Raw genomic sequence first — 81060 nt, forward strand, 5'->3', positions numbered from 1 at the left:
CCTTCTCCCCTTGTGGGAGAAGGTGGCCTCGCCCACGGGTCTTGCCTCCGGCAAGCCCGAGGACAGGCTCCGCGAGGTCGGATGAGGGGTGCTCCAGATTGGCACCGACAGCACTCCGTCCAACACCCCTCTTCCGTCTCGGCGCTGCGCGCCGATCCACCTTCTCCCACAAGGGGAGAAGGAAAAAGGGGCGCTACTTCAGCACCTTGCCGTCAGTCCCGAACCGATAAGTCTTCGCCGGATCCGGCGTCGCGTAGAGCGTGGCGCCAGGCTCGGCGTTGTAGACGCCAAAAATGCGCACGGTGATCAGCCCGGCCTTTTCGCAGTCGAGATAGAGGTTGGTGTCGGCGCCGAGGTGTTCCGCATGGACGACCGTGCCTTTCCAGGCGCCGGATTTCGCATCGACGGTCAGGTGCTCGGGACGGACGCCGATGGTCTTGGCCGTCTCGCCAAGCCTGGCGCCGTCGACGAAATTCATCTTCGGCGAGCCGATGAAGCCGGCGACAAACTCATTCGCCGGCGCATTGTAGAGTTCCATCGGTCCGCCGATCTGCTCGATCTTGCCCGCATTGAGCACGACGATCTTGTCGGCCAGCGTCATCGCCTCGACCTGGTCGTGGGTGACGTAGATCATCGTCGCCTTCAGCCGGCGATGCAGTTGCGCGATCTCCAGCCTGGTGTTGACGCGCAGTGCGGCATCGAGGTTGGACAAAGGCTCGTCGAACAGGAAAAGCTTGGGCTCGCGCACCACGGCGCGGCCGATGGCGACGCGCTGGCGCTGGCCGCCGGACAGCTCGGCCGGGCGCCTGGCCAGGTAGGGCTCCAGCGACAGCATCGATGATGCGATGCCGATGCGGCGGTCGATCTCGGCCGCCGGCGTGCCTGCCTGCTTGAGGCCGAGGCCCATATTGTTCTTCACCGTCAGATGCGGGTAGAGCGCATAGGTCTGGAACACCATGGCGATGCCGCGCTTGGCCGGCGGGGTGGCGGAGACGTCCGCACCGTCGATGACCACACGCCCCGAGGTCGAATCCTCCAGCCCGGCGATGACCCTGAGAAGCGTCGATTTTCCGCAGCCGGAGGGGCCGACGAAGACGACGAATTCGCCATCGGTCACTTCGAGGTTGATGCCCTTCAGCACCTCGACCGGCCCAAACGCCTTCTTCACATTCTCGATATTCAGCGAGCCCACGGCGTTCCTCCGGATTGGAATGTGGGGGTGCCGCAGAGCGCAACCCCTAGCAAAAATTCCCCTCTCACAATCGCACCGCCTTCCCGCTGCGGACGCTTTCGTCGGCGGCAAGGCAGACGGCGAGCGACTTCACTGCGTCGTCCATGTGGCGGGTCAGATCAATATCCTCGCGGATCGCCTTGAGCAGAAAAGCCTGCTCGCGATCGCAGAGATCCTGATGGCCGGGTTCGCCTTTCATCGACAACATCTCATCCGCCTTGGCGAATTTTCCGTCCGCGCCGGTCGCCGCGCTGTGCAGGCGGATGGTCGAGGTCCTGGTGTGGGTGTCGATGTCGTCGGATCTGACGCCCTCCTTCATGACGATCGACACGCAGCCGTTCGGCGAGATCACGTCCTTCACAAAAAAGGCGGTTTCCGAGATCATCGGCCCCCAGCCGGCCTCGTACCAGCCGACCGAACCATCGTCGAACAGCACCTGCAGATGACCGTAATTGTACATCGTGGGCGCAATCTCGTCGCTCAGCCGCAGCCCCATGCCGCGCACCTCGACCGGCCTGGCGTCGGTGATCTGCAGCATCACGTCGAGATAGTGCACGCCGCAATCGACGATCGGCGACGTCGTCTGCATCAACTGCTTGTGCGTCTGCCAGCTATGGCCGGAGGATTGCTGGTTGAGGTTCATGCGGAACACGTAAGGACCGCCGAGCTTGCGCGCCTCGGCGATCAGCCTGATCCAGGACGGGTGATGGCGCAGGATGTAGCCGATCACCAGTTTTCTGCCATTGGCCTTGGCTGCGGCAACGACACGTTTGGCATCCGCCACCGTCGTCGCCAGCGGCTTTTCGACGAAGACATGGCAGCCGGCATCGAACGCCTTGACCGCATAGTCGGCGTGGCTGTCGGAATAGGTGGCGATGCAGGCGATATCGGGCCTTTCGTCGCGCAGCGCCTCGTCGAAGGAGCGCCTGATGCCATAGCCGGAAAGCCCGGCCGGCAGCGGCACGTCCGAACGGTTGACCAGCGCCGCAATCTGGAACCCCGGGTTGGTGTGATAGGCCAGCGCATGGCTGCGGCCCATATTGCCGAGGCCGGCAACGACGACGCGAAGAGGTTTTTCCTTGCTCACTTGACCGCTCCGGAAGTTATGCCGCGGATCAGCTGCCGCGAGAAGATGACGTAGAGGATCAGCACCGGCATGATCGCCAGCGACAGCGCGGCCAGGATGGCGTTCCAGTTGGTGACGAACTGGCCGAGGAACAGCTGCGCGCCGAGCGTCACCGTCTTGGTTTCTTCGGACGGCGCCAGGATCAGCGGAAACCAAAGGTCGTTCCAGATCGGGATCATGGTGAAGACGGCGACCGTCGCCATCGACGGCCTGACCAGCGGCAGCACCAGCCGGAAGAAGATGGTGTATTCGGACAGGCCGTCGATGCGTCCGGCATTCTTCAGATCGTCGGACACCTGCTTCATGAATTCCGACAGGATGAAAACGGCGAGCGGCAGGCCTTGCGCCGTATAAACCAGGATCAGCGCCGTCAGCGTGTTGACCAGCCCGCTCGCCACCATCAATTGCAGGATGGCGACGGTGCCGAGGCGGATCGGGATCATGATGCCGAGGGCGAGATAAAGCCCCATCAGCGAATTGCCGCGAAAACGGTATTCCGACAGCGCAAAGGCGGCCATCGCGCCGAACAGCAGCACGAAGAACAGCGAGGCGACGGTGACGACAAGGCTGTTCTGGAAATAGTGGATGAAATCGCCCTGGCCGATGACGGTGGTGTAGCCGATCAGGTCGAAGGTTTTCGGGGTCGGCGGCGTCAGCGGCGCGCCGAAGATGCCCGCGCGGGATTTAAACGAGTTCATGATGACGATGATCACCGGAAACAGCGCGATCACCGTGTAGGTCAACAGCACCGCATGGGCGCCGATGGTGCGGGGCAGGGAGTGGGTTGCCGTGCTCATGTCTGGCCCCCTAAAACTGATAGCGACGCAGGCGCGTCTGGACGAGGAACAGGTAGACGCAGACGCCGCCAAGGATGATCAGGAACATCATCGTGGCGATCGCCGCGCCCATGTTGGGATCGCCGACCTGCAGCTGGAAACCGAAGAATGCGCGGTAGAGGAAGGTGCCGAGAATATCGGTCGAATAGTTCGGCCCGGCCAGCGCGCCTTGCGCGGTATAGATCAGGTCGAAGGCGTTGAAATTGCCGACGAAGGTGAGGATCGAGATGATGCCGATCGACGGCAGGATCAGCGGCAGCTTGATCTTCCAGAACTGCGACATGCCGGTGATGCCGTCGCATTCGGCCGCTTCGATCACCTCCTCGGGGATCGACAGCAGCGCGGCATAGATCAGCATCATCGGGATGCCGACGAACTGCCACACCGAGATCAGGCTGAGCGTGGTCAGCGCATATTGTTCTTTGCCGAGCCACGGCGTGAACAGGCTTTTGAGGCCGACAAGATCCATCAGGTTCGGCGCCACGCCCCACAGCGGCGACAGGATCAGCTTCCAGGCGAAGCCGACGATGACGAAGGACAGGATCGTCGGGACGAAGATCGCCGTGCGGTAGAAGGCGGAGAATCTCAGCCGCGGGCTGGACAGCAGTGCGGCCAAAAGCACGCCGATCGGATTCTGCACGATCATGTGGATGATGAAGAACCCGACGTTGTTGCGCAGTGCGTTCCAGAAATTGACCGACCAGTTGGGATCGCCGAACAGCCTGCGGAAGTTTTCCAATCCGACGAAGACCTGGGCCTGGTCGATGTTGCGAAACAGCGAGAGCTGCAGCGTGCCGGCCAGCGGCAGGATCATGATCGCCGTATAGACCAGCACCGCCGGCGCCAGGAAGACGACGATATGCCAGCGGAACGGTCGTTTCGGTGCTGCGGCCATGCGTTCGGTCCCCGCCGATCAGGTTCTTACAATTGCCGCCGAAGGGTGCGGCGCCTCCCTCCCCCTCGAGGGGAGGGTGCCTCGCGAAGCGAGGCGGATGGGGTCGGCCAAGGCAGTGCGCCATCGTGGTTTCGACCGCGCCTTCCGGCAACGATCAGGTCGCAGCCTGCCTTTACCGACCCCCTCTGTCGCCTTCGGCGACATCTCCCCCTCGAGGGGGGAGATTGCGCTCGCTCTTACTTCGCCGGCTTGTACCAGCTGTCGAGGCCGTCCTGCAGCTTCTTGGCGGCAGCTTCCGGCGTGACGGTGCCGTTGATGACGTTGGCCGATTCAACCCACGTCTCGTTCTCGAGATTCGGCGTGCCGCGCGACAGGATCTGGTAGGTCGAGCGGATGGTCGACTTGCACTTGTCGCGCCAGGAGACGAATTCCTGGGCCAGCGGGTCTTCCATCTTCACCGGGGTGTTGTTCAGGCTGAAGAAGCCCGGCAGCGCGTTGGCGTAGATGGTGGCGAAATCCGGCGAGGCGACCCAGGTCAGGAAGGTCTTGGCCGCATCCGCATTCTTCGACGCCGCATTGAGGCCCATGCCGATGTCGGTGTGGTCGGAGATGTAGCAGGTGTCTCCGGCCTTCTGCACCGGCGGTGGGAACGCGCCCATCTTGGACTGCGCCTGGGTGTTGAACAGGCCGATTTCCCACGAGCCGGCCGGGTAGATGGCGGCGCGGCCGAGGGTGAACAGGTTCTGGCTGTCCGGATAGGTCTGCGCCTCGAAGCCGTCGCCGAGATAGGGCTTCCACTTGGCGAGTTCGGCAAACGGCTCGACCCACTGCGGATCGGTCAGCTTCTGCTCGCCCTTGATCAGCGCCAGACGGCCTTCTTCGCCCTTCCAGTAGTTCGGGCCGATGTTCTGGTAGCCCATGGTCGCGGCTTCCCAGAGATCCTTGGTGCCCATCGCCATCGGGATGTAGGTGCCGTCGGCCTTGATCTTGTCGAGAGCGGCATAAAACTCCTCATTGGTCGTCGGCACCTTGATGCCGAGCTGGTCGAAGGCGTCCTTGTTGAAGATGAAGCCGTGGATGACGGAAGCCATCGGCACGCAGAAGCTCGACTTGCCGTCGTCGGTCTGCCAGGCGGCCTTGGCGACGTCGGAAAAATTCTCCATGCCGGGCAGCGTCGAGATATCGGCGAGATTGCCCTTCTTGAACAGTTCCAGCGACTTGTCGAACGGGCGGCAGGTGATCAGGTCGCCGGCCGAGCCAGCGGCGAGCTTGGCGCCGAGTGCTGCGTCATATTCGGTCGGCGCCGACGGCGCGAACACCACCTTGATGCCCGGGTTCTTGGCCTCAAAAGCCGGGATCAGTTTGTCCTTCCAGATGGCAAGGTCGTCGCCGCGCCAGCTCTCGATGTTGAGCGTTACGTCCTGGGCACAGGCCATTCCGGCCGAGCCGAGAATGCTGGTGCCGAGAAGCAGTGCCGTCAGTAGTTTGGTTGTCATGCTCAGTCTCCCTGTTGACCTTTTTCAGGTTCGGTTTTGAGAACAGAGGCTTTCCGCCCCATGCTCCCCTCGATCGCGGAAAGCGCCGGGCGCAGCTTCTGGCCGGTACGTTCCAGTATCTTCTGCGCCGCATCGGCGCTGGCGGCGCCGGCGGCGAGCAGAATGGCGGTCTTGACGGCGCCGCCGCTGTTCTCGAGCAGCTTTGCCGCATCGTCCCTGTCGCGTCCGCTGATGGCGGCGACGATGCGGGCGGCGCGGTCGCGCAGCTTGATGTTGTCGGCCATGAGATTGACCATATAGCCGTCATGGACATGGCCAAGATGGATGGCGGCTAGGGTCGACAGCATGTTGAGCGCAATCTTCTGGGCGGTGCCGGCGCCCATGCGCGTCGAGCCGGCGATCAGCTCCGGCGGCGTTTCGAGCAGGATGGCAATATCGGCCAGCCGAAGCAGCGGCGCATCCTTGTTGTTGGCGATGGCGATGGTTGCCGCACCGCGGCGCCCGGCGTCCTCGATCGCCCTGACCGCATAGGTCGTCGAGCCGCTGGCCGAGACCGCGATCAGGCAGTCGCCCTCGCCGATGCCGGCAGCGGCAACCGCCGCCGAGGCTTCTTCGGTGTCGTCCTCCGGCCCGCCGGCCAGTGCCTTGAAGGCATCGTCGCCGCCGGCGATCAGGATGGCGATGCGGTCGCGCTGAATGCCGAAGGTGCCCGGCAGCTCCAGCGCATCGGCCAGCGCCATCAGGCCCGAGCTGCCGGCCGCTGCGTAAGCGAGCTTGCCGCCGCTGTTCAGCCGGCTGGCGATGATCTCGGCTGCTTTGGCAATGGCGGGAATGGCGCCGCGCACCGCCTTGGCGGCCTCGATCTGCGCGTTGGCCAAAGAGGAAAGGATGGCGTCCGGAGCCTGGATGTCCAGCCCCTCGGCATTCTGGTGAAGCGCTTCGGTGCGCGTTTCGGCCATCCGCTTTCCCTCCAATCCCCAAAACAATACCAAAAAAATACCACTTGTCCACACGCATTAACGACTTCCCTGCCCTGAAATCGCCGTTCAGGCAAAATGCGGTGGTTTTTCAATAAAATACCCCTTAATCTTTTTGAAACGAAAATTAATCCTTGGCTATTGGTATTTTATTGGTATTATCCGCTTGGAGGAGAAATCGTGTGAAATTCGTGCTTGGCATCGATGGCGGCGGCACCAGCTGCAGGGCGGCCCTTGCAACAGTGGACGGCACTGTCGTCGGCCGCGCCAAGAGCGGTGCGGCCAACATCCGCACCGATCTCACCGGCGCCAGGGCCAACATCGTCGAGGCGGCAAGGCAGGCCTTTGTCGCCGCCGGGCAGGACCCCGAACTGATCCCGCAGACCCCGGCCGTCCTCGGCCTCGCCGGCGCCAATGTCGGCACCTACAGGCAGCAGCTCGAAGCGATCCTGCCGTTCAGCATCAGTTGCGTCGAGACCGACGCCGAGATCGCCCTGGAAGGCGCGGTCGGCTCCGGTGACGGCGCGATGGCCATCCTCGGCACCGGCACCGCCTACATGGCGCGCAAAAACGGCAAGTCGCGCGCCATCGGCGGTTGGGGTTTTCAGGTCGGCGACCAGGGCAGCGGCGCCCGCATCGGCCGCGACCTGCTCGAACAGACGCTGCTCGCCTATGACGGCATCCGCCAGGGATCGTCGCTGACGCAGGCCATGCTCGCCATCTTCCGCGACAATCCCGAGGATTTGGTCGAGTTCACCACCAACGCAAAACCCGGCGATTTCGGCGGCTTCGCGCCCAAGGTCTTCGAGCATGCCGAAAAGGGCGACATCGTCGCCAACTGGATCCTCGACAAGGCAATCGCCGACGTCGAGGCAGCACTTGGCGTGCTCGATCTCGGCGACGACGATCCGCTCTGCCTGCTTGGCGGGCTGGCGCCGCTCTATTCACCACGCCTGTCGGCGCGCTACCGGGCGCTGCTGAAGCCGCCGCTCGACGACGCGCTGGGCGGCGCCGTGCAGATGGCGGCGCGCGTTTTCTCGAGTGCGACGGAGGCGGCGCGATGAGCGAGGCCGCCGACCAGATCTTCGCCACGCTGAAACAGTCGGCGCAAAGCGGCGCGCCGCTCTATCTGCAGCTCAGGAAGAGCATCGAGGACGCGGTCAATCGCGGCCTGATCGGGCCGGGTGACGCGCTGCCGTCCGAGCGCGACATCGCCAGCAAGGCCGACATTTCGCGCGTCACCGTGCGCAAGGCGGTGCAGGATCTGGTCAAGGGCGGCATCCTCGTCCAGCGCCACGGCTCCGGCACCTTCGTCGCGCCGCGGATGGAGCGCGTCGAGCAGTCGCTGTCGCGGCTGACGTCTTTCACCGAGGATATGGCGCGGCGCGGCATGGCGGTGCGTTCGGCCTGGCTCGACCGCGGCCTCTATGCGCCCTCGCCGGACGAGATGATGGTGCTCGGCCTGTCGTCGAACGAACTGGTGGCGCGGGTGGCGCGCCTGCGTATTGCCAACGAAACGCCGCTGGCGATCGAGCGCGCGGCACTGTCTGCCAGCGTGCTGCCCGACCCGGCGGCGATCGGGTCGTCGCTCTACGCGGCGCTTGAAACAACCGGCCATCGGCCGGTGCGGGCGGTGCAGCGCATTTCCGCCGCCAATCTCGGCGACGACGACGCGCGGCTGCTCGAAGTGCCGCCAGGCATTGCCGGCCTGCACATCGAGCGTATTTCCTATCTGGCGAGCGGCAAGGTGATCGAATTCACCCGCTCGATCTACAGGGGCGACGCCTATGATTTCGTCGCCGAGCTCCGGCTGAGCGGGCCGGGCGAAGAGGGCCGGCCATGAGCGCAGTAAACAAGCAAATGGGGATTACCCATATGCGGCGCGAGATCGAGGAGATCCCGGAGGCTACCGCGCGCCTGCTCGACGGCTCGGCGGCGGTACTGACCGAGGCCGGGCGCGGCATTCGCGAGCGCGACCCAAACTTCGTCGTCACCGTGGCGCGCGGCTCCTCCGACCATGCCGCCACGTTCATGAAGTATGCGGTGGAACTGACCGCCGGCCTTGCCGTCGCGTCGGTCGGCCCGTCGATCGCTTCGATCTATGGCGCCAGGCTCAAGCTGGCCGGCTCGGCCTGCCTGGCGATCTCGCAGTCGGGCAAGAGCCCGGATATCGTCGCCATGGCGCAAGCCGCGAGAGCCGGCGGTTCGCTGACCGTTGCCATCACCAACACCGCCGATTCGCCGCTGGCGCGGGCCTGCGATTATGCCATCGACATCCTGGCCGGCCCGGAGCGCAGCGTCGCGGCGACGAAGACCTTCGTCAATTCAGCCGTCGCCGGCCTCGCCTTGATGGCGCATAGCACCGGCGACGACAAGTTGCTGGCGGCACTCGCCGGTTTGCCAGAACATTTCCGCAAGGCGATCGCCTGCGACTGGATGGCGCTGGCCAGCGCCCTTGAGACGCAGAAGTCTCTGTTCATCCTCGGTCGTGGTCCGTCCGCGGCGATCGCCAATGAGGCGGCGCTGAAATTCAAGGAAACCTGCGCCATGCACGCCGAGGCCTATAGTGCAGCCGAAGTCATGCATGGCCCGCTGGCGCTGGTCGGCCCTGATTTTCCGGTGCTGGCGCTCGCCGCCCGCGATGCTTCCGAGCCGTCGGTCGCAGAGGCCGCCGACAGCCTGGCGGGCAAGGGCGCGGCGGTCTTCGTGACTTCGGACAAGGCGACAAACGCTCAGCACCTGCCGCATGTCGCCACCGGCCATCCATTGACCGACCCGATGGCGCTGATCGTGTCGTTCTATGGCTTCGTCGAGGCCTTTGCCCGCCATCGCGGTCTCGATCCGGACACGCCGCCCAATCTTCGCAAGGTGACGGAAACCATATGAGCGACCGTTTTGCCCTGACTGGCGCCCGGATTTTTGACGGCGACGACTGGCACGACAACGCTGCTCTTGTCGTGCGAGACGGCCTCGTCGAGGCCATCGTTGCCGCCGGAGCCGTTCCGTCCGGCGTCGAGCGTATCGAAACCGGCGGCGGCATGCTTGCACCGGGCTTCGTCGACCTGCAGGTCAATGGCGGCGGCGGCGTCATGCTCAACGACCACCCCGATGTCGCCTCGATCGAGACCATCTGCCGGGCACATGCGCCGTTCGGCACGACCGCGCTGCTGCCGACGCTGATCACCGACACGCCCGCCATCACCGCAGCGGCGGTTGCCGCCGGGGTCGAGGGCGCGCAGCAGAAAGTGCCGGGCTTTTTGGGCCTGCATCTCGAAGGCCCGCATCTGTCGATCGCCCGCAAGGGCGCGCATGACCCGGCGCTGATCCGGCCGATGCTGGATGCCGACCAAGCGGTGCTGGTTGCGGCGCGGAAAACCCTGCCGGTGCTGCTGACGACTGTAGCGCCGGAATCCGTCGACCCGGAACGTGTTTCGGCGCTGGTCGAGGCCGGCCTCGTCGTCAGCCTCGGCCATTCCGCCACCTTCTATGCCAAGGCGCGCGCGTTCGCCGATGCCGGCGCAACAGTCGTAACCCATCTGTTCAACGCCATGAGCCAGATCGGCAACCGCGAGCCGGGGTTGGCGGGTGCTGCCATCGATACAGGCACATTGTTTGCCGGGATCATCGCCGACGGCATCCATGTCGATCCCGCCACCATGGCCATCGCTTTGCGCGCCAAGCAGGGCCCGGCAAGGATTTTCCTGGTCACCGACGCCATGGCGACGATCGGCACCGACATGACCTCATTCACGCTGAACGGCCGCAGCGTCTACCGCAAGGAGGGCAGCCTGCGGCTTGCCGACGGGACGCTGGCGGGCGCCGACCTCGACATGATCTCCGCCGTGCGCTTCGTCCACCGTGTCGTCGGACTGGACCTGTCGGAGGCGCTGCGTATGGCTTCGCTCTATCCGGCGCAGGCGATCGGCCAATCACACCGGCTCGGGCGGTTCGCCAACGGCACCGCCGCCGATATCGTTGCGCTGTCGGACGAATTGGACGTCAAGGGCGTCTGGATAGAAGGCAAGAGGGTTTTCGAGGTTGGTGTCGCAAAGGGCGCCTAAGGTATCAGCCGTTCGGCCCGCAGCCTGAAGCGGGTGGTTGCTCAAGTGTCCCTCTTGTCCCCAATCACCTGGGCTGGCGCCGGAAGCCGCGGCGCGGCCGGTCTCGCCGGTTTCGGCAGCAGGCGGCGCACGGCCGGCGCGGCCGCCACATCGTTCCTGGCGGCGAACAGCTCGTGGTTCTTCTCGATGTCGTCGAGCTTGTAGCGATAATTGACCATCAGGCCATGCGCCTGACGCAAGGCGCGGGGCGACAGATCGCCGAAAAGGTCGATGCGCTCCAGCCGCGCGCCATTGCCGAGATGGAACCGGGCGACCGGGTCGATCACCTTGCCGGAGGCGGTGCGGGATTCGAGGAAATACTGTGCCGCAAGAGGAAGCAGCGCCGGGCCGACGCGGTCGCGAGCGGCAGCGTCCGCATGCCAACCCTCGTCGGCGACGAGGTCCAGCACTTCGGCGGCTGAGGGGATGGTTTCGGCCTGCTCGGCCAGCCAGCGGGCAAAGCCCGGCACCGGCGACAACGTGACGAAATCGGTCAGGCCGGGAAGGTCGCGGCGCAGATCCTCGACCACCTGCTTGATCAGAAAATTGCCGAAGGAGATGCCGCGCAAGCCCTCCTGGCAGTTGGAGATGGAATAGAACACCGCCGTCGTAGCCTGCCGTGGCGGCACCGGCGGCCGCTCGTCGGCGAGCAGCTCGGCGATCGTCGTCGGCATCGCCCGGGTCAGTGCGACCTCGACGAAGATCAGCGGTTCGTCGCCGAGCTGCGGATGAAAGAACGCATAGCAGAGCCGGTCGTCGGGTTCGATCCGGCGGCGCAGATCGTCCCAGGTGTGGATGGCGTGCACCGCCTCGTAGCGGATGATTTTTTCCAGGATGTTGGCCGGCGTCGACCAGTCGATCCGCCGCAGCACCAGGAAGCCGCGGTTGAACCAAGACGACAGCAGGTGCGTGAAGTCGGCATCGACGATGGCGAGATCGGGCGATGTAGGCAGCCGGGCAAGCAGATCCTGGCGCATGCGCACCAGCGTCTCGATGCCGCCGGGCGCCAGGTTCAAACGGCGCAAGAGCTCCTGCCTGGCCGGCTCGGCGGCGTCGTGCAGGGCAAGTGCCGAGCGATCGTCCGGCGTGGCGCAATAAGCATCCACCGCAGCGGCAAGCCTGGCGTGATCGGTGCCGAAACGATCGCGCAGCACATGCAGGAAAGCCAGCCTGCCGTCGGCGCCGAGGGTGCGCCAGCGATCGAGTATTTCTCTTGCATAGGCGACGCCCGATGCCTCGCCCTGGCTGGAAAGCAGACGGACGCACAGACGTGCCAGGCTGTCGGCCGAAACCGGCTCGTCACCGCGCACGAGGTTCAGCATCATCCGGCCGCGGTCGGCGATGGTGTTCAGCAGGTCAGCGAAGAAAGGGCTGCGGTTCATCGATCCGACCGTCGAAGAGGAGCCTGCGGGAGGGTCCGGAGAGACATGAGGGTGAGACAGAGAATATGGATGGTAGTTTTGGATATGCCAATAAAATCGCCAAAAATGGACAAGGCCATTTTGGCTGGGGATCGCATGTCACGAGCACAAGCGCACGGCGTCGGCCAACGAATTCTGGGGAGAATAGCGCGTGCCGATGACGACGCGCCGGCAGCGTCAGCCGGCCACCTGGTCGGCCGCTGTCCTGATCGCCTCGATGTTCGCCCGATAGGCTTCGACGCTGCCGCCCTTGAAGATGGCTGCACCGGCGACCAGCACGCTGGCGCCGGCGGCGGTGACCAAAGGTGCTGTTTGCGGCGAGATACCGCCGTCGATCTCGATCCGGATCGGCCGATTGCCGATCAGCGCCTTCACCCGCTTCACCTTGTCGACGACTTCTGGAATGAAGGCCTGGCCGCCAAAACCCGGATTGACGGTCATGATCAGGATCAGATCGAGCCGGTCGAGCACGTATTCGATCGCCGTTTCCGGCGTCGCCGGGTTGAGCGACACGCCGGCCTGCTTGCCGAGGTCCCTGATCGTCTGCAGCGAACGGTCGAGATGCGGCCCGGCCTCGGCATGCACCGTCATGCCGTCGCAGCCGGCTTCGGCAAACGCCTGCAGGTAGGGATCGGCCGGCGCTATCATCAGATGGCAGTCGAAGAAGGTTTTGGTGCGGTTGCGGATCGCCTTGATCACCGGCGGGCCGAAGGTGATGTTGGGCACGAAATGCCCGTCCATGACGTCGAGATGGATCCAGTCGGCGTCGGCCGCCACCACCGCCTCGACCTCGTCGCCGAGCTTCGAAAAATCCGACGCCAGCACCGATGGCGCGATCAGGATCTTGTGAGCCATGTTCGCTTCCCGTTCTTGAGCCCGCCTTCGCCGTAATCGCCTCAGCGCTGCTTGTCGACAGGAATCCGGTGCCTGCGCAAAAGGAGAGAGGCAGCGTCGGCCACCTCTCTCCCTGTTCAAGCGTCGCGATTTCAGTTCACCGGATGCGGCGGCCTGGCCAATCGTGGCAGCAAGACCTTGCCACTGCCTTGCTTCACTTTTTGCAGATTGGGCTTTTTCACAGGTTGCTTGGGCACGCAGTGTCCGCGCACCAGTTTTTCGGTTGTCCGGCAGGCGGTGATGATCAGCGGGTTCTTGACGCATGCCTTGCCGACCAGATGATAGCCGCGCTTGCAGTCGATAATGATGGAGGGCTTGCGCACGCATCTCCCGTCGATGTGCTGTTCGTTGCGCTTGCACCTGTCGGCGATCACTGCATTGCGCACGCATTTCAGGCCGACCTGATGGTAACCGGGCAGGCAGTGGATGCTGACCCCAACGCACTTGCCGTTGACACGCTTTTCGGTGCTGCGGCAGGCAGCCACGAGCGGCCTGTCGACGCATTTGCCGCGGATCGGCCTTTGGCTCGGCAGGCATGTGCGGCCGGCATCGATGACGACCGGCGGAAGCTGCGGTTTGCCGGGATTGGGTCGCGTATCGACCGCCAGACCATCGGCATTCGGATCAAGATTGCGCTTGATACAGGTAAAATCCTCCGTGCTGTTGTCGACGGTGGCGATCGAACCGTTCTGCTTGATCTCCTGCAGGGTGCACTGGATCGAGCGGGTTCTGACAATGCTGAACTCGTGTGCGGCGCTCGCCTTGAACACACCGCCATCATTGAAGGCGGCCGTCGTGCCGGTGAAGAATGCGCCGTTCGAGCAGCTGATGCGGTAGTGAAACGCACCCGGCGCCTCGCGCTCGACGTCGAACGACACCTGGCCCTTGCGCGGGCAGAGTTTTTTGAAGCCAGCGCTGTCCGAGACAGTGACCTCGCCCTGCCAGTCCGAATGCGCCGGCGGGTTGTCGGGGTTGTCCTGAGGTGCGTCGGTGAAGCCGCCCCCACCCGCGCCGCTGCAATGGACGGTGATGTCCTTCCAGCCGTCGAATGGCTCGAACGGATCGTCGCCGATGATCTCGGTCTTGTACTGGAAATAGGCGGTGGCGCCGACATCCTCCCACTTCTCATAGGTGGCGAAATAGCCATTCTTGGTCGCGTCGTATGACGCCCACGCCTGCTGCACCTCGGAGGTGATCGGCCCGTCGTTCTTCTGGCGCCAGATGCGCATCGACACCGGCCCGACCTGGTTGGCCTGCGCCCGGCTCGTGACCTTCAACGACGGGCAGACCTTACCGGGCGTCGAGCCGGTCTGGTTCGACTGGTAGGTAGTCAGGAACAGCTTGACGTTGTCCACGTCGAATTCGCCGAAATCATTGGCGACGTCCTGAACCGGCGGCTTGATGACCGGGTCGCAGACAATTTGGACGTCGAACGATCCATGCTCGGCATAGTGCGAGTCGTACAGCGGATGGGGCCAGCTGCCGCCCTGGGCCTCGCTGACCGCATTGTCCATGTCGAGCGCCGTGTCGGTCAATGCCGAGAAGCTCGCATGGAAGCTGTGCGTGAACGAGTAAGACTTTGTCGGCCCATCGGGCTGGAGGTGCTGGTTGCACCGGGCAATGATCTGGTCGCCGTAAGGCACGACGGCGATACCGGTGTCCGACGACAGCGGTATTATGGAGGGATCGAAGGAGAAATTTTTCTGATGGTCGTAGTCGCGGCTGACAGGTGACGCGCTCCAGATCGGCGGAAACGCGCCGCACTGGCCCGGTCCACAAACGCCGAGCGCCACGCCGACATCCTGCACATAACCTGGCCACCGTGTGTTGAGCTTCATGTGGCCCCAGAACTGGACGTTGCCGCTCTTAAGCGTGTCCCACTTTTGCTTGTCGCTCGAGCCGACATGGATCGTCGTGTTGGCGCTTTCGGTGTTGAACGACATTGACTTGATGTTCGCCTGCTTGGCGAAGGCCGGCGCGGTGGCGAGCGCGGCTGCGATCAGGGCAGCGGTCGCCGCCGTGTTGCGGAAAGCATGCTTGGCTGAAGACATTTTCTCTCTCCCTGAAATGTTCCTTCAGGGAGTTTGTCGCCGACTGCCGCGATAAGGTTCACGCAGCGGCTGAGACACGTCCGACCAACGAAAAACCCCGCCGGATTGCTCCCGCGAGGTCTTGGCGTTGCGGTCCAAGGTGACGGACTGTTGCGCGCCGGGTCCCCTACTGGAGAGCCCGCGGCCTGCGCCTCGGCTGCTGCTGCAGGATGTTCGGGTTCAGCAGCAGGTTCGGAGTGATCTGCAGCGTCGGCGCCCTGCGGATCGGAGTGCAGTCTGGATACTGTCCGACTGTCCCGACCGGGCAGCGCCGCTTGATGATCGGCTGGCACCGGCCGTTGATCAGCCGTGAACCAGGCGCGCACTCCAGCTGCGCCCGGCGGCATGCGCCTCTGATCACCTCGGTCCCGCGCGGGCAGACACAGGCGCCGCGTTTGTTGTGAACCTGGCCCCGGATGGCGCACAGTTCAACCGTCGGTTGCTTGACGATCGGCAAGCAGGCCCTGCCCCTCAGTTCCGTCCGTCTCGGACAGACGCAATCGCCGCTCTTGGTGCGGATCTGGCCAGGCAGCAGCTTGCACAGGCGTGCCGGCGGCTCGTCGGTCGACACGCACCTGCGGTTATCCAGCTCGGTTCCGCGCGGGCAGACACAACGCCCGTCGGAGGTACGGATATGGCCCTTGAGCAGCACGCAGCGCTCCTTCGGTTTCGGTATGATGACCGTGCCGCCACCCGACGAGCACTGGCCGTTGCGGAAAGTGGTGCCTTGCGGGCAGACGCAGCGGCCGGCGTCGTTCATTACGAGATCTGCCGAGCACGCCTTCTTCCCCTCATTCTTGATGGTGAAGGGATGGCAGGCATAGGCCTTGCCGCGATCGCCCTGCACATTGGCCGGGTCGCGGGAGAGTACTTTGCCCGCACCTCGCACCGGCGTGTCGGGCGACAGCACGCCGACGCAGTTCTGGCCGCTGACGGTATCCTGCAGATTGGCCAAGCGGCCGACGTCGGGAAAGACCACGGTCACTTGGTGAACGTGGCTTTCCCCGACGCCGAGCGTCAGGTTGGCGATGCAGGACGCCGGCAGGGTCGCCGGTTCCGGCGCACAGCCGAAGGGCGGGTCGATCGAGGTGATCGCCACGCCTTCCAGCCGGCCGCGGCCTTCGACACCGATCGCATCACCAATGCGAACCGGACCGGAGAAGGCGTTTTTCCCATCATTCGCGATGGTGATCTCGAACGAGCAGGGCTGGCCGATCCGGCACTCGGCATCGCCGGTCTTCTCGACACGGATGGTCGAGGCGCCACCGCCCTTGGCGCAGGCCCTGCCGATCGGATGGACGACGTCGTCTCCTGGCGCCGGACCGTAGGAACCGCGTGCGCAGTTCTCGAACACGCCATTCGCCGCAAGCGCCACGTCGAAGTGGCGGCTGGTTCCGGGCGTCATGACGGCGCCGGGAATCTGGCACGACAACGCATTGGCCGGAACCGGTCCGCACGTCCATTCCGCGCCGTCGGGCGTGACGGTCCGGATCTGGACGGGCGCGCCGCCGGCCACCAGCGTGGCGGCATCGTTGACCCAAACCGGACCGGTGGGGGCACTGGTGCCGGTGCTGATGACGGTGATGCGGCAGGTGACGGCCGCAGCACCCGCCAGCGCTCCGCTGCACAGTTTGGTGAGGCGCATGGCCGGCTTGCCGCTGTCGGAATGACGGATGCGTTGCCTGGCGCATGCCCTGTTGTTGGTGAGGTCGTTCTCGCCGGGGATGGCTTTCACCTCGGCGCAGTTCTCGACCGTGTTTGGCCGGTAGCCGGCCGGCATCACCGCCTTGACGAAGATTGGCGTGGAAGCGCCCGGCGAGAGCACGATGCCGGCATTGTCGCAACGGAACTGGCCGGGGCCGTTCGGTCCGCATGTCCATGGCGGGATCGGGCCGAAGCTCGACGATGCCGGCACGCCACCCGGATAGGTGTCGGTAACCGTCAGCGGCCCGTCGTAGCGGACGTTGCCGTTGTTGATGATATCGATCACGAAGGTGCAGACACCATCTGCCCTGCAGACCGGGGTGCGGGCACGCTTCTTCAGGATCAGATCGACCTTCTTTTCCACCGGCGGCCGGCAGTCGCGGTCCCGGTCGCCACGCCGGCAGATCGGGATCGAGGCGCAGTCGCGGTCGTTGTCGAGGCAAGGAGGCACGCCACCGGGGGGCGGGAAGTCGGGTGGATAGAAAGGTGGCAGGTAGCCACCTCCCGGTATCTGCTCATAGTAGCCGGCACGGCCTTCGCAGGGATGCCAGACTTCGACGTCGCCTACATGCCCTTCTAGCTCGGGGGCCTCTACCTCGGGGTCTTCGAAATAGCCGTCAAAGTCGATGAACCACGCGCCGAAAGGCGGTACGTTGGCCGGCTTGACCAGCGCCGTCGGCGTGATCTGCACACCGTGTACGGCGAGCGGCCCGCCGCCGGCAAGCTGTTCGGCAAGTGCGGGGTTGTCGCGCAACTTGTCGGCGGTCTTGACCAGCGTCTCGGTGCAGACGCTCGCGTCGAGATTGCCGTCGGCGTCATAGCCATATTGCAGGTCGAGGCCGCCAGCCGACTGCCGGTTGCCTTGCGCGAAGCCGACCGCATAGTCCTGCGGCATTTCCACCCAGATTGATTCCGTCGCCGGATCGTCCGGGTTTTCACGCCAGTAGCGGAAGACCTCGCCCGTGCCGGTACCGGCGAACCGGCTGTAGTCGTAGCGGTTTTCCACCGGGCCGCGCTGGGCCAGGTACATGAAGCCGCTGATGTCGAAAGCGATGTCGGTGACGGCGTGGTCGTTGTCAGCCTTGACCGTCAGTTCCCAGCGCGGGTCGCCAGCAAAGCTGCCGTCGCGGGCAACGCCCACCGACCAGAGCTCGGCCTTTTCACCGACGGAATAATAGAGGCGGCCGCCGTGATAGGCGACGGACCAGACACGACGCTCATCCTGTGTATAACCCCAGCTGTCGGGGTCCTCGCTGTCGAAGGCAGCGCCCTCGATGTCCATTGCCAAGCCATCGTCGGCAAGCGGGGCCAGCCCGTGCGCCGGGCGCCCGGTAACGCCGTGGTCGAACCTGTCGACCAGCGTGCCATTGGCGTCAATGCGATGGATGAGACCGGTGTCGAGGTCGCTGGCGAAGAACTGCCGGCGGATAGTGTCGAAGGTGACGTCGCCGATGCCAGGGCCGCTGTTGGTGTCGAGGTCGGCGAATTTGCTGACCTGGCCGGTGATGCCGTCGATCTTCCAGATCGTGCCCGGTCCGCCACCGTTCTCGGTGCCGAACTGGCCGTCCATGAAGGTGGCGCCGGCAGCACCGCGACGCTGCCGCTCGGGACGACCGTCCGCATCTTCGTCTGATGTGACGATGCGGACGCCATGCAGCGAGGTGGCGCCGGCATAGAGGTTCGCAATGCCCGAGGGTGCACCGTCGCGCACGCCGTCGTCATAGGTGATGCCGAACACCTGGCCGATCTGCCCGGCCGTCACTTCGAAGGGCGGCGGCGTGAAGACGAGTTGGCCAGAGGCCCGCCCGCCCAGCCTTGAAACGTCAAAGACGCGCAAGGTTGCGCGCGTCGTGTCGATAAAGGTTTCGTCGACCGGGTCGACGCTGGGCGGCAGGCCCTCCTCAGGATCACGAATGACGGTACCGGAAAATCCGGTCACCGCCATCGAGCCTGGATAGATGATCTGCGTTTCCTGCGCCTGGACGGCACCGCCAAGCCACAGGATGGTGGCGAGCGCCAACGCCGGAAAGCCGCTGGCTGTTTGCATCGCACGGCGCAAACGGCCAGCACGAGAGCGCACGAACGCGCCGTGGTCGCAAGACATGGAATTCCCCCCGCGGGCGACGGGAGAAACATCCGACGTTTCCGCGCAAACCAGGGCAAGGCGCGACGTTCCGGCACGTTTTCCCTGATCGAATTTGTCTGCTTTCCTCGTGATCACGATATGCCGGCTCTTACTCATGGTCAACGCAACCAGCGGAACGCCTGGCATATCGACCCCACCCCGAAAGCGGTGGTCGCGCTGAGCCTGGATTTCCAGTCATGGTCTTTCCTTTCCAGGGCCGCACCACGTGGCGCATCTGGGTGTCAGTCACGAACCGACGCGGAAAGGTTCATGTGCCGGAGAACCCTGGCCGGGCCGAGAAAAGGATGTGTTGGATGCCTGCGCAGAATGCTTGCGCGCCGCGCAGCCTGTTCTTATATACGCGCCAAGCCGTTCGGCGCCGGAATGCCGGTTGCCGAAGCGGAATTTCTTGTGAACAGGGGCTTTCGTCGGAACGCCTGTACGGGTCCTGAGAGCCTGCTTAGCGGAGAGATTAGAAAAATGGCAAAAGTAATCGGTATCGATCTGGGGACCACCAACTCCTGCGTCGCCATCATGGACGGCAAGGAATCGAAGGTCATCGAGAATGCGGAAGGCGCGCGCACGACCCCATCCATCGTCGCCATCAACAGCGACGGCGAGCGCCTCGTCGGCCAGCCGGCCAAGCGCCAGGCGGTCACCAATCCTGAAAACACCATCTTCGCGGTCAAGCGCCTGATCGGCCGCCGCTATGACGATCCGGTTACGGAAAAGGACAAGAAGCTTGTCCCCTACAAGATCGTCAAGGGCGACAATGGCGACGCCTGGGTCGAGGCCGGCGGCAAGAAGCAGTCGCCCAGCCAGATCTCGGCAATGATCCTGCAGAAGATGAAGGAAACGGCGGAAGCCTATCTCGGCGAGAAGGTCGAGAAGGCGGTGATCACCGTTCCGGCCTATTTCAACGACGCCCAGCGCCAGGCCACCAAGGATGCCGGCAAGATCGCCGGCCTGGAAGTGCTGCGCATCATCAACGAGCCGACCGCGGCCGCACTTGCCTACGGCCTCGACAAGAAGGAAGGCAAGACCATTGCCGTCTATGACCTTGGCGGCGGCACGTTCGACATTTCGGTGCTCGAAATCGGCGACGGCGTGTTCGAGGTGAAGTCGACCAATGGCGACACCTTCCTCGGCGGCGAGGATTTCGACATGCGTCTGGTCGAATATCTGGCGGCCGAGTTCAAGAAGGAACAGGGCATCGACCTGCGCAGCGACAAGCTCGCGCTTCAGCGCCTCAAGGAAGCGGCCGAAAAGGCCAAGATCGAGCTGTCGTCGACGACGCAGACCGAGATCAACCTGCCCTTCATCACCGCCGATGCCACCGGCCCCAAGCACCTGACACTGAAGCTGACGCGGGCGAAGTTCGAGAGCCTCGTCGAGGATCTCGTCCAGCGCACGATCGAACCCTGCAAGGCGGCGCTCAAGGATGCCGGCCTGAAGGCCGGCGAAATCGACGAGGTCGTCCTGGTCGGCGGCATGACCCGCATGCCCAAGATCCAGGAGATCGTGAAGCAGTTCTTCGGCAAGGAGCCGCACAAGGGCGTCAATCCGGATGAGGTCGTCGCATTGGGCGCCGCCATCCAGGCCGGCGTGCTGCAGGGCGACGTCAAGGACGTGCTGTTGCTTGACGTGACGCCGCTGTCGCTCGGCATCGAGACGCTGGGTGGTGTGTTCACGCGGCTGATCGAGCGCAACACGACGATCCCGACCAAGAAGAGCCAGGTTTTCTCGACTGCCGAGGATTCACAATCGGCCGTGACCATCCGCGTCTTCCAGGGCGAGCGTGAAATGGCCGCCGACAACAAGGCGCTCGGCCAGTTCGACCTGGTCGGCATTCCGCCGGCGCCGCGTGGCGTGCCGCAGATCGAGGTCACTTTCGACATCGACGCCAACGGTATCGTCAACGTCTCGGCCAAGGACAAGGGCACCGGCAAGGAGCACCAGATCCGCATCCAGGCGTCTGGCGGCCTTTCGGACGCCGACATCGAGAAGATGGTGAAGGACGCCGAAGCCAATGCCGAGGCCGACAAGAAGCGGCGCGCGTTGGTCGAGGCCCGCAACCAGGCCGAGGCGCTGGTGCATTCCTCGGAAAAGTCGCTGAAGGAATATGGCGAGAAGGTTTCCGAGGCCGACCGCACGGCGATCGCCGATGCGATCGCGGCGCTGAAGACAGCTGCCGAAGGCGACGACGCGGCCGAGATCGAAGCCAAGACCCAGGCGCTCGCCGAAACCTCGATGAAGCTCGGCCAGGCCATGTACGAGGCTTCGCAGAAGGAAGCCGCGGAAGCTGACGCCAAGGCGGACGCGGCCAAGGACAGCGACGTGGTCGATGCCGACTTCGAGGAAATCAACGAGGACGACGACAAGAAGAAGTCGGCCTAAGCGGCCTGCCGGCAGGTTTAGGCGCATGACCCCGAAATCGGAATCGATTTCCGGAAAGGATCATGCGCAAAAATCAAAGTGCTATAGCGTCCTTTGCGTGTCCAACGCGCGGCGCTGTAGTAAAGCCCGGCGTAAAGCCGGGCTTTTTTGCAACTCTGGCCGAAAAAGTGCGCGCCCGATCGAAAAAATGCGGGCAAGCCCGTGTCAACACTGGCATCCCGGCTCCATCGCACCTAAATCGGAACAGCGTGCCGGCGAACGACGCAAAGTGCCTCAAGACGTTGAATATCCGGACTGCGGGAAAAGATGAAAGCTGATTTCTACGAAACGCTGGGCGTGCAAAAGGGGGCCGACGAGAAGGAGCTCAAGAGCGCTTTTCGCAAGCTGGCCATGCAGTTCCACCCCGATCGCAATCCCGGCGATCATGCCTGCGAGCACAAGTTCAAGGAAATCAACGAAGCCTACGAGACGTTGAAGGATCCGCAGAAGCGGGCGGCCTACGACCGTTTCGGCCACGCCGCCTTCGAACAGGGCGGCATGAACGGCGGCGCACACGGCTTCGGCGCCGGCGGTTTCGCCGACATCTTCGAGGATATTTTCGGCGACATGATGGGCGGGCGCCAGCGCCGCTCGTCAGGCGGACGCGAGCGCGGTGCAGACCTGCGCTACAATATGGAAATCACGTTGGAGGAGGCGTTTGCCGGCAAGACGGCGCAGATCCACGTGCCGGCCTCGATCTCCTGCATGGAATGCTCCGGCAGCGGCGCCAAGCCCGGCACCCAGCCCGTCACCTGCTCGATGTGCAACGGCCACGGCAAGGTGCGCGCCACGCAAGGCTTCTTCTCGATCGAGCGCACCTGCCCGCAATGCCAGGGACGTGGCCAGACCATCAAGGAGCCATGCGCGAAATGCGCCGGCCAGGGCCGCGTCACCGAGGAGCGCTCGCTGTCGGTCAACATCCCGGCCGGCATTGAGGACGGCACCCGCATCCGCCTCGCCAATGAGGGCGAGGCCGGCCTGCGCGGCGGCCCGTCGGGCGATCTTTATATTTTCCTGGCGGTCAAGCCGCACGAATTCTTCCAGCGCGACGGCGCCGATCTCTACTGCAAGGTGCCGATCTCAATGACGACGGCTGCCCTTGGCGGTTCCTTCGAGGTGACGACGCTGGACGGCACCCAGACGAAGGTCAAGGTGCCGGAAGGCACCCAGAACGGCCGCCAGTTCCGCCTCAAGGGCAAGGGCATGCCGGTGCTGCGCCAGCACAATGTCGGCGATCTCTACATCCAGACCGCGGTCGAGACGCCGCAGAACCTGTCCCGCCGCCAGCGCGAGCTGCTGGAGGAGTTCGAGCAGCTTTCCTCGAAGGATAATTCGCCGCAGTCGAGCGGCTTTTTCGCCCGCATGAAGGACTTTTTCGAGACCTTCAGCGAGCGCTGATGGCGACTCTCGCCAATCGGATGTAGAATACAACCGAGCGGAAGCTCCCCTAGCGTCATCAACACCTTATACCGGCGTCCGCCTTGCCTTGAAGCCCGTAGCTGCTAAGTAGCCACTCGGGGGACCGTTCAGGAGAACTTGCATGGCACATGGTCCCGGACTGCGAAAGACGCTGGCAGAGAAGTTCGACGACGAACTGAAGTTCTTCAAGGGCTGGATCGACAAGCCGAAGGCGGTCGGTTCGATCGTGCCGACCAGTTCCATCACGGCTCGCAAGATGGCCTCCGTCGTCAACCCGATGTCGGGCCTGCCGGTGCTCGAAGTCGGGCCCGGCACCGGTGTCATCACCCGAGCCATCCTCGCCCACGGCGTAAAGCCTGAAAATCTCTACGCAGTCGAATACTCCCCCGATTTCGTGCGCCATCTGCGCCAGCTCTATCCCGGCGTCAACGTCATCGAGGGCGATGCCTTCAATCTCGATGCGACGCTCGGCGACAAGAGCGGCCTGACCTTCGATTCGGTCATCTCCGGCGTGCCATTGCTCAATTTCCCGGTCGAACAGCGCGTCGCCTACGTCGAAAGCCTTCTCGACCGCATCCCGACGGGCCGCCCGGTCGTGCAGCTGACCTACGGTCCGCTGTCGCCGATCCCGCCCGGCCGCGGCGACTACACGGTCGAGCATTTCCATTTCGTCATCCGCAACATCCCACCTACGCAGCTTTGGATCTACCGGCGCGGGGCGCATTAGGGTGTGCCGATATTCAGGTGAGACCGGCCTGCAAATGGCAGCTTCCTGCGCTTCCGGTGCTCACGTACTTCAAGTACGCTCCGCACCGGTTCTCGGAACCAACCATTTTCGGCTCGGCCTGACCTGAATCTCAACACACCCTTCACTCATGTGCCCCCAAGATCCCTTTTCGATTTTTGCGCCGGTGCGTTGATTTGACAGATCCCTGGCTGTACCTGTCCGGGAACAAGGGGGCCGATGGCAGTGATCGCGAAAATTCTCGTCTTCGCCGGTTCGATTCGCTCTGGCGCCTACAGCGGCAGGACCGCCGATGTGGCGCAGAAGGAACTCGCCCTGCATGGCGCCGAGGTGACCCGCATCTCACTTGCCGACTATCCGCTGCCGATCCTCGACGAGGACCTGGAAAAGGAGAAAGGCATTCCCGAGAACGCCATCAAGCTTGCCCGGCAAATCGCGGCCCATGACGGGCTGCTGATCGCGACGCCCGAATATAACGGCTCGATCCCGCCGCTGCTCAAGAATACCATCGATTGGGTGAGCCGGGTGCGCACGGATGACGGGCGGTCGTTCAGGCCGTTCACCGGCAAGCCCGCCGGCCTTTGTTCGCTTTCCAAAGGACATTTCGCCGGGGTACGCTGCATCAACCATCTGCGCGCCGTGCTGGTGCGCTGCCAGATGGAGGTGGTGACGCCGGAGTGCTCTGTCCCGGAGGGCGGCAACGCCTTCGACGAGGACGGGAATTTCAGGGACGAGCGACTGCACAGATCGATGGAGCACCTATGCCGCACGCTGATCGAAACCTCGCGCCTGCTGTCGACGCGGATCGAGGCGTGATCCAGGAGCGCGCCAGCACCATGCAAGACAGGCTGATCGTCGGCCTCGACGTGCCGACGCTGAAGGACGCCGAGACGGTGGTGCGCGAGCTCGACGGAGTCGTCTCCTTCTACAAGATTGGCTATCAGCTCGCCTTCGCTGGCGGCCTCGACTTCGCCCGCGAGCTCGCCACCGGCGGCACCAGGATCTTCCTCGACATGAAGCTGCTCGACATCGACAACACGGTAGCCAAGGGCGTCGAGGCCATTGCCAGGATGGGCATGACCATGCTGACGCTGCACGCCTATCCGAAGACGATGAAGGCAGCGGTCGCGGCCGCCAGGGGCAGCGATCTCTGCCTGCTTGCCGTCACCGTGCTGACCTCGATGGACGAGCAGGACGTGATCGACGCCGGCTATGAGCATGACCCGCATACGCTGGTGCTGAGGCGCTCCGAGCAGGCGCTGCATGCCGGCATGGATGGCATCGTCTGCTCGGCCGAGGAAGCGGAAGCGGTGCGCCGGATCGTCGGCCCCAACATGGCCGTCGTCACGCCGGGTATACGGCCCAAGGGCAGCGACCATGGCGACCAGAAACGCGTCGTCACGCCGGCGCAGGCGATCCGCAACGGCTCCAGCCATCTCGTCGTCGGCCGGCCGATCGTCAGCGCCGCCGACAGGCGAGCGGTCGCGGAAGCAATTCTTGACGAAATGCGCTCGGCCTAACAATTCGGAGAACAAGCATGCCGAAGGGATACTGGATCGCCCGCGTCGATGTGCGCGATGCGGAAGGCTACAAGGACTATGTCACTGCCGCCAAACCGGCTTTCGATCGTTTCGGCGCGGTTTTCCTGGCACGAGGCGGTGCGCATGAAAAAGCAGAAGGGCCGGGCCGCGACCGCAACGTGATCATCGAGTTTCCGTCATTGGCTGCGGCGCACGATTGCTATCACTCGCCCGAATACCAGCACGCCGTCGCGATCCGGCAGAAGGTGGCCGACGGCGAGATCGTGCTGATCGAAGGGGTTTAGTTCAGCGGCCACCGCCGTGGCGTGCATAGTCATTTGGAACCGTCGCAAACTGCCCGCGGCGTTCAGACCGAATGCAGGATGTAAAGCTTGCGCGTTTTCTCATGGATGATCCATTCGCCCTCCCAGCCAAGCGGCAGGACGAGCAATTCGCCGGGTCCGACATCTTTGGCCGCGCCACCAGGACCGTGCAGCGTCACGCGGCCGGACACGATGTGGCAAATCTCGGAATTCGTGTCACGGCGCGCGGTGAACCGGCCTTGCGAACATTCCCAGACACCGACTTCGATCTTGCCATCCTCCGAAGTCCAAAGCGTGTTGGCTGCTTCCAGCTGATCGCCTTCCAGCGAGGTGGGCTTCGGCTGGGGCTCACCGAGGTCGATATGCGCCAGGTGGGCGAAGGTCTTGAAGTCGATCATTGCCAAATCCTTGAAGTGATGCGGTTCAGTGCCCGGTGATGCGATCGGCCAGGGCAGCCAGCCGCGACGTGCGCGGCAGCCCCTTTGCTTCCCGCTCGTCGGCAATTCGATAGAGCTGATACATCGAATGGACGCCAAGCCAGCGCAGCGGCTCTGGCTCCCACTTGCGCACGGTTCGATTGATCCAGGGAAGCCGCGTCAACTCGGTGTCGTTGCCCAGCAGCAGATCGCGCAGAGTGCGCCCCGAGAGGTTCGAGGTGGAAACGCCTAGGCCGACATAACCGCCGGCCCAGCCTATTCCGGTCTGCCTGTCAAAGCCCACCGTCGTGCACCAGTCGCGCGGCACGCCCAGCGTTCCACACCACGCGTGGTCGAGCTTGAGCCCCTTGGTCTGCGGCAGAAGCGTCGTCAGGATTTTATGCAGCTTGTCGATCGTCGCCTGCTGGGTGACGCCTCGAACGTCGGTCTTCGAGCCGAACCGATAGGGCACCCCGCGCCCGCCCATGGCAATGCGTCCTTCCCGGGTGCGCTGGGCGTAGCAGTAAGTGTGCGCGGCGTCGCCGAGCACCTCGTAGCCATCCCAGCCGATTTCGCTCCACAGCTTGTCGGAAAGCGGCTCGGTGACCACGATGGCGCTGTTGAGCGCCAACCACAGTCTTTCGTGGCCGGCGATTCCCGCGGTAAAACCCTCGGTCGCCCGCACGATCTTTTCGGCCCGCACCACGCCCCGGTTGGTTGCGACCTTGCCGCTCTCGATCGACAGCACGGTCGTCTGTTCGTAGATCGGGATGCCGAGCCGCTCCACTGCCCCGGCGAGCCCCTGCACCAGCTTTGCGGGCTGAATCCGCGCAACCTTCTTGATGACGAAGGCGCCGCGGGCGTTGTGTACCGCTATGCGCCGACGCATCTCGGCTGCATCGATATACCCGACGCGCTCGTCGGTCAGCGCCCAGGATCTGGCATGGGCATACATCGCCTTGGCGCGCTGCTCCTGCGCCTCGTTGGTTGCGACCAGCAGTTCGTCGGTGCGACGAATGTCGGCGTCGATGCCTTCAGCTTCCGCAACCGATATGACCTCGTTCACCGTGCCCGTCATTGCCGCCTGCATGGCGATGACTCCAGCGCGCGAGGTTGCCTCCTCATATTTTTCGCGCGACCATGAGAAGCCGCCGGACAGCCAGCCGCCATTGCGCCCCGAAGCACCGAAGCCGGCGAACTCCTTCTCGATGACGACAATATTGAGATGCGGGGCTGCCTGCTTCAGATAATAGGCGGTCCAAAGGCCGGTGTAGCCGGCCCCGACGATACAGACGTCGGCCGCGATATCGCCCTGCAGCGGCGGCCGATAGCCGGGCACGCCGCCGATGTCGGCATACCAGAATGAAACGTCGCCGTTCTTCTTCACGTCCATTGTCGCGATTTTTCCCAGACAGGATTTTAGGTCAGCGTGAAATCGGCATTCTCGTCGTCGGCCAGCAGCTTCACGTCGTTGCCCGCGAATACGAGGTCGACCTCGTCGCCGATGGCGAAGGTTTCGGCCTCCAGCGTCGAGCGCACGATCGCCTTCGAGGTGTCGGCCAGCACGACCTCGTATTTGGAGCCAGATCCGAGATAGATGGCCTCGCCGATGCGCCCGGGCAGGGTGTTTCGATCTTGTCCGCCCTTTCCCCGCCTGGCGAGGCTCAGCTTCTCCGGCCGCAGCAGCATCACCGGCTTGGCGCCGTCGGCAAGGCGTTTGGCGGCGGCCACTTTCCGTCCGGCTACGTCGATGGCGGTCTCGTTGCCGGAGGTGGAGGCTGCGCCACGCAGTATCGTCGAGTCGCCGACGAACTTTCCGACGAACAACGTCTCGGGCTCGTCGTAGAGTTGGCGACCGGTGCCGATCTGCTCGATGCGTCCCTGGTTGAACACGGCGATGCGGTCCGAGAGGACCAGGGCCTCCTCCTGATCGTGCGTGACGTAGACGAAGGTGGTGCCCAGTTCGCGGTGGATCCGTTTGATCTCGAGCTGCAGCCATTCACGCAGCTTCTTGTCGAGTGCGCCGAGCGGCTCGTCCATCAAGAGCAGCGGCGGGTCGAATACGATGGCACGCGCCAGCGCGACGCGCTGCTGCTGTCCGCCGGAGAGTTCGCTGGGGAAGCGGTGGCCGAAATCGGTCATCCTCACCATGTCCAGCGCCTTGCGCACCCGGGCCGCGCGATCGGGATTGGCGATGCCGCGCAGGGTCAGCGGATATGCGACGTTCCTGCTCACCGTCATATGCGGGAACAGCGCGTAGTGCTGGAAGACGACGCCGATATTGCGTTTGTGCGCCGGCACGCCGATGACGCTTTTGCCGCCGACATCAAGCGAACCCGAGCTGACTTCGGTGAAGCCGGCGATGACGTTGAGTGTGGTCGTCTTGCCCGAACCGCTGGGTCCGAGCAGCGTCATGAACTCCCCCGGCTCGATGCGCAGCGAGACCTTGTCGAGGGCGATGAAGCTGCCATAGTGTTTGCTGACGGATTTGAGATCTATGGCTGCGCCGCGGGTCGATGGTGAGGCCATGTCAACGTTTTCCCTGTCTCGAACCGATCAGCAGCCCCGCCCCGATCACTAGCGACGTCACTATGAAGAGCAGCGTGCCCACTGCCGCAACGGTGGGGTCGGCGTCCCGGGTGATGCTCGAGAATATCTGGACCGGCAGTGTCTTCAGATACGGGCTGGTGATGAACAGCGCGACGATGATCTCGTCGAATGAGGTCACAAACGCAAACAGCAGCCCTGACAGGATGCCCGGCGCGATCAGCGGCAAGGTCACCGTCCTGAACGCCGTCAGCCGGGTCGCGCCGAGGCTGGCAGCAGCAGTCTCCAGCCGTTTGTCGAAGACTTCCAAGCTGGCGGAGACGGCGATGATGACGAAAGGAACGGCGAGCATCGTGTGGGCCAGCACGAAGCCGGTCATGGTGCCGACCAACCGCGTATCGAGATAGACCGCATAGATTCCGACGGCGAGCACCACCCCCGGCACGACCATTGGCGTGATCAGCAGCGCGCGCAGCACGCCGCTGACGCGACTTTTCATGCGATCGAGGCCGAATGCCGCCAGCGTGCCGATGACGGTGGCGAACAGCGCCGTGACGACGGCAACCTTGAGCGAGCCGACCAGGCTCGCCGACCATTCGGGGTTGGTGAAAAAGTTCTGGTACCACTGCCAGGAAAAGCCGGATGGCGGAAAGGCCAGCGACTTCTTGTCGTTGAACGACATCGGCACGACCACGATTGTCGGTGCGACCAGCCAGACCGCGACCAGCAGGCAGTACAGACCGAGCAGGATTCGACCGGGCTGTTTCATCAGCGCCTCGAGCCCATCTTGTGCGGTTGACGCGACAGCGGCGCTGCGAGCGCGAGCAGGACGAAGGTGGCGATCAACAGCACCACACCCATCGCACCGCCGCGGCCCCAGTTGAGCAGGCTGAGCACCTGGTTCTGGATCAGGGTCGAGAGCATGGTCGACCGCGGACCACCGAGCAGCGCCGGGGTGATGTAGAAGCCGAGTGCAAGAATGAAGACGATGATGGCGCCCGCGTAGACGCCCGGAAGCGAGAGCGGCAGATAGACCTGGGCAAAGGCGCGTGCCGGGCTCGCGCCGAGGCTCCGTGCCGCCTGCATAAGCCGCAGGTCGATCGTCTTCATCACCGAATAGAGCGGCAGGATCATGAACGGCAACAGCACCTGCGCCATGCCGATCACCACGCCTGTCTGCGTGCGGATCAGCTTGACCGGGCTAAGGCCGACAGCCCTGATGACGGAGTTGATCACGCCGGAATCCTGCAGCAGGATGACCCATGCCAGAGTGCGCACGACGCCGCTCACCCAGAACGGCACCAGCACGCACATAATGAGGACGAGCCGCATCCTGGGTCCGACCGCGGTCATCACATAGGCATAGGGATAGCCGGCGATGAGACATACCAGCGTCACCCAGGCGGAGATCGCGAAGGTCCGCTGAAGCACGGTCAGATTGACCGGTGTGCCGAAGAACCAGGCATAGTTCTGCCATCCCCATTGCGGCTCGGAAAAGCTGCGCAAGGTGACGATGGCGAGCGGCAGGCCCAGGCAGATGACGAGCAGCAGCAGCGCCGGCGCGACGAGCCAGAAAGCCTGTCCACGAAACCAGCGCCGCCGGCCGTCTGCCGTGACAGCCGGAACAGTGTCCCGGCTGTCGATTGCTCTCGTTGCCACGGCGGCGGACCTAATTGCCGGCCATCAACCCGTTCCACTTTTCGTTCGCCACCTCGAAGTTCTCCACCCAGAACTTGATGTTCTGCTGATAGCCAAGCTTCAGCTTGTCCGGCGTGTTGGTCATGAACGCCGCGGTGATCTCGTCCACTTCGGGCTTCGCGTCCTTGTGGATCGGGGTATACGAGGTGGTTTTTGCAAGCGTCTCCTGCGCGCTCTTGCCGAGATAGGCGTTGATCAGCGCATGCGCCGCGTCGGGGTCCTTGACGCCCATCGGAATGGTCATCTGATCCATCACCACCAGCCAGTCCTGCCACGCCGGCGTGTACTTCGCGCCGTTCTTCACCGCGGTCATGGCACGTCCGGTCCACATCGCGATCATGTCGGCTTCGCCGGATTCGGCGAGCTGCTGGGAATCGGCGCCGGTCTTCCAGAAGATCGTGTCCGGGCCGAGCGATTTCACCTTCTCGATAGCCTTGTCGATATCGGCAACGGTCATGTTTTCGACCGACCCGCCGGCGGCGAGCAGTGCCTGCTCGATCATGCCGCCGGACAGTCGCCGCTGCCCTCCAGGGCGCGCGAGCCCGGGAATTTCTCGATGTCGAAGAAATCCTTCCAGCTCTTGGGCGGGTTATCCTTGTACTTTTCGGTGTTGTACATCAGCACCACGCCATAGTTCATGGCCGGCACGCTGCATTCGCTGATCTGGCCCTCCGGAATGTTGGACGTATCGATCTTTGAGAAGTCCAGCTTCTGGAACAGCTTGCCGCAATAGACGTAGGGCGGGAAATCGCCGGTATCGACAACGTCCCAGGTGACATTGCCGGACTCGACCTGCGCCTGCAATTTCGAGATCTCGGTTGGCCCGTCGCTGAGCAGCGTCACGCCTGACTTGTCGACGAACTCTTTCAGCGCGGCGATCTGACCATCCTGATAAATGCCTCCATACGAGACGAAGGTGAGCGTCTTGCCCTTCAGCGAGCCCTCGGCCACCTCGCCCGCCACCGGCTTGCTCTGCGCAAGCGCTGCTGTGGTGATCATCAGCAGCCCGAGCGCGGCCGCCTGTCCGATCTTGGTCTTCATGTTTTATCTCCCATTTATGTGCGCCCGCATTAGTTCGGTCCGTCCGGCTGCGAGCCTTGTCCGGGCGTGTATCGATTGAGTTCCGCCGCGCCACTGGTCGGGGGCGCGATGATCCAGAGCACCTGCGCCGGCGTCTTGCCGACATTCTCTGTACGATGCGGCGTCGAGGTTGCGTATTCGATGCTGTCGCCTTCGTTCATGACGAAGCGCTCGTCTGCCAGCGTCAGCTCGACTGTGCCCTTCAGGACGACGAACATCTCGTGCTTGCCGCCATGCGTGTAAACGTCGTCGCCGGTCGAGCCGCCGACGTCGAACTCCCCCGAATAAACCTCGAATTCATGGATCGGCCGCCGCGACAGCAGCGTCTTTCGGCAACCGTGGCTGATCGGCAGCAAGGGGCGGTCGGCTCTGGTAAGCACCTTGTGGAACCCACCTTCGGTCTGCTCGAACAGGTCGTTGATGCCGAGATCCAAGGCTGCCGCGATCCGCATCAGGGTGCTGGCGCTGGCGCCGCTCAGATTGCGCTCGAGCTGGCTGATGAAGCTCGCCGTCGTGCCGACCATGTCGGCCAGCTGGCGAAGCGAAATGCGTCGGGCCATGCGAATGGCCTTGATCCGGCCGCCGACATGCTTGGCCTTGCCGGCCTCCGTCGCCGCCAGCGCGGCTACCTCCGGGAATGTCGCACGGTCGACTTTCACCGAGTGCCTCCTTCACTTAACACCCTATTAAGTGAAATGTCGCAACGCAAGCCATTTGTCGAGGTACGGTCCTGGCCCGTCGGCGCGCCTGCGTACGCGGGCGCTGCTCATTTCGTGGGCGAGGCCAAAAAACGGCTCGCGGCGGTCGCGGCCATCGCATCGGCGAGGCCCATCCCCCATTGCGTCCGGCAATAGGCGCGGAAATCGAAGCAGGGCAGGCCGGGGCAGACCTCGAACTCGATGAGACGGATGCTATCGTCGGCTTCGACCCGGAAATCGACGGAAAACACATCCCGCAGGCCAAGCCCGATCATCAGGCTTTGCGCGATCCGTCGGATCCTTGCATCGGCTCGCGGCTGGCTGGCGGCAACCGGCAGCAGCATCGGCTCGGCATATGTTCCCGCCGCCCTGGCAGCCTCGCCGGTGTCGCCGTAGAGCGCCAGGCTGTCTCCCATTGTCTGGAAATCACTTCCGGAATCGACAAAGACGATGCCGAGCGCTTCGACGCCGGTGTCCGGCTTCAGACCGAGAAAACTGGCGCGCGCATTGCGCCCGGTGACGTAGGGCTGCACGACGACATCGTCGCGATAGGCAGCGAAGACGCGCCGGCTAAGCTCAAGCGCGTGGCCGAGATCTCTGCTGCGCGAATCAGGCCAGATGCCGACCTTGGCGCCGAGCCGGTTCGGCTTGACGAACCAGCCGGCTGGCGAAGCCGGTGGCTCGATAAGCCAGCGGCCGTCGCGTGCTAAACCGGATTGCGGCACCGGCAGGCCGAGTGCGCCGAGCACGGCGCCGGAGCGGAACTTGTCCTGGCAGAGCGCAAACAGCGCATCATCGGCGCCGAGCAGCTTCAGGCCGTTCAGCCTTGCCAGCGCCGGCGCCGCACCGCCACGGAAATAGGCGATGCCGTCGGTCAGCGTCCACACCAGCGTCGTCTTCGGATCCTCACCGGCAAGCAGATTTGCGGCATCGTCGAGCGCCACCGGCGCGAAGGACAGGCCGCGCGTCTGGCAGGCTGCGGCCAGCGCGTCGAACTCAGGGGCGATGTCGGTCGATTGCGCCAGATAGGAGGCGATTTCGGCGGCGCGCCCCGGCACGTGGCCATCGGCAACCAGCCGCTCGAAGCAGGCGTTTTCCGGCTCGTAGACTAGGATCAGCTTCGGCCTGCGGCTTGACATGGCATCAACGATTCCTGGCGATGAACTGATCCTGGCAGGGCGATGGCCTACCATCGTATGGCGAATATATCAGGCTTTCGCGGAATCGACGTCAGCCAGGCGCATGCGCGACAGTGCTGGCGCGATCTTCCTGTCTGACCATGATCTTTCCGAACCGAAGGTTCGGGATCATGGTCTAGGCAATCAGCACGCGCGGCTCGAAGCGGCCGTTGACCGGAATGTCGAGCAGAAACGTCATGCCGGCTTGCGGGTCCAGCAGGCGCTGTTTCTCATCCTTGCCCGACCAGGCTGAGGTGACCGCCAGCCGGTCGGCATTCCTGCCGACAAAGGCCGGGCAGGACGGCTGCGTCACCGGCATCGCGACCGAACGGATGTGCTTGCCGTCAGGTCCGTAGCCTTCAACGACGCTGCCGCCCCAGCACGCGTTCCACAGGACACCGTCGCGATCGAGCACCGAACCGTCGATATAGCCCTTGGCCTTGCGGTGATCGACGAATATCTTCGGCTCGCCAGCCGGCAGGCCGGTCGCCGGATCGCAGCCGACGCGCATCAACAGGCCGGTGCTGGTATCGGTGTAATGGGCAACGGTTCCATCTTCGGAAAAACAGATCGAGTTCGACACCGTGATGTCTGAATAGAGCCGGCGCAATTCACCCCTGAAGAACCAGTAGATCGAGCCAGCGGCCTTTGCCTCGCCCTTGCCCATCGTGCCGACCCAAAAGGCGCCGGATGGATGGACGCGCGAATCGTTCGAGCGCGTCGTCACATTGTCGGCCTCGATGGCCGTATGCAGCGTCATTTTGCCGGTCGCCACGTCGCGGACATGCAGGCCGGTTTCGGTGGCGATCAACTGTCTTTTGTCGTCGACGACGGCGATCGCGCTGGCCATTTGGCCAAGCTCGTGGATTTTGACGGCACCGCCGGACAGGGGCTTTTCCAGAAGTTGGCCGTTGACGATGTCGAACCAGTAGAGCGTTTCGGTGGCGGGGTCATAGCTCGGGCCTTCGCCGAGTTGACAGACATGGTCGGAAAAAACCGAAACGATGGCTTCGCTCATGGCGCTGCTCCAAACGCTGCGTCCCAGGCCGCGACTGCGGCCTGCGCCCGCGTTGCCACCTCGTCGACGCTCATACTAGGCTTGAACAGGCTGGAGCCGAGGCCGAAGACGCTGACACCGGCCGCCTTGTAGCCGGCAAAGTCCTTCTCCGACACGCCGCCGACCGCGCCGACCAGCGTCTCAGCCGGCAAAACGGCGCGCATCGCCGCGATCCCGGCCGCGCCGAGCACGCTGGCCGGGAAGAATTTCAGCGCCGAGGCGCCGAGCCGGATGGCCTGGAAGGCTTCGGTCGGCGTGAATACGCCCGGCATCGTCACCATGCCGTAATTCATGGCGCGACCCATGACCTCGGCATCGATGTTGGGGCTGACCAGCAGCCGCCCGCCGGCCTTCTCCAATCCGTCGACATCGGCTGCGGTCAACACGGTGCCGGCGCCGACCAGTGCCGTCGCCGGCAGCGCCTCCACGATCTTTGCGATGGAGACAAACGGGTCCGGCGAATTGAGCGGCACTTCGATCGCTTCGATGCCGGCCTCGAAGATCGCCCGGCCGACGGCCACCGCCTCGTCCGGCTTGAGGCCGCGCAGGATGGCGACAAGCCCGCGCTCGAGCTTCGGAAACGATGCGGTCTCGGTCATGCGGCAACTCCAGCAATCATGCCATTTTTGCGCGCCGCCTCTATCAGGCCGGCACGCACCGCCTCGTCGGCATCGACGGCTCTCACCGCAAGCCCGGCAAGACCGAGCGCCTCAGTGTAGAGGGTGCCGAGCGCGCCGGATGCGACCAGCACGATCGACGCCGAGCCTTTTCGATAGCGGCGGCTGGCCGAGGCGATCTCGCCGCCGATCAGCAGGCCGGACAGGCAAGCAGCGGCATCGTCGGGTTTCAGGTCCTGCAATAGGCCCGCAGCGCGGATCGAGAACAGCCTCGATGTGACATCGCCGCCCTCGGCCAGCGCGATCTCGCACCAGCGCTGGAAAAACGGATTGCCTGGTGCAACCGGCTTGGGCTGCTCGCCCAGCGAATGGCGCAGGATCGAATGCGCCGCCAGCACCGAAAACAGCTCGCCGGTCGGCCAGGTGCCAAAACCGGCAACGGCGCCGTCCTCGACCAGCACCCATTTGGAGTGGGTGCCGGGCATGCAGACGAGATGGCGGCTTGTTGCCGGCAAACCGGCGCCGGCAAGCTGCGTTTCCTCGCCGCGCATGACGTCAGGCGCGTCGGCCTGGCGCTGGGCAAGGCCCGGCACGATGCGGATGTCGCGGCGCTGGCCGGGAACGCGCGCAGCACCGGCAAGGATGGCGCCGATCGGCGCCGGCACGCTGACATAGGGCGCCTCCAGCCAGCCCTGGCGAGAGCCGGCCATGCCGCAGATGATCACGGGCATCGCTTCCGGCGCGCCCATCGCCGCCAGATGTCCTTCGAGGATGGTCGAAAACCCGGCCGCCTGCGCGGTGATCAGCCCGTCGTCGCCGCGACGCTCGGCGAGGACATTTCCGGCCTCATCGACCAGCCAGACCCTGAGACGGGTGGTGCCCCAATCGACGGCGGCCACAGAAGGCACGTTGCTCGCTGAGTTCACAGGAAGCCCCCGTCGACGATCAGCATCTGCGCGGTCAGCATGCGCGAAGCGTCCGACGCCAGGAACAGCACCGTGCCGACGACGTCTTCCGGCTGCATCACCTGCTTGATGCATTGCTTGGCCACGTGGGCGGCGAGCGCCTGTTCGGTGACCCAGAGCTGCTTCTGCCGCTCGGTGATCACCCAGCCGGGTGCGATCGCATTGACGCGAATGCCGTCGGGGCCGAGCTTGCCGGCAAGCCCCTTGGTCAGGCCGACGATCCCGGCCTTGGCGGCGGTATAGGCCGGCATGTCGGGGTGATTGATTAGGAATGACGTCGACGTGAAGTTGATGATCGAGCCGCCGCCGGCGCGCTTCATGCCCGGCGCCACCGCCTGTGCGGAGAAGAAATGCGGACGCAGGTTGACCGCCTGGTTGTTGTCCCAGAACTCCACGGTGACGTCTTCCACCGCGTGGCGATCGTCAAGTGCTGCATTGTTGACCAGCACGGTGACGTCGCCATGCGCCTCTGCGGCCCTGGCGGCCGAAGCCCGCAGCGCCTCGACGTCGCGTATGTCGGTCTTGAGATAGAGGGGGCGGCGGCCGAGATCCTTTTCGATGCGGTCGGCCAGCGCCAGGCTCGGGGCGTCGGCGATGTCGATGAAGGCGACCTTTGCCCCCTGGCGGGCAAAACCCTCGGTCAGCGCCGCGCCGATGCCGGAGCCACCGCCGGTGATCAGCACCGAAGCGCCCTCAAGGTCGGCAAAGCGCGCCGATGGCATCATTTTTTTCTCCCTGCGCATGACCCCGAAAATCGGTTTCGATTTTCGGAAACGATCATGCGCAAAATCAAAGTGCTACAGCATCCTTTGCGCGTCCAAAAGGACGCGCGGCGCCGTAGGCTCGGTCGGCGCGCATCCTAGCCAGCCCGGTCGGGGGAGCAAGCGAGAAAAAGCAAATTCGCGGGCTTATGTCTGACAAGTCGCTCGTCAGCCGAACAGGAATCGTTGCTGCCGGCGCAGCCGAACCGGGCAAGGCGCTCCGCTGCGCCTCAGCTACGCCCAGCAGGCAATCCTCAAAATGTCGCGATTGGCAGATGACCGGGGAGGTTGTAAGGGCAAGCAGCCCATCCGATCCGCCGGAGATCCGCCATGCCTCTGAAAATCGCCGTCCAGATGGACCACATCTCCACCGTCTCGATTGCCGGCGACACGTCGTTTGCGCTGTCGCTGGAAGCGCAGCGGCGCGGCCACCAGCTGTTCCATTATACGCCCGACCGGCTGTCGCTGCGCGACGGCAAGGTGTTTGCCGGCGTCGAGGAAATGCAGGTCCGCGACGAGAAGGGCAATCACTATTCGCTCGGCGAGAAAGTGCGCACCGACCTGTCGGAGATGGACGTCGTCCTGCTCAGGCAGGACCCGCCGTTCGACATGAACTACATCACCACGACGCATATGCTCGAGTGCATCCATCCCAGGACGCTGGTGGTCAACGACCCGGCCTGGGTGCGCAACAGCCCGGAAAAGATCTTCGTCACCGAGTTTCCCGACCTGATGCCGGAAACGCTGATCACCAAGGACAGCCAGGAGGTTGCCGCCTTCCGCAAGGAGTTCGGCGACATCATCGTCAAGCCGCTCTACGGCAATGGCGGCGCCGGCATCTTCCACCTGCATGAGGCCGATCGCAACCTCGCCTCGCTGCTCGAAATGTTCGGCCAGATGTTCCGCGAGCCCTACATCGTGCAGCGCTATCTGAAGGAGGTGCGAGCCGGCGACAAGCGCATCATCCTGATCGACGGCGAGCCGGTCGGCGCCATCAACCGGGTGCCGGCCGAGCATGATTCGCGCTCCAACATGCATGTCGGCGGCCGCGCCGAAAAAACCGAACTGACGGAGCGCGAACGCGAGATCTGCGCCCGCATCGGCCCGTCGCTGAAAGAGCGCGGCTTCATCCTCGTCGGCATCGACGTGATCGGCGACTACATGACCGAGATCAACGTGACGTCGCCGACCGGCGTGCGCGAGGTAAAACGCTTCGGCGGCGCCGATATCGCCAGCCTGTTCTGGGATGCGGTCGAGGACAAACCCAAGTAGCACCCATGCTTGCCGGAACAGCGGTTTTCCGATCCGTAGCCGATGCGACGCCATCAAGGCACCACGTTCGATTGTTCCCGTAATGTTCTTGCCTTTGCCCAAAATCTGTGGTTGTCTCAGATGACGCCGTTCGCGGCATGATCGCATGGGCTTCGGGCGAGCCCATGTCCGGGGGCAGAAAAATGGTTGCGCGGGTCCGCACGGTCGCTTTCCAGGGCATCGAGGCCGTGCCGGTCGACGTGCAGGTGATGATCGCGCCCGGCAAGGTTAACATGCACATCGTCGGCCTCGGCGACAAGGCGGTGGCCGAAAGCCGGGAGCGAGTGCAGGCGGCGCTGCACGCATCGGGCCTGTCGATGCCGTCGAAGAAGGTCACCGTCAATCTGGCGCCCGCCGATCTGCCCAAGGAAGGCAGCCATTACGATTTGCCGATCGCGCTTGGCCTGATGGCGGCGCTTGGCGCCATTCCAGGCGACATGCTGGCCGGCTATGTCGTGCTTGGCGAACTGTCGCTCGACGGCACCATCGCCGCGGTGGCCGGCGCGCTGCCGGCGGCGATCGGCGCCAATGCCGAAGGCAAGGGCCTGATCTGTCCTTTCGCCTGCGGCCCGGAAGCGGCGTGGGCCGGCAAGGATTTCGACATCCTGGCGCCGCGCAGCCTGATCGCCATCGCCAATCATTTTCGCGGCACGCAGGTGCTGTCGCGGCCGGAGGCAGGAATCCATGCCTCGGCGCGCGACCTGCCGGATCTTGCCGACATCAAGGGCCAGGAGACCGCCAAGCGGGCACTCGAAGTGGCGGCGGCCGGCGGCCATAACATGTTGATGATCGGTCCGCCAGGATCGGGAAAATCGATGCTGGCGCAGCGGCTGCCGTCGATCCTGCCGCCGCTGGCGCCGAGGGAATTGCTCGAAGTCTCGATGATCGCCTCGGTGGCCGGCGAGCTTGGTGAAGGCAAGCTGACCGACCGGCGGCCGTTCCGCGCGCCGCACCATTCGGCCTCGATGGCGGCGCTGGTCGGCGGCGGCCTGCGCGTGCGGCCGGGCGAGGCCTCGCTGGCCCACCACGGCGTGCTGTTCCTCGACGAGTTTCCCGAATTCTCGCCGCAGGCGCTCGACGCGCTGCGCCAGCCGCTGGAGACCGGCGACTGCATGATCGCCCGCGCCAATCATCGCGTCACCTATCCGGCGCGCATCCAGCTGGTCGCGGCGATGAACCCGTGCCGCTGCGGCATGGCTGGCGAGCCGGGCTATCGCTGCCTGCGCGGCGACCGTTGCCGCACCGACTACCAGGCGCGCATATCCGGCCCGCTGCTCGACCGCATCGATCTCCGGATCGAGGTGCCGGCGGTCTCGGCCAGCGATCTGATCCGGCCGGACCGGGCGGAGAAGAGTGCCGATGTGGCGCTGCGCGTGGCCCGCGCGCGGACAACCCAGCGCGAACGTTTCGAGCGGCTCGGCGCGACCTCCGTCACCACCAATGCGCACTGCTCACCCTCTGTTATCGAGGAGATCGCGATGCCGGATGCATCAGGCCTGGCGCTGCTCAGGGATGCCAGTGAAAAGCTCGGCTTTTCGGCGCGGGCCTATCACCGGGTGCTGAAGGTGGCGCGGACATTGGCTGATCTCGAGGCCAGCGAGACGATCGGCCGCATCCATCTGGCCGAGGCGATTTCGTACCGCATGAGCTCGGAGCGGATGGCGCAGGCGGCGTGACGTTCCGCTCCCCCTTGAGGGAGGGTGACCGGCCCGGCCCGCCGCGGCAGCTACTTAACCGGGATCATGAGATGTGCGTAGGGAGTGCCCGCCCACATCACATATGGCTTGGACGTGTCAGGTTTGGGGTCCGCCGGATAGCCCTGCATCATGTCCATTGCATTGACGACCATCACGTGCGGGCCGGTCTCTATCCAATTGTTGCCTTCCTCGGGCTTCGTCGCAAAAGGATCGGTGTTGCTGCCGTCGCTGCCGCCGGCCAGCATATACATGAAGCCGACCTTGCCCTTGGGCGGTTCCTTCTTTTCCATCCACGCCATTGCCCATTCCATCGAGTTGGCATCGCCACACATTGGATCCGGGCCAGGTGTGGCCGGGTGGTCCGGCATGCACCAGAAGCCGTTTGTACCCTCGCGCAGTGTGCGCATCGCACCCTTCTCATCCATAGCGTGAATCGCAGCGCCGCTTGCTACAGCGGGGGGTGCAGCGGATTCAGCGCTCTTGATCATCGCAGCGTCATCGGCGGCTGCGCCTTGCATCGCAACCAAACTGCCCGCCGCCACAATCGCAGCGACCGTCAGAAGCCGTTTCATGGCCGTTCTCCGGTTTTGAGTTCTTGTGCATGATGTCGGACGCACGGCCTCTCAGAGCCGTTTGTCGGTGGTTAAATCGTAGCAGATCGCGTGCACCGGGACAACGATGTTTTAGCAATTGCTAATATCTGTCGGGTTATACTAAAACTCTGTTCGCGCTATCGAGGGGCTTTCCTTCGCCTTCAGCTCCAGCCGCCGCGCGTGCAGCACCGGCTCGGTGTAGCCGTTGGGCTGGACCCGGCCCTTGAAGACGAGGTCGCAGGCGGCGAGGAAGGCGATCGACTTGTCGAAGTCAGGGGCCATCGGCCGGTAGAGCGGATCGCCTGCATTCTGGCGGTCGACGACGCCGGCCATGCGCTTCATCGTCTCCATCACCTGGTCTGAGGTGCACACGCCGTGATGCAGCCAGTTGGCGATGTGCTGCGAGGAGATGCGCAGCGTGGCGCGGTCCTCCATCAGGCCTATGTCATTGATGTCAGGCACCTTCGAGCAGCCGACGCCCTGGTCGATCCAACGCACGACATAGCCCAGAATGCCTTGCGCGTTGTTGTCGAGCTCGTTCTGGACCTCCTCCAGCGACCAGTTCGGCCGCACCGCTACCGGCACCGACAAGATGTCGTCGAGCTTTGCCTTGGGGCGGCTCTTCAGCGCCGCCTGCACAACGTGGACGTCGACCTTGTGGTAGTGGGTGGCGTGCAGCGTCGCCGCTGTCGGCGACGGCACCCAGGCGGTGTTGGCGCCGGCCCTGGGATGGGCGATCTTTTCCGCCAGCATCGCCGCCATCAGATCGGGCATCGCCCACATGCCCTTGCCGATCTGGGCGCGGCCGGCCAGCCCGCATTCCAGCCCGGTGTCGACGTTCCAGGCTTCGTAGGCGGCAATCCAGGCGGCCTGCTTCATGTCGCCCTTGCGGATCATCGGGCCGGCTTCCATCGAGGTGTGGATCTCGTCGCCGGTGCGGTCGAGGAAACCGGTGTTGATGAAGACGACGCGATCCTTGGCGGCGCGGATCGCCTCCTTGAGGTTGACGGTGGTGCGCCGCTCCTCGTCCATAATGCCCATCTTGATGGTGTTTTTCGCCATGCCGAGCAGCGCCTCGACACGGTCGAATATCTCGACGGCGAAGGCGACTTCCTCCGGCCCGTGCATCTTGGGCTTTACGACATACATCGAGCCCGCGCGGGAATTGGCGCGTCGTCCGTTCGGGCCGACATCGTGCAGCGCGATCAGCGCCGTCATCGCCGCATCCATGATGCCTTCCGGCACTTCGTTGCCGTCGCGGTCCGTTATCGCCGGGTTGGTCATGAGGTGGCCGACGTTGCGGATCAGCATCAGCGAGCGGCCGGGCAGGGACAGCGCGCCCCCATCAGGCGCGGTGTACGACCGGTCGGGATTGAGTTTTCGCGTAAACGTGCTGCCGGCCTTGGTGATCTCCTCGGCAAGATCGCCCTTCATCAGGCCGAGCCAGTTGCGGTAGACCAAAACCTTGTCCTGCGCATCGACCGCCGCCACCGAATCCTCGCAGTCCTGAATGGTGGTCAGCGCCGATTCCAGCACGACGTCGGCAATGCCGGCCGGATCGGTCTTGCCGATCTGGTTGCTGCGGTCGATCACAATCTCGATATGCAGGCCATTGCGGGTGAGCAGGACGGCTTCGGGATTGTCGGCGTCGCCGCGATAGCCGGCAAACTGTTTGGGATCCGCGAGCGTGGAGGCGCCGGCGCCCTCGCCGAGCCGCAGCATGCCGTTGGCCACGGAAAGCCCGTTCACCCCTGCCCATTTGCCGGTCGTCAGCGGGACCGATTCGTCGAGAAAACCCTTCGCCCAGGCAATGACCTTGGCGCCGCGCTCGGGATTGAACTTGGCGCCCTTCTCAGCGCCGTCGGTCTCTGGAATGGCATCGGTGCCGTAGAGTGCATCATAGAGCGAGCCCCAGCGCGCATTGGCGGCGTTCAGCGCGTAACGCGCGTTCATCACCGGCACCACCAATTGCGGCCCGGCAACCACCGAGATCTCGGGGTCGACATTGTCCGTCGTGACGGAGAAGGCCGGCCCTTCCGGCACGAGATAGCCGATTTCCCTCAGGAAATCCCTGTAGGCTTCCATGTCGCTGGGCGCGCCATTGTCGCGATACCAGCGGTCGATCTGGCCTTGCAGCGCGTCGCGCTTTGCGAGCAGAGCCCGGTTCTTCGGCGCCAAATCATCCACGATGGCCGAGAAGCCGGTCCAGAAGGCGTCGGCTGCAATGCCGGTTCCCCGCAACGCCTCGTTCACGACGAAATCATAAAGCTCGCGGGCAATCCGCAATCCGGCGATTTCGACGCGATCGGTCATCGGGGCTTCTCCAGACGAAAGGCTTTGGCCGGGCCTTTGACATGTCAGGGTGGCAGGGTCAATTCAGCTTAGGGTGAAGGTAGGGCAAATCGCTTCCATTTCGAATGCCGCCTCACCCTTTGCGTTGACGCAGGCTGGTGCGGCTCCCCCTTCTCCCACAAGGCGCCCTACACCGCGATCCTTGGCCTGCCCGACGCCACTGCCACCACATGCGCCTCGATGAACATGCGCTGGCCCTCGACGGTCGAGACGCGGAATTCGCTGGCGATCTCAATTTCGGCGCTGTCGGTGCCGGCGTCCCTGGCCCGCCCGGCGGCAATGGCGCGGACGTCGGTTTCCGCCGCCGCGATCGCCGCCGCCTCGTCTAAAAAATCGCGCACGGTTTCGCCCGAGGCGACGCGAAACAGCCCTTCCTGGGGCTGGCTGACGCGCGCCTCCGCCGAAACCCTGACCTGGCCGACGACGGCGCCGAGCGCATTGGCGACATCGGTATCTTCGGGCACCAGGCAGTCATGGCCGACCAGCGGTGGCAGCCCGGCATAATGCAGCGGCGCTGAGGCGCCGAGGCCGATGACCGGGCGGTCGAGCGCGACGCTCAGCCGTGCGATGCCGGGATGCGCGTCAACGGCGCGCTGGACCAGCGCGTGCGCCACGGTCGCCGCGCCATCCAGCCCGTCCTCGGCAAAGGCGGTTTCGAGGATGACTTCCGCCGACAGTCGGGTCAGCGTGGTCAGCACCCGTTCCGAGATCGCCTCCGGCGTGGCGGCGATCGCCTGTCCGCGGCCGTCGCGCTTGCGGGCGAACAGCTCGGCACCGAGCCGAGCCGTGGCGGCATCCCAGTTGGCCTGCTTGCCCAGCACATGGGCGGCGTCCGACGGCGTGAAGCCGGCAACATGCACCAGCCCGCGCGACACCAACCGGTTCAAGGTGGCGTTCTGGGCATTTGATGTCAAAAGCCTGTCGACGGCGAGCGGGGTCGCGCCGATCAGCTCATAAAGCTTGGCCTCGGCGCCGGTCAGGCCGGCAGCCAGCCGCTCCGGCACGCCGGTCCTGACCGCAAGCCGGCCATCCATGCGGCTGGGGTTAGGCGCGCGGATTTGGCGTTCCAGTTCGACAGTCACCGCTTCGCCATGCATCATGCCGGCCAGCGCCAGCGGCACCAGGCGGCGCGGCCCGAGCAGGATTCTTGGGTTGAGCGCGCCGTCCTCCAGCGTAACTTCGGAATCGCCGCCGAGCCCAAAGGTGCGCATGGCCACCGCCTCGACCATGGTGCGGAAGCCGCCGACGGTGGCGCCTTCCGGGTCAAGCCTGGGACGGCCCTGGTCGAGCACGGCAACGTCGGTGGTGGTGCCGCCGATGTCGGAGACGACTGCATTGTCGAGGCCGGTCATGTGGCGAGCGCCGACAAGGCTGGCGGCCGGGCCTGAAAGAATCGTCTCGATTGGCCGCTGGCGGGCGAAGGCGGCGGAAACCAGCGCGCCGTCGCCGCGCACCACCATCAGCGGGGCGGCGATGCCGCGCGCGGCAAGAAAGCCCTCGGTCGCCGCCACCAGCCGGTCGATCATCGAGATCAGCCTGGCGTTGAGCAGCGTCGTCAGCGCCCGGCGCGGGCCGCCGAGCTTGGCCGAAAGCTCGTGGCTGGCGGTGACCGGCAGGCCTGTTATGCCGCGGATCAGGTTCCGCGCGCTTAGCTCATGCGCCGGGTTGCGAGTGGCGAAATAGGCGCAGACGGCAAAGCCGGACACCGAGGCACCGAGTTCCGGCAGCGCTGCCTCCAGCCCGGACAGATCGAGTTTTGCCGCATTGCCGTGGACATCGTGGCCGCCGGGGCAGAACACGACAGGGTCGGTGCCGAGTGCGGCCTTCAGCCCGTCGCGGGCAAGGTCGCCCTCGGAAAAGCCGATCATCACCAGCGCGACGCGGCCGCCCTGACCCTCGACCAGCGCGTTGGTGGCAAGCGTCGTCGACATCGACACCAGTTTTATTGCTGCCGGATCGGTGGCGGCTTTTTGCAGCACCGCATCGACCGCGCCCGAAATGCCGACCGCCAGATCGTGGCGGGTGGTCAGCGCCTTGGCCTTGGCCAGAACCTTTCCGTTAGCGCCACCGGCTTCCGACCACAGCACGGCATCGGTATAGGTGCCGCCGGTGTCGATGCCGAGGAACAGGGGGGAGGATTTGGCGGTCATTGGCGGATCCGGGATTTTGCTCCCCCGCCCTTAGCCGATACGCGCCGGCGGATAAAGCCGCGAGCGCTGGGCCACGAAGCCTGATCCCCCTCAGCTACGCGCGGACGGCTTCTCAATCGCCCATCTTCAGCGCCTGGATAAACGCCTCCTGCGGGATGTCGACCTTGCCGAACTGGCGCATCCGCTTCTTGCCTTCTTTCTGCTTGTCGAGCAGCTTGCGCTTGCGCGAGACGTCGCCGCCGTAGCATTTGGCCGTGACGTCCTTGCGCAGCGCCGAGATCGTCTCGCGGGCGATGACCTTGCCGCCGATCGCCGCCTGGATCGGGATCTTGAACAGATGGTTCGGGATCAGTTCCTTCAGCTTCTCGCACATCAGCCGGCCGCGCTTTTCTGCCGCCGTGCGATGGACCAGCATCGACAGCGCGTCGACCGGCTCCTCATTGACCAGGATCGACATCTTGACCAGGTCGCCTTCCTTGTAATCGGTAAGGTGATAGTCGAAGGAGGCGTAGCCCTTGGAGATCGACTTCAGCCGGTCGTAGAAGTCGAAGACGACCTCGTTGAGCGGCAGGTCGTAGGTCAGCATGGCGCGCTTGCCGACATAGGACAGGTCGGCCTGGATGCCGCGCCGGTCCTGGCAGAGCTTTAGGATGCCGCCGAGATACTCGTCCGGCGTGAGGATGGTGGCGCGGATCCACGGCTCCTCGATGGCCGATATCTTGACCACGTCGGGCATGTCGGCGGGGTTGTGCAATTCCTTGGTCGTGCCGTCGTTCAAAAGCAGCCGGTAGACGACCGACGGCGCCGTGGCGATGAGGTCTAGGTTGAACTCGCGCTCCAGCCGCTCCTGGATGATTTCCAGATGCAGCAGGCCGAGGAAGCCGCAGCGATAGCCGAAACCGAGCGCGGCACTGGTTTCCATTTCAAAGGAGAAAGAAGCGTCGTTGAGGCGCAGCTTGCCGACTGCGGCGCGCAGATCCTCGAAATCGGCGGCATCGACCGGGAATAGGCCGCAAAACACCACCGGCTGCGCCGGCTTGAAGCCGGGCAGGGCCTGTGCCGTCTGGCGCTTGTCCTCGGTAATGGTGTCGCCGACGCGGGTGTCGGCGACTTCCTTGATCGAGCCGGTGAAGAAGCCGAACTCGCCGGGTCCGAGCTCGTCGACATTGATGCGGGCCGGGGTGAAGACGCCGGTGCGCTCGACCAGGTACTTGGCGCCGGTGCCCATCATGCGAATGGTCTGGCCCTTCTTCAGCACGCCGTCGATGATGCGGACCAGCACGATGACGCCGAGATAGGCGTCGTACCAGCTGTCGACCAGCATCGCCTTCAGCGGGGCAGCAATGTCGCCCTCGCGCGGCGGCGGCAAATCGTTGACGATCGCCTCCAGCACATCGGGAATGCCGAGCCCGGTCTTGGCCGAGATCAGCACGGCGTTGGAGGCATCGATGCCGATCACCTCCTCGACCTGCTCGCGGATGCGCTCGGGCTCGGCGGCCGGCAGGTCGACCTTGTTCAGCACCACGACGATCTCGTGGTTGTTGTCGATGGCCTGATAGACATTGGCCAATGTCTGCGCCTCGACGCCTTGCGAGGCATCGACGACCAGCAGCGAGCCCTCGCAGGCGGCCAGCGACCGCGACACTTCATAGGCGAAGTCGACATGGCCGGGCGTGTCGATCAGATTGAGGATATAATCCTCGCCATTGCTGGCGTGGTATTTCAGCCGCACCGTCTGCGCCTTGATGGTAATGCCGCGCTCGCGCTCGATATCCATCGAGTCCAGCACCTGCTCCTTCATGTCGCGCAGCTCCAGCCCGCCGGTCAGCTGGATCAGCCGGTCGGCAAGCGTGGATTTGCCATGGTCGATATGCGCGACGATGGAGAAATTGCGGATGTTCTTGATCGGCGTGGTCATGTCGGGCGCTTTAGCAGGGGCAGCTTGCCCGGGCAAGCGGCCGGGCGCCGCATGAGCCGCCGGCGATCGCAGCGTCGTTAAACTTTGCTCCATCAGATTAGGGCATAATTCGCGGCCTGCGTGACAGGCCACGACCTGTTACCGTTTGGGGAACACGAAATGCCACTGTCCGGAAGCCATTTTCTCAGTTCCGAGAGCGGCTCCTTAGCGCCGATACTAGCCATCATGCTTATCCCGATGTGTGCCGCTCTGGGCCTCTCGGTCGACTATAACGCGGCCATTGCGACCAAGGGCTCGATGCAGAATGCGCTCGATGCCGCGACCCTGGCGATCACCACGCTGCCGACCAGCACGTCATTGGCGGACCGTCAGGTGAAACTGCAGGAGTCGTTTGCGGCCAATAGCGGGCAAGGCACCGCCAAGCTCGACGGCTTCGTCGTCGCCGCCGACGGCACCGCCAGCATCAATGCTTCGGCCAGCTTTGCCATGCCGACGAACTTCATGCAGATCGCCCGCGTCGACACCGTGCAGATCGGCGTCGCATCGGCGGTGCGCAAGAGGCCGGCGCTGGTGCAGACCACGTTCAAGGTCCAAAAGGTGTCGGGCCATTGGAACAAGACGGTGTCGCTCTACGGCACGAAATTTATCGAGACGGCGGTCAACCCGTTGATGAAGATCACCTATGTCTACAACAACTTTGGTGATCCGAAAGGCTACGGCACGTCGACGGTCTATACGGTCAATGGAGCGACGGAGACGAAGGTCCAGGAACAAAAATGCACGACCAAGACGGTGCAGAATTTCAATAACCTGCCAACCGGGGCGATCACCCAGGTTAGCGGCAACAAGAAATACCTGACCACCTGCATCAACACCATGTATCCCGCGAACGGCGCCGGCGCGGTGATCGATGTCAGCCTTATGGACTCACTGTTTCTGCAGATGGATGTGCCGGATGCCGCAAGAGCAAACCCGCCCAAGCCACCCGTGCTCAAATCCAACGATTCGGCGACATCGAACCGGCTGTACATCGACGGCGTCGAGGTCGCGAACGGCGAGAAGGTGGACATATTCACCGCGGTGCCGTGCGGCCAATCCAGCCAGCAGGCCTGGGAGGACGGCGGAAATCCCGTGCCGGCTCCGGTGTCCAATGCCGACTTCTTCTACACCGTGACCGGCAAATGCGACTTCAATCAACGGCCTTCGCAAACAGTGCTTACGCAGTAGCGCTGGACGCGGAACGGCGCAACGCTCGACCTTATCGAAGCAATGCAAATCACAACGCCGCCCGCCACCGGGCGGCGTTTTTATTTGTGGGCCAATTCGAGGACGGGCGGAGATGGGCGATCACGAAGCGGTGATGGCTGTAACGAAGGCCCAGGCGGCGGCGAAGAGCTGATGTGATCGCCATTCCGGCGCGCCACCAACTCTGGGAGACCATCATGACCGCCTTCACCCGCCTGACCTTGCCGGCACTCGCCTTCGCGCTTTGCTCAACGGCGCTTTTTGCCGGCGGCATTGCCCGCGCCGAAGATGCGATGAAGCCGGCCAATGCGATGGCGACCAACGCCATGAAGCCGGCGACCGACGCGATGAAGCCCGCGGATCCGATGGCGGTCGAAAAGCTGAAGGGCTGCATGGACAAGGCTGCCATGGAAACCGACGCGATGAAGAAGGACGAGGCGACCAAGACCTGCGACGCAATGGGCACGGCCAAGTAGGCCACGTCCGGAACGGGGTCGGGCCAGCCGACGCACACGCCTGCACGGCAATGTGAAACCGCGACGAACCTATCTGTCGTATAGTCGAAAACCTAATGCAGGAGAGATCAGAGATGGCCGGCATTGAAAGAACCGCCGCGAAACGATTGACCAACGTCGCCTGGGGCGCGCTTGCGGCGCTGATGCTCGCGGCGGCTGGCGCCGCCTTGTGGCAGACGCCGGCGATCTCGGCCGAGGCGGCGGTGGTGATCCCGCCACCGGAGATGGACGAAAAACCCGCCGCCGGCACCGCCAGGGCGATCTTCGCCGGCGGCTGCTTCTGGGGCGTGCAAGGCGTGTTCCAGCACGTCAAGGGCGTGACCAGCGCCGTCTCCGGCTATGCCGGCGGCGACAAGGACACCGCCGTCTACGAGACGGTCGGCACCGGCCGGACCGGGCATGCCGAGGCCGTCGAGATCATCTACGAGCCGTCCAAAGTCACTTACGGCCAGTTGCTGCAGGTGTATTTCTCGGTCGCGCACAACCCGACGCAGCTGAACTACCAGGGTCCGGACCGCGGCCCGCAATACCGTTCGACGATCTTTGCCGAAAGCGACGCGCACAAGAAGATCGCCGAGAGCTATATCGCCCAGCTCGACAAGGCCAACGTGTTTCCGGAGCCGATCGTGACCACGCTGGAAACGGGGAAAAAATTCTATCCGGCCGAGGACTACCACCAGGACTTTTTGACGCTGAACCCGACCTATCCCTACATCGTCTACAACGACCTGCCCAAGGTCGAGAATTTGAAGACGCTATTCCCAGACCGCTACAGCGACAAGCCGGTGCTGGTGCTGGCCGGCAACAAGAGCTGATCTTTTGCCAGTGTGTACCTAGTGCGTCCTAATGGACGCTGTGGTGAGGTACAGGTCAGGCCGCGCCGAAAATGGTGGATTCCGAGAACCGGAACGGAGCGTACTTTCGGGTACGCGAGTACCGCCGGGTGCAGGCCGGCATCACCTGGATATCAACACAGCTTATTGCACGCCCAGAAACTGCCGGAGCTCCGGCGTCCTGGGATTGGAAAAAACGTCCTCGGGGGCGCCGATCTCGTGGACGCGGCCCTGATGCATGAAGACGACGCGCGAGCAGACGTCGCGGGCAAAGCGCATCTCGTGGGTGACCATCACCAGCGTCATGCCTTCCGCCGCCAATTCCTTGACGACGGCCAGCACTTCGGCGACGAGCTCGGGATCGAGCGCCGAGGTGATCTCGTCGCATAGCAGCGCGATGGGCTGCATGGCAAGCGCCCGGGCGATCGCCACGCGCTGCTGCTGGCCGCCGGACAATTCGTCCGGCAACGCATCGAACTTGTGGGCGAGACCGACGCGGTCGAGCATTTTTCGCGCGACCGCCTCGGCGTCCTTCTTCGGCGTCTTCTTCACCACCATCTGCGACAGCATGACATTGCCGCCGGCGGTGAGATGCGGAAACAGGTTGAATTGCTGAAAAATCATACCGACCTTCAGGCGCAGCGCCTTGAGATGCACCTCGTCGGGCAGGAACTGGGCGCCGGCGACGACGATCGAGCCTTCATCGATGGTCTCCAGCCCGTTGATGCAGCGCAGCAGCGTCGACTTGCCCGAACCGCTCTTGCCGATGATGGCGACGACCTCGCCCGGCGCGACGTCGATGGAAATCCCCTTCAGCACCTCGTTGTCGCCGAAGCGCTTCTTCACCTCAGTGATTGCGATGAGCGACATTGAGCTTCCTTTCCAGGAGCTGGCTGGATTTCGACAGCGGCCAGCACAAAGCAAAGTAGATGAGCGCGACCAGGCCATAGACGGTGAACGGCTGGAACGTCGCGTTGGTGACGATCGAACCGGCCTTCGACAGTTCGACGAAGCCGATGATCGAGGTGAGCGCGGTGCCCTTCACCACCTGCACCGAGAAGCCGACGGTCGGCGGCACCGCCACTTTCAGCGCCTGCGGCAGGATGACGTAGCGCATCTGCTGGAGATAACCCATGCCGAGGCTGGCGGACGCCTCCCATTGGCCCTTGGCAATGCTCTCGACGCAGCCACGCCAGATTTCGGCAAGGAAGGCGGCGGTCCACAGGATGAGCGCGACACAGGCGGCAAGCCAGGCGGGAACGTCGATGCCGAACAAGCCAAGACCGAAGAAAGCGAGAAAGAGCTGCATCAGGAGCGGCGTGCCCTGAAACAGCTGGATGTAGCCGCGTGACAGAAACCGCGCCGAATGCCGGCCGCCGATGCGCAGGAAAAGCAGGGCCGCGCCAACGATGCCGCCACCGATGAAGGAGACCAGCGAGAGGACAACGGTCCAGCGGGCGGCCAGAAGCAGGTTGCGCAGGATGTCCCAGAAGCTGAACTCGGTCATGGCGCCTGTGTCATCGCGACGCCTTCCTCGGGAACAGCATCCAGCCCAGGCCGGCCAGCAGCTGGCGCAGCAGGATGGCGAGGGCCAGGTAGATCAAAGTGGAGACGATGTAGGTTTCGAAGGCCCTGAAATTGCGCGACTGGATAAAATTGGCGGCGAAGGTCAGGTCCTCGGCGGCAATCTGCGAAACGACGGCCGAACCCAGCATGACGATGACGATCTGCGACGACAGCGCAGGCCAGATGCGCTGCAGCGCCGGGACCAGAACCACGTGCCAGAAGGTCTGGAACGGGGTCATGGCGAGGCTGGCGCCGGCCTCGAACTGGCCGCGCGGCGTGGCCTGGATGCCGGCGCGGATGATCTCGCAGCTGTAGGCGCCGAGGTTGACGATCATGGCGAGGTTGGCGGCGGTCAGTTCCGACATCCTGATGCCAAGCGACGGCAGGCCGAAGAAGATGAAGAACAGCTGGATGAGGAAGGGCGTGTTGCGGATCAGCTCGACGTAGGTTGCGACGACGGGTTTTAGCCATTTCGGCCCCAGCGCCCGCACCCAGGCGCATGCAATGCCCAATGCCACGCCGAACACCGCGCCGATGAGGATGAGCTGCACGGTGATCCGGATGCCCTTGAGCAGCACCGGCAGAGAACCGATCAGCCAGCCGAAATCGAACTGATAGGTCATGTCTTGCTATCCGACCTCAGCCACACGCGCCGATCACAGCTCAGTCGGCAGGTCCACCTTCAGCCATTTTTGCGAAATCGCGTTGAGGGCGCCATCGGACCTGGCGGCGGCGATGATGCCGTTGATCTTGGCCATCAACGCCGGCTGCTCCTTGTTCATGCCGATGTAGCAAGGCGAGTTCTTGATCAGGAACTTGAGCTCCGGCCGCTTGGGCGGGTTCTTTTCGAGGATGGCGGCGGCGACGACATTCCCGGTCGCGATCACCTCGACCTGGCCCGAAAGGAAAGCGGAAATAGTGCCGTTATTGTCCTCGTAGCGCTTGATCTCGACGCTCGCCGGCACAACCTTGGTCAGTTCGAGATCTTCGATCGCGCCGCGGGTGACGCCAACGGTCTTGCCGGCGAGGTCTTCCGCTTTTGCGACGGCGACGTCTGCCGGAGCGAACACGCCGTTGTAGAACGGAGCATAGGCTTCGGAAAAGTCGATGACCTTCTCGCGATCGGGATTCTTGCCGAGGCTGGAAATGACCAGGTCGACCTTGTTGGTCTGGAGATAGGGAATGCGGTTGGCGCTGGTGACCGGGACGATCTCGACCTTGGCGCCGAGCTTTTCGCCAATCAGGTTGGCGATGTCGACGTCGTAGCCTTGCGGCGTCATGTCGGCGCCGACACTGCCGAAGGGCGGGAAATCCTGTGGAACGGCGATGCGGACGGTGCCACGCGCCGCGATGTCGCTCAAGGCGTCGGCCCGCGCCTGCGGAGACGAAGCCATGGCCATTCCAACGGCGGCGGCGAAGGCCAGCATGCAGACATTGCGACGGTTCATTATCTTTCCCTTTGACTGGACAAACCCAATTGGTCGCCAGGGCAAAGCAACAGACATGCCAAACCATCGAAATCGCTGCGAATCGGACTTTCCCGGCGGGATTGGCAAGGTGGGATTGGCAAGGCCGTCACGAGCCGATGCCGCCGGACCAGCAGGCTGCCTAAATATTGTGCAGTTCGGCGGTTTACCTGTCAGTCGTAGGTCAGATCCGTCGCCTTGCCGCCGAAGACGCGGTAGGCATAGAACGAATAGAAAATGATGATCGGCAGCACCACCACCGTGCCAGCCAGGATGATGGCGAGGCTTTCCGGCGCGGACGCCGCCTGCCAGATAGTCAGCCTGTCGGGCACGACGAAGGGATAGAACGACCAGGCGAGGCCGGCAAAGCCCAGCGTGAAGATGGCGGCCAGCGTCAGGAACGGCGTCAGCGCATGGCGGTCGCCGGCCTTAGGCAGATGGAAGGTCTGCCGCCACAGCCCCGCGAACAGCACCGCCGACAGGACCGGCAGCGGCGACAAATAGAGCATGGCCGGCCAGACGAACCATTTGTCGAAGATGCGCGGACTGGCGAGCGGCGTGGCCAGCGAGACGGCGACCATGCCGAGCGCGGTCAGCACCAGCGCCCGGCGCAGCCATAGCACTGCCTTCTTCTGTAATTCGCCTTCCGTCTTGTAGATGACCCAGGCCGCGCCCATCGCCGCATAGGCGGCGGCAAGGCAGAGCGCCACCAGCGCGCCGAAGGCCATGCCGCCGGGGCCGACATCAAGGCCCAGCACATAGATCCCCAGCATGTAGCCCTGCGCCAGCGAAGCGATGACCGAGCCCAGGAAGAAGATGCGGTTCCAGCGATGCTTGTGACCGGCCGGCACCTTGGCCCGGAAATCGAAGGCAACGCCGCGCAGGATCAGGCCGACAAGGAGCAGGAAGACCGGAATGTAGAGCGCGGTGAGGATGGTGCCGTGCGCCAGCGGGAAGGCGACCAGCAGCAGGCCGACGGCCAGTACCAGCCAGGTCTCGTTGGCGTCCCAGAACGGGCCTATTGCGGCGATCATCGTGTCCTGCTCGGCGTCCCCGGCGGCTGCGAACAGGATGCCGATACCGAGATCAAAGCCGTCGAGGATGACGTAGATCAGGATGGCAAGGCCCATCAGGCCGGCGAAGATGAGGGGGAGCAATGTCGGCCAGTCGAGGGTCATCGCCGTTCTCCTATTTCGCCGCCGGCTGCGACAGCGGCGCGTCGAGAACGCCCGGCAGCGGCGAGGCATCGCCGTCCTTCGCCGCCTTCAGCGCCAGGTAGACCAGCACGCCGAGATAGGCGATCAGAAGCAGCGCATAGAGGATGAGATAGACCGCAAGCGACAGCGCGACCTGGCTGCCGGCGACCGGGCCGACGGCATCGACAGTTTTCAGCACGCCGGTGACCAGCCACGGTTGGCGGCCGATCTCGGTGGTGTACCAGCCAGCCAGCGTCGCCAGCCAGCCGGACAGCGCCATCGGCACCATCACCAGCGCCAGCGGTCTCGGCAGGCTGTGCCGGCGCTTGAGGAAAAAGGCGGCCGACCAGGAGACGACGAGCATCAGGACGCCGGTGCCGACCATGATGCGAAAAGCCCAGAACACCGGGAACACCGGCGGGTGGTTGCCGGCATAGTCGTTCAGCCCCGGCACGACGCCGCTGGCGCTGTGCCTGAGGATGAGGCTGGCGCCATCGGGGATGGTGATCTCGTATTTGTTCTCCCTTGCCGCCTCGTCGGGAAGCGCGAAAAGGACCAGCGGCACGTTGGGGCCGGTGTTCCAGTTGGCCTCCATGGCGGCGATCTTCTGCGGCTGATGCTCGAGCGTGTTGAGGCCATGCTGGTCGCCGGCGAAGATCTGGATGGGGATCAGGATCGCCGCGGTGAAAACACCGGTGCGCAAGGCCTTCCACATCGATTCCGAACGGTCGCCATAGAGATAGCGCAGCGCCGACAGGCCGGCGATCAGGAACGAAACCGTCAGGCCGGAGGCAAGCAGCATGTGGACGAGCCGGTAGGGCATGGACGGGTTGAAGACGATCGCCCACCAGTCGGTAGCGTGGGCTACGCCGTCGCGCATCTCGAAGCCGACCGGCGTCTGCATCCATGAATTGAGCGCGATGATCCAGAAGGCGGACAGGGTGGTGCCGCCGGCCACCAGCACGGTTGCCAGCGTGTGGATGCGGTTGGAAACGCGGCGGAAGCCGAACAGCATGATGCCGAGGAACGCCGCCTCGAGGAAGAAGGCGGTGAGTATCTCATAGGCGAGCAGCGGGCCGGCGATGTTGCCGACGGTCTCCATATAGCCCGGCCAGTTGGTGCCGAACTGGAAGCTCATGGTGACGCCCGAAACCACGCCCATGGCAAAGGACAGCGCGAACACCTTCACCCAGGTGAAATAGGCGCGCATCCAGGCGGTATCACCGGTGGCGTTGTAGCGAAGCTTGAAGAACAGCAGCATCCAGCCAAGCGCGATGGTGATAGCCGGAAACAGGATATGGAACGAGATGTTAGCGCCGAACTGAATGCGCGAAAGGATGAGCGGGTCCATGGCGGGCTCCGGCTGCTGCTATGTCAGGGAAGATAGGCCGGATGCGCCAGGCGGTCAAAGCGGCGTGGCGTCACGCGAGGCGGAACGCCGCAGGACCGCGCAGCGGTGGATGCGCCGATGTCCAGAATGTCAGGAGTGCCATTGACTTCCGGCCGCGCGCACCGACATTCAGCGGACTAAAATCAACAGACCTCCTTTCAAGCAGCCGTTTTTCAACCATGCCATCGATCATTTCCATTTCCGGGGTCACCAAGACCTACGCCGCCGGTTTCAAAGCGCTGAAGGAGATCAACCTCGATATCGAGCGCGGCGAGATTTTTGCGCTGCTCGGGCCGAACGGCGCCGGCAAGACGACGCTGATCTCGATCGTCTGCGGTATCGTCAACCGCTCGTCGGGCACGGTCAGCGTCGACGGCCACGACATCAGCCGGGATTATCGCGCCGCACGCAGCCTCATCGGGCTGGTGCCGCAGGAACTGACCATCGACGCGTTCGAGAGCGTGTGGGCGACGGTCAACTACAGCCGCGGCCTGTTCGGCAAGCCGGCCAATCACGCCTTTGTCGAGAAAGTGCTGCGCGACCTGTCGTTGTGGGACAAGAAGGACGCCAAGGCGATCACCCTGTCCGGCGGCATGAAGCGGCGGCTGATGATCGCCAAGGCGCTGTCGCACGAACCGAGGGTGCTGTTCCTCGACGAGCCGACAGCCGGCGTCGACGTCGAGCTGCGTCAGGACATGTGGGCGATGGTGCGCCGGCTGCGCGAGGATGGCGTCACCATCATCCTGACCACGCACTATATCGAGGAGGCCGAGGCGATGGCCGACCGCGTCGGCGTCATCAATCGCGGTGAGATCGTGCTGGTTGAGGACAAGGTGCAACTGATGCGCACACTCGGCCGCAAACGGCTGTTGGTGGAATTGCGCAGCCCGCTCGCCACCATACCCGAGACGTTGTCGCGCTACGCTTTGGAGCTTTCGCCGGACGGTGATCGACTGACTTACACCTATGACAACCAGAGCGAGCGGCCGGGCGTCGCCTCGCTGCTGCGCGACCTTGAGACGGCCGGCATCCAGTTCCGCGATATCGACACGCAAAACAGCTCGCTCGAGGAGATCTTCGTCAACCTGGTGAGGAAGGGCGCATGAACCTGCGAGCCGTCTGGGCGATCTACAAAATGGAGATGGCGCGCGCCTTTCGGACCGTGCTGCAGAGCATTGTCTCGCCGGTCATCTCGACATCGCTCTATTTCGTCGTCTTCGGCTCGGCCATCGGCTCGCGCATCACCGAGATCGACGGCATCAGCTACGGCGCCTTTATCGTGCCGGGGCTGATCATGCTGTCGCTGCTGACGCAGTCGATCTCCAACGCCTCCTTCGCCATCTATTTCCCGAAATTCGTCGGCTCGATCTACGAGCTGCTGTCGGCGCCGGTGTCCTATCTGGAGATCATCATCGCTTATGTCGGGGGTGCGGCGACCAAGTCGATCATACTCGGCCTGATCATCCTGGGGACCGCGTCGCTGTTCGTGCCGCTGACCATCGAGCATCCGTTCTGGATGCTCTCCTTCCTGGTGCTGACGTCGGTGACCTTCAGCCTGTTCGGGTTCATCATCGGCATCTGGGCGAAGAGCTTCGAGCAGCTGCAGCTGGTGCCGCTGCTTATCATCACGCCGCTTACCTTCCTTGGCGGCAGCTTCTATTCGATCGACATGCTGCCCGGCACCTGGCGCACGGTGACGCTATTCAACCCTGTCCTTTATCTGGTCAGCGGCTTTCGCTGGAGTTTCTACGGCAAGTCCGACGTCTCGATCGGCATCAGCCTCGGCATGACCGTGGTTTTCCTGCTTATCTGCATAGCGATCGTCGCGTGGATTTTCAGGACCGGCTACCGGCTGCGGAACTGACCGAACGGCCTGCCCAGGCGACGCAGCGCCAGCATCCGAGCGATGTTCCCGACCCAAGACGACCAAATCTGGTGACGACGCTTGAAAGCGGCCGTGCGATGGCGGCGCTTGATTTCCATATAATGTTATATATCGTGTTATCAATTGGCTGGCAGGTTGATTATGGAAGACGTCGTAAGGTCCCTTGGCTTCCTGTGCCTGGGCAGCAGGCTGAAGCGTATTGGCGAGCAATTGCAGGCGGATACGCAGCGCCTGCTCGACTGCCTCGATGTGCCGGTTCAGTCGAGCCAGTACCCGCTGCTGGCTGCGCTCGACAGGCTGGGCCCGCTGCCAGTCGGGGAACTGGCGCAATCCCTCGGGGTCGCACAGCCAGGTGTAACGCGGAGCGTGTCGCTTCTGGCCGAATTGGGACTGGTCGAGGTCAGTCCATCGGATGATGACCAGCGGCGCAGGATTGTCTGCCTCACCCTACACGGCCAGCGGCTGGTCGATGTTGCAAAGCACGACGTCTGGCCGCGCATCGAGAATGCCGTCGCGGATCTGTGCGCGGATCTTTCTGGGCCGCTTCTTGATCAGCTGGCCGCCATCGAGGACGGCCTCGCCGCGGCGCCTCTCGACCGTCGTGTAAAGAAGCCGGAAGTGCCACGCGATGAAATACCTGCTTGACCGTCCCGTGTGGAGCGCGCTTCGGACGCGACACCAAGCCTTCGCGCAAGGTGACGACCTCGCCATGCGGTATCGGCCCTCGATAGCTCCCTTCGCCGCCAGTGCCGCGGACGATGCGGAAAGCCTGCAGGCGCTCGGAAAACTTGTCTCCCCAGGCGAGAGTGCGATCCTGCTTCAGGTGGACGCCATTGCTCTGCCCGCGGAATTTTCGGCGACTTCGACCGCGCCCGGGGTTCAGATGATTGCCGAGCGGCCATTGCAGATGGTCTCAGACAAGCGCGTGCAACGTCTGACGCGAGACGATGCAGCTGAGATGCTCGCCTTGGCATTGGTCACCAAGCCTGGCCCATTCACGCTCGAAGCCTTGAGCCTCGGCGATTTTTGGGGTGTGAAGATCGAGGGCCGACTTGCGGCGATGGCCGGCGAACGCATGAAGCAACCCGGCTATACCGAACTTAGCGGGGTGTGCTCACATCCGGAATTTCGGGGCGGTGGCCTGGGCAGGCTGCTGTCGCTGTTCGTGGCAAACCAGATAGCGGCGCGCGGCGAAGTTCCCTATCTCCACGCCTTTGCCAGCAACACCACGGCCATCGGATTATACGAGTCCATTGGCTTCAGGTTGAGAAGCATGATGAACGTGGCCGTGGTTCAGCGCGCCGAATGAGCCCATCAGGCGCATTCCCGCGCATCAGGAAAAGGAAGGATTTCGTATCGACGAAATCCTTCCTTGGCGCTGCTAGCGCCTTGCAGTGATTCAGACCGCGATTTTGCCACCGCCCTGTTTGGTGATGGCGACGACCGACGGCCGCACCGGCATATCGGGCTTGAAGTCAGGCCAGCGGGTCGATGGGTCCTCATAATAGGAGGGACGGCCAAAAGCCTCCCAGTCCTCGCCGCCATCGGCCGGATGCTGGACCGCGACGAAGGCGGTCTGGTCGTCGGGCGTGAACAGCGGGCCGCAGAGTTCGGCGCCGATCGGCACGCGGAAGAACAGCTTCGAGGTCGCCCGCGCCTCGCCTTCGGTGTCGACCGCCCACAGGCCATCGGTGCGGCCGGTCGCCTTCGGGCCCTGGCCATCGGTCGACACCCAGAGCCGGCCGGCCGCATCGATGGCGCAATTGTCCGGCATGCTGAACCAGCCATTGGCGGTGGTTGCGGTCGAGAAAGTAGCGCCGACTTCGGCCACCGAGGGATCGCCGCATTTCAACATGATTTCCCACTTGCCCTTGGTGGCAGTGAAATCGCCACCGTCCTCGACAATCTCGATGATGTGGCCGAAGGCGTTTTCGGCGCGCGGGTTGGCGGCGTCGACCTGCTCCGTCTTGCGCTTCGAATTGTTGGTCAGCATGACGTAGACCTTGCCGGTCGTCGGGTGGGGCTGAATATCCTCGGGGCGGTCCATCTTGGTGGCGCCGAGAAGATCGGCGGCAAGCCTTGTCCCGATCAGCACGTCGGCCTGGCTGGCAAAGCCGTTCTCGGCGGTCAACGGACCCTGGCCGTGAACCAGCGGCAGCCATTCCAGGGTACCGTCCTCGGCGAATTTGGCGACGTAGAGCGTGCCGTCGTCGAGAAGATCCATGTTGGCGGCGCGGTCCTCGGCGTTGAACTTGCCGGCCGTGACGAATTTGTAGGCATAGTCGAAACGCTCGTCGTCACCTTGGTAGAACACCACACGGCCATCCTTGGCGACGATCGATTCGGCGCCCTCATGCTTGAAACGGCCCATGGCAGTGCGCTTCCGCGGCACCGAGGTCGGATCGTTGACGTCGACCTCAACGATCCAGCCGAAGCGATTCGGCTCGTTCGGCTCCTTGCCGATATCGAAGCGGTCGTAATGCGCAGCCCATTCATAGGAGCCGTCGGGAATCCCCAGGCGCTTGTAGTTGGCGGCTTCCTTGTGACCTTCCTGCAGCTCGCCCGAGAAATAGCCGTGTATGTTTTCCTCGGCCATGATGTAGGTGCCCCAGGGCGTGACGCCGCCGGCACAATTGTTGACGCTGCCGAAGACCTTCGTGCCGGTCGGATCGGCACTGGTCTTGACCCGGTCGTGGCCGGCGACGGGGCCGGACAGCGCCATCTCGGTGTTGGCGGTGATGCGGCGATTGAGCTTGCCGTCGCGCATCACCTGCCATTTGCCTGATACCTTGCGAATTTCGACGATGGTGCCGCCATGCGCGGCTATCTCGATATCGACCTGTTCCTTGCTCAGTGGGGCCTGCTTGGCCTCGCCATCGACGATGCTGACAAGGCCCGGGAACATCAGATGCGGATTGGTGTACTCGTGGTTGACCACCAGCAGGCCGTGCTCGGCCGAGCCGTCTATCGGGAGATAGCCGACATAGTCGTTGTTGTAGCCAAACTGTCTTTCCTGGGCCTGCGCCGACTGTTTTGTCGGATCGAATTCCGGCGAATCGGCAAACAGCGGATCGCCCCAGCGCAACAGCACGTCGGCGTCGTAGCCGGCGGCGACATGGTGCTTGTCGTCGACGCCTGCCTCGACCTCGTCGAAACTGAAGACCGAGCCGCCTCCGGCGCGGGCATCGTCGGCGAGGATCAGCGCGAGCGGGCTGACGGTGGCGGCGATGGCGGTTGCCGCGAGCGATCCCTGCAGAAAACCACGGCGCGAGAATCGCGCGGCGATGATTTCGCCCATCGTCTGGTTGTTGGTGGGATTGGTTCCTGGCCCATCGTTTTCCTCGAGCAGGCTGGTGCGGAAATGGGCGTCGGGGCGATGTTCAGTCATGGGGCTTGCCTCTGGCTCTTTGGGATGGCTGGAGCGTGTTGCTTGACTGACCGCGTATCGCCAGCAGATCACAGTTTGATGACGTTGCCGACCAATTTCCAGCCCGATCTCATGTCTTTGATCAGGCCGCTTGACCGCGACCGACGCTTCCGAAACAAGATCTGCGGCAGGCGCGCAAGCACTGCGTCGGGAGGAACGAAAAAGTGAGTTTCTGGGGACTGGGGCAGCTCGGCATTTCGACGGTGATCTTCCTGCTGGCGGCGACGGCGGCCAAGCAATGGGGGCTGGCGCCGAGCCTCGGCAAGATCGTTCTGACACTGGCGCTCTATTCAGCGGGCAATCTGATCATGCTGAGGCTGATCCGTGAATTCGGCATGTCGGTGTCGTTCAGCCTGTCGGCGGTGATCCAACTGGTGTCGGTGAACGTGGTGGCATTGGTGTTCTTCGGCGAGCGCGTCAATTCGTTGCAGGCGACCGGCATCGTGCTCGCCGTCGCAGCGGTGGCGCTGATCACGCTCGGACCCTATCTGCAAAAACTGTAGTTGCGCATGACCCCGAAAATCGGAATCGATTTCGGAAAGGATCATGCGCCAAATCAAAGTGCTACAGCGTCCTTTGCGTCCAAAAGGACGCGCGGCGCTGTAGGACGATTGGCCCGATGAAGAATACCGCAAACAAGCTGCTCAACTGGATCGAATTCCCGGTGCTGTTGGCCGGACTGGTCATCGCCGGCGGACTGTGGGGGTTCGAGGAGCTGATGGAGGTGGCGCGGGACACCACGCCGCACGCCTTCGACACGGAAATCATGCTCGCCTTCCGTGAAGCGGGACAGCCCGACAATCCGATCGGACCGCCATGGCTGGAAGGGGCGATGCGCGACATTACCAGCCTCGGCAGCGCCATCGTGCTCGGGCTGATCACAGCGGCGGTGATTGTCTATCTGCTGCTGATCCACAAGCCGGGAGCAGCGTTTCTGGTCTTCGTCGCGGTGGCGGGCGGGCAGGCCCTGTCGAGCACGCTGAAGCTCGGAATCGATCGGCCGCGCCCCGACCTGGTCTCGCATCTTGCCGACGTGGCGACGCTTTCGTTTCCAAGCGGCCATGCGATGCTGTCGGCGGTGACATATTTGACGCTGGGCAGCATGGCGTCGCGTTTCCTGCCTGGGCGAACGACCCAGATCTATGTGCTGGGACTTGCCGTGCTGACAACACTGCTGGTCGGCATCAGCCGCGTCTATCTCGGCGTTCATTGGCCATCGGACGTGCTGGCCGGCTGGTGCGCCGGCTTCGCCTGGGCAATGCTGTGCTGGCTGGCCGCATGGGCGTTCCAGCGATGGCGCGGGCAGACCGCCGGCGCCTGAACCGCCCATTCCGAACGACGATTCGCCAATTCTCCTTTAAGTTGCGGCGGCTGGGGCGTGCTGGTCCAGCAGGCGCAAGCTCGCCAGGATGCAACCGGGCCGTGTGTACATGTTTGATATGTGCATGATGATGCTTGAACCATCACAATGATAGTATTATACATGGGAATGCAGACTCAGACGGGGGTTTTTAGCCGATGATCACTGCCGCGCAGATGCGCGCCGCAAGGGCGCTGGCCGGCATCGATCAGAAGACGCTCGCCGAGCGCGCCGGGGTTTCGCTTCCAACCATTCAGCGCATGGAAGCGAGCGACGGCGTGGTCAGGGGCGTGGTCAATACACTGATGAAGGTCATCCAGGCCCTCGACGAGGCCGGCGTGGAGCTGATCGGCGAGAACCAGGCCAGCGAGCGCGGCGGCAGGGGGGTGCGCCTCAAGCCGGTCGTGCCGCAGAACCCGCCAGGCTGAGCCGAAATAGAGTCGCGACGGCGACCGCCGACAGTCCTGCCGACGATCCCGCCGCTTGCTTGGTTTTATGCGCGGCCGCTGTGCACTTTGGCGGCATGCATCAGGAGCGGAAGGCAGTCCATGCATCGAACCCGACGGGCAATTCATCAACCGGCGCAGCCGACATTTTCCGAACTGTTCACGCCGAAGCTGGCGACGGTGCTGCGCGAAGGCTACACATCAGAGCACTTCAAGGCCGATGCCATCGCCGGACTGACCGTGGCCATCGTGGCGCTGCCGCTGTCGATGGCGATCGCGATCGCATCGGGCGTGTCTCCGGAGCGCGGGCTCTACACTTCCATCATTGGCGGTTTCCTCGTCTCGGCGCTGGGCGGCAGCCGTTTCCAGATCGGCGGGCCGGCGGGCGCCTTTATCGTGCTGATGGCGGCAACCGTGGCACGGGTCGGCGTCGACGGGTTGCTGCTGGCGACGATGATGGCCGGCGTCTTGCTGCTCGTCATCGGCTACCTCAGGCTTGGCACCTACATCAAATTCATTCCTTATCCGGTGACCGTCGGCTTCACCGCCGGCATCGCCATCATCATCTTCTCCGGCCAGATCGTCGAGCTGTTCGGGCTAAAACTCGCCGGCAAAGAACCTGGACCGCTGGTGCCGAAGCTGATGGCGATCGGCGAGGCGGCCGGCACGATCAATCTCGCCGCCACCTTCGTCGCTCTGCTGACCATCGTCGCCATTGCCCTGATGAAACGGTGGCGGCCGAAATGGCCCGCCATGCTGATCGCCATCGGTCTGGCGTCGCTTGTCGTGGCGCTGTTTTCGCTGCCTGCCGAAACGATCGGCACGCGCTTCGGCGGTATCCCGCGCAGCCTGCAAATGCCGGCCTTTCCGCCGATCAGCTTCGACAGGATAGTCGACGTCCTGCCAGACGCCCTAGCCTTTGCGCTGCTCGGCGCGATCGAATCGCTGCTGTCGGCGGTGGTCGCCGACGGCATGACAGGAAGGCGGCACCGCTCCAACTGCGAACTCGTCGCGCAAGGCTTCGCCAACATCGCGTCCGCCCTGTTCGGCGGCATCTGCACCACCGGCACCATAGCCCGCACGGCGACCAATGTGCGGGCCGGCGCGCATGGACCGGTTTCGGGCATGATCCACTCGGCCCTCCTGCTTGCCCTGATGCTGGTGGCGGCGCCGCTGGCCGGCTACATCCCGCTTGCAGCCCTTGCCGGCGTGCTGGCGGTGGTGTGCTGGAACATGTTCGAGAAGCAGGCCTTTGCCACGCTGCTGCGTGCCTCGCGCGGCGACGCGCTGGTGCTGATGGCGACTTTCCTGATCGTCATCTTCCGCGATCTCACCGAAGGCATCGTCGTCGGCTTCGCGCTGGGCTCGATCCTGTTCATCGACCGCATGGCCAAGAGCATTGCGGTTGAGCCGGATCAGGGACTGGTGCAGGACGATGTCGCCGACAGAACCGGCGCCGCAAACGCATACGATTCCAGCGAGGCCAGCGATGCCGACACCGTCGTCTACCGGATTTCCGGCGCCTTCTTCTTCGGCGCCGCCTCGACCGTCGCCACGGTGCTGGACCGCATCGCCGACCAGCGCAAGAACTTCATCCTCGACTGCTCGGCCGTGCCATTCTTCGATTCAACGGCGGCCAACGTCATCGAGAGCGCTGCCCACAAGGCGAGGCGCGCCGGCGTTCGCTTCATCATATCAGGCGCTTCGCCGCAGACACGCCGCATGCTGATCAACCACGGCGTCAAACGGCCGCTGGTGACATACGCCGCCTCGATCAGGGACGCGCGAGCGCAGTTGAAGAATGCCGCGCCGGGAGAGGTCTAACCCTCTCCTCATCGTCAGCGATGTCGGACGGACGCAAGCACCGCGTCAGGCAGCGGCGCCGGGCGCGCTGGCGTCTTCGTGCGGCGCGGCGGCCAGACCGGTGCGCGCCTTGCGCGCGAGTTTTTTTGTCGAGCGCCTGGGCCTATCGCCGAACAGATCGGCTGCCGCCGCAAGACAGGTCTTTTTCAGGCTTTTCTCCGAGCGCTTCAACAGCTTGCTCGGCAGTCGCGTTTCCTGAGGAGAGCCGAGCGGCCGGTCACCGGCTTCGAGAAGGTTGCGCAGGACGAATACATCATGCAGTTCGCCCAGCTTTTCGCCGAGTTCGTCGACCGCCTTGCGCCGGGCCTTGATCGGCGTCGGCCACAGCCTTCCGAGCAGCGACAGATGCATGCCGTGAGTCTTTGCCGCCTTGCGCAGATCGTGGAAATCGTCGGCATCACTGCGGGAGCCCGCTTTGTCCAGCGCCTTTCTGGCGCGACGCAGAGTGATGCGGGCGCCTTCGGCAAGCACATCGGCGGCCTGTTCGGGCTGGTCGGGCAAGGCTAACGTATCGATGCGGTTGATGCCATCCTCGCAAGCGGCAGTCGCGGCAGCTATCGCGGCGCCGAGGCCAACTCCACCATGCAATTCGTGCTGGCGCGCCACCAGCGCGTCGCGAACGGCATCGAGACCGCCACCAGCGCATTGCTCGGGAAAGTCTTTTGCCAGCCGGTCGATGGTTTCAACGAGCGCGGTCGCCTCTCGCGGGCCGGCAAGCAGGGCAGCCACCTCTCGGTAGCATTGGTTCTCGGTACTGCAAAATGTTTCGTCTCCGGGACGGACCAGGCGCAGCAAGGCACGCACCTTCTTCAGCCGCCTGCGGCATTTGTGCAGCGCCTGCTCCGGCCTGTCATGCGCCGCGTCCAGATGGACGAGCGCCTTGCCGATCTCCTCAGCGAGGATGCGCCTGACCTCGCCAGTCAATGGCAGGCGCGGATCGATGCGGTAGCTCATGCGGCGATCTCCGGAATTCCCTCGACGGCGAGCGACGCGTTGTAGAACCTGTGCTCGCCGGTGACTTCGCGGCCGAGCCAATCTGGCAGCATTTCGCCCTGCACGTCCTGCGGCGTCTCAAGCTCGGCGACCACCAGACCGCTGAGCATCCCGCCGAAGACATCGACTTCATAGAGATGGCCGCGATGCCTAACATGGTGGCGTGTCTTCTCGATGACACGACCGATTGCGAAGGCCAGCATCTCTTCCGCATCCGCCAGAAGGATCGGATATTCGAATTCGTCGCGTTCGCGGGCCTTGCTGCCGAATTTGAGCGTCAGCTTTGCCGAGGCGCCGTCGCTGATGCGCACGCGGATCGAGCGGTCGGGCGCGGCAACGAGATAGAACTGGCGAATGCGGATGTCCGCTTCGACCAGATCCCGCCAGCCATCGCCGGAGACCAGGAACTTGCGCTCGATTTCCTTGACCATGGCTCCGCACTAAAGCGCGTGCGGCTGGAGATGGCAAGATGGACACAGACTAGTGTTGACTTTAATCATTCGATTGATTAAATGTTTGGTATGAGCAAACCGACAAACGCCAAAATTCCGCAGCGAGACGCATCCCCCGCCGAGATGACGCGCGCGGCACTTGTTCGCGCAGCGCTGAAGCTGTTCGGACGCCAGGGTTTCGACGGCACTTCGACGCGCGAGATCGCGGCTGAGGCCAGGGCCAATATCGGCTCGATCGCCTATCATTTCGGCGGCAAGGAAGGGCTTCGCAACGCTGCGGCCGACTATATCGTCGACACCATCCAGACCATTGCCGGCCAGGCGATCGGCAATCTGCAGGGGCCAAGCGAATCAGAAACGGGCGAACCAGAAACGGGCGACCCCGAAGCGGCGCGGGCACAACTGTTCACCGCGCTGGAGCGGATGGTAGCTTTCATCGTGGCAAGGCCGGAGGCCGGGGAGATCGTGCAGTTCGTCCTGCGTGAGCTATCGCATCCGACGGCGGCACTCGACCGCATCTATGACGGCGTGTTCGAGCCGACGCATCGCCGGCTCTGCCTGATCTGGGAGCAGGCGACGGGCGAGGCGGCCGAAAGCGAGGCTACCCGACTCACCGTGTTCACGCTGATCGGCCAGGTCGTCTATTTCCGCATCGGCCGCGAGGCGGTGATGCGCCGCATGGGCTGGCGCGCGATCGGCGACGCCGAGGCCACCAAGATCGCGGCGGCAGTGACGGATAATCTCGGCGCGATTTTGGCTCGGCGTCACTTAACCGACCGGAAGGATCGTAGATCATGAGTTTCCTCTGCTCTGTGCCGCTCGCCGCCCTGCTTTTCAGCACCTGCGCACCGGCGGCGCCGCTCGCCGTCGGCTATGTCGAGGGCGACTATGTGCTGCTCGCGCCGATCGAGGTGGCGCAGGTCGAGACGATTTCGGTCAAGCGCGGCGATCGCGTCGCGCCGGGCACGCCAGTGGTGACGCTGGAAAGCGCCGACGCAAAAATAGCCGTCGCGCAAGCCGAGGCGGCCCTTGCCCAGGCCCAGGCGCAACTTGCCGACCTGCAGGTCGGCAAGCGGCCGGAAGAGATTGAGGTGCTCAAGGCGCAGGTCGACATGGCCAAGGCGCAAGCCGCCGACGCCAAACGCAGATACACCCGCGCCAGCGATTTGTTCAAACGCGGCACTGGCACCCAGGCCGATCATGATACGGCTTCGGCGTCGCTGGAAATTGCCAACGCGCAGCTCGGCCAGGCGGAAGCCAATCTCGCTGTCGGAGGCCTGCCGGCGCGGCCCGAGACGATCAAGGCCGCCGACAATCAGGTCAGGCAGGCGCAATCGGCGCTGGAGCAAGCGCGCTGGCGGCTGTCGAAGCGTGTGCTGGCGGCGCCTTCGCCCGGCCGCATCAACGATGTGATCCGCTATCCCGGCGACACCGCCGGGCCGACCGCGCCGGTCATTTCGATTCTGCCGGACGGCGCGGTGAAGCTCAGCGTCTATGTGCCGGAAAGCGCGTTCTCGTCGGTGGAAGTCGGCACGCTGCTCAACGTCCATTGCGAAGGCTGCGGGCCGGACGTGAAGGCTCGCGTCAGCTACGTGTCGCCGGACCCGGAATTCACGCCGCCGGTGATCTACTCGCTCGAGACCCGGCAGAAGCTGGTCTATCTGGTCGAGGCGCGGCCGGAGGGCGACGCCGGCGCGCTGCAACCGGGGCAGATCGTCGATGTCGAACTGGCGGATATCGGCAAATGAACGTCATCGACGTCCACGGCCTGGTCAAGCGTTTTGGTGACAAGACCGTCGTCGACCATGTGACGATGACGGTGGCCGAGGGCGAGATCGTCGGCTTCCTCGGCCCCAACGGCTCGGGCAAGACGACGACCATCCGCATCATGTGCGGCCTGCTGACGCCGGATGAGGGCGAAGGCACGGTGCTCGGCTTCGACATCCGCACCGACAGTCTGAGGATCAAGCGCGAAGTCGGCTATATGACGCAGAAATTCTCGTTCTACGACGATTTGACCATCGCCGAAAATCTGGAATTCGTGGCGCGGCTCTATGGATTGAAGCCGCTCAACGAGCATGTGGCCAGCACGCTGGAGGATCTTGGCCTCACTTCGCGCAAGGACCAGTTGGCCGGCACGCTGTCCGGTGGCTGGAAGCAGCGGCTGGCACTGGCCGCCTGCATCATGCACAAGCCCAGATTGCTGCTGCTCGACGAGCCGACGGCGGGCGTCGATCCGAAGGCGCGGCGTGAATTCTGGGACGAGATCCATCGGCTGGCCAGCGGCGGGCTGACCGTGCTGGTCTCCACGCATTACATGGATGAGGCAGAGCGCTGCCATCGCATCGGCTACATCTCCTACGGCAGGATGCTGGCCACCGGCACGGTCGACGAGGTGGTCAGGAATGCCGGGCTGACGACCTTCGTCGTGCAGGGTCCGCGGCTCGACCAGGTCGCTGCCGCACTCAGCGGCCGGTCCGGTGTTGACCAGGTGGCGCCGTTTGGCGCGACGCTGCATGTCGTCGGTTCCGACAAGACGGCGCTCCAGGCCGCCCTCGCCGATGTCGAGAAAGACCACAAGGGCGTCACGGTGACGTCGGGCGAGACCAGCCTGGAGGATGTGTTCATCCAGTTCATGTCCGGCTCGAAGGACAATATGGGATGAAAAACGGGATAAACAGCGTCTTTTCCCTCGCCAGGCTCGGCGCGCTGCTGATCAAGGAGTTCATCCAGATGCGGCGCGACCGCATCACCTTCGCCATGATGCTGGGCGTGCCGCTGATGCAGCTGGTGCTGTTTGGCTATGCCATCAACAACGATCCGAAGAGCCTGCCGGCAGCCCTGGTGGCGATGAGCAGCGATCCTTACACGCGAGCCATGGTTTCGGCGCTGCAGACCACCGGCTACTACCGCTTCGACCATGTCGCGCAAAATGCCGCCGAGGCGGAATTCCTGATGGCGCGTGGCGACGTCGCCTTCGTCGTCACCATTCCCGCCGACTTTGCCCGGCGAGTCGAGCGCGGCGACCAGCCGCAAATCCTGATCGAGGCTGATGCGACCGACCCGGCAGTCGCCAGCGGGGCCATTTCGACGCTCGGCACCGTTGCCAACCAGGCGCTGCTCAGGGCGCGCGGCATGCAGGAGACGGCCGCCGAAGCCGCCCGAGGCCAGCTCGAAGTGGTGGTGCACCGACGCTACAATCCGGAAGGCATCTCGCAATACAACATCGTCCCCGGCCTGCTCGGCGTCATCCTGCAGATGACGATGGTGATGATGACCTCGATCGCGCTGACGCGCGAGACCGAGCGCGGCACGATGGAAAACCTTCTGGCGATGCCGTCCAGCCCGCTCGAAATCATGCTCGGCAAGGTGCTGCCCTATCTGGTGGTCGGCGCCGTGCAAGTGGCGGTGGTGCTGGCGGCGGCCAAGCTGCTGTTTGGGGTTCCCTTCACCGGGTCGTTATCGCTGCTGCTTGCGGCGGTTCTGGTCTTCGTGCTGGCGCTGGTGCTGCTCGGCTACACCATCTCGACGATGGCGCGCACGCAGATGCAGGCACTGCAACTCACCTTCTTCTTCTTTCTGCCGTCGATCCTGTTGTCGGGCTTCATGTTCCCCTATCGCGGCATGCCTGGCTGGGCGCAGATCTTCGGCGAGATCCTGCCGCTGACGCATTTCCTGCGCATCATCCGCGCGGTGATGCTGAAGGGCGCCGACCTGCCGGCGGTCGCAACCGAAATAGGCTGGCTGGTCGTGTTCGTGGCGCTGTTTGCCGGCGTGGCGCTGGTGCGGTTCCGCCGGACGCTGGATTAGGAATTAGGATCCAACTCAAGCAGCTTACGCAAATGGCCGAGGTGTCACCTTGGATGCATGATCATTCGGGTCGAGGTTCATGCGGGCGTCCCGGGACCGGCGACAATTCAGGCGCATCCAGTCCTTTGAAGGGATCGCGCCAGGCGTCGATCTCTTCAAGCTGGCGATACCAGCGACTGACCGAAGGATAATCGTCGAGCGGCAATCTGGCGACATCGTTGAATGGCAGAAACGTCGCCATTCTAAAGTCGGCATAGGAAACCGAATCTTCGACCAGCCAGTCTCGCTCGGAAAGCGCGTTCTCAAGTGTTGCAGCGGCCGTGCGAAAGTCCCTCAGCCCCTCCTCAACCCGGTGCTGATCGATCGGGCCAATCCCATAGCGCTGCTTGGTGCCGCGTTCGAAATGCACGACGTCGCAAGCTCTTGCAAAATTCTCTTTACCCCAACTGAGCCATCGGATCATCTCGGGTTCGTCGTCGCCGGTGCGCCAGAGATCCGAATGCGCGTCGCGTGAAAGCCGGCAGGCTATGGCGTCAGCCTCCCAGAGGCTGTTTCCCGAGCCTACGAGTATCGGCAATGAAAGATTGGGATTCAGCGGGCGATATCGCTCAGCCTGCCCGGGAGCGAAGGGCGATGCGAACTCAAAGTCGAGCTTTGCGTCGAGATAGCGTGCCACGGCGACCGCGAGGCGAGGATTGGGATTGCGGCTGAAGAGCAGTTTCATTTCGTGTCAGCCTTTGAATGGTGCCGGTTCGGTCGCACCCTAAGCCGCGGCCATGATCTCCGCATAGGTGCCGAAATCGACATTGCCGCCGGACAGCACCACGGCGACGCATTTGCCTGATAGCTCGATCTCGCCCGATGACAGCGCGGCCAGCCCGACGCAGCCGCCGGGTTCGACCACCAGCTTGAGATGGGCCATGGCGTCGCGCATCGCCTGTGCCGCCGCTCTGTCGGACACGGCAATGCCGCCGGCGAGATTCCTGCGGTTGATCTCGAAGGTGATCGCGCCCGGCTCCGCGGTGAGGAGCGCGTCGCAGATCGAAGTGTGGCCGGGTTCGATCGAAACCCGGGCACCTCTGGCCAGTGAACGACAGGTGTCGTCGAAATGCTCGGGTTCCACCGCCCAGACGGCGGTGCCCGGCGAGGCGTCCTTGACCGCGATGGAGATACCGCTGCTCAGGCCGCCGCCGCCGCAGGGGATGACGACCGCGTCGAGGCTCACCCCGAGTGCTTTTGCCTGCGCCATCAGTTCGAGGCCGATCGTTCCCTGGCCGGCGATGATGGCCGGGTCGTCGAAAGGCGGAACCAGGACCATGCCCCGTTCCATGTACGGGCGAACCACCGCCATGCGATCGTCGCGAAACCGGTCGAACGCAACCACTTCGGCGCCCATTTTCCTGACATTGCCGACCTTCATTGCCGGCGCATCGGTGGGCATGGCGATAACCGCCTTGACGCCGAACATCGCCGCCGACGCGGCGACGCCTTGCGCATGGTTGCCCGACGAGAAGGCGACGACGCCGCGGCTGCGCTGCTCATCGCTGAGCGACGACAGTTTGTTGTAGGCGCCGCGGAACTTGAACGAGCCGGTACGCTGCAGCGTCTCCGGCTTGAACAGGATCCTGGCGCTGAAACGCTTGTTCAGCTCCGACGATTCGATCAGCGGCGTTTCGACGATCAGGCCGGACAATCGCGTTGCTGCGCGGTGGATATCGGCGATGCCGGGAAGGGTGGTCATGGTGAGGTCCTGCAGAATGAGACCGCCGCATGGTGCACGGAAAACCAGACCGCGCACCACTGGAAAAATGTGACCGAGACAATTCGTGGATTGCGAGCAGAGAGTGGCGCTCTTCGCCAACCGCTCCTCACCCCAAAAGCGTCCGTTGCCGTTTGGCGCCGCCCATCTTGCGCCAGGTGTTGAAGCGATGGGTGGCGGCTGCGAAGGATATCTTCATCTGCTGGGCAACCGAATAGCGCGACTTGCCCTCGTCGAACAGGCGGTAGCAGCATTCGACGCCCTCCTCGGTCAGCTTGCCGTCGGGGGCTTTGTTGTGCGGATTGGCCGGGTCGAATTTTTCAACCTGCTGCTCAACCAGGCCTTTCAGGCGCTGCAGATCGGCCTCGATGCTGGCGATCAGGTCGAGAACGGGTTTCGGGTCAAATGCATGGGTGGGCTGTTTTGCCGGCATCCGGATTCCTTTCTCTTGGCTTAAGCCCACTATATAGGTGAACATTCGCCAATAATGAAGGGCGCTGGCGGAGGATTCCCGCAGCCATAAATTTGAACCTCCGGCTACAAGCGATTGACCAACGGTGCACCAAACTCTAGTTTAGAACTATTCTAAACTAGGGCGGATTTCTCATGCTTTCCCGTGTTTTCGGTTTTGGTCGCCGTCCCTTCGAGTCGCTCTCGGAGCAAGAGATCCTGGCGCTCGCCATCTCTTCCGAAGAGGATGACGGGCGTATCTACCGCGCCTATGCCGACGGGCTGGCGGATAGGTTTCCGCATTCAGCCAAAGTGTTCGAGGAAATGGCGGAGGAGGAGGACGGCCATCGCGACTCGCTGATCGAGCTTCACCGCGAGCGTTTTGGCGAGCGCATTCCGCTGATCCGGCGCGAGCATGTAAAGGGCTATTACGAGCGCAAGCCCGACTGGCTGGTCCGGCCGCTCGGCATCGAACATGTGCGCCAACAGGCCGAGTCGATGGAGCGTCAGGCCTACCTGTTCTACGTCGAGGCGGCGAAACGCACCAGCGACGCCTCGACGCGAAAGCTGCTCGACAATCTGGCGGTGGCCGAACAGGGCCACGAGACGCTGGCGCAGCGGCTGGAGCAAAAGCATGTGCCGGGCGCGGTGAAGGCCGAGGAAGCAGCGGCCGAGCAGCGCCAGTTCATCCTGACCTATGTGCAGCCGGGACTGGCCGGGCTGATGGACGGATCGGTGTCGACGCTGGCGCCGATCTTCGCCGCCGCGTTCGCCACGCACGACACGTTCCAGACCTTCCTGGTCGGGCTTGCCGCCTCGATCGGCGCCGGCATCTCGATGGGCTTCACCGAGGTCGCCTCCGACGACGGCAAGCTGTCGGGCCGCGGCTCGCCGGTGAAACGCGGCATCACCACAGGCGTGATGACGGCGCTGGGTGGCCTCGGTCACGCCTTGCCCTACCTCATTCCGTATTTCTGGACCGCGACAATTCTCGCGGTCGTGGTGGTGTTCTTCGAACTGTGGGCGATCGCCTTTGTGCAGAACCGTTATATGCAGACGCCGTTCTGGCGCGCCACCTTCCAGGTGGTGCTGGGCGGCGCGCTGGTGTTTGCGGCTGGAGTGCTGATCGGGAATGCCTAGCTCGATCTTCCCTTCTCCCCTTGTCGCCCGAAGGGCGGGCGAGGCCCGTGACTCGCCCCGGGCGGTGGATCGGCGCGCAGCGCCGAGACGGAAGAGGGGTGTTGGACGGAGTGCTGTCGGTGCCAAGCTGGAACACCCCTCATCCGTCGCCTTCGGCGACACCTTCTCCCACAAGGGGAGAAGGGAGAGCCGCGCCACGCCGCCCCACTCACCCGTTCGCCGCGCGGCTGTCCTCAGGCGCCTCGGCCCTTTCGGTCAGGCCATAGTCGCGCACGACGTGGGCGATGCGCAGACGGTAGTCGGCAAAGATGCCGCCGCGGCCGGCCTTCTGCGCCTGCCTATGTTCCTCCGTGTTGCGCCAGGCTTTCACCGCTTCCTCGTCACGCCAGAACGACAGCGACAGAATGCGGCTCGGGTCGACAAGGCTCTGGAAGCGCTCGATCGACAGGAAGCCGTCGATGCCTTCGAGCAGTGGACGCAGGTCGGCGGCGAGGCCGAGATAGGCGTCGCGCTTGCCCGCTGCCGGCTCGACTTCGAAGATGACGGCGATCACAGTTTCACCAGAGATGCGTGCGGCCCGGATGCGAGTTTCAGAAAAGTCCGATCCTCTTTCAGGATGAATTTTTCACGCCGGGCGAACTCGTAATTGGCCTTGCCGGCCGGGTCGGCGGCGAGCCTGATGCGGTAGGCTTCGTAAGCCGCCAGGCTGTCGATGTTGTAGGCGGCATAGGCTGTCGTGGCCGAGCCCTCATGCGGCGCGAAATAGCCGATCAGATCGGCGCCGCAGCGCGGGATCGCCTGGCCCCAGTTGCGGGCATACTCCTCGAACGCCGCCTTGCCGAACGGGTCGATCTCGTAGCGGATGAAGCAGGTGATGGTCATCTTTTGTCTCCTTGCTGAATCTGTTTTGTTGCGGCGACAGTTCGAGCGGTGTCGAAACGTTCTGTGGTTCTATGTGCTAGGCAATTTTCCATGCTGATCACGCTTGCCAGAAGGATTTCGCGCATTCGCGGCGAACGTCTTGTGGTGTCAGGCCAAGATCGCGCAAAAGGTGCTCGTCAATCTCGGCGAGGTCGAGGCGTTGCAGATGGCGGTCATACCACCGCGCCAGCAGCCGCAGATGCACCCGGCGCAAGATCATGAACGGAGACGGCCGACAGCCGAGGCGGCTGACAGGCACGGTGGGGGGAACGGTTCTTGCGGTCATCGTCGTCTCCTTGATCTCGGCGCAGGATAGTGGTTATCCGACGTCAATGCTTCGATAAAGGACGAACTATGCGTGAAGGACCAGACATAGCCCGCATCGCCAGCCTGGTCGGCGATCCGGCGCGGGCAAACATGCTGACCGCGCTGATGGGTGGCACGGCGCTGACAGCGAGCGAACTGGCGCTCGAGGCCGGCGTGTCGCTGCCGACCGCCAGCTCGCATCTGTCGAAACTGATGGAGGGCGGGCTGCTGACGCTGGCAAGCCAGGGGCGGCATCGCTACTACGGGCTCGCCGGACCGCAGGTGGCTGGCATGATCGAGGCGATCACCGGCGTCGCCGCTGCGGTCGGGCCGCAGCGGGTGCGGCCGGGTCCGCGTGATGCGGCGATGCGCGTGGCGCGGGTCTGCTACGACCACCTCGCCGGCGAGCAGGCCGTGGCGATGCTCGACCGTCTTGTCGCTCGACAAGTGCTCCTGCGCGACGACAAGGAGATCCGGCTCGGGCCTTCGGCCGCCTCGCATTTCGCCGCGATCGGCATCGATGTCGTGAGCAAGGCGCGGCGGCCGGTGTGCCGGGCCTGCCTCGACTGGAGCGTGCGGCGCTCGCATCTGGCCGGCACGCTGGGCGCTGCCATCCTCGATAAGATCCTTTTGGAAAAATGGGCGCGGCGCGAGCAAAACAGCCGCGCGGTAATCTTCTCGCCGATGGGCAAGCAGGCGTTCGAGAGGGTGTTTCTCGACTGAGAAACTGATCAGCCTCGCTTGAGCGGCTTGCCCTGCTTGAAAAAATCCACCCAGGGATCGGCTTTCGCCAACTGTTTCAGCGTCGTCTTGTCGCCGATCGGAAATGCGTTCGGCGCCAACCCGGCCTCGACCTCGGCCCAAATCGCCGGCATCGATACCGTGGCGCCCTTTTTGGCGCGCGACGAATAGGGCGCCACCGTGGTCGAGCCGCGGCCGTTGCGCAGATAGTCGACGAAGATCTTGCCGGTGCGCGCCTTCTTCGACAGCGTCGCCGTATACCGATCAGGGGCGGCCTGCTCGAGGGCGCGGGCGAAATCATGGGCGAAGTCCTTCGCCTCGTCCCAGTCCGCCGACGGTTTCAGCGGCACCACGACATGGTAGCCCTTGCCGCCCGAGGTCTTGACGAAATTCGGCAATGACAGCGCATCGAGCCGGCCGTGAATTTCGTGCGCCGCCGCGCGCACCGCTTTCATGTCGACTTCTTCGTCGGGATCGAGATCGAAGATGATCTGGTCCGGCTTGTCCAGTTCGTCGATGGTGCAGCCCCAGATATGGATCTCGACCACGCCGAGTTGGACCAAGGCAGCGACACCGTCGAAATCACGGATGAACAATATCTCCTCGCCGTCAGTCGGATCCTTCATCCTGGCGATTTTTTCGTGCATGCCCGCGGAGGCATGCTTCTGAAAAAAGCGTTGGCCGTCGACGCCGTCCGGCGCGCGCACCAGGCTGAGCGGCCGATTGACGACGAATTGGTGCATGCGCGGCCAGACCAAAGCGTAATGATCGAGCAGGCCCTGTTTCGATACCTTCTCCTGCGGCCACAGAAGCTTGTCCGGATGAGAAAGTTTTATGACGGTGTCTGCCGCCCCCGTGGATTTGACAGCGGCGGATATCTCGCCCTTGCCCCCAGCAGGCTTTGCCTTGGTATCGGCAGGCTTTGCCTTGCTGTCGGCCCTGCTAGCGGGTGCTTTCGGCTTTTCCTGCACGACTTCCTCCGCCGGTTTGTCCTCGCGCAATCCCTGGAACGAGCGTGGCCCATTGTACGGTCGACGTCCAGCTACGGAAAGTGAGGCAAAGCCGGTTGTCCGGCGTTGCCTCGATCGACAGTCTACTCGGCGGCCTGAAGGTTGACCTTGGCTTCCGCAATCTCGGTGAGCTTGCGGTCGGTCGCCTGCTCTTCCTTGATGTTGTTGGCCAGGACATTGGCGCAGTCGGTGCGGCCAAGCTGCTTGGCCCAAGCGATCAACGTGCCGTAACGGGTTATCTCGTAGTGCTCGACCGCCTGCGCGGATGCGATCAGGGCGGCGTCGAGAACGTCCTTGTCGTCGATGTCGCCGCTGACTTCATCGGCTTCCTCGAGAATGCCGTCGATGGCCGGACAGTTGACCGTCTTGGCCTTCACGCCATGCAGTTCGAACACCTTCTCGACCCGCTCGATATGACCTTTGGTCTGGCCGAGATGCTTCTCCAGGCCGGCTTTCAGCTGCGGATCGGTCGCCTTGTCGATCATCTTCGGCAGCGACTTCTCGATCTGTTTCTCGGCGTAATAGATGTCGCGCAGCGTGTGGACGAAGAGGTCGTCCAGCGTCTTGATGTCTTTCGAAAAGAAACCCATGGCTTTGCCTTTCCATTGTTCTTGCTGTGTTGGGGGTTCCGGCGGCGGTTCCGCTCGGAAGCCGCTGGGCCAGGATTGGTCCCGGCTCTCAGCGTCAACGTGCTTCTATCGGACGGGTTCCTGGCTTTCCCCGAGCAAGCACGGAAATTTCGCGGCACCGGCCAAAGTTGAAACACAAGCGCGTCGGAGCGACATCCAAACGAAACATATGTGATGCAAAAGTCACACTAGCTGGAATGCCGACGAACTGCATGGAAAGACCCCGAATCAGCCGCATTCCAGCCACGAACCAAGGCCTTTTTGACCAAAGATTAACATCGTGTTCACCGAGTATTCACGCCTCGACGCTATGATCCCACGCAATTCGGAAGGGACATCCGAAATCGGGACAGGGACAGGGAAAATGAACTTCTTGACGCACCTCATCGGCTACGCTGCTGCCATCCGCGAATTCGTCGCGCCGACCTACCGGCCGGAGCGCTATTACATGCGCGGCCCAGGCCCCGCTTGCGCACGCCGCGGCCACACGCTCGGCATCAGCGCGCACTGATGACGACCATGGAAAGCCGTCACGATAGCCGGATATGCAGGCCGGCCGTCGATCATCGTGCGACCACCTATCGCACGGAACGTCCTGGGCTCGCCGACAAGCGGCGTGCGACAACGCCAAGGGTCTGAGTTTCCAGAATTTTGAGATTCTGGGGCTTCGAGAATCTGGGCTTCGAAATTCTGGGGCTTTGATCTCGCCGCCGGCAAGCTAAGTGCCGTTTGACACCAGGCAGCCGGGACTCGCGTGACCGCCCAGTAGCTGCAAGATCCCATCCGCCGAGTTGGCCTCCGAAAATCTAGAGCGGGATTGCGGTCGTCTCCTTGGCGGTTCGAATCACAAACATGGTGTAATACCGCGCCACATTCGTCCGATCGCAGAACAGCCGCTCGCACAAAGTGTCGAACTCGTCCATATCCATCAGGCGCAGCATAAGGACAGCGTCGGTCGAGCCGCTCACGCTGTAGGCCTGGATCACCACCGGTTCCATGGCGGCAAGCTCGAGGAAGCGGCGCATGTGCTGCTCGCCGTGGCGCTCCAGCTCGACCGTGACGATAGCCTTCATCCCCCTGCCGGCCTTGGCCGGATCAAGAAGCGCGACAACGCGGTCGATGACACCGACTGACTTGAGCCGCCGTATGCGGCGCAAGCAGCTGGAGGGCGAAAGCCCGACCTCCGCCGCCAGGTCGGCATTGGTGCGCGAAGCGTCTTCTTGCAACAGCTTGAGAAGCTTCCTGTCGATCCGGTCCATTGCGGTCCTCCGTCGTCGTCTGCCTGCAATTTTATTGCACAAGTCCGCAAATTTTGACCACAAATGCGAACCGTCTCACGGTAGTCATTTGGCGTCAATCACGGAGACATCGCCATGGCAGTGCAGGCCGCCCTCTATCGAAGGACGCTGGAAACGCTTGAAATCTATTGGGAATTGGTTCGCATTATCGTTCCGGTCACGATAGCCACACAGATCCTGCAGGATCTTGGTGTCATCCGGGCGATCTCTCCGTTCTTCACGCCTCTCATGACGCTGGTTGGACTGCCGCCCGAGCTCGCTCTTGCCTGGCTGACAGGATTGCTGGTGGGATTTGGGGCGCGGTGGTGACCGTGTTCACCCTGGCCCCGGTTTCGACGTTGAGCACTGCCGACATGACCGTTCTTTCAACCCTTTTGCTATTTGCGCATGCCATTCCGATTGAACAACGCATCATTCAGAAGGTTGGGCCAAGCTTCGTGGTCACTGCAGCGCTTCGCATTGGCGGCGGATTGATCCTTGCCGTGCTCCTGCACCAGATATTCGCAGCAACCGGATGGCTATCCGAGCCGCTGAAGCCGGCGTGGATACCGATGAGCGAAGGCGCTGATTGGAGCAGTTTTTTTCCAGGCATGCTCAAAACCCTGGCAACCATGCTCGTCATTCTCCTCGCACTAAGCTGGCTGATCGAGCTACTCAATATGTCGGGCATCCTGCGTTGGCTGAACAAGGCGCTTGCGCCGCTCTTTCGCCTTGCCGGCATCCAATCACAAGCGGTGCCGTCCACTGCGGTCGGTCTGTTTCTTGGAATTTCCTATGGCGCGGGACTGCTGATCCGCGAGGCGCGCACGACCAGCGTAGAGCCGCGCCAGATCTTCCTCGCTTGCGTGTTCATGGGCTTTGCCCACAGTCTCATAGAGGACACACTGGTTGTCATCGCGCTGGGTGCAGACTTCACCAGTGTGTTTTTCGTTCGCCTGATCTTTGCCGTGCTCGCAACCGCGTTGATCGCGCGGGCAATCAGTTCGGCTTCCGAAATTCTGTTTTTCAAAGCATTCTTCCGCAAGGAAGAACGTCGGCTTGCTCAGTCGGAATCCGGTTTTGGCGGCTAACGAAACGATGGAGCGTCTTCCGCCCGCTTATGTGGCTGTGCCCGGCACTCGACATCCGACAACGCCCTGGAGGACGAGGTCCCGCACCCGCTTGCCGACCGTCCGCTACCGCGGCTGGTACTAACCTTCGCACGGCTCCAGCACCGTCGTGTCGCCTGCCGCCTTGCCCAGTTCGCGGCAGCCCTGAACCGTGCACAGCGTCCAGCCTTCACCGGTCGCGCCGGAGGCCGCGAGCACAAGGCGCCGCTGCGGCGCCATCTTGGGTTTATAGACCCACCAACCGTCCCGCAGCACCGAGCCTTCCGGCGGTTCCATGCCGGCGCCCGAGCCCTTGATCCGTGCCTCGGCGATCTCCAAGCCGGAAGGCGTCACCTTCCAGTCCTCCTGCCAATGCGTCTTTTCCACCGAATGCGTCCAGGCGAGCGTGAAGGCGGCCACCGTGAGCGTCACCGTCTTGCCGGCTGCGAGGATACAGAGGCTCATGCGGTGCCGGTGGCCTGCCGCGCACGCCAGCAGTGCCAGCCGATCCAGGCGACAGAGAGTGCCCACCCGGCTTCGTCGGTGACAGGCAGTGCGGCAACCAGCAGCACGCCGGCGGCGAAGGCGACGAGACGCTCCCACCAGGCCATGCGCCGGGCCAGGAACCCGACGGCGGCTGCGCCCCACAGGGCAATGCCCATGCAGGCCTTGGCGACGATATAGGCGACCTCGACGGGATAACCGAACTGGGCGGCGATCGGACCGGGGTCCTGCAGCATCAGCGCCGGGGTGTAGACCGCCATGAACGGCACGACGAAGCCGGCGACGGCAAGCTTGGTGGCCTGGATGCCGATCTTGAGCCCGCTCTCCTTGGCCATCGGCGCGGCCGCGAAGGCGGCCAGCGCCACCGGCGGAGTGAGGTCGGCCATGATGCCGAAATAGAAGACGAACATATGGCTGACCACCAGAGGCACGTCGAGTGACAGCAATGCCGGCCCGGCCAGCGACGAGGTGATGATGTAGTTGGGGATCGTCGGTATGCCCATGCCGAGCACCAGGCAGGTGAGCATGGTCAGCACCAGCGACAGGAACAGATTGTTCTCGCCGATGGATATAATCCAGCCGATGAAGGTGGAGGCGATGCCGGTGAGCGTCAAGGTGCCGATGACGACGCCGACGATGGCGCAGGCGATGCCGACCGGCAACGCGTTCTTTGCGCCCTCGGCCAGCGAATCTATGCATATCTGCAGCGTCTCGCGTCCGCCCCTGAAGGTGACGCATGCGACGACGAGCCCAGCGATGACAAAACTCAGGATGTCGACGCCGAACCTCATGAAGGAGGCGGCGGCAAGCCCGAGCGCCACCCAAAAGACGATGCGGAAGGCAAGCGGCCCGATCAAAGCCGCCAGCGGCGTGCCGAGGATGAGCACGATGGTCAGCGCCAGCCCCATGGTGCCGGCGAAGATCGGCGTATAGCCGGCAAACAGCAGATAGATGAGCGCGGCCAGCGGCAGCACCAGCGGCCAATGTCTGCTCACCGCGTGCCACGGATTGGGCAGGTCCGCCTTGGCCATGCCCTGCAGGCCGGCCTTGCCGGCTTCCAGGTACACCTGCCAGAAGCAGGCGCCGAAATAGAGCAGCGCCGGGATGATCGCCGCCTTGACCACCTCGGCATACGGAATGTTCAGTGTCTCAGCCATGATGAAGGCGACCGCGCCCATCACCGGCGGCATGATTTGGCCGCCCATCGAAGAGGTCGCCTCGACCGCGCCGGCGAAAGCCGAACGGAACCCGAAGCGCTTCATCAGCGGGATGGTGAACTGGCCGCTGGCCACCACATTGGCGACGCCGGAGCCGGAAATGGTGCCCATCAGCGCCGACGACAGGACGCAGACCTGGGCCGGGCCGCCGCGCCACGTGCCGACCAGGCCAAGCGCGAAATCGTTGAACAGTGCGATCATGCCGGCGCGTTCGAGAAAGGCGGCGAACACGACGAAGATGAAGATATAGGCGGCCGAGACGTAGACCGGCGTGCCGTAGATGCCTTCGGTGCCGAAGGCGAAGGTGTCGATGAGCTGTGCGAAATCATAGCCGCGATGGATGAAGGGCGGCGGCAGGTGATTGCCGAAGGAAGCGTAGGCGAGAAAGATCAAGGCGATCAGGGCAAGCGGCAGCCCCATCAGCCGCCGCGCGGCCTCGAAGACCAGCACGACCAGCACCGTGCCGACGATCAGGTCCGGCGTGGTGAGGAAGCCGGAGCGCCGGATGAGATCGGCGTAGAACACCCAATTGTAGAGGCCGGTGCCAAAGCCGAGCAGGCCGAGCGTCCAGAACGCTGCTTTTGCCGGTGTGCTTGTGGCGCGCAGGTTGGCGATCAGGCCGAAGCCGAGCAGCAGCAAGAAGCCGACATGCATGGCGCGCACCACCTGGCTCGGCAGGCTGCCATAGGCGGCGATGTAGATCTGGAAGATGGAGAAGGCGATGGCGATGAGAAAGGCGGCCTTGCCGGCGATGCCGTCGCCGAAACCCGGCGGCAGGCCTTCGACCGGGGCTTCGGCGGTGGGGGAGAGAATGGTCTGGGTTTCGGGAGGGGCGTCGGTCATTGGCGGGTTCCTGGCGGGGCGCAATCCCTCCCCCTTGAGGGGAGGGTGGACAGCCGCCGAAGGCGCATGGACGGGTGGGGTCGTTGCGGCAGTGCGCGGCCTGANCCGNCCCCNCCCGCCTCGCTTCGCTCGGCACCCTCCCCTCAAGGGGGAGGGAGCGGCCCTATTTCACCAATCCCTTTTCCTTGTAATACCGCTCGGCACCGGGATGCAGCGGCACCGGCATGCCGTCGAGCGCCTTGGCCATGTCGATCGCCTTGGCGGCGGCGTGGGCAGCAGTGAGCTGTTCGAGATTTTCGAACAGCAGCTTGGTCATCTGATAGCCGGTCTC

Annotated in this window: 78 protein-coding genes and 2 pseudogenes; 32 read left to right on the plus strand and 48 right to left on the minus strand. The window is 63.8% G+C overall.

All coding sequences use genetic code 11. The features are described 5' to 3' along the window. Positions 1-193: 193 nt before the first annotated feature. The 6 genes from M727_RS0123370 to M727_RS0123395 form a co-directional block, all read right to left on the minus strand. Positions 194-1192: an ABC transporter ATP-binding protein gene (locus M727_RS0123370; RefSeq protein WP_027154674.1), complete on the minus strand. Its 999-nt coding sequence runs from the start codon at positions 1190-1192 to the stop codon at positions 194-196. 64 nt (positions 1193-1256) lie between these two features. Then, positions 1257-2318, minus strand: coding sequence for a Gfo/Idh/MocA family oxidoreductase (locus M727_RS0123375; RefSeq protein ID WP_027154675.1), 1062 nt, complete (start codon positions 2316-2318; stop codon positions 1257-1259). Beyond that, entirely contained in the window at positions 2315-3154 is an 840-nt protein-coding gene (locus M727_RS0123380) for a carbohydrate ABC transporter permease (protein ID WP_023801468.1), read from the minus strand. The genes M727_RS0123375 and M727_RS0123380 overlap by 4 nt, the downstream gene beginning before the upstream one ends. 10 nt (positions 3155-3164) lie before the next feature. Next, a complete protein-coding gene (locus M727_RS0123385; RefSeq protein WP_027154676.1) occupies positions 3165-4088 on the minus strand; it encodes a sugar ABC transporter permease in 924 nt (307 codons plus the stop codon). 236 nt (positions 4089-4324) lie between these two features. Further along, positions 4325-5584, minus strand: coding sequence for an ABC transporter substrate-binding protein (locus M727_RS0123390; protein WP_027154677.1), 1260 nt, complete (start codon positions 5582-5584; stop codon positions 4325-4327). Positions 5585-5586: 2 nt separating this feature from the next. After that, positions 5587-6543 (minus strand): N-acetylmuramic acid 6-phosphate etherase, encoded by a 957-nt coding sequence (locus M727_RS0123395; protein WP_027154678.1) that lies wholly within the window; start codon positions 6541-6543, stop codon positions 5587-5589. 200 nt (positions 6544-6743) lie between these two features. Here M727_RS0123395 and M727_RS0123400 point away from each other — a divergent pair, with 200 nt between their 5' ends. The 4 genes from M727_RS0123400 to nagA are packed head-to-tail and all read left to right on the plus strand — an operon-like array spanning position 6744 to position 10622. Beyond that, positions 6744-7625: an N-acetylglucosamine kinase gene (locus M727_RS0123400; protein WP_027154679.1), complete on the plus strand. Its 882-nt coding sequence runs from the start codon at positions 6744-6746 to the stop codon at positions 7623-7625. Then, positions 7622-8404 carry a GntR family transcriptional regulator gene (locus M727_RS0123405; RefSeq protein ID WP_027154680.1) on the plus strand — a complete coding sequence of 261 codons (783 nt, stop codon included), beginning with the start codon at positions 7622-7624 and terminating at the stop codon, positions 8402-8404. Before M727_RS0123400 ends, M727_RS0123405 begins: the two co-directional genes overlap by 4 nt. 32 nt (positions 8405-8436) lie before the next feature. Continuing rightward, positions 8437-9447 carry an SIS domain-containing protein gene (locus M727_RS0123410; RefSeq protein WP_198032684.1) on the plus strand — a complete coding sequence of 337 codons (1011 nt, stop codon included), beginning with the start codon at positions 8437-8439 and terminating at the stop codon, positions 9445-9447. Beyond that, positions 9444-10622 (plus strand): N-acetylglucosamine-6-phosphate deacetylase, encoded by a 1179-nt coding sequence (gene nagA, locus M727_RS0123415; RefSeq protein WP_027154682.1) that lies wholly within the window; start codon positions 9444-9446, stop codon positions 10620-10622. Before M727_RS0123410 ends, nagA begins: the two co-directional genes overlap by 4 nt. Before the next feature lie 41 nt (positions 10623-10663). Here nagA and M727_RS0123420 read toward each other — a convergent pair whose 3' ends face one another. The 4 genes from M727_RS0123420 to M727_RS43180 form a co-directional block, all read right to left on the minus strand. Further along, on the minus strand, positions 10664-12043 hold the full coding sequence (locus M727_RS0123420) for a malonyl-CoA decarboxylase (protein WP_027154683.1): 1380 nt from the start codon (positions 12041-12043) through the stop codon (positions 10664-10666). A gap of 216 nt (positions 12044-12259) precedes the next feature. Further along, on the minus strand, positions 12260-12937 hold the full coding sequence (gene rpe / locus M727_RS0123425; protein ID WP_027154684.1) for a ribulose-phosphate 3-epimerase: 678 nt from the start codon (positions 12935-12937) through the stop codon (positions 12260-12262). Between the two features lie 131 nt (positions 12938-13068). Further along, positions 13069-15027 (minus strand): EB domain-containing protein, encoded by a 1959-nt coding sequence (locus M727_RS0123430; RefSeq protein WP_027154685.1) that lies wholly within the window; start codon positions 15025-15027, stop codon positions 13069-13071. Between the two features lie 166 nt (positions 15028-15193). Beyond that, the gene (locus M727_RS43180) at positions 15194-18817 is read right to left on the minus strand and encodes a hypothetical protein (protein WP_245268877.1); all 3624 of its coding nucleotides are present in this window, start codon (positions 18815-18817) and stop codon (positions 15194-15196) included. Between the two features lie 558 nt (positions 18818-19375). On the opposite strand from M727_RS43180, the gene dnaK reads away from it, so the two are divergent. The 6 genes from dnaK (at position 19376) to M727_RS0123470 (ending at position 25320) form a co-directional block, all read left to right on the plus strand. Then, complete coding sequence (gene dnaK / locus M727_RS0123445) at positions 19376-21292, plus strand: molecular chaperone DnaK (RefSeq protein WP_027154686.1); 1917 nt, start codon at positions 19376-19378, stop codon at positions 21290-21292. A gap of 306 nt (positions 21293-21598) precedes the next feature. Next, positions 21599-22729 (plus strand): molecular chaperone DnaJ, encoded by a 1131-nt coding sequence (dnaJ, locus tag M727_RS0123450; RefSeq protein WP_023801455.1) that lies wholly within the window; start codon positions 21599-21601, stop codon positions 22727-22729. Between the two features lie 142 nt (positions 22730-22871). Further along, positions 22872-23477 (plus strand): phospholipid N-methyltransferase PmtA, encoded by a 606-nt coding sequence (gene pmtA, locus M727_RS0123455; RefSeq protein ID WP_027154687.1) that lies wholly within the window; start codon positions 22872-22874, stop codon positions 23475-23477. Positions 23478-23714: 237 nt separating this feature from the next. Beyond that, entirely contained in the window at positions 23715-24311 is a 597-nt protein-coding gene (locus M727_RS0123460) for an NADPH-dependent FMN reductase (RefSeq protein ID WP_027154688.1), read from the plus strand. A gap of 20 nt (positions 24312-24331) precedes the next feature. Continuing rightward, positions 24332-25015 (plus strand): orotidine-5'-phosphate decarboxylase, encoded by a 684-nt coding sequence (gene pyrF / locus M727_RS0123465; protein ID WP_084646853.1) that lies wholly within the window; start codon positions 24332-24334, stop codon positions 25013-25015. A gap of 17 nt (positions 25016-25032) precedes the next feature. Then, entirely contained in the window at positions 25033-25320 is a 288-nt protein-coding gene (locus tag M727_RS0123470; RefSeq protein WP_027154690.1) for a DUF1330 domain-containing protein, read from the plus strand. Between the two features lie 62 nt (positions 25321-25382). Here the strand turns inward: M727_RS0123470 and M727_RS0123475 are convergent, their stop codons facing one another. The 12 genes and pseudogenes from M727_RS0123475 to M727_RS0123530 form a co-directional block, all read right to left on the minus strand. After that, complete coding sequence (locus M727_RS0123475; RefSeq protein ID WP_027154691.1) at positions 25383-25736, minus strand: cupin domain-containing protein; 354 nt, start codon at positions 25734-25736, stop codon at positions 25383-25385. Positions 25737-25761: 25 nt separating this feature from the next. Continuing rightward, entirely contained in the window at positions 25762-27147 is a 1386-nt protein-coding gene (locus tag M727_RS0123480) for an FAD-binding oxidoreductase (RefSeq protein ID WP_027154692.1), read from the minus strand. A 26-nt stretch (positions 27148-27173) separates the two neighbouring features. Further along, on the minus strand, positions 27174-28283 hold the full coding sequence (locus tag M727_RS0123485; protein ID WP_027154693.1) for an ABC transporter ATP-binding protein: 1110 nt from the start codon (positions 28281-28283) through the stop codon (positions 27174-27176). A 1-nt stretch (position 28284) separates the two neighbouring features. Next, positions 28285-29070: an ABC transporter permease gene (locus tag M727_RS0123490; RefSeq protein ID WP_027154694.1), complete on the minus strand. Its 786-nt coding sequence runs from the start codon at positions 29068-29070 to the stop codon at positions 28285-28287. Further along, complete coding sequence (locus M727_RS0123495) at positions 29070-29960, minus strand: ABC transporter permease (RefSeq protein ID WP_027154695.1); 891 nt, start codon at positions 29958-29960, stop codon at positions 29070-29072. Before M727_RS0123495 ends, M727_RS0123490 begins: the two co-directional genes overlap by 1 nt. Positions 29961-29970: 10 nt before the next feature. Next, a pseudogene (locus M727_RS37155) lies at positions 29971-31040 on the minus strand (extracellular solute-binding protein). A 29-nt stretch (positions 31041-31069) separates the two neighbouring features. Beyond that, a complete protein-coding gene (locus tag M727_RS0123505) occupies positions 31070-31738 on the minus strand; it encodes an XRE family transcriptional regulator (protein ID WP_027154696.1) in 669 nt (222 codons plus the stop codon). Positions 31739-31845: 107 nt separating this feature from the next. Next, the gene (locus M727_RS0123510) at positions 31846-32916 is read right to left on the minus strand and encodes a hypothetical protein (protein ID WP_027154697.1); all 1071 of its coding nucleotides are present in this window, start codon (positions 32914-32916) and stop codon (positions 31846-31848) included. Between the two features lie 175 nt (positions 32917-33091). Next, positions 33092-33973 (minus strand): SMP-30/gluconolactonase/LRE family protein, encoded by an 882-nt coding sequence (locus M727_RS0123515; protein ID WP_027154698.1) that lies wholly within the window; start codon positions 33971-33973, stop codon positions 33092-33094. Then, a complete protein-coding gene (locus tag M727_RS0123520; RefSeq protein WP_027154699.1) occupies positions 33970-34611 on the minus strand; it encodes a 2-dehydro-3-deoxy-6-phosphogalactonate aldolase in 642 nt (213 codons plus the stop codon). The genes M727_RS0123515 and M727_RS0123520 overlap by 4 nt, the downstream gene beginning before the upstream one ends. Continuing rightward, positions 34608-35555: a 2-dehydro-3-deoxygalactonokinase gene (locus M727_RS0123525; RefSeq protein ID WP_027154700.1), complete on the minus strand. Its 948-nt coding sequence runs from the start codon at positions 35553-35555 to the stop codon at positions 34608-34610. Before M727_RS0123525 ends, M727_RS0123520 begins: the two co-directional genes overlap by 4 nt. Continuing rightward, positions 35552-36319, minus strand: a complete 768-nt coding sequence (locus M727_RS0123530; protein WP_027154701.1) for an SDR family oxidoreductase — start codon at positions 36317-36319, stop codon at positions 35552-35554. Before M727_RS0123530 ends, M727_RS0123525 begins: the two co-directional genes overlap by 4 nt. A gap of 366 nt (positions 36320-36685) precedes the next feature. Here M727_RS0123530 and gshB point away from each other — a divergent pair, with 366 nt between their 5' ends. Both gshB and M727_RS0123540 read left to right on the plus strand, forming a co-directional pair. After that, positions 36686-37627 (plus strand): glutathione synthase, encoded by a 942-nt coding sequence (gshB, locus tag M727_RS0123535; protein ID WP_027154702.1) that lies wholly within the window; start codon positions 36686-36688, stop codon positions 37625-37627. A gap of 182 nt (positions 37628-37809) precedes the next feature. Beyond that, positions 37810-39342 carry a YifB family Mg chelatase-like AAA ATPase gene (locus M727_RS0123540; RefSeq protein ID WP_027154703.1) on the plus strand — a complete coding sequence of 511 codons (1533 nt, stop codon included), beginning with the start codon at positions 37810-37812 and terminating at the stop codon, positions 39340-39342. Between the two features lie 50 nt (positions 39343-39392). On the opposite strand, the gene M727_RS0123545 is transcribed toward M727_RS0123540, so the two are convergent. The 4 genes from M727_RS0123545 to lepA form a co-directional block, all read right to left on the minus strand. Continuing rightward, complete coding sequence (locus M727_RS0123545; protein WP_027154704.1) at positions 39393-39935, minus strand: hypothetical protein; 543 nt, start codon at positions 39933-39935, stop codon at positions 39393-39395. Positions 39936-40076: 141 nt separating this feature from the next. Further along, the gene (locus tag M727_RS0123550) at positions 40077-42269 is read right to left on the minus strand and encodes a malate synthase G (RefSeq protein ID WP_027154705.1); all 2193 of its coding nucleotides are present in this window, start codon (positions 42267-42269) and stop codon (positions 40077-40079) included. 167 nt (positions 42270-42436) lie between these two features. After that, complete coding sequence (locus M727_RS0123555; protein ID WP_027154706.1) at positions 42437-44458, minus strand: hydantoinase/oxoprolinase family protein; 2022 nt, start codon at positions 44456-44458, stop codon at positions 42437-42439. Between the two features lie 112 nt (positions 44459-44570). After that, entirely contained in the window at positions 44571-46376 is a 1806-nt protein-coding gene (gene lepA / locus M727_RS0123560; protein WP_027154707.1) for a translation elongation factor 4, read from the minus strand. 159 nt (positions 46377-46535) lie between these two features. Between lepA and M727_RS0123565 the strand changes: the two genes are divergently transcribed. The 3 genes from M727_RS0123565 to msrA all read left to right on the plus strand — a co-directional run bounded on the left by M727_RS0123565 (position 46536) and on the right by msrA (position 48951). Then, entirely contained in the window at positions 46536-47603 is a 1068-nt protein-coding gene (locus M727_RS0123565) for a TadE/TadG family type IV pilus assembly protein (protein ID WP_027154708.1), read from the plus strand. A gap of 215 nt (positions 47604-47818) precedes the next feature. Next, entirely contained in the window at positions 47819-48097 is a 279-nt protein-coding gene (locus tag M727_RS0123570; RefSeq protein ID WP_027154709.1) for a hypothetical protein, read from the plus strand. 113 nt (positions 48098-48210) lie between these two features. Further along, entirely contained in the window at positions 48211-48951 is a 741-nt protein-coding gene (msrA, locus tag M727_RS0123575) for a peptide-methionine (S)-S-oxide reductase MsrA (RefSeq protein WP_051505690.1), read from the plus strand. A 162-nt stretch (positions 48952-49113) separates the two neighbouring features. Here the strand turns inward: msrA and M727_RS0123580 are convergent, their stop codons facing one another. The 7 genes from M727_RS0123580 to M727_RS41695 form a co-directional block, all read right to left on the minus strand. Then, entirely contained in the window at positions 49114-49839 is a 726-nt protein-coding gene (locus M727_RS0123580) for an amino acid ABC transporter ATP-binding protein (protein WP_027154711.1), read from the minus strand. Beyond that, the gene (locus tag M727_RS0123585) at positions 49817-50476 is read right to left on the minus strand and encodes an amino acid ABC transporter permease (protein ID WP_027154712.1); all 660 of its coding nucleotides are present in this window, start codon (positions 50474-50476) and stop codon (positions 49817-49819) included. The genes M727_RS0123580 and M727_RS0123585 overlap by 23 nt, the downstream gene beginning before the upstream one ends. 10 nt (positions 50477-50486) lie before the next feature. Further along, a complete protein-coding gene (locus M727_RS0123590; RefSeq protein ID WP_027154713.1) occupies positions 50487-51158 on the minus strand; it encodes an amino acid ABC transporter permease in 672 nt (223 codons plus the stop codon). Between the two features lie 33 nt (positions 51159-51191). After that, on the minus strand, positions 51192-51962 hold the full coding sequence (locus M727_RS0123595) for a transporter substrate-binding domain-containing protein (protein WP_051505691.1): 771 nt from the start codon (positions 51960-51962) through the stop codon (positions 51192-51194). A gap of 212 nt (positions 51963-52174) precedes the next feature. Next, positions 52175-53179, minus strand: a complete 1005-nt coding sequence (locus M727_RS0123600) for a cytochrome d ubiquinol oxidase subunit II (RefSeq protein ID WP_027154715.1) — start codon at positions 53177-53179, stop codon at positions 52175-52177. 10 nt (positions 53180-53189) lie between these two features. Beyond that, positions 53190-54548 (minus strand): cytochrome ubiquinol oxidase subunit I, encoded by a 1359-nt coding sequence (locus tag M727_RS0123605; protein WP_027154716.1) that lies wholly within the window; start codon positions 54546-54548, stop codon positions 53190-53192. Positions 54549-54618: 70 nt separating this feature from the next. Beyond that, positions 54619-54780, minus strand: a complete 162-nt coding sequence (locus tag M727_RS41695; protein ID WP_156941598.1) for a hypothetical protein — start codon at positions 54778-54780, stop codon at positions 54619-54621. On the opposite strand from M727_RS41695, the gene M727_RS0123615 reads away from it, so the two are divergent. The 4 genes from M727_RS0123615 to M727_RS0123635 all read left to right on the plus strand — a co-directional run bounded on the left by M727_RS0123615 (position 54767) and on the right by M727_RS0123635 (position 57781). Next, on the plus strand, positions 54767-55693 hold the full coding sequence (locus M727_RS0123615) for an ABC transporter ATP-binding protein (RefSeq protein ID WP_027154717.1): 927 nt from the start codon (positions 54767-54769) through the stop codon (positions 55691-55693). The genes M727_RS41695 and M727_RS0123615 overlap by 14 nt on opposite strands. After that, positions 55690-56451 carry an ABC transporter permease gene (locus tag M727_RS0123620; protein ID WP_027154718.1) on the plus strand — a complete coding sequence of 254 codons (762 nt, stop codon included), beginning with the start codon at positions 55690-55692 and terminating at the stop codon, positions 56449-56451. Before M727_RS0123615 ends, M727_RS0123620 begins: the two co-directional genes overlap by 4 nt. A gap of 162 nt (positions 56452-56613) precedes the next feature. Then, the gene (locus M727_RS0123630) at positions 56614-57117 is read left to right on the plus strand and encodes a MarR family transcriptional regulator (RefSeq protein ID WP_084646854.1); all 504 of its coding nucleotides are present in this window, start codon (positions 56614-56616) and stop codon (positions 57115-57117) included. Continuing rightward, positions 57101-57781, plus strand: a complete 681-nt coding sequence (locus tag M727_RS0123635) for a GNAT family N-acetyltransferase (RefSeq protein ID WP_027154720.1) — start codon at positions 57101-57103, stop codon at positions 57779-57781. Before M727_RS0123630 ends, M727_RS0123635 begins: the two co-directional genes overlap by 17 nt. Before the next feature lie 90 nt (positions 57782-57871). Here M727_RS0123635 and M727_RS0123640 read toward each other — a convergent pair whose 3' ends face one another. After that, positions 57872-59860, minus strand: a complete 1989-nt coding sequence (locus tag M727_RS0123640; protein ID WP_027154721.1) for a PhoX family phosphatase — start codon at positions 59858-59860, stop codon at positions 57872-57874. A gap of 203 nt (positions 59861-60063) precedes the next feature. Between M727_RS0123640 and M727_RS0123650 the strand changes: the two genes are divergently transcribed. From M727_RS0123650 to M727_RS0123665, 4 genes are all read left to right on the plus strand, one after another. After that, positions 60064-60402, plus strand: a complete 339-nt coding sequence (locus tag M727_RS0123650) for a hypothetical protein (protein WP_027154722.1) — start codon at positions 60064-60066, stop codon at positions 60400-60402. Between the two features lie 116 nt (positions 60403-60518). Continuing rightward, complete coding sequence (locus M727_RS0123655) at positions 60519-61220, plus strand: phosphatase PAP2 family protein (protein ID WP_027154723.1); 702 nt, start codon at positions 60519-60521, stop codon at positions 61218-61220. Positions 61221-61417: 197 nt separating this feature from the next. Beyond that, entirely contained in the window at positions 61418-61687 is a 270-nt protein-coding gene (locus tag M727_RS0123660) for a helix-turn-helix transcriptional regulator (RefSeq protein WP_027154724.1), read from the plus strand. A 120-nt stretch (positions 61688-61807) separates the two neighbouring features. Next, positions 61808-63529 (plus strand): SulP family inorganic anion transporter, encoded by a 1722-nt coding sequence (locus M727_RS0123665; RefSeq protein ID WP_027154725.1) that lies wholly within the window; start codon positions 61808-61810, stop codon positions 63527-63529. 45 nt (positions 63530-63574) lie between these two features. Here the strand turns inward: M727_RS0123665 and M727_RS0123670 are convergent, their stop codons facing one another. Then, on the minus strand, positions 63575-64522 hold the full coding sequence (locus tag M727_RS0123670; RefSeq protein ID WP_027154726.1) for a CHAD domain-containing protein: 948 nt from the start codon (positions 64520-64522) through the stop codon (positions 63575-63577). Then, on the minus strand, positions 64519-64992 hold the full coding sequence (locus M727_RS0123675) for a CYTH domain-containing protein (protein WP_027154727.1): 474 nt from the start codon (positions 64990-64992) through the stop codon (positions 64519-64521). Before M727_RS0123675 ends, M727_RS0123670 begins: the two co-directional genes overlap by 4 nt. Before the next feature lie 90 nt (positions 64993-65082). On the opposite strand from M727_RS0123675, the gene M727_RS0123680 reads away from it, so the two are divergent. Genes M727_RS0123680 through M727_RS0123695 form a run of 4 tightly spaced genes read left to right on the plus strand, consistent with a single transcriptional unit; the run spans position 65083 to position 68823 of the window. Beyond that, a complete protein-coding gene (locus M727_RS0123680; RefSeq protein ID WP_027154728.1) occupies positions 65083-65811 on the plus strand; it encodes a CerR family C-terminal domain-containing protein in 729 nt (242 codons plus the stop codon). Continuing rightward, positions 65808-66761 carry an HlyD family efflux transporter periplasmic adaptor subunit gene (locus M727_RS0123685; protein ID WP_027154729.1) on the plus strand — a complete coding sequence of 318 codons (954 nt, stop codon included), beginning with the start codon at positions 65808-65810 and terminating at the stop codon, positions 66759-66761. The genes M727_RS0123680 and M727_RS0123685 overlap by 4 nt, the downstream gene beginning before the upstream one ends. Next, positions 66758-67678, plus strand: a complete 921-nt coding sequence (locus M727_RS0123690; RefSeq protein ID WP_027154730.1) for an ABC transporter ATP-binding protein — start codon at positions 66758-66760, stop codon at positions 67676-67678. The genes M727_RS0123685 and M727_RS0123690 overlap by 4 nt, the downstream gene beginning before the upstream one ends. An 8-nt stretch (positions 67679-67686) precedes the next feature. Then, positions 67687-68823 (plus strand): ABC transporter permease, encoded by a 1137-nt coding sequence (locus M727_RS0123695; protein ID WP_027154731.1) that lies wholly within the window; start codon positions 67687-67689, stop codon positions 68821-68823. 61 nt (positions 68824-68884) lie between these two features. Here M727_RS0123695 and M727_RS0123700 read toward each other — a convergent pair whose 3' ends face one another. The 3 genes from M727_RS0123700 to M727_RS0123710 all read right to left on the minus strand — a co-directional run bounded on the left by M727_RS0123700 (position 68885) and on the right by M727_RS0123710 (position 71015). Beyond that, the gene (locus M727_RS0123700; RefSeq protein ID WP_027154732.1) at positions 68885-69547 is read right to left on the minus strand and encodes a glutathione S-transferase family protein; all 663 of its coding nucleotides are present in this window, start codon (positions 69545-69547) and stop codon (positions 68885-68887) included. A 39-nt stretch (positions 69548-69586) separates the two neighbouring features. Beyond that, entirely contained in the window at positions 69587-70564 is a 978-nt protein-coding gene (locus M727_RS0123705; protein ID WP_027154733.1) for a threonine/serine dehydratase, read from the minus strand. Positions 70565-70691: 127 nt separating this feature from the next. Next, positions 70692-71015, minus strand: a complete 324-nt coding sequence (locus tag M727_RS0123710) for a hypothetical protein (RefSeq protein ID WP_023801401.1) — start codon at positions 71013-71015, stop codon at positions 70692-70694. A gap of 173 nt (positions 71016-71188) precedes the next feature. Between M727_RS0123710 and mbfA the strand changes: the two genes are divergently transcribed. Next, entirely contained in the window at positions 71189-72172 is a 984-nt protein-coding gene (mbfA, locus tag M727_RS0123715; protein ID WP_027154734.1) for an iron exporter MbfA, read from the plus strand. A 208-nt stretch (positions 72173-72380) separates the two neighbouring features. Here mbfA and M727_RS0123720 read toward each other — a convergent pair whose 3' ends face one another. From M727_RS0123720 to M727_RS0123730, 3 genes are all read right to left on the minus strand, one after another. Beyond that, the gene (locus M727_RS0123720; RefSeq protein WP_027154735.1) at positions 72381-72725 is read right to left on the minus strand and encodes an antibiotic biosynthesis monooxygenase; all 345 of its coding nucleotides are present in this window, start codon (positions 72723-72725) and stop codon (positions 72381-72383) included. Then, positions 72722-73054, minus strand: coding sequence for an NIPSNAP family protein (locus M727_RS0123725; protein WP_027154736.1), 333 nt, complete (start codon positions 73052-73054; stop codon positions 72722-72724). Before M727_RS0123725 ends, M727_RS0123720 begins: the two co-directional genes overlap by 4 nt. 97 nt (positions 73055-73151) lie before the next feature. Continuing rightward, the gene (locus M727_RS0123730) at positions 73152-73379 is read right to left on the minus strand and encodes a DUF1127 domain-containing protein (RefSeq protein ID WP_027154737.1); all 228 of its coding nucleotides are present in this window, start codon (positions 73377-73379) and stop codon (positions 73152-73154) included. Between the two features lie 68 nt (positions 73380-73447). Between M727_RS0123730 and M727_RS0123735 the strand changes: the two genes are divergently transcribed. Further along, entirely contained in the window at positions 73448-74122 is a 675-nt protein-coding gene (locus tag M727_RS0123735; protein ID WP_027154738.1) for a winged helix-turn-helix domain-containing protein, read from the plus strand. A gap of 8 nt (positions 74123-74130) precedes the next feature. Here M727_RS0123735 and ligD read toward each other — a convergent pair. After that, positions 74131-75196: pseudogene (gene ligD / locus M727_RS0123740) on the minus strand (DNA ligase D); the annotation flags it as partial. 37 nt (positions 75197-75233) lie between these two features. Next, positions 75234-75740 (minus strand): ferritin-like domain-containing protein, encoded by a 507-nt coding sequence (locus tag M727_RS0123745; RefSeq protein ID WP_027154740.1) that lies wholly within the window; start codon positions 75738-75740, stop codon positions 75234-75236. A 403-nt stretch (positions 75741-76143) separates the two neighbouring features. Between M727_RS0123745 and M727_RS40335 the strand changes: the two genes are divergently transcribed. Beyond that, complete coding sequence (locus M727_RS40335) at positions 76144-76290, plus strand: hypothetical protein (protein ID WP_023801394.1); 147 nt, start codon at positions 76144-76146, stop codon at positions 76288-76290. A gap of 295 nt (positions 76291-76585) precedes the next feature. Here M727_RS40335 and M727_RS0123755 read toward each other — a convergent pair whose 3' ends face one another. Beyond that, a complete protein-coding gene (locus M727_RS0123755) occupies positions 76586-77038 on the minus strand; it encodes an Lrp/AsnC family transcriptional regulator (RefSeq protein ID WP_027154741.1) in 453 nt (150 codons plus the stop codon). A gap of 114 nt (positions 77039-77152) precedes the next feature. On the opposite strand from M727_RS0123755, the gene M727_RS44030 reads away from it, so the two are divergent. Both M727_RS44030 and M727_RS37160 read left to right on the plus strand, forming a co-directional pair. After that, on the plus strand, positions 77153-77386 hold the full coding sequence (locus M727_RS44030) for a nucleoside recognition domain-containing protein (RefSeq protein WP_348627180.1): 234 nt from the start codon (positions 77153-77155) through the stop codon (positions 77384-77386). Then, positions 77383-78147 carry a nucleoside recognition domain-containing protein gene (locus tag M727_RS37160; RefSeq protein ID WP_348627181.1) on the plus strand — a complete coding sequence of 255 codons (765 nt, stop codon included), beginning with the start codon at positions 77383-77385 and terminating at the stop codon, positions 78145-78147. Before M727_RS44030 ends, M727_RS37160 begins: the two co-directional genes overlap by 4 nt. Positions 78148-78267: 120 nt before the next feature. Here M727_RS37160 and M727_RS0123765 read toward each other — a convergent pair whose 3' ends face one another. From M727_RS0123765 to M727_RS40340, 3 genes are all read right to left on the minus strand, one after another. After that, complete coding sequence (locus M727_RS0123765) at positions 78268-78630, minus strand: DUF1850 domain-containing protein (RefSeq protein ID WP_027154742.1); 363 nt, start codon at positions 78628-78630, stop codon at positions 78268-78270. Continuing rightward, the gene (locus tag M727_RS37165; RefSeq protein WP_036263134.1) at positions 78627-80729 is read right to left on the minus strand and encodes a TRAP transporter permease; all 2103 of its coding nucleotides are present in this window, start codon (positions 80727-80729) and stop codon (positions 78627-78629) included. The genes M727_RS0123765 and M727_RS37165 overlap by 4 nt, the downstream gene beginning before the upstream one ends. A 163-nt stretch (positions 80730-80892) precedes the next feature. Continuing rightward, on the minus strand, positions 80893-81060 hold a 168-nt coding region (locus M727_RS40340; protein WP_245268890.1), incomplete at its 5' end, for a TAXI family TRAP transporter solute-binding subunit.

Source organism: Mesorhizobium sp. WSM2561, assembly GCF_000513915.1.
Lineage (GTDB): Bacteria > Pseudomonadota > Alphaproteobacteria > Rhizobiales > Rhizobiaceae > Mesorhizobium > Mesorhizobium muleiense.

What these genes read in the sequence shown, in the direction of transcription:
- M727_RS0123420 (WP_027154683.1), bottom strand. Translation starts at nt 12,043, where the DNA reads ATGAACCGCAGCCCTTTCTTCGCTGACCTGCTGAACACCATCGCCGAC.
- M727_RS0123520 (WP_027154699.1), bottom strand. Translation starts at nt 34,611, where the DNA reads ATGACCGAGACCGCATCGTTTCCGAAGCTCGAGCGCGGGCTTGTCGCC.
- M727_RS0123590 (WP_027154713.1), bottom strand. Translation starts at nt 51,158, where the DNA reads ATGACCTATCAGTTCGATTTCGGCTGGCTGATCGGTTCTCTGCCGGTG.
- dnaK (WP_027154686.1), top strand. Translation starts at nt 19,376, where the DNA reads ATGGCAAAAGTAATCGGTATCGATCTGGGGACCACCAACTCCTGCGTC.
- M727_RS0123680 (WP_027154728.1), top strand. Translation starts at nt 65,083, where the DNA reads ATGAGCAAACCGACAAACGCCAAAATTCCGCAGCGAGACGCATCCCCC.
- M727_RS0123570 (WP_027154709.1), top strand. Translation starts at nt 47,819, where the DNA reads ATGACCGCCTTCACCCGCCTGACCTTGCCGGCACTCGCCTTCGCGCTT.
- M727_RS0123380 (WP_023801468.1), bottom strand. Translation starts at nt 3,154, where the DNA reads ATGAGCACGGCAACCCACTCCCTGCCCCGCACCATCGGCGCCCATGCG.
- M727_RS0123665 (WP_027154725.1), top strand. Translation starts at nt 61,808, where the DNA reads ATGCATCGAACCCGACGGGCAATTCATCAACCGGCGCAGCCGACATTT.
- M727_RS0123550 (WP_027154705.1), bottom strand. Translation starts at nt 42,269, where the DNA reads ATGACCGATCGCGTCGAAATCGCCGGATTGCGGATTGCCCGCGAGCTT.
- M727_RS0123555 (WP_027154706.1), bottom strand. Translation starts at nt 44,458, where the DNA reads ATGACCGCCAAATCCTCCCCCCTGTTCCTCGGCATCGACACCGGCGGC.
- M727_RS0123565 (WP_027154708.1), top strand. Translation starts at nt 46,536, where the DNA reads ATGCCACTGTCCGGAAGCCATTTTCTCAGTTCCGAGAGCGGCTCCTTA.
- M727_RS0123510 (WP_027154697.1), bottom strand. Translation starts at nt 32,916, where the DNA reads ATGTCAAGCCGCAGGCCGAAGCTGATCCTAGTCTACGAGCCGGAAAAC.
- M727_RS0123620 (WP_027154718.1), top strand. Translation starts at nt 55,690, where the DNA reads ATGAACCTGCGAGCCGTCTGGGCGATCTACAAAATGGAGATGGCGCGC.
- M727_RS0123635 (WP_027154720.1), top strand. Translation starts at nt 57,101, where the DNA reads ATGAAATACCTGCTTGACCGTCCCGTGTGGAGCGCGCTTCGGACGCGA.
- pmtA (WP_027154687.1), top strand. Translation starts at nt 22,872, where the DNA reads ATGGCACATGGTCCCGGACTGCGAAAGACGCTGGCAGAGAAGTTCGAC.
- M727_RS0123490 (WP_027154694.1), bottom strand. Translation starts at nt 29,070, where the DNA reads ATGAAACAGCCCGGTCGAATCCTGCTCGGTCTGTACTGCCTGCTGGTC.
- lepA (WP_027154707.1), bottom strand. Translation starts at nt 46,376, where the DNA reads ATGACCACGCCGATCAAGAACATCCGCAATTTCTCCATCGTCGCGCAT.
- M727_RS0123765 (WP_027154742.1), bottom strand. Translation starts at nt 78,630, where the DNA reads ATGAGCCTCTGTATCCTCGCAGCCGGCAAGACGGTGACGCTCACGGTG.
- M727_RS37165 (WP_036263134.1), bottom strand. Translation starts at nt 80,729, where the DNA reads ATGACCGACGCCCCTCCCGAAACCCAGACCATTCTCTCCCCCACCGCC.
- M727_RS44030 (WP_348627180.1), top strand. Translation starts at nt 77,153, where the DNA reads ATGGCAGTGCAGGCCGCCCTCTATCGAAGGACGCTGGAAACGCTTGAA.
- M727_RS0123460 (WP_027154688.1), top strand. Translation starts at nt 23,715, where the DNA reads ATGGCAGTGATCGCGAAAATTCTCGTCTTCGCCGGTTCGATTCGCTCT.
- M727_RS0123475 (WP_027154691.1), bottom strand. Translation starts at nt 25,736, where the DNA reads ATGATCGACTTCAAGACCTTCGCCCACCTGGCGCATATCGACCTCGGT.
- M727_RS0123390 (WP_027154677.1), bottom strand. Translation starts at nt 5,584, where the DNA reads ATGACAACCAAACTACTGACGGCACTGCTTCTCGGCACCAGCATTCTC.
- dnaJ (WP_023801455.1), top strand. Translation starts at nt 21,599, where the DNA reads ATGAAAGCTGATTTCTACGAAACGCTGGGCGTGCAAAAGGGGGCCGAC.
- M727_RS0123580 (WP_027154711.1), bottom strand. Translation starts at nt 49,839, where the DNA reads ATGTCGCTCATCGCAATCACTGAGGTGAAGAAGCGCTTCGGCGACAAC.
- rpe (WP_027154684.1), bottom strand. Translation starts at nt 12,937, where the DNA reads ATGGCTCACAAGATCCTGATCGCGCCATCGGTGCTGGCGTCGGATTTT.
- M727_RS0123515 (WP_027154698.1), bottom strand. Translation starts at nt 33,973, where the DNA reads ATGAGCGAAGCCATCGTTTCGGTTTTTTCCGACCATGTCTGTCAACTC.
- M727_RS0123410 (WP_198032684.1), top strand. Translation starts at nt 8,437, where the DNA reads ATGCGGCGCGAGATCGAGGAGATCCCGGAGGCTACCGCGCGCCTGCTC.
- M727_RS0123745 (WP_027154740.1), bottom strand. Translation starts at nt 75,740, where the DNA reads ATGGGTTTCTTTTCGAAAGACATCAAGACGCTGGACGACCTCTTCGTC.
- M727_RS0123670 (WP_027154726.1), bottom strand. Translation starts at nt 64,522, where the DNA reads ATGAGCTACCGCATCGATCCGCGCCTGCCATTGACTGGCGAGGTCAGG.
- M727_RS0123480 (WP_027154692.1), bottom strand. Translation starts at nt 27,147, where the DNA reads ATGGACGTGAAGAAGAACGGCGACGTTTCATTCTGGTATGCCGACATC.
- M727_RS0123725 (WP_027154736.1), bottom strand. Translation starts at nt 73,054, where the DNA reads ATGACCATCACCTGCTTCATCCGCTACGAGATCGACCCGTTCGGCAAG.
- gshB (WP_027154702.1), top strand. Translation starts at nt 36,686, where the DNA reads ATGCCTCTGAAAATCGCCGTCCAGATGGACCACATCTCCACCGTCTCG.
- M727_RS0123485 (WP_027154693.1), bottom strand. Translation starts at nt 28,283, where the DNA reads ATGGCCTCACCATCGACCCGCGGCGCAGCCATAGATCTCAAATCCGTC.
- M727_RS0123595 (WP_051505691.1), bottom strand. Translation starts at nt 51,962, where the DNA reads ATGCTGGCCTTCGCCGCCGCCGTTGGAATGGCCATGGCTTCGTCTCCG.
- pyrF (WP_084646853.1), top strand. Translation starts at nt 24,332, where the DNA reads ATGCAAGACAGGCTGATCGTCGGCCTCGACGTGCCGACGCTGAAGGAC.
- M727_RS0123700 (WP_027154732.1), bottom strand. Translation starts at nt 69,547, where the DNA reads ATGAAACTGCTCTTCAGCCGCAATCCCAATCCTCGCCTCGCGGTCGCC.
- M727_RS0123660 (WP_027154724.1), top strand. Translation starts at nt 61,418, where the DNA reads ATGATCACTGCCGCGCAGATGCGCGCCGCAAGGGCGCTGGCCGGCATC.
- M727_RS0123640 (WP_027154721.1), bottom strand. Translation starts at nt 59,860, where the DNA reads ATGACTGAACATCGCCCCGACGCCCATTTCCGCACCAGCCTGCTCGAG.
- M727_RS0123530 (WP_027154701.1), bottom strand. Translation starts at nt 36,319, where the DNA reads ATGATGCCATCGGCGCGCTTTGCCGACCTTGAGGGCGCTTCGGTGCTG.
- M727_RS0123605 (WP_027154716.1), bottom strand. Translation starts at nt 54,548, where the DNA reads ATGGACCCGCTCATCCTTTCGCGCATTCAGTTCGGCGCTAACATCTCG.
- nagA (WP_027154682.1), top strand. Translation starts at nt 9,444, where the DNA reads ATGAGCGACCGTTTTGCCCTGACTGGCGCCCGGATTTTTGACGGCGAC.
- msrA (WP_051505690.1), top strand. Translation starts at nt 48,211, where the DNA reads ATGGCCGGCATTGAAAGAACCGCCGCGAAACGATTGACCAACGTCGCC.
- M727_RS0123470 (WP_027154690.1), top strand. Translation starts at nt 25,033, where the DNA reads ATGCCGAAGGGATACTGGATCGCCCGCGTCGATGTGCGCGATGCGGAA.
- M727_RS0123675 (WP_027154727.1), bottom strand. Translation starts at nt 64,992, where the DNA reads ATGGTCAAGGAAATCGAGCGCAAGTTCCTGGTCTCCGGCGATGGCTGG.
- M727_RS0123735 (WP_027154738.1), top strand. Translation starts at nt 73,448, where the DNA reads ATGCGTGAAGGACCAGACATAGCCCGCATCGCCAGCCTGGTCGGCGAT.
- M727_RS0123405 (WP_027154680.1), top strand. Translation starts at nt 7,622, where the DNA reads ATGAGCGAGGCCGCCGACCAGATCTTCGCCACGCTGAAACAGTCGGCG.
- M727_RS0123755 (WP_027154741.1), bottom strand. Translation starts at nt 77,038, where the DNA reads ATGGACCGGATCGACAGGAAGCTTCTCAAGCTGTTGCAAGAAGACGCT.
- M727_RS0123705 (WP_027154733.1), bottom strand. Translation starts at nt 70,564, where the DNA reads ATGACCACCCTTCCCGGCATCGCCGATATCCACCGCGCAGCAACGCGA.
- M727_RS0123385 (WP_027154676.1), bottom strand. Translation starts at nt 4,088, where the DNA reads ATGGCCGCAGCACCGAAACGACCGTTCCGCTGGCATATCGTCGTCTTC.
- M727_RS0123430 (WP_027154685.1), bottom strand. Translation starts at nt 15,027, where the DNA reads ATGTCTTCAGCCAAGCATGCTTTCCGCAACACGGCGGCGACCGCTGCC.
- M727_RS0123540 (WP_027154703.1), top strand. Translation starts at nt 37,810, where the DNA reads ATGGTTGCGCGGGTCCGCACGGTCGCTTTCCAGGGCATCGAGGCCGTG.
- M727_RS0123615 (WP_027154717.1), top strand. Translation starts at nt 54,767, where the DNA reads ATGCCATCGATCATTTCCATTTCCGGGGTCACCAAGACCTACGCCGCC.
- M727_RS0123655 (WP_027154723.1), top strand. Translation starts at nt 60,519, where the DNA reads ATGAAGAATACCGCAAACAAGCTGCTCAACTGGATCGAATTCCCGGTG.
- M727_RS0123600 (WP_027154715.1), bottom strand. Translation starts at nt 53,179, where the DNA reads ATGACCCTCGACTGGCCGACATTGCTCCCCCTCATCTTCGCCGGCCTG.
- M727_RS0123685 (WP_027154729.1), top strand. Translation starts at nt 65,808, where the DNA reads ATGAGTTTCCTCTGCTCTGTGCCGCTCGCCGCCCTGCTTTTCAGCACC.
- M727_RS0123730 (WP_027154737.1), bottom strand. Translation starts at nt 73,379, where the DNA reads ATGACCGCAAGAACCGTTCCCCCCACCGTGCCTGTCAGCCGCCTCGGC.
- M727_RS43180 (WP_245268877.1), bottom strand. Translation starts at nt 18,817, where the DNA reads ATGCAAACAGCCAGCGGCTTTCCGGCGTTGGCGCTCGCCACCATCCTG.
- M727_RS0123630 (WP_084646854.1), top strand. Translation starts at nt 56,614, where the DNA reads ATGGAAGACGTCGTAAGGTCCCTTGGCTTCCTGTGCCTGGGCAGCAGG.
- M727_RS0123395 (WP_027154678.1), bottom strand. Translation starts at nt 6,543, where the DNA reads ATGGCCGAAACGCGCACCGAAGCGCTTCACCAGAATGCCGAGGGGCTG.
- M727_RS41695 (WP_156941598.1), bottom strand. Translation starts at nt 54,780, where the DNA reads ATGATCGATGGCATGGTTGAAAAACGGCTGCTTGAAAGGAGGTCTGTT.
- M727_RS0123545 (WP_027154704.1), bottom strand. Translation starts at nt 39,935, where the DNA reads ATGAAACGGCTTCTGACGGTCGCTGCGATTGTGGCGGCGGGCAGTTTG.
- M727_RS0123710 (WP_023801401.1), bottom strand. Translation starts at nt 71,015, where the DNA reads ATGCCGGCAAAACAGCCCACCCATGCATTTGACCCGAAACCCGTTCTC.
- M727_RS0123690 (WP_027154730.1), top strand. Translation starts at nt 66,758, where the DNA reads ATGAACGTCATCGACGTCCACGGCCTGGTCAAGCGTTTTGGTGACAAG.
- M727_RS40335 (WP_023801394.1), top strand. Translation starts at nt 76,144, where the DNA reads ATGAACTTCTTGACGCACCTCATCGGCTACGCTGCTGCCATCCGCGAA.
- mbfA (WP_027154734.1), top strand. Translation starts at nt 71,189, where the DNA reads ATGCTTTCCCGTGTTTTCGGTTTTGGTCGCCGTCCCTTCGAGTCGCTC.
- M727_RS0123585 (WP_027154712.1), bottom strand. Translation starts at nt 50,476, where the DNA reads ATGACCGAGTTCAGCTTCTGGGACATCCTGCGCAACCTGCTTCTGGCC.